This window comes from Streptomyces uncialis (genome assembly GCF_001905345.1).
GTDB lineage: Bacteria > Actinomycetota > Actinomycetes > Streptomycetales > Streptomycetaceae > Streptomyces > Streptomyces uncialis.
In genome coordinates this window covers 286081-399934 of sequence record NZ_LFBV01000007.1, presented here as the reverse complement: position 1 = coordinate 399934, position 113854 = coordinate 286081, and the positions used below count along the sequence as shown (strand labels likewise).

Here is a 113854-nt window from a genome sequence, read left to right as displayed (position 1 = left end):
CGGGCTCGGAGGCGCGCGTCGGCGGGTGCAGCGCGGTCATCAGCTCCAGGCCGGTCACGGCGGTAGAGCCGCGGGGCGTCATCACCCGGCCCGCGTACGTGCCCAGGAGCCGGGCGAGTTCGGCGGGCGGCAACTGGGCGGCGTCGCCCCAGTGCCGGGCGTCGAGCGCGTGCCACGACGGGATGCACAGCTGGACGCAGGCCCGCTCCGAACCGGTCACGGGGCGGTAGATCCGCGCCCACGGACCGAAGCCCCTCTTCGTCAGCTTCCACTCCGCGCGGACCAGCTGCTTGATGACCTTGTGGCCCTCCGGCAACCTGCCGGCGAGCTCCTCCTCCCCGGTGAGCGCGGCCGGGAGGCCGAAGCGCTCACACGCGGCCTCGGTGAGCACGAGCAGCGGGTCCGCGCTCTTCCCCGGCCCGGACAGCTTCGGCGCGCCGAGCTTCGCCTCGCGAAGGGTCCAGTCCACCAGGGCCGGGATCGACTTCGCGGGGACATCGAGGACCAGGCCCCCGACGCAGTACGCGAACACCTGTCCGCCGGTGTCGGCGTCGACGACCGCGAGCGGGCCGTTCCCGAAGCGCGGATCAGCCGCGGCCGGAGCGGCAGCGGGCCTGGCCGTGGCCTTCTTCGCGGCCGGATGTCTCGACGCCGACGGCCTGGTGGTGACTCCCGGGTGGGACGTCGCGGTGCGGACGACGGGAGGCTGCTGGTTGTTCTGTTCAGCAGTCATGGCCACAGCATCCGGCGCCGCGCCTGTGGACAGGGTCCGCGGTCCGGCGGACCCGGCCTCGCGCCGCACCGGCGCGGTGGAACCGGTGAACGTCCCGGACACCGGCGACGGAGCAGCGGCGGCCGGAACGGGCGCGGGTGTGGCGGGGTAGAGCTCGGACAGCTTCTCCAGCAGGCGCGCGTATGCCTCCCGCTGCGGCGGGCGCGGTTCGGTCTTCCCGGACTCCCACGACACGATCGTGGGCCTGCGCACCTTCAGCGCGCTGGCCACTTGCTCCTGGGTGAGGCCGTGCGCCTTGCGCAGCCGCTCCCGCTCGCCCGGCGGGGGGAGCGGGGACTGCCCGGCGATCAGGGCGTCGACCGCGTCAAACAACTCGGACATGAAACACCTCCTTGTCCAAGATTCTAGCATGAATCGAACTTTACACGTACTAACAGCGTACTTCTTGCATACATTCACTATTTCGAAGGACCCGGGCACCTGCTGTGGCATGGCTGCCGCAACGCCAGGAAGCGCGGGTGGAACATGAGCCGGCCACACTCCGCCGGCGAAGAGCCCGCTCGCGCCTGTCCCATTCCGTATCCGGTGCTGGTCTGTGCGCCAGGAACATCCCGCTCGCCAGGGACGCCCACCTGCCGGACGCCGAACGGCAGCGCCACTATCCGGAGATGACCGGGACGATCGCTCGCGACCCCTGCGCCACCGGGACACCCTGGACCCGCACCCGGCGCCGCGTGTTCGTCGACGGCCACATCCCTTTACCCAACGATGGCCCAGACACCGACGCATGGGGCCACGCCCTGCGCTCGGCACCCACCGGGCGATGGTACTGATCAACCCCCGCTCGGGGCTCCTCCAGGGAGCCGAGCCAACCAGCGAGACGTGCCTCCCGGAGGGCAACGGGTGGCCCGCGATGCCGGGGTCAGGGCGTTGTCACGAGTGGCTATCCGAGCCGGGTGATGGTGAGGACCGACAGACGGCGCAGGGTCTGTTCGCCCGGTAGGTGAGGGAGAGCCGGCCGACGGAGGCGTAGCGGACGTCCTCGCCTTCCGGGTCGTCCAGGTCCACCCGGAAGCGCCCGACGTTCTCGGGCTCCAGCTCGGCCGCGACCCCCTCTGGCTCCGGCCCCGGCTGTGCCGCATCAGACAACGTTCGCCCATGTGGTGACGTGCGAGGTCGAGCGGTGAGCGGCGGCGTGCGAGCTTGTTCCGATGACCTCGTCAGGCTGGTCCTGGAAAATGCGCCCATGCATATTCGAGCCGTGCGTCTGGACGAGTTGCCTCACCTGCAAGACATCGAGCGGGCCGCCGGTCAGTGCTTCCGCGACATCGGCATGCCGGAGATCGCCGACGACGAACCGCTCCCGCTCGGAGAGCTCGCCCGATATCCGCAGGCCGGGCTTGCCTGGGTTGCGGTCAACGACACCGACATCCCGGTCGCTTACCTGATCGCCGACCGTGTCGACGGCAACCTCCATGTCGAACAGGTCTCGGTGCACCCGGACAGCGCACGCCGCGGGGTCGGTCGGCTACTGCTGGACCATCTGGCGGATCACGCCAGGAGCGAGGGGGCACCCGCCCTGACCCTCACCACGTTCACCCAGGTCCCGTGGAACGCCCCCTACTACGCGCGCTGCGGCTTCCACCTCCTGGACCACGGCAGGCTCGCCCTTGGGCTGCGGAAGATCCGTGAGCGCGAAGCGGCGCATGGTTTGGACCGATGGCCTCGGGGCTGCATGCGCCGGGAGCTATGACACAGCGGCGGCCGTCGCTGTGCCGGAACGTCCCCAAGGCCATGAGGCACCGGGAACGCCGAACACCTACGCAAGGCCGCCGACGGGGCGAACCCTTTCTTATGCGGCACCAGGCAGAGCTCGGAGCACCAGGAATGCCGATCCAGGACTCCTGTTCGGGCAGCTCCTGCAACGGGGCAGGGAACATACGCTGGTTGCGCCGGAACTGGTCGATGACCGCATGCTTGACCGCAAGGCTGCCGTACGCGGCCCGGCTGCCAGACCGCGCGACGATCTTTTCCCACGACCTGAACATGCGCATATAGGCGACCTGCACAGCATCTTCGGCACTGTGCAGCTCTCCCGCTTCGGCCCGGGCTACGCGGAAGAACACCGCGCTGGTCTCAAGGACGAACGCCTCGAAGTCCGTGCCCTGGTCGGCCTCGCTCACACAGCCTCCCGAGAGGCGATCACCCAGTGGCCCGGCTCGGAGTGCTTGCAGAACAGCCAGACCGGCTGTCCTTCCTCGAAACGGGCTGCGGCAGCGCCGCAGCCATCGCGATCACCGTCGCGCGCTGCTCGCGCTCCGCGCGGGCCACAAGGAACGCCTTCAGGCACATCCCTGCGGCACTCCTGGTACAGCACAGCACGTAGTAAACCAGGAGCAGAACCGGGACCGACATCCCGCCCGCTTCCATCCAGTCCAGTCAGCTCACTGACCGGCCTCCCCTCATGACGACTCGTTGGATGAGGGCTTGCGCCCTCACCTCCTGCACGCGTCAGGAGGGGTGAGCGCGGATGCCGTGGGCCAACAATTTTCCCAAACCGCCCTGTAGTCGTTCGGGGCGCATGCTGACCAGCTGGAACACTCGGTGACCGGAGTGGGCGCGGCCGGGGCTCCGCCCCGCGCGGGAGCGGGTGCGGTGCGGGCGGTGCGGATCGCGTTGTGCACGGCGAGGCCCGTGATGCGGGTGCGTTCTTGGCGGGTCGGTTCCTGCGGGGGTTCGCCGTCGATCCCGGCGATGAAACCAGCGGTCGGGCCGGGCGAAGTCGGCGGTGGTGGTGATCCGGGCCGGGGCCGGGGTGCGGCGGGTCTTCCTGGGAGCAGTGGGTCGGCGGGAGTGGGGGCGGGGGCCTGGTCGGCGGAGCGGTCGTCCGGCGGGGTGGGGGTGCCTGGGTCCTCGGCGGACGGTCTGGGCCGGGGGTGTTCGGTGCTGGTGCGGGTCGGTCGGCCTGCGGGCCGGGGTTGGCTTGCGGTGGTCATGTGGTGGTGGGTGGGGCCGTCGCTTGACCGTCATGTAGTTAGCTGCCATATTACTTGCATGGCAGCGGACGGAACCGACCACGAGTCACCCTCACTGGACCAGGCCCGGCGGCAGCTGGAGCACTACGGTCTCGGGGCCGACCCGCAGGCCGTGCTCGTGGCGGTGCGGCTGATCTCGGCGGGGGCGCGGCTCGGCCGGGCGACCGAGGTCCACTTCGCGAGGTACGGGCTGTCGACCGGGCGGTACCGGCTGCTCGCGGATCTGGAGGATCACGACGGGGAGAAATCACCCTCCCGCCTGGCGGCCGATCTCGGCGTCTCCCGCGCCACGGTGACCGGCCTGGTCGACGGGCTGGAGCGGGAGGGTCTGGTCGCCCGGCGTCCGTCCGCGGAGGACGGGCGGGGCGCCGTGGTGGTCCTGACCGCCCGCGGTGCGCAGCGGTTGCGCGAGATGGCGCCCGAACATTTCGCCCGCCTTCAGGAGATGGTGGGTGAGCTCACCGTCGGTGAGCGCGCGGTGTTCCTGGATCTCCTCTCGCGGGTCGTACGCGGAATCGGCGCGTTGACCGCGGAGTAGTCCGAGCAGCCGTTCCCTCCGGCCGCGTGTCCGGCCACATGTCCGGCCGCGCTCCCCTGTGCGCCACCCCGGCGAACCGCTCCGCATCGTGAGCCGGCTGCCCCGCGCGTGCGCGGGCGCCTTTCCACGACCTAATAATTAGCCACCTAATCAATATGGGGAGTTGGTCTCTCATGTCCGGACCCGGCCCGCCGGTCCCATGCGCAAGCGGAACAGAGGTCACCGCCCGAGGAAGCAGCACCGGCGGCGGCCGTCGCGGCGCTCGTCCCTTCGTCCTGTGGCGTGAGGTGCTGGTCGCCTACCTGGCGCCCGCGCTGACGGCCGGCGCCGGCGGGGTCGCCGGCGGGCAGGCCGGGCTGGCGGTGGCGGCGGTCACGTCCATCGCCGGTACCTCGGCCGTGGTGGCGTTGCTGATCGGCACCTGGCTGCAACGCCGCGAGGGGCCGCGCCCGTGGACCGTGGCCCTTCCCCGCGTCGTCCTGGCCGCGCTGCTCGCCGTCGGCGCGGCCGTGATCGCCGGCCTCGTCGGATGGTTCGCCTCCCGGTGGCTGCCCGCGCACACCGGCGTGCCCGACACCCGGTGGCTCACCCGGCTCCGGCTCGATCTGCCGGTATCCGCGGCCCTCGCCGCGACCGTCGTGAGCTGGCGCTGGCGCGGGGCCCGGCGATCACAGCCAGGACAGCCCTAGCGCCCGCAGCCATGACAGCCCCGGCCCGCACTCCCGGTACCCGCGCACTGCCCGCGCCGGGGAACAGCCCGCCGGCCGGCGCACATCGACGGCCGGCACACACATCGACAGACAGACCCCCGCCGACGGGCAACCCCCCGCGGTTGCCCCGGGGGGGACGACCGAAAGGCACACAGTGATCGTCATCATGGGAGCGTCCGGAACCACCGGCGGCGCACTGCTGCGCAGCCTCGCCGCCTCGGGGGTGCCGAGCAGGGCGCTGACCCGCGACCCGGACCGGCTGCGGGCCCGCCTCGGCGCCCCGGCCGGAGACCTGGTCGAGGTCCTGCCCGCCGACGCCTCGGACACCGACTCGCTGCGCGCCGCGTTCAGGGGCGCCCGGCAGCTCTTCCTCGCCATGGCCAACGGCCCGGCGCAGGTCGAGCTCGAAAAGCGTGTCGTCGACACGGCCGCCGGCAGCGGCATCGAACACATCGTCAAGATCTCCGACCCGGTCGCCGCGGCGGACTCCCCCGTCACCCTCTCCCGCGGCCACCACGCCGTCGAGGAACACCTGCGCGCGTCCGGCCTCACCCACACCCTGCTCCGCCCCTACGCGTTCATGCAGAACCTGCTGCTCCTGGCCCCGGCCGTGGCCGCGCGGAGGATCATCCTGGGCGCGATGCGGGACGCCCCCTGCAACTGGATCGACTGCCGCGACATCGGTGACGTCGCCGCCGCAGCACTGACGCGCGCCGACCTCGCGGGCGGCACCTACGTGCTCACCGGGAACGAGGCGGTCGGCTACGGCGGACTCGCCGCGACCCTGACCCGCATGCTCGGCCGCCCGGTCCGCTACGTGGACCTGGCCCCGCACGAACTGCGGGAGAACCTCGTCCACCACGCACACATGCCCCCGTGGCTCGCCGCACATGTCGTGGAGATCCAGCAACTGGCCGTGTCGCACCCGGAGTCACCCACCGACACGGTCGCCCGGATCGTCGGCCGCGATCCCCGCACCCTGGACGCGTTCCTCCACGAACACCTGAGCCGCTTCAGCTGACCCCCCTGCCCGGCGCGAGGAACGCGCCGACCGGCGGCCCGCTTCGCATCGCCGGCGGCGGCGGCGGCATCCCCAACCGCAGCGGATGCCCCACGTCACGGACTCCGCCCGCAGAGGGCGGTTCGCCGGGTTCAGCGTTCTGTGCGGATGTCCTGGCAGCCGGGCCCGGGACCACGCCGCCGCAGCCGGGGCAGCGGCGGCGCACCGGATGCGGGGGCGGTCCGCGGTCCGGTACCGACGGCGGGGCCGGGGGCCGGGGCTGGGTCGGGGGCAAGGGGGAGACCGGGCCGACGGCGGGCGTCAGCCGTGGCAGCCACCACTACGGCAAGGGCCCCGGCGATCTCCGGGCTGATCACCCACGCACGCCCCCCCCACCAGGCGGCTGAAGGCACCCCGCCCCGATCACGCCGCCGACGCCCGAGCGGAACACCCACCGCCCCCGGCCACCGCGACCGGGGACTCCATGTTCCCCCTCCCCCGGGGTGAACCGCTGTGCCCACGTACGAGGTTGTGCCCCGCTTCGCCGCTGACCTGGACCACCTCACCCAGCACAGCCCGCCCACGTCCGCCGGGTGGTGCGCACGGCCTTCGTCCCCGGCCTTCCCGCCGGACACCGCCGCCCCGGCTCTCAGGGTGAAACAGGTCCGCCGGCCCGGACAGCGTCCACGAACCCATCCGGACACCCGACGGACGCGCCATCGGGGAGTACGGGCCCAGGTCCGGCCCGGCGGCATCCGGCACATCACCCGGCACATCACCGGCACCACGGCATCCCTGCCGGCCTGTGACCAACCCGCAGAAGGTGCTGCCCGGGCACTGGCCGCTCCGGCCGGTCAGACGCGGCGGAGCGTGCGGCTCGTCTGCTGGGCCTTCGTGATGACGGCCTGGAGTTGCGTGCGGGCGTACTCCTGCTGCATCGCCCGCCGGAGCTGGAGCCGCTGATCCCCGACACCGGGAGCGGTGAGTTCTGTCGCGAGGTAGGAGTCGAAGCGCTGGACCACTTCTCTGAGTTTTCCGCTGATCGCGTGCAATTGGTCCGCGGATTGGTCCGCGGAGTTGCTGATGAGATGACGCAAGGGGCGCAAGGGGGCGAAGTCGTCCACGCTGGAGGGCGTTTGGGCGAGTTCACACAGCTTCTGCTGGGCTTGCCGGAGATAGGCGTCGACGTCGGTGAGGTCTTGTGCGTTCTGGTCGGCTCTCCGGTTGTCGCGGTTCCAGCGGTAGAGCCTGAGGCCATGGCGGTAGGTGAGGACGGATATCGTCAGTGTCACGATTCCGATCAGTGCACCGAGGGTGAGGGATGCGGTGTCGGCGCCTGCGGCCAGGCTGGTGGGGTTGGCGGGCATTGCGGGTGTTCCGTTCGTAGGGCGCGCGGTGCCGGGCGTGCGGCGCTGCCGGTGCACGTTCGGTGGTTCGGGAGGGATGTCACGCCGGCGGGGCAGGGGCCGGCGGGTTCGGCCCGGACGCGAGGATGCGCTGGAGCCTGGTGGCGTCCGTGACGACGAGCTGCCGGTACTTGCTGTGGATCACGCCATGGCCGCGGAGCTCCCTGACGGCCTTCTCGACGGTGGACGTCCCCATGAGGAGAGCGTCGGCGATGTCTTTCTGACGGGGTCCCATGATGGTGACGGGCCCGGGTTCGCCAGGGTCCGTCGTGCCGGCGGTCACGGCGAGGTGCAGCAGAAGCGTGCCGACGCGGTGCACGGGCGGCCGGTAGGCGGTGCAGTAGATCAACTCGTCGCTGCGGAACCGGGCTTCGAGGCTCTGGAGCAGGGCCGTCTGGGCGAGGTGCCGCCGCCTGAGCAGGGCGGTGACGCGCTGCACAGGGCAAGGCATCACCCAGGTGGTGCTGAGGCAGACCGTGGTGACCGCGGAGGCGGGGTGGAGGAGTTTGGCCTCGCCGAGGAGTTCACCGACCCCGCGGAAGCGGGCGACCCTGGGGGCGTTCCTGACGGCGCCCAGGGGGAAACGCTCCTGGACGACACAGCCGCCCAGCATGATGTAGACGTGTCCGTCGTGGGGGCCGAGGGGCAGCTGTTCGCCCTGGGTGTAGGTGCGGGCGTCCGGGCCCCATGCCTGGACGAAGGCGGACCATTCGGCGAGGGGAAGGCAGTTGAGGAAACTGCCGGGAGGCATGGGCTGCGTGCCCTGGAGAACGGCGGTCGTGTTGAACGCGTCGACCCGCGGCGACATGCGGCTATGCCCCCGCCCCGTGTCCCGTGGGCGCGCTCGCGGCAGCCCTGGACGGCGGCCGGTCCTGATGACTGGGTATCGCGGGTATCGCGGCCGTGTGCGGTGCCCGGGATGTCCGGGCGTCCCGCACCGCGACGCCGCGGTCGACGGCGGTGACCATCTGGTCCGATCTCCTTCAGTGGTACAGGCGGAGGGGGTTGGTGGGTCCAGCGCCCGTCCGTTCCGCATGTGTGGTCCCCGGCTGGTAAGGCCGATGCGCAACGGAGGGTGTCTATGCCGGGTCACGGTACTCCGTTGTCCCTGCAATTCCCAGTCGCCCCAGCACGGCACGCAGACCACGACGACAGGGAATGAGAATCCCTATCAAGAGGGCAATCAACCAGCAGGGGATATCACGAAGAAGAATGCCCACTGTGATTCACGCCACACGTCCGACCGGGATTGCTTTCCGCCCACCGGGGCCGCACGCACGATCACGAACCCGGATGAGTTCATTCCGGCAAGCCGCACCCGGCAAGGAAAAACAAAGCAGGCGGAAAAGAAAGAAGGAGGCTCCAGGGAACCACCCCCGGAGCCTCCAGAAAGGGGCCTGGACCCACCAAGGCTCAGACCGTGCACCAGTAAACACCATCACCGGCGCAACATCCCCGGCACGACCCGATGCGGCACCCGAGTCGCCCTAGCCTGAGGGATTTCGGCTGACCGATCGACCGGCCGCCGAGCGGCCGGGGCGGCCACCGGCACGCCACCCCCTCTGTCAGCTTTTGATTCTTTTGCCGGTTTCCTGCGACACAAACAGGCACCTGTTCGTCACGCAACTCCCCTGCAGCGCGAATAACGATCACATACCGACCGGCCGGGACCGGCCTCATCAGGTTGCCTGAACCCGGCCGGCCTGGGCCGCGCAACACCCGGACCCCCGCCCGAACTCACGGTCGATCAACCGACTTCCCGCCGGCGAATATGCCGCAGTCCGGCGATTCGCCTTTCCGGTGGCAACCCTTATGGACGCAAGCCTGAAGAGCCTTTCAGATGCATGATCATTTCCGTTCTCGCCCGCGAATCGCAATCACGCCACCAGACCCTCCGGCGTTCACCCGCAGACGTAATGCCGACTGAACGATAAATCCGGCCGCGCCTCACCGGACAGCCCTGGAACGACAGACCAAAGATCTGATGGTTCGTCAACTCAGCCGAGAGGGAACGGGTCGAGTCGACGCGAACACGGACAATCCAATACATAGAAAGCCGGAGAAGGATTTTGAGAACATTCCTCAGCAAATGAGCTCCGACGGGAGGGCTCCGGCCGGAGACGGGCCCGAACCCGTACCTCTCCCGGACCGGTCGAACCGCGTCCATGACGATCTGCCCTCCACGTCGCGAGAGGTCCTCGGCCGGTGCGGTGAGGATGCCGCCGCCGGGAACGGCCCGTACGCCGGCCGGGGTCATGCCCGCACCAGCCGCCGTTCTCCGTGCGTCCCCGGGCGATGAGGTCTCCGGGGTCCGTCCACGGGCGGGGGTTGATGACGCAGGCCGCCGGGTCGGGAGCTGCTTCCAGGCCGAGCGGTTCGGGGCCGGCGCACCGACCGGTCATGGGGTCGCAGTGACGGTGGCAGCAGAGGCCGGTTTCCGGGTCGTCGTACCGGCCGGGAAACCGCAGAGGTGCGGAGGCGAGGGCGGTGCGGTTCCACGAAGTGGTACCCCAGACGGCTCTACGGCTCTACGGCTCTACGGCTCTACGGCTCTACGGCTCTACGGCTCTACCAGGCGATGGTGCCGTGCTCGTCGATCAGGTCGGTGACAACGGCGAAGACCCGTGAGCCGGTGTCCGCGTCGACCGGTGCTGCGGGCCGGTTCGGGGGTGTGCGGCGCTCCGGGGCCGGGCGACGGGTGCGCGGCCGTCGTACTCCCAGGTGAGCGGAGTGACGGTGGAGGTGTCGCGCTGTTCGACGAGGTCGGTGCCGCCCCAGGAGCAGAGATGACCCTGGACGCCGTGGCCGCCACCTACCGGCTCAAGATGAGCTCCCAGGCCGGGCAGGACCGGCTGGACGCCGACCGCACCGAGGACGAACGGATCACCGTGTGGAGGCCGTCATGGATTCCGGTGGTCGGCCTCGGCCCCACGGACAGCACTTCCAGGCCGGTGGCAGCCCCTGAGCGGCTGACCACCGACGAGACCGGGCCGACCCCGCCACCACGGCGCTACGCCCAGGTCCAGGTCCAGGTCCAGCATCGTCCGGGCGGTGGGAAGGAGCTTGCCTCATGTGCCCAGCCGCACCCCGAATGGGCCGTTGGCTCACATCCGGTCAGGCCGCACACGCCCCCTTGTCAGAAAAGTCCGCTACTTCCCTTCACGCTTGTAGCGCCAGTAGCCCAAGACGAATGACACCACCAGCACCACGGCTCCCAGGACGAGTGTGGCAGCCGGGTTGTCCTCGAATCCGATACCTACCCGGGCGAGGGTCACTTGGATCAACCTCTCAGAAGTCAGGTGCCGACCGTTCACCGATGCTGTCGGCGAACGGGACGGCGCTGCTGCCGGCATCGCTGAGGCCGTACCAGGAAGCGCCGCCGGTGGTCACGGAGTTCAGGGTGCCCCCGAGTTCGCCGCTGACTCCTGTGTGCACCTCGCCGGTGCCGGGTGAAGGCAGGACCGGGACCGCCACCGGCCGCTGTGCGCGGGCCGCGAAGCCGCACGGGGAAGGCTGCCCGGTCACCAACCGGCGGCGGGCCGGTGGTGGTGACCGGCCGGTACCCTGCCGACGTCGATCCGGAGACGCGCCGCCCCGGCCTGCCGGTACCGCGGCCTGCCGATACCGCATCGGCCGTTACCGCATTGGCCGGGGCGGCGGTTGTGCATCTGCCGGGCGCCGTCGTGGAGGCCCGGGACCTGTCCCCGATCAGTGATCAGTGGTGTCCCGGCGTCACCGGCTGCCGGGTGCCTGCTGCCGGGTGCCGGGTGCCGGGTGCCGTCGGCCTGACAGCCCGCGCTCACTTCAGATGCCGGTCGAAGAACCGGTTCCCGTCCTCCGCCCCGAACCCACGGGGTGCCGGTGCGCCCGCCCGGATCGGCGCGCAGCATCTTCTCCCTGGTGCCGGAGGTGCCGAACAGATCCGGGGCCCGCTGCCGGGAGTTCCACTCCGTCGTCCCACCGGGGCAGGAACAGCAGGGGAACGGTGACCTGCCGGGCCTCCTCGCGCCGGGCGCGGGGCACGTATCCCCCGGCGAAGGATCCGGCGGCCGCGCCGGCGTGGTCCGGTCACCCCGGCGGGCCGTGCGGGGCCCGGCCACCGCCGGGCGGATGCCGACGGCGGGCCGGAGCCGATGATCGTCGAGCTGGGCGTACGGATCAGGCCGCTCCGGTTGGCGCCGGGCACGAGGACCGGGCGCAGCACCGGGGCAGCAACACCGGGGCAGCACCGGACACGAGGACCGGGGCGGCACGCCGGGCGCGCCCGGTCGTGTGGACCGGGAGCGCGCCGGGCGGCGTCGTCAGGGGCCTGGTGGTCAGGGGGTTCCGAAGAAGAGGCTGCCCGGGGCGTCCGGGTCGCTGAGCAGGAAGTATCCGCGGATCGCCTGGAGGAACTCCGGGCGGGAGACCGTGTCGTCGCCGTCGGTGTCCAGGGTCCTGAACGCCTTCAGGGCGTCGGCTTCTTCGAGGTTCCACACGTCGGTCAGGAAGCGGGTGAACTCCTCCCGGGCGATCTGGTTGTCGCCGTTGGCGTCGATCACGTCGAAGAGCACGTGCCCGAGCCCGTCGGCCAGATTCAGCCGGCTCGTGTCGGCGCTCGCCAGACGGACGGCGGCGACGTACTCGTCCCTGCTCAGCCGGTCCTCCTGGACGTCCGCGTGGCGCAGCAGCTCCAGCCAGTAGGTCTGGAGGAAGGCGTGCAGGGCGCGGGCGCGGCGGTCGTCGGGGCCGAGGTGGTAGGCGTCGAGGTAGCGGTCGGCGAGCCTCTGGTAGTCCTGCCGGTCGAGGTGGCCGTCGTGATCGGTGTCGAGTGCGGCGAAGGAGCGTTCCAGCTTCGTGGTGATGATGTCGGGTGCGGCGGTGGCCATCGTGGTGATCCTTCACAGGTTCTCGGAGTTGCGGAAAGGATCATCGTCACGTGCTGGTGGGCGCGGTGCCGCACAGACGGGTCCCGTGTCACCCCTTCAGGCGTACCGGCGCCGGCGCACCGGCCGGCCGATGACACCGCCGGCCCGGCGGGAACGGAACCCCGCCGCGGCCCGCCGGGCTGGGCCGGGCGGCAGCGGTCACCGGAGCGGGTGGCGGGCGCGGTGTCCGGGCGGTCGCAGAGGGCACTGACGGGGCGGGCGCGGTTCCGGACGCGGCGCACGGTGCCCCCGGTCGTCGTGGGCAGCCGGCCTTCCGGCCCGCGCGGGACGATACCGGCGGGCGATCCGGGGCCGGTGTCCTCGGGCAGCCGGTCGGCGCGGCACCGTGCGCCGGAGGCGACGGCGCGGGCGTCGCCGGTGAACCGGACGGCGAGACCCGCTCCGAGTAGCCGGTGGCGATGTCCCGCTACCGGGACCGGCTATGTGCTCCGGGTCAGCAGACAGGTGTCGATGACCTCGGCGACGAGGGCGGCGCCGCGGCTGTTCTGGTGGATGTGGTCGGTGGTGAGCACGAGACCCCGGCGCTGCGAGATCGTGTCGAGGCTGCGGCGCAGCACGGCGTGCCGGACGAGGACGCCGAGGCCCGCCGCGGGCGTCGGCTCCCGGTACGGGACCGGCGGCGGGTCCGCCCGGCGTAGTTCTTCGATCCGGCGTTCGTGGAGCGGGAGGTAGGTCGCCTTGTGGGTGGTGGCGGCCTCGGCGATCATCCGACTGTACGCCTGTGATGCCTGCGCCGCCGCTTCGTCGGGTTGCTGGCCGAGGACGGGGAGGGACAGCAGCCCGATCGTCGCGTCGGTCTCCGTCCGGAGCCGTTCGACGACGGCTCCCAGGCACTGCTGGAACCAGCCGGCCGACGGGCGCCCGGGGAGTTGTCTGCGCTTCATGGCCCGCTCGACGGGGTAGCCGGCGAGGCTCGCCCGGGCGTCGTTGGTCCCGATCAGCACGGTGATCACGTCGGGTGGGTCCGCGACGACGGCGTCGAGGCGCCGCGAAAGGTGGTAGGCGAAGTCTCCGTTGGCGCCGAAGCGGGCGAGCCGCACGTCGCCGGGAGGGCGGCGTCGTTCGAGAAGGTCCAGGTAGTCGACGCTGAGCTGCGCACGGGTGAGGCTGTCGCCGAGGCACGCGACGCGGGTCGTCACGGCGCTTGCGTGCCGGGGGTGCCGGCGTGCCCGGCCAGGCGGGTGCCGGTCCGGGGACGGTGGTCGGTGCCGAGGCAGGCGGTGACGGTGAGAACGGTCGCGGGTCCCGCCATGTCGACCGTGTGCCATGCCCCGGCCGGGTTGACGGTGGCCTCGCCCGGCGCGAGCACGACGTGGTCGGGGGCCCCGTCCACGTCGCGGGTGACCGTCACCGATCCGCTGAGGCAGCAGACGACCAGTTCGTCGCCGGCGGGGTGGCGCTCCCCGTGGCCGCCGGGGCCGGGGCCGTCGCCGTCGAAGACCGTCACCATCCGGCCCTCGGCGCCGTCCGCCTCGACGGCGGCGCTGTATGCCTGGAGCACCTCCGGGTCCCAGGCGAAGCCCTCGACGGGTTTCGCTCCCGGTCCCGGCCCGAGGTGCACGGGGGTGGTCCGCAGGTCGATGGCGTTGCGTTCGTGGTCGGCGGGTCTCATGCCGACGATCGTCACAGGACGGCGGCCGGGTGGTCTTGAAGGAATGGGAACGGGAACCGACGTGAGGGGCAGCCGGTCGGCGGCTACCCGGCCCCGGGGAGGACTTCGCCGCGACGCCAGGCCGTCGGCGGCCGGCCCGTGAACTCGCGCCATTCCCGCACGAGATGGGCCTGGTCGGCGTAGCCGGAGACGGTCGCCACCGCGGCCCATGGGAGCGGGTCGTGCGCTGTCGCCAGTTCGTGCGCCTGCTCGAAGCGCAGAACCCGGGCAAAGGTCTTCGGCGCCAGGCCCACCTCACCGCGGAACTGCTCGGTGAGGTGGCGGCGGCTCCAGCCCAGGTCCGCGGCGACCGCCCCGACCTGGACGCGGCCCCGTGCGGCGACGAGGCGGCGCCAGGCCTCGGCCACCTCGGGGCGCATCCGGGGCAGGCGGTCGCCGCCGGAGCCGCGGCGGACGGCGCGCAGGAGCAGCTGGTCCAGCACGGTGAACCGGGCGGCCCATGTCGTCGCCGCCCGGAGCCGGTCGACGAGCTCGGCGCCGAGCGTTCCGAGAAGCTCGTCGAGCGGGACCAGCCGGTGGGCGAGCGCGGCGGCGGGCATACCGTAGAGGGCCCGGGCCCCGAGCGGTGTCAGCGACACCTGCACGCCTTGCTGGTGTCCGTCGTGGTGGATCGCGACGGACCGGCGCATCAGACCGCCGGCCACGCTGTCGAACCGGGTGACCGGTGACCCGTCGTCGACGCCCGCCGCCATCTCCAAAGGGTCGGACAGGCTGATCACCGCGGTGAGCACGCGGCCCGGCGGACCGCGGTGCACCCCCGCCGGGAACCCGCGAAGGTCGAACCCGACGTACGAGCCGACGTACCTGCGCAAGGCGGGCGCAGGCCGTGCATCGATGCTGGTGGCCGTATGGTCTTCCACCCTCGTCAGTGTACGAACGGGCGGGCCCGGCTGGGTCACCGTCCGCAACGGCCGCCCCGGACCGCCCTGACCGAACGCGGCGGCACGGGGCCGCGGCCCCGTGCCGCCGCGTTCGGTCCCCGCCGCTCGTACCGCCGTGTGCGCCCCGGGGCCTGGGGTACGCGCGGGCCCCGGACCGCCTGGGGTCCGGGGCCCGCGGGCTGTCCGCGGGCTGTCCGCGGGCTGTCCGCGGCACGGACTCACAGTGCTCCACGTCCGTGAACCCGACCTCCCCCGGGCCGCCGCCGGACCGTGGCGACGGCAGGGACGGATCCGGCCGCCGTGCGAAGCGGTGGATCCGTCTCAGGCCGTCTGCTCCCGGTCCCGTTGCGGGCTCCGGGCGGGGTCCTGTGGCGGGCTCGCGTTCAGCCGGCGTTCGGCACGCCGGTAACGGTCGAGGTTGGTCCGGCGCATCCACCACATGCCGCCGACGGCAACGACACCGCCCACGATCCAGGCAGCACCCGCCACGGCACTGCCGCCCGCGAGAAGGACCACACCCAGCGCGACGAACATCAGCAGCATCACCGGGAAGGCCCACACCAGCTTGCTGTGCATCGTCTTCCGACGGCGGTGGATCAATTGGAGCATGGCCTGCCGCAGAGCCGGGTCGTCCGGGATGTCCCCCCGGCGGAGCCGCCGCTCCAGGGCCGGCACGTCATCGGTCTCCACACCGCTCGCGCGCGCGTCACCCCGTTGGCGGCGGCGCATCAGGACGGTGAAAACGATCGCGTAGACCCCGGCGCCGGCCACGGCGGCCACCCAGTTGTCGAGATCACGGAAGAGCAGCCGTACCCCGATACCGACGGCCAGCGCCATCAGGCCGACAGCCCACCACGTGTCGATCCACCGTCTCTGCGACCTGAGGTCCCTCTCCCTGCCGGCCATCCCGAGCCCCTCCCGCTCCCGCGGAGCGCGCCTTCCGCACCCCGACGACATCCGGGTACCCCCCGAACCCCAGGTGACACGGGATCGCTCCCGCACCGCCGCCGAAAGACCCGCCCGGGACCGGGACCGGGACCGGCCCCGGGTCCCGGCCCCGGGTCTGTGTGCCGCGGGCCGTACGCAGGGCCTCATACACCGGCAGCCTGCCGCACGTCGTGCTGCACGGCCTCCAAGCCGATGACGGCCGCGGGGTCCTGCCGCCGGGTCACCCGCAGCGCGTGTGCGGGCGCGGCGGCGGGGCCGTGGTCCTAGCTGTGCTCCTCACCATCCGCCGCGGATCCGGCGCTGTACGGTGCAGCCCGGCCGACAGCAGCGGAGCCCCCAGTCCTCGTCGACCAACTCGTCAAGCAGGTGACGGGACGTGGCGGCCACTTCTTCGAGTGCGGCGCGGACGGCCTCGGTGACCAGCTCCAGGCGGGTCAGGTCGCGCACCGCGGCCAGGACGTGGGTGGAATCGCGTCATGAGAGAACAGGGGGCGGTGGAGTGGGTGAAGCTCTACGCGGAGCAGATCCGTCCCCGGGGCCTGCCCGGGCGGGGTGATCTGCTGGGCCGACTGTCCCCGGACGCGGAGCTCTCCGGGGCCGAGGCCGCGCCGCCTCGGCCGTGGCCGGAGTCGGGGCGTCCCGGAGTCAATCTGCGGTTCGGTCCGCGGCACGGGCACAGCCGCCCCCCCGGCGGCACCGGAGGAGGGCACGATGTCGGGGTCGGCGGGGAGAGTGAGGTGGCGGCGCCGGAGGCCGTGGCGCAGCCGGGGGCGCAGCGTGAGTTGGTGGAGCTGGACGGCATGGCGTCTGTCGGGAACCACGGGGCTCAGGCGCGCCGCTCCCGGCAGGCGTGCACGGACTTGATGCAGACCCACACGGCCAAGGTGAGGACGCCGGCCAGTACGACGACGCCGACAAGGAAGGGAATGATCATGCCGCCAGCATCTCAGACGATCATCCATCGACCTCCAGTACCCCCGGCTGCGGGGGTGGAGCACCTGGAGAGGCGCATGTCCGGGAGATGGTCCTGCCGCGCACCCACCCGCACACCAGGTGTGCCTGGAGGCGCTCGGCGTGGTCAGCGTTCTGTACCGGCGCGGAGTGGAGTTGTCCACCCGTGAACACAACCGCACACATCACCGTGCATAGGGCACAGGGCGGCGGTTGTCTGGTGCTCGTCGCCGCGCCACTTTGCCCGGCGTTGATCTACACCACCGCGTGCGCGTCGCCGGTCGCCGCGTACATCACGCTCGCCACCACGCGCCCGGCCGCCCCGGCCTCGTCCTGGTCCAGGGCGATCCGGTCCGCGCCTGCGACGCGGCGCAGCACCGCGGACAGCAGCTCGTGGTCGGCGGCGCCGCGCGGGCCCTCGAAGGGTGAGTGCAGCACGGGTGACAGCGCCTGCCGCGCCCACTCGGCGACGGCTGCCGCGTCCCCTTCGGGCCACAGGCAGTCGGGCTCCCGGGCGAGTTCGCCCAGCGCCTGGGCCAGCGTCCCGTACGCCGGGCCGGGCTCCGGCCGGGCCGCCTGGTCGAGGGCGTCGGCGAACGCGGCGAGCAGAGCGATGTCCGCGTCGGCCACCTCAATGGTAGTCAGGTGGACCACAGGCCGGCCGTCGGGGCCGATCAGCAGCGGTACGTCGGGCAGGTCGTCCTCCGCCTCGCCCTCCAGATCCGACGTACCGGCGGGCAGCGCTTCGAGGACCCGCCAGTACGCCGCGGAGACGTCCTCGATGGGCGCTCCGGGAACCGGCACGCCCCCGGCATCCGGGTCCAGCGGGTTGCGGAGGGTCAGAAACAGCGGGTTCTCCAGCTCCAGCAGGCCGTCGAGGGCGTCCGGCACAACGGGCAGCAGGGTACGGGCCGAAGACATCGATCCCTCTCGGGTCACAAAGGGGTGACGAGACGTCACCGGCACGCCCTCAGCCTCCGGTGCCGGTCCGCGCGTTCAGTTCCACGCCTGGGAGCGATGACGCACGGTCGGCTCAAACAGGGTGGGGCACCCACGCCTTCGCGGGCGGAAGCCGGCGAAGCGGACCGTCCGCCCGAACGGCCGGCCGTTGAGGCCCGGTCAGGAGCAGTGCCGGATACGGTCCAGGTCTGCGCCGAGAACGGCCAGGCCGGGGTGGTTACGGAGCCGTTGCTGGCACCGCCGCCCGCCGAGGCCGGCCTGTTGAGCAGCCCGCACGGCACCGGGGTTGACGCCGGTGAGGGGTGGCGAGCAGGCCCGTGGCGGGCTCGCTCGAAATGCGTACGTACCGACGGGGTCCGCCCCGAACCTGGACCCACCCGACCGCCACCGCTCTCGCAGCCGGGCGAGCGAACGGGCCGCCCTCGGCCTGAACGGCCGTGCCTGACGGACCGCCACCCAGGCGAGCCCGGCACGGACCCGCTCAGAGCCCAGGTACGGGCCCGCTCGGGGCACGGGCAGCGGACACCGGGTAGCGGCCGTCGTCAACGGCACTGACGTACTCGCGCTTCAGCTGGGCCAGGCAGGCAACGATCCGGTCGCTGCGCCGGGTGGCCCAGGCGATGATGCCGAACGGCACGGCCACGGTGTCCGCGCTCTGCAACGAACCCGTGAGGGCCGGGGCGAGTCAGGAGCCGAGGCCGTCGCCCGAGTCGCATACCGTCACCGCGGGCCGCCGCCCCACCACGGACACCGCGACCGTGCCGTCGCCGCCCCGGCGGAGACCCTGACCCGGTCAACTTGGCAGCCGCGTGAAGTCGAAGAACCGGGAGGGCGGCTACCCGCAGAACTCCGCCTCGATCACCGCCCCGCTGTCCCCCGCCCAGTCGCCGTTGAAGTTGAGTGCCAGCGAATGGCTCGCGTCCCGGGTGACGAATGCCTCGGACTGGGAGCCGTGGATGCCTCCGCCGTGGCCCCAGACCTCCTTGCCGCAGCTGAGGCGGACGGACTGGACGCCGAGGCCGTAGCGGTACTCCGGGCGCTGGGGGTCGATCGGGACGGTCGTGGTCAGGGCGTTCTGCTGCTCGGGCGGGAGCAGTTCCCCCTTGAGCAGGGCGCGGAAGAACTTCTGGAGGTCCTTGGAGTCGGAGATCATGCCGCCCCCCGCCCCGGCCAGCGACGGGTTCAGCTCGGTCACGTCGCGGATCTTCGCGGCCGGGTCCCAGGAGAGCGGGGAGTAGGCGCGGCTCGCGGGGCCCGGCACCCGGGGGTCGGTCCTGGGGACGGAGGTGGCGCGGAGCTGGAGCGGGCGCAGGATCCGGCGTTCGATCTCGGCCTCGTAGCCCCGGCCGGTCACCTTCTGGACGACCATTCCGGCGAGGGTGTAGTTGGTGTTGGAGTACCGCCAGCCGGTGCCGGGCGGGAAGTGGGGCTTGTGGCCCATCGCGAGGCCGACCAGCTGCCCGGGGGTCCAGGTGTCGTAGCGGTGCCGGAGGAAGCCCTCGCCGAAGATCTTCGCCTGGTAGCCGGGGTCGGCACTGTAGCTGAAGACGCCGCTGGTGTGGTTGAGGAGCTGGCGCAAGGTGATGTGCCGGCCGTCGTGGCCGTTGCCGCGGACGGTGCCGGGGAGCCACCGTTCCACGGTGTCGTCGAGGTCGAGGCGCTCCTCGGCCTCCAGCTGGAGCAGGACGGTGGCGACGAACGTCTTGGTGACGGAGCCGATCCGGTAGCGGTCCTGCGCCGTCCGTTCCCTCCCGGTGTCCAGGTCACCGACGCCCGCGGTGCCGCTCCAGCTTCCGGCCCGGTCCCGGGCCCGGGCGACGGCGCCGGGGACCCCGTCCCGTACCGCCTGTTCGAGGGCCCGCCGGGTGGCTCCGTGCCGGTCGGCGGTCTCTCCGGCCGTGACGGAGTGCGCGGCGGCGGGCGCCGCCAGCACGCCGGTGGCGAGTACCGCCACCGCCGTGGCCAGTGCTGTGCGGACCGTACCTGCTGACATCTTCGGGCTCCCTCGGTCGACCGTGTCGGCGAGGAGGACTCCCCGGCAGGCGTGTCCCGTTGCCCGGCGCCGCGGAGTTGAGTCACTATCAGCCAATTCCTGAGGGACGGCGGTCCTGCGGGCGGCGGTCCTGCGCAACACGGCTGGGTCCGTGCACACGACCGCGTTCGCCGCCCGGTACGGCCCGCCCGGCAGCGCGGGCGCCACGCCGTACGAACCGGTGGCCGCCACGGCTGACCCGGTGCATCGCTTCCCGGTGCCCGGCCCGCCCTGCCGGCGCGCCAGGGCAGTGTTCCTCGCTGCGTGGCCGACCCCTGCGGCTGTCGGGATGCCGGCCGGGGAATCCGGGTGCCGGCCGGGGCTACGTAGGCCTCGGCGAAGCAGACCGCGGCAGCGCGCACTCCTCCAGGGGGCAAGGCGACCCCGGCAGAAGCGCCCCGGGGGTTCGCGCTCCGGCCCGGGCTGTCGAGGGGCCACGCGGGGCGCCGGCGGACACCGCCGGATCCGTGACCGCCGACGGACCGCGGGCAGACCCGACCCCTGCCGGGCCGCCGTGGACGGTTCTCCAGCCGCTCTCCACCCGCACCGCACCGGAGGCGGTCACCACCACCGGAGCACGTCCGACGGCAACCCGCCCAGCCCGCTCCGCGGAAGAGCGGACGCAGTAGGGTGTCGATCGCGAACGACGTTGTCATCAGCGGGACTTGAGAGCTGGTCTGGCTTGCCCGGTGCGGCAGGACCGGCGGCAGCGAGTGTCCGGCGAGCAGCCTCCGCCGGGTAACGGTTCTCTGCCATGACCACGAGGAACCCGGCTGACCACGGCCAAACAGTTGTGGGCGACTACGCCGTGCACGATGTCCCAGCACGCACCATGAGAGGCCGAGCATGACCGACTACCTGCAAGCCGTCCTCGCCATGCTCGGCCCGGAGGAAGGACGGCTCGCCGATCCTGCGGCCTGGCTCAAGCTGGAAGGGGAACTCGGCAGAACCCTTCCGTCGGACTACAAACGGATCGTCGACGCCTACGCACCCGTGCAGATCAACGGACACCTCTCCCTTGCCCATCCGGCGTCCGGCTCGTGGAACCTGGGTGCCGAAATGCGCTCGACATCAGCGACCTGGGCCGGGAGCTCATGGGAGTCCCACGTCACAGGGCCCGACGACGACCCCCGCGTCTTCTGCGCCCTCCCCCAGCTCGGCTTCGGTACCCCCGAGGGCCTCGTCCCCCTCACCTCCACCGATCAGGGAGCCCGTGTCTTCACGGCTCCGCAGGTCCACGGGTTCTCCGAAGGCGTGGTGGTACAGGGATCCGAAGGGGACTGGGTCGGCCACCCGATGCCCTTCGCCGAGTGGCTGTACCGCTATCTGATCGGGGAGGAAATGGCCGGCTGGGACAGCGGGACCTTCTACCCCGGCCCCGTCCGGATGGAGTACCCGCACGCCGTACCGGGCCGGCCCGTCCGGGAGGCCTGCGGACCGGAACGCGGGATGTGAACACCGCCCCGCCCGCCACGGCCTCCGCAAGCCCGCGCCGGGACCGGCGAAAGGTCCGTGCCGGGACCAGTGAAGAGTCCGTGCCGGGACCGGTGAAGCATCATCCGGAGAAGACGTGAACGCACACTCAGGACCAACCGGACCCGTGCCGGCCTCCGACCAGCCCTCCAGCGTCCAGGAGCCCGCCGACGCGGGCGGCGCGTACCGCATTTGGGGAACTTCTGCTCATGACGACATATCCTGTCGCTCGATTGACGGCCCTCGCACAGGGTTACGGCGGCCGTCGCGTCATCGAGGATCTCGACCTCTCCCTCCAGCCCGGCGTCACAGGCCTTCTGGGCCCCAACGGTGCGGGAAAGACCACACTCCTGCGTACTCTGGCCACCATCGCGCCACCGCGGAGCGGCAGGCTGGAGCTGTTCGGCGGGCCTGTCACCAGCGAACGGCAAGCACGGCGGGTCCGCCGTCGTATCGGCTACCTCCCGCAGGACTTCGGCTACTATCCGGCGTTCTCCCTCACGGACTTCGTCCGATACTGCGCATGGCTGCGGGAAGTCCCCTCCAGGAACATCGACTCCGCGACCCGGGAAGCACTCGCGGCCGTGGGCCTGGCCGGCCGGGCCCGGGACCGGATGAAGTCGCTGTCCGGCGGCATGCTCCGCCGGGCCGGGATCGCCGCGGCCATCGTCGGCTCGCCCTCCCTGCTCCTGCTGGACGAGCCGACCGTCGGTCTCGACCCCGCGCAGCGCCTCGACTTCCGCGAGCTCATCCGTTCCCTCGCCCGCGCCGGAACGGCCGTCGTCCTCAGCACCCACCTGGTCGAGGATGTCGGCGCCGCCTGCGACACCGTCCTCGTCCTGGACGACGGCCGAGTACGCCACAGCGGCCCGCCTCAGGGGCTCGCAGCGCTGGCCACGTCCACCGCACCCGGCGACAGCCCCCTGGAACGCGGCTACATGACTGCACTCGGCAACCACCGGCCCGGCGAGGGGGCCGCGTGCTGAACGCGTATCGCATCGAGCTGCGCCGCTCACCCCTGCTGACGGCGTTTCCTGTGATGATCGCCCTGGATCTGCTGGTGCTCTTCGGCCGGTCCCGGTACTGGATCGGCGTGTGGCCCGAAGCAAGTGTGGCGGCCCAGGTCGTCACGCTGTTCCTGGGGCCCGTGCTCTCCGGCGTCTCCGCCTGGCAGGCCGGACGCTCCTCCCGCGCGGGAATGCCCGAGACCGTGCTCGCGGCGGCCCGGCCGTTCTGGCGGATCGAGGCCGCACGGCTGGCCGCGACCCTCACCCTCGGATTCCTCGCGTACCTGGTCGGGTGCCTGACCGCCGTGGCCGTCTCGATCGGCGAGGCGGGCCCCGGTTTCCTTTGGCCGTCCTACCTCCTGCTCGGCGCCTCCACTCTGATCATCTTCGCGTCCGTGGGTCATCTGGCCGGCCGCTGGTGGCCTTCCGCCGCCTTCACACCTGTGGTCTGCGCGCTGGGGTGCTTCATCAGCATGCTGGCACTTCCCTTCAGGTTCAACGTTCTCGCGGGACCGCCGGATCAGCATCTGCGCCCTCTTCCGGTTGCTGTGCGGCTGCTGTTCGCACTCGCTCTGGCGGTGCTGGCGGTCACAGCACCACCCGTGCGCAGGAACACCGAACGCCGCACACCCCGCCGGGAGACGCCCCCGCACATCCGTGTGGTCGCCATCGGGTCGGCAGCGGCCTCCCTCGTCGCACTGGCCGCGGTGCCGGCCTCCGGCGAACTGCGTGTGGAGCGCCCGGCGTCGGCGACGGCACCGCTGTGCGAGCGCGCCGACATGAGTGCGCCGCAGGTGTGCGTCTGGCCCGAACACCGCAAGTACCTTCCCGAACTGACCCTCATGGCGCAGCGCCTGGACCGGCCTGCCCAGCCCTGGCTGAGGTCCCCCGACGCGTTCCACGAATTCGGGCTGAAACGGAGCAGGTGGGGTGACCGCGGATTCGACGTCGCCGAAGGTCACGTCCGTACCGCGGCGATCGCCATGGCCGACCGGGTGTTCACCGAGTCGCTGGGCCTGTGCACACCTCCCCGCCAGGAGAGGCGTGTCCGGCAGGCCATGGACAACATCCGTCTCTGGCTCGAATACCGCTCCACGGGGCAGGACCCGGCTGTCGCCGACGAGGGGCTCCACATGGTGGGTGTCTCCGCCGCGCAGCGCGAGGCGACCAGAGCCGTCCGGATGCCGGCGGCCGAGCAGCGGGCATGGCTCACCCGACAGCACAGTCACATTCTTCGAGACCCTTCCTGGTGCGAGCCTGATGACCGGTTCTGATCTGCTCCGTTATGCGAGAGTCCACCGGGGCGCAGCCGTCCTGGCGGCCGCGGCCGCGGTCGCCCTCCTCTCGGCCCTGTTCGGCGGCACCCATATCGCCCTGCCCTCGATCGGCAGCGGAGGGGTCACGACAGGCGTGCCCTTCCGGCACGAACTCCCGCTTCTGTCGGCCGTCTTCCTCACCGCGGCCCTCGATGGCACCATGTCGGCCCACAACGAGATGGGTGCGTCCGCGATGCACCGCCTCCGCCTCCTGTACTGCACCGGGCTGACCTTGGCAGCCTGCGCTGTCTCCTTCAGCACGGAGGCGCTCGCCGTCGGACCGGGAGCAGGGGCCGTCTTCGTCCGGTCCCTGCTGATCTGGCTCGGTCTCGCCCTGCTGTCGGTACGGCTGCTGGGCCACCAACTCGGCTGGGTCGTCCCGCTCGCTTCGGCCTTCTTCCTGATCTGGTACCCACACAGCTGGTGGGACTGGACATCCAGCCCCGCGACCGACCCCTTCAGCTGGACCGTGGCCGCGACCGCCCTGTCCGTCGGAGTGGCCGCGACCGCGGCCACCCCGTGGCGAAGGAAGACCTTCCTCCGAAGGTAGAGGGTGTCAAGCAAGCGGAACTCCACAATTCGTCGGCAAGTGGACCTTCGCGGGCCGGGGACAGCCGTGAACGGATGTCCCCGGCCCGCTTGTACGCGCCCTTCCAGGTGGGGGACGCGGGCTTCAGCCGTCCGTGCGGCATACCCCCATACCAGGAGCGTCCCGCACTGCCCCAGGTCCAGGACTGCGCCCAGGTCCGGGCTGCTCCCTCGGTGCCGCCCCTGGTCCGGGCTGCCCCCCGGGTCAGGGCCGGACGGCGAGGGCCTCGACCTCGAACAACACGTCCGGCGCGGCCAGGCTCGCGACACCGATCAGCGTCTGCGTGGGCGGCTTCGCACCCCAGCCCTCACGGACGGCCCCCGCGATCGGCCCGAGCTTGGTGACGTCATGATCCACGACATACGTCCTGAGCTGGACGACATGGCCGAGGTCGAGTCCATGGGCGGCAAGAGCGACACCGATGTTGTGGAACGTCCGCTTCACCTGCCCGGCGAAGTCGGCCGAGACCACCGCGCCGTCCGGACCCGACCCGTACTGACCCGCGATGAGCACCAGTTCCTTGCCTGCGGGAACGGCGGCGGTGTGGCTGTAGCCGAACGGGACCGGGTCGTGCAAACCGTCCGGATTGACCATGGTGTGTGCCATGTCGATGACCTCTCGTGCGCGGTGGTGTGTCGTCCTGCTCGGCAAGCCTCCCAACGAATCACGACATCCCATGTCATGTATTCCTGTAGGGTTTTCGTATGCGCGCCGACCGGTTGGTATCACTGGTCCTGCTGCTGCGGCGGCACGGCCGGCTGTCCGCGGCCACGCTGGCCCGCGAGCTGGAGGTGTCCACCCGCACCGTCCTGCGTGACATCGACGCGCTGTCCGCAGCCGGTGTCCCTGTCTACGCCGAACGCGGTCGGCACGGCGGATTCGCGTTGCTGCCCGGTTTCCGGACCGAGCTCACCGGCCTGAACCACGACGAAGCACTCGCCCTGCTGGTCGCCGGATCACGGCGCGGCGCGCAGGCGTTCGGACTCGGCTCGGCACTCGCCTCGGCGATGCGCAAGGTGGTCGACGCACTGCCCGAGAGCTATCGGGTCACCGCGGCCGGCGCGGCCCAGCGCCTGCTCATCGACCCACAGACCGACCTGCTCTCGCGACGGCAGCCCGCCGAGGAAGTACCCGACGACGTGGTCACCGAGGTCCGGCGTGCGGTGTTCGCCGGACACAAGCTGCGCATCCGCTACGCGGCCGTGGACCAGGCCGCGAAGTGGCGCACGGTGGACCCGATCGGCCTGGTCACCGTAGGCGGCCAGGGCTACCTGCTGGCCACGAGGTCCGGCGCGGACCGCACCTACCGGCTGTCCCGCGTCCTGGCCGCCGAGGAACTCGACGAACCGGCCCAGCGACCGGACCGGGTCGATCTCGACCGTGCCTGGCAGGAACGCAGCACACGGTTCCGGACAAGCGGCGACCAGGTCACCGTGCTGGTACGGGTGGACCCGGCGCGGCAGGCGGATCTCGTGGCCACCGCGTTGTCCGTCCGCGTCGAGGAGACCGAGGAAGCCGACGCGGACGGCCGGCTGCGGCTGGAGACGACCTTCCAGGATCCGAGACACGCCGAATGGGCACTGTGGCAGCTCGCCACCAGCGCGGAGGTCCTGGCACCGCAGTGGCTGCGCGACTCCCTGCGCGGCCGCGCCGCCGCGATGGTCACCTGCTACGAGGCGTCGTCCTGAGCAACCCCGCGCGGCGCACCAACCGACCGCCCGGCGCGCCGGGCGGGCCGATCCTGCCCGGAGGAGGTCCGGCCCGGTACGGGCGCCGGCCGGCCCGCCGCTCGTGGATTCCGTGAGTTTGATGCCCGCCACGCCTCCGGCGGGACGGACGCCCTCACCCGGCCTTCCTGCGTGCGCGGCACCGGCCACCGCGTACGGGAGGGACCCGCGAAAACCAGGGCCACGGACACGGCGCCCGTGTCAGGGCCCCTGGCCGAGCTGCCGCAGCCCCGTAGCCCCGCAGCCCCGCAGCCCCGCAGCCCCAGGGAAAACGGGGCGCAGCCGGGCGGGTTCCGGCCGGTCCGGGCAGCCGTCACCGGCGCGTCGGCGCTGCACGCGGCCCTTCGCACCAGTGCCGCCGGGCCTCACGCCCCGTTGCCGGGTGAGTCCGCCGAATCGGCGGCGGCACGGCGGTACTCGGCGTTGATGCGCTGCGCTTCTTCGAGCTGGTCCTCAAGAACGATGATGCGGCAGGCGGCCTCGACGGGGGTCCCCTGGTCGACGAGTTCGCGGGCTCGGGCGGCGATGCGCAGCTGGTAGCGGGAGTAGCGGCGGTGGCCGCCCTCGGAGCGGAGCGGGGTGATGAGGCGGGCCTCGCCGATGGCGCGGAGGAAGCCCTGGGTGGTGCCGAGCATCTCGGCGGCCCGGCCCATGGTGTAGGCGGGGTAGTCGTCGTCATCGAGACGGCCGAACGAGTCGTCTGCTGTCATTTGCACCTCTCCTGGAACGCGCTGGAGGGGCCCTGGTGCCATATGGCACCAGGGCCCCGAAGGAACTGCTACACCATCCGCCGGCCTGGGTACTGCGCCGGCCTTCTGTTTCCGCACGCCCGACCACACTGCTGTCGGGGACGCGGGGATCGCGGTTGCTCGACCGGAGACCACCTCACTATCGATGTCCTGCGGTACCCGGGCCCAACACTTCCGCCCGGGCGATCCCGATGGCGCTCGGCTCCTCCGTTCTTCCCTCGGTGATCAGCAGTCCGCCGATCGCGGACCGCGTACTGTTCTGCACTGCTGGTGGTACGTACCGCTGATGGCCTGGGTGAGCGCCACCTTCCGGAAGCCAGCCCCGTCGCCTGTCCTGCGTCTTCCCTGGCTTGGAACCCCACTGCCGGACCTCCCGGTGCGCGCGTCCGCAGCCGACGCCTTCACCGAGGTGCTGCTCACTGACTTCACTGCTGGGCACCACGTACTTCACCTGCGTGTTACTGCCACCGCGCCGAGCGCGGTCCCACTGATGGCGGCCCCTGACCACTGCGGGCCCACCCGGTCCGGCTGTCAGTCCCGTCGCCTGTCCTGCGTCTGCTCCGGCTTCGGAACTCCACCGCCGTACCGCGACTGCATGTACTGCTGACCGGCAGTTCGTCTCTGCCAGGCCCTGCTGATCTCGGCTACAAGAGAAACCATAACCACGCCGCCATCCGATGTCTACTACGGCCGACATAGATTTTCGCGGGTTGGCAAAGGAGGCAATCGGCCGCAGAAAGGCGATGAAGACGGTGGGGGCGGAGGAAGGCGGATGAGGGACAGCGGGTGCGGTGGAATCAACGGACGTACGGACGCACACCACGGCTCGCGGGCCGTCCGCGGCGCCCCGGACCGCGGGGAGCAGGATCACGACCGCCTCGGCACCGTGAGCTCCGGAACTCCGGCGGCAAGGCCCCGGGGCACACCGGGCGGCGTGCTGCCGGGCCGGGGGTGCGCGGAGTCCGGCCAGGGTCAGGAAAAGGGAGTGGGGCGGCGTGGCGGGGGGACGGCCCGCAGGAGTTCCCACAGGGGTGCCGGGCCGGCGGCCCATCGGGCGAGGAGATGTCGGTCGACGAGGTGGAGCCGCTGATCGCGGGCGAAGTCCAACGCGTTGGCGGTGAAGCGTCCGTTGGTGACGAGGACGACGACGTCGCCGTGGTGGACGGGGCGGCCGGTGCCGTTCAGGACGTGGAGGTCGGGTGTGCCGACCGCGGCTCCGGCGAGTCCCGCCTTGCGGTGCTTGCACTGGACGACCCAACGGCGGCCGAAGGGATCGGTGGCCTTCACATCGGCGCCGTTGTCACCCGCTCCCCCGACCTGGACGGCGTCCGGGCAGCCGTCACGGCGCATCAGGTCGCGCACGGCATGCTCGAACTGCCGGTGATGCAGGGCGTCGATCTGCGGCATCGCGTACCGCAGTCCGCGCTGTCGAACGCGTTCCCACCGGGCCCGCTCCCGTCTGCGCACCCCCCAGAAGGCAAGCCCGCCCCCGACGGCTGCCAGCAGCAGGGCGGCGACAACCGGATGCGCCGCCAGCCACCGCAGCGCCCCCTCGACCACGCTCCACACCACCGCCACGGCGAACAGGCCCACAGCCGCCTGTTCCCAGCCCGAACTCCCGCCCCGACGCCGCCGGGCCGCTCCCGTTCCCCGGGCAGTGCCCCGAACCGGTCGCCGAACCGGTCGCCGGACCTGTCCACGTCCCGCTCGGCGAGCAGGTCGTCGCGGGCTCACAGATCACCGCCACCGGCCACGCGGACAAGACCGCCTGCCACCGACATACATTGTCCCCCTGTGTTGCACGGCAGCGACGCACCCGAACCCGTTCCCGGTACGCCACTGCGCCCAGTACGGACGCCCCCGGCCCTCCTGTGTACTCACCGAGGGACGGCACCACGGCCGACTCGGGAGGGAACGGCCATAAAACGACCGTCCTGGCCGGAATGGGCGCCCCCGGAAGGACACCGGGAGCGAGGCCGGCCGCGCCGTCCGCCAGCACAGGCCCCACCCCGCCAGGGCAGGACTCCCGCCAGCCGACGTAGGGATCCCGCCGGCCGGTACCGCGAGGCCGGAGCCATCACCCTGCCGCCTCCGGAGCCAGCCGAAGGTGTGGTTTGGGGCCGGTTGCTCCGCACAGCGGTACACGAACACCCGAGCCTGGACCGGGCGGCACACCAGCCTCTCCCAGCACGCGAGCCAAGCCCCATTCCGGAACCCGGAGCAAGGAGAAGACATGGCCACGTACGAGACCGAGATCCACACCGGCGGAGGAGGGTGGCAGCCGGACGAGCCACTCACCCTGTCCCTCGCCAACCGCACGGACGTCGTCCCCGAGAACGGTGCTCCCTCCACCGGCACCACCGTCAGCTGGTCCGGCGACGCGGGCAACGGCACCGTCACCTTCTTCGACAACGGCAGCTCGTTCCAGGGGACCGCCCAGTTCCCGGACGAGGGGCCGGTGGGCTACCGGGGAAACCGGGTCGACTGACCCGTTGACCGGAGCAGAGCGGGCCCTGTCCGACGACCGGACAGGGCCCGCGCGCCGCCTCATACAGTTCCCGGCGTCCACCCGCCGTGCTGCGCCGTCGGGCCCCGGTCCGCCGCCCCGGCGCAGGAGGCGGTGGACCAGCCATCGGCGGGACACGGCGTCGGGCGTCGGTGCGGTCAGTGGGCGGTCCAGCCGCCATCGACAGGCAGCACCGCACCTGTGAGGTAGGAAGCCGCCGGGCCGGCCAACAGGAGTGCCGCGCCTACGAGTTCACCGGGGTCCGCCCAGCGTCCCATGGGGACCTGGTGTTCGAGGAAGTCCCGGACACGCGGGTCGTCGTCGGCGCCCTCGTTCAGCGGTGTGCGAAAGGGCCCGGGAGCAAGCGCGTTGACGCAGATGCCGGTGCCCGCGAGCTCGGCGCCGAGACTGCGGGTGAGCTGGACCACCGCGCCCTTGCTGGCCGCGTATCCGGCCCGGCCCGCGGCACCGACCAGTCCCAGAGCGCTGGCCATGGTGACGATGCGGCCGTACCCGGCTGCGCGCATCACCGGTACGACCGCCTGGCAGGCGAGGAAGGTTCCGACGACGTTGACGTCCAGGCAGCGGCGCAGCGTGGTGGCGTCGAGCTCGTCCAGGGTGCCTCGGGCCTGGATCCCGGCGCTGGTCACCAGTATGTCCAGGCGGCCGTGCCGGTCGACGATGTCGCGGACGAGGCCGTGGACCGAGTCGTCCTCGGTCACGTCGCAGGCCGTACCTGAAGCGGTGGCGCCGGTGCGGGCGGCGATTTCAGCCGCCGTCCGCTCGCACGCCTCCGCCCGTCGTCCGGCGACCACCACGGCGGCACCGGCGGACGCCAGGCCCAGCGCGATGGCCCGGCCCAGCCCGGTCGAGCCCCCGGTGACCAGCGCCACCTGCCCGATGAGGTCCGTGCCCGGGCCGACGGAGTCCCCGGTCACGGGCCGACGGGGAGCAGGAGCCCGCCCGTGAGCCGGAGGAGTTCACCGGCGGTGGTGGGGAAGACCGTACGGGGTGTCCCGGCGGCGGCCCAGAGCTGGGGGTATTCGGTCAGCGCCGCGTCGACCACGGCGGGAAGCACCTGGGGGTGGCCGACCGGGGCCACGCCGCCGATCGCCTGTCCGGTGGCCTGGCGTACTTGTTCGGGGGTGGCGCGCCGGAGCTTGCCGCGGCCCCACCGGGCGGCGAGCGCTTCGGTGTCCACCTTGTGCCGACCGCTGGTCAGGACCAGAACGGGCTGGTCGTCGGAGAGGAAGACGAGGCTGTTGGCGATCGCGCCCACGTCACAGCCCAGGGCCTCGGCGGCTTCGACGGCCGTGCGCGTCGACTCCGTCAGCTCACGCACCTGGCCCGCGACACCGGCCGCGGCGAGGACGCGGGCCACCTCCATGCTGCGAGCGGGCATGAGCGTGCCTTTCTGAGGGAGCATCGGAGCACAGCGGTCAGCGCCTGCTGTCGCCGGATGCGGGGACGCTGGTGCGGGGACACGCTTCGGGGCAGGCCCCGGGCGCGGATCACCTTCAGGCGCGCTGGGCCCGGTCGTACACCGCCTTGGCCGTGGTGCGCAGTATCTCTCCGTACATCTTGGTCGGCTCCGTGGAGTCGAGGGAGGCATTCACCGAGACCAGGGTGCCCTTGCCTGTGGTGGTGTTGAAGTCGGCGAACCAGGGGCCGCCGCTGGCACCGCCGGACAGGTTGCAGCGGATCACCTGCGAGCCGTGCTCCTTCTTCGCCGTGCCGGTGCAGCGCAGGAGTTCCTCCCCGAGGTACGGGCGGGTGGCGGAGTAGCCGAGTGCGGAGATGGCGCCGCTCACAGGGCGGTTGAACGCGATGGCCTGACTGCCGACGACGTCGGTCAGCTTGCGGCCGTTCTTGTCGGCGTCGACGGCCAGGGCGGCCATGTCGTTGACCGAATCGTTCTGCCAGGCGCGCGGGGCGGCGGCGGCGCGGACCGCGAAGGCGCCGTACGGCTGCTTGCCCTTGTGGTAGCCGGGGACGAACACCATGTCGGTGTTGGTGTTGTACGGAGAGGAACCCCGGCGCACGCAGTGGGCCGCGGTCATCACGACGGATTTGTTGGCGCTCTTCACGGCGGTGCCCGAGCACCAGGTGTCGGCTCCGGTGGCGTTGACGAAGAAGAGTCGTCCCACGGTCTTGAGGGTGCTGCCGCGCCAGGGCTTGGCATTCGGGCCGGTCGGTCCCAGGTCCACGGACTTGCCGACGGCCTTGATACGGGCGGGCTTCCAGTAGGCGAGAGCCGCCTTGCGCTCCTGGGCTGTGTACTTCAGGACGGAGACCGGGTCGGCCGCGGCGGCGGGTGCCGCCTGGGCGGGCATGGCGGCCGACGGGACCGGGGCGGCGAGGGCGAGGACCGTACCGGCCATGGCGAGTCCTGCGGCCGGGCCACGAAGACGCCGGATCGCGGAAGTGGGGGTCTCGGGCATGGCGGTTGTCTCCTCGGTTGGTGCGGGCAGCGGGCGGGCTGTCCGTTCGATCTTCAGGAGCGCGGAACCGGGCTGCCCGGTTGGCGCTGTCGCTGTCCTGTGACACGCGCGTGCGGATACACGGACACACGCCCGGCGAACCCGCCGCCTGGGCGAACGGCCCGGAGCGCTTGGCCCCGGCGAACTGTCGGTGAGCCCGGCCACGGCGGATTGGGACAGAGCCCGTTTGGACGGAGCCTTTCGGCGCAGCAGGTTCGGCGGTGCCGATCTTCGCGCTGATCCCACCTCAACCGCAGATGGACAAGGGGCATTCGCCCTCATGCCCGAGGAGGCCGGATCAGGTCCCTGAGCTCCCCGGGTCCGGCACTCGCCGGGTCATCCGGTCCATCCGGGGCGTCCGGGCTGGCCGGTCCATCTGGGCTGGCCGGGTGGGGATCGTCACCGGAGCGGGTGGCAGGGTCCTCCCCCGCAACCGGGACCCAGCGCCGGGTGTTGGTGTCGTACAGATACGCGGGCCCGCCCTGGACCGCGCTCGTACGGAACGGTCGGCCGCCGTCGTCGATCCGTACGCTCCCCGAGCGGTCGCCGCTGCTCCACTCCAGCTCCAGATACCAGTCGCAGTCACACTTCACCGTGCGGCCGGTGACGAGCAGGATCCCCGGGTCCCGGACCGAGACCCGGTACGGGAACGAGACGGCCGGGATCTCCACCCCTGAGTCGTTGCCGGGCACGGAACGCGCCGCCGGGCGGGCTGCGTCGAGGTCGGCATCGAACGTCCGGGGGGTCATCAGCCCTCCGCAGCCCATGCTCATCCCGTAGACGTTCCGGGGCCGCGGGGGACGCTGGGCGGCCACCCGGACGCGGAGCGCCTGAAGCACCACCGCCTGCTCGTCGCGGCCCTGGACGGTCACCCTGACCAGGGTGTCGCCCCCATGGACCGCCCCCAGGGAGCGGGCCCAGGGCTCGGCGTCGGACACGGAGGGCGGCGGGGGGACCGCCGCCGGCGCGCGGTCGACGATGTAGGAGTGGCTGCATCCGTTCGCCCAGATGTGCTGGTCGACACCCCAGGTGAACGGCAGGGCGTCGTTTCGAGGCTTTGTGTCCTCGACGGGTTCCGGGGACGCCGTACGGGAGCCGGTGTGGCTCGGGCCCCCAGAGGTCGAAGGACCGGCCGGTGGTCCGGAAGTGGTCGCCCGGGGCGAAGCGGACCCGGAGGGCCGGGCGGGCGGAGGGGGCTGCCGGGTGGACAGGGAGGGCAGGGCGGACGAGGAGGCCGAGGTCGACGAGCTACCCGTGGGGCCGGAGGCGAGCGCGGAAGGGGCTCCGGCGCCCGCGTGCCGTGGGCCGGTGGCGCGCTCCCTGCCGACCTGGCCGTCCGGACCTTCCGAGGTGAACGGCGAGCGCTCGAACGCCAGCAGGACAAGAAGGGTGAGGACCGTCGCGACGGCGACCAGCCCGGTGGTACGGGCCGCCCGGCGCCGCCACCGTCGTAACTCCGGTGGCACGGCAGCCCTGCTCGACTCCCGTCGTGACCCGTCGACCACCCGTTCCTTCACGGCGACGCTGGGATCGGGGGAATCCCCGACGGCGGCGGTTCCGACGCCCGCCAGGACCTCGGGTGCTTCGGGCTCTTCGGGTGCTTCGGAGACTTCGGAGGCTTCGGGGATCTCCGGTGCTTCAGGGGACACCGCCCCGTCGCCGCCTTCCGGGACGACCCCGCCGCGGTCCGGCCCCGGCAGCTGCTCCGGCCCCTCGGCCGTACTCCGCTCCGGCCCGGCGGCCGCGCTCCGCTCCTGCGTCCCGGCAGCCGCCGCCTCCTGACGTCTGCGGCGCTCCCCGTCCGCCAGTACCCAGAGGCGGTGCAGCGCGACGAGTGCCTCGCCCCGGCACCCGCACAGCGACGCCAGCCGTTCGATCGGGGCGAACTCCAGCGGCACGGTGCGACCGGAGCAGTAGCGGTGGAGGGTGGACGCGCTGACTCCCACCCGGCGGGCCAGAGCTCCGTAGCTGCGCCCCGACGCCTCCCGCATCTCCCCCAGTCGGCGTGCGAACGCCTCGGTCTCCGACTCCCACGCGCTCAACCGTTCCAGCTCCCCAGCGTTCCAGTGCGGCGTTCCACCCCTGTCGGGTAGTCCCACATCAGTGGGGGTGGAATGGTTCCACCGTTCCACCAGTGGCCACCGTGCTTGCCGCCGTTCGCCGGGCTGCCGAAGCTGTTGATCGTCAAGTCGACCGCTCAACAGGGGAAGCGACTCCATGAACGAAGCGACCATCGAGGTGTCCCCGTGACCCGCTCGTCCACGCTATGGCTGCGTTCCACCGCCGTGGCCCTTGCCGCCTCGGCGTGCCTGGTCGGAGGTGTCACGTCCACCCAGGCGGCCCCGGCAGCCCCGGGAAGCACCCATCAGTACGGCAAGGCAGTGCCTGAGGTGAGGACGTTCACCGGTACGGGGATGGGCGTCTACCCCTCCCACGCGGTGAACGGTGCGGTCCGGATGGCCTTCACGATCGCCCAGTCGGCCGGCTGGCAGGCGAACCAGTGTCACGTCCGCGCCACCGATGTCAGGCCGGTCAGCGGTGGCATGTACACCGCTGTCGCCGATCTGTTCTGCCAGCGCTGAACCACATTGATCTCCACCAAGAGAAGAGGAACCGATATGACCTCGATGTTCGTCCGGAGTAGCGCAGCCGCCCTTGCTTTCGCGGGCCTCGCCCTGTTCGCGCCGACGGTCGCGCACGCCGACGCCGGTGCCAAGGAGACGCTCTCCTTCACGGGCTCCGCGTACGAGAACAGCCCCAAGGAAGCGAAGCGGGAAGCCGAGAACTCGGCCCGCCGGGGCGCGCTGATCCACGGCTTCCTCCATGAGCAGTGCGTGCTGCTCTACGCCGAGTCCTATCGGCTCGCCCCCGGTTACTACGCGGCCAACGCCGCCATCAGGTGCACCCGTTGACCAGGTGCACCCGCTGATCAGCTGAGGCCGTTCACGAGTTCGCTCGGGAGCGGTGAGCGATGTCCCGCCCGGGCGTGCGACCCGGGCGGGACATCGGCGTTTCCGCACTCGCCCGTCCAGTACGGGGCCGCCGCACTCACCCGTTCACGGCGGGCCGCCGCGCGCACTTCGTCGGCCAGCAGTCGTAAGTGGTTCGCGGGGCCCGGACTTTCGCGGGAGTGGGTTCGGGTTTCGCGACGGTCGGTTCGGCGCTCTTCTTAGAGGTTCGGGGGCAGGGGGATGTGCTGGGTGGCGCGGCCGTGGCGGTCGAGGAGTCGGCCCATGCGTTTCGGTGAGTGGAGTGCGACGGTGCGGTCCTCGACTTCGAGGTGCGGGAAGCGGTCGGCGAGAAGGTTCTCGAAGGGGCCGATGCCGTTCAGGTCATGGAGCCAGGCCATGAGGAGCAGATTGCGGGGTCCGCTCACGGAGACCGCGAGACGGACCTGTTCCATGTGGGCCAGGCCGATGCCGGTCTGTTCGAGATGCTGGTGGGGGACGCGGGCGCGGTAGATGACCATGGCGCGGTAGCCGGCCAGGGGGTGGGCGATGTCGCAGCGCAGGGTGAGGTCACGGTCGCGGAGCATCTGGAGGAGTCGTCTGCGGGCGGTGTGCTCGCTCAGGCCCGCGGCTTCACCGAGGGCCTTGTAACTGAGCCGTCCGTCGAGGCCGAGGGCGGCGCGCAGGTCGTGGTCCTGCTGGGTCAGGCGGGTGCGCATATGGGAGCTGTAGGTGTCGCGGACGGTGGTGCGGGATTCCGGCAGCTGGGCGCGTGCGGCGGAGTCGATGGCGCGGGTGCGCCAGTCGCTGCCCTCGCCGAAGACGGTGATGCCGAGCCGGGTCCGGGTGGAGTGGACGCCCGGCAGACCGCCGATGGTGCCGTGGACGGCGGTGCCCAGGGAGTGGAGGTCGGGGGCGGCGACGGAGAGGAAGAGGTCGAAGTCGCCGGCGGTCTCGTCGACGCTGAAGATCCAGGGCATCCGGGCGAGCGTGCGGCTGACCTGTTCGAAGCTGCCCGGCCGGCAGCGGACTTCGACATAGGCGACGGTGGCCGCGTGCGGCGCCTCGTAGGCGGTGATCCAGGCCAGGCCGAGGGTGTGCAGTCGTTCCCAGTGGCGGGCGACGGTCGTCGCGTCGATTCCCAGGACCCGGCCCAGTTGGGACCAGGTGGCGCGCGGGGAGGACTGGAGGGCGTCGACGAGCGCCAGGTCCACCTCCGAGAAGGCGGTCCGGTAATCCGGCTCAGCGGATCCGGGAGTGAGGCTTTCCTGCATATCCGATGCTTCTTCCTTCGGTAACCGGACCATGGAGCAGTCCCCGCCACGGTCGATTATCGGCCACTGCTGGAAGGAGCAGCGATGACTGTTTCTCGTCCTCGCGTCGGTTCGCGTCCTCGGCTGAGTGGTCCGGCGCGTCTCACCGTGGCCTTGCTGTTCGCGGCCTGGTTCATCGACTACGCCGACCGTTTGATCATCAACTTGGTGCTGCCGTCGATCGGCGAGGAGTTCGATCTCAGCCGCAGCCAGCAGGGTGTGGTGCTGTCGGTCTTCTTCCTCGCGTACGCGCTCTGCCAGATACCCGGCGGCATGCTGGCCGACCGGTTCGGCGGGCGGAGGATGGTGCTGTGGGCGCTGGCGGCCTGGACTGTGTTCACCGTTCTGACCGGGTTCGCCTGGTCGTTCGCCGCGCTGCTCGTGCTGCGGGTGCTCTTCGGTCTGGCTCAGGGGGTCTTTCCGCCGGCGGCCGCCAAGGTGCTGGCGGAGCGGACGGGCAAGGAGGAGCGGATGCGGGCCAACGGGCTCGTGCTCAGTTCCAATTCGCTGGCCGCGGTGTTCACGCCGCTGGCTGTGGCACCGCTGGTGGCCGCCTTCGGTTGGCGCTCGGCCTACATCTCCGTCGCCGCGATCGGTGTGTTCGTCTACACGGCGATCCGTATGCGTCTGCCACAGCCGCTGCCGCAGACTCCGGGCGGGGAGGAAGGGGACTCCGCGGCGGCAGAGGGCTCCGCCGCGGCGCCGAGGTCCGATGTGCGGGCTCTGCTGAGGTGGGGGACGCTGTGGCGGTTCGCCGCGATGATGTTCGGCTACAGCATCATCATCTGGGGCCTCAACAGCTGGGTGCCGACCTATCTCAATGACGAGCGGGGAGTGCCGATCGAGGCGGCGGGGCCGCTGCTGGCCGTCCCGGCGCTGGCGGCCACCGTCGGCACCATCATCGGCGGACAGCTGTCGGACCGGCTGGCGGGACAGCACTGGAAGGTGATCGTCCCCGGTATGTCGGTGGCCGCCGCCGCGCTGCTGCTCATGGCCTACGCGTCCGGCCTCGCCGCGTTCGTCGTCTTCGGCACCGTCGCGATCTTCGCCACGTCCCTGAGCTACATGCCGATCTTCGCGGTCCCCATGCGGAGCCTTCCCGCCCGGCAGATGGGTGTGGCCACGGGTGTCATCATCTTCGGCGGCCAGCTCGCCGGTGTGGTGGCTCCCAGCGTGATGGGGGTGCTCGCCGACGCCTTCTCCTTCCAGGTCGCCTTCGCCTTCCTCGTCCTGGGCGCGGTCGTCGCCGCTGTCATGGCCTGTCTCACCCCCCAGACCACCGAGGCTCTGCTGGCCGATGCCCGGGGACGAGTCCCCGACGCGGTCAAGGAGTCCTCAACCTCCATGGAAAAGGAACTCCCGTGACCCACACCTCCCCTGCCCTGACGGCCGGACTGGAAGCCCTCCTGCCGGACCTGCGGGCCGTTTACGAAGACCTGCACGCCCACCCCGAGCTGTCCTTCCAGGAGAGGCGCACCGCCGGGATCGTCGCCGGCAGGCTGCGCGACCAGGGCTGGGACGTCACGGAAGGTGTCGGTGTGACGGGCGTGGTCGGTGTCCTGCGCTCCGGCGAGGGGCCGACCGTACTGCTGCGCGCGGACATGGACGGGCTGCCGGTGAAGGAGGAGACCGGCCTGCCCTACGCGTCGCACGTCACCGCGGTCACCGAGCAGGGCGAGACGGTGCCGGTCATGCACGCGTGCGGGCACGACGTCCATGTGACCTGCCTGCTGGGCGCCACCGCGCTGCTTGCCGCCAACCGGCAGTCCTGGCGCGGCACCGTCGTGGCGGTCTTCCAGCCCGCCGAGGAGGTCGGAGGCGCCCCGGCGATGATCGAGGACGGTTTCCTGGACCGCTTCCCCCGGGCCGATGTCTGTCTGGGCCAGCATGTGGCGCCCGTTCCCGTCGGATTCGCCGGTACCCGGCACGGCACGGTGATGGTGGCGTCCGACAGCCTGCATGTCCGGCTGTTCGGCTCCGGTGGCCATGGATCGGCGCCGGAGACCACCGTGGACCCGGTCGTGATGGCCGCGGCGATCGTCATGCGGTTGCAGACCGTGGTCTCCCGCGAGGTCTCCGCCACTCAGCTGGCGGTGGTCACCGTCGGCTCGCTCCAGGCGGGGACGAAGGAGAACATCATCCCCGACACCGCCGAACTGAGGATCAACATTCGTAGTGCCACTCCCGCGGTGCGCGAGAAGGTCCTCACGGCCGTCAAGAGGATCATCCGTGCCGAAGCGGACGCCTCCGGCGCGCCCCGGGAACCTCTCGTCACCGACCTGCCGAACTTCCCCGTCACCGTCAACGACCCCGACGCGACGGACAAGGTGCTCGCGGCGATGGCCCGGGTGGTCGGGCCGGAGCGGGCCTTCACCCTGCCCGGGCCGCTGACCGGCAGCGAGGACTTCGGAACGTTCGGATCGGCCCTCGGCGTCCCCTCGGTCTTCTGGCACTTCGGCGGCCTGGACCCGGCGGGCTTCGCGGGCTTCCGGCCGGCGGACCTCGTCGACCAGGGACTCCCCTCAGGTGTCCCCGGCAATCACTCACCCCGCTTCGCCCCGCTGGCCGGACCCGCCCTCGACACCGGTGTGCGCCTGCTGCTCGGCGCGGCCGCCGAATGGCTCACCCCTCCCGGCAACTGAAAGGACCGGCGACGTCAGTGACCCAGCATCCGGACACCATTTTCCTCAATGCCGACATCCTGACCATGGACCCGGTCCGCCCGCACGCACAGGCCCTGGCCGTGCGCGGCCGCCGCATCCAACACCTCGGCGACCGCCAGGAGGTCCTGGCGTTGCGTGGCGCCACCACCGAGGTGGTCGACCTGGGCGGGCAGACCCTGCTGCCCGGGTTCGTCGAAGCGCACGGGCATCCCACCATCATGGCGCTCGCGCTGGCCCCGCCCGCCCTGGATGTACGTCCCTTCACCGAACCGACCGGCGACGGTGTGCTGCGCCGCATCCGGCGGGCGGTGCGGGTCGCGCCGCACGAACCGGTCGCGGCCTACGGCATCGATCTGCTCCTCCAGCGCGATCTCCCTCTCCTCGACCGCGTCCTGCTCGATGAGCTGGCACCCCACGCGCCGCTGGTCGTGTTCTCCAACAGTGGCCACGCCGCGTACGCCAACACCGCTGCGCTGCGAACGGCGGGCATCACACGTCACACCCCGGACCCCGCCGGATCACGGTTCATCCGCGACCAGCACGGCGAACCCACCGGCGAGGCCCATGAAGCGGGTGCCGTCGAAGCGCTGATGTGGACCGTGGCAGGCGACAAACTGGAACCTCATACCCTCAGGTCGTCCCTGGAGTGGGCCTACGCCCAGCACGCCTCGGCCGGTATCACCACGGCGACCGACATGGCCACCCCGCCCCATCTGCTCGCCGCGCTGACCGCAGCGGCCGAGCGTCCCCACGTCCCCCTGCGCGTCCGCTCCTACCTCATCGGCACCCCCGAACTCGCCGCCGACCCCGGCAGTCTCTTCGGGGCCGATCCCGGGGCCGAGCGGCTCTTCGCGGTCTCGGGTGTGAAGCTGTGGGCCGACGGCACCCCCTGGCAGGGCAGCATCGCCACCAGTTTTCCCTTCCAGGACAACGAGGCCACGCTGCGCATCGGCATGAACCACTGCACCCACGGCCCCATGAACTACACCCCCGACCAATTGGCCGACCTGGCCGCGGCGTTCCTCTCCCGGGGGATATCCGTCGCCTGCCATGTGCACGGGGACGTGACCTTCGACGCCGTCCTGGAGGCCTACACGCGCGTCGCCCGGACCGATCCTGATCTCCTGCGCCGACTCCGTCCCCGGATGGAGCACTGCGGCGCCGTCACTCCCCCGCAGTTCCGCCGCGCGGCCGAACTCGGAGCCACGGTAAGTCTGTTCATGGACCACGTCCGCTGGTGGGGTGACGTCCTGGCCGACGATCTGTTCGGCCCGCGGACCGCCGAGACCTGGATGGCGGCCCGCTCGGCCTGGGACGCCGGACACCGGCTCTCCCTCCACAACGACGGCGCCTGCTCACCCACCGACCCGCTGTCCAGCATCGCCACCGCCCTCACCCGCCGCGCCCATCCCAGCGGCCGTGTCCATGGAACCGATGAACGGCTGACGATCGACCAGGCGCTGCGTACGGTCACCGCGAATCCCGCCTGGCAGCTCTCCCTGGAGAACGACATCGGCTCCCTGCGCCCCGGTATGCAGGCCGACCTGACGCTCCTCGACCGCGACCCGCGCACCGCCGACCCCGACCGCTTCCTCGACCAGGTGTCCGTCACCGGAACCTGGCTGGGCGGTCGCCCCACCTGGACAGCCTGACCTCTGGCACCCGGATCGGCCCGCACCCTGTACGGCGAGCTGGCGTGCCTTCCGGGGGAGGACGCCGCCGCACGGCTCACCAGGTCTTGCCGGCCTGCTCCCGGACCGTGCGGTTGGTCGTCACGTTCACCGTCGTCGAAGGCCGGATCACCGTAATCGCGGTCGTGACCGACCCGGCCGAGCTCGCGCTGATGGACCTGCCGACGCAGGTGCGAAGTAGTCCGGAGTCGCGTTTGTCATGATGGTGCGATGACGGATCCGACAGCTCCCGTGGTCCCGGTCGGCAGCATGAGTGCCGGTGTTCAGCCCGTTCTCGGTCTTGCGAGTGGCTTCGAGTTGCGGCCGTGGGAGCGCGACGATGCCGAAGTGCTGGTGGAGTCATGCCTCGATCCTGAGGTTCAGCACTGGAATCGGCCCGGATATCTGTCGTTGGACGAGGCGCGCGAGAAGATCTCGCGCTGGCGGCGGCGTTGGGAAGCGGAAGAGGCCGCGATCTGGGCGATCTCCCGCCCTGACGGCGGTACGCCCGTCGGCTTGATAGGACTGGCCGACATCGACCTCCGAAGTGGTGGCGCCGAGATCCTGTACTGGCTGCTGCCTGCGGGCCGAGGACACGGAGCCATGACCGACGCGACGGTCCGGATCAGCCGGTGGGCCCTGGACGAGCTGGGCCTGCACCGGCTCCGGATCACCCACTCCGTGGGCAACCCGGCGTCCTGCCGGGTCGCGACGAAGGCCGGATTCCCTCTGGAGGGCACCATGCGGAGCGCTCTTCTGCACTCGGACGGATGGCACGACGAGCATCTGCACGCACGCGTCCGAGGCGACCGGTGACCGCAACGGCGGAGCGGAGTGCGGCCGTCCCCGTCCGGGATTGGGGAGGCGGGGCCTTGGCACCGGTCGAACCGGTCGCGGGCGGCAGCGGCGATCCGCCGCCGGTCGATACGACGCGGCGGGCGGCATGACGGGGCCGTCCCGCCCTATCGGTTCCCGAGTTGTTCCGCCGCGCGCAGCGCCAGTGAGGCGGCGAGCGTCACCCCGGGGTGCGCGGCCAGTGCGACGACTCCCGGAGCGCTCGCCAGCGGTGCGCAGAGCACGCCGTCGCCCGCCGGGATCGGGCGAAACCCTACGGTCACGTCCCCCAGCACCGGTTCCCGCGGCAGTCCGAACGCCTCCCTCACGGCGCTCAGGGACGCGCGCGCCCGTGCCCGCGTCGCTGTCTCCGGCTCGCCCGGGACGACGTCCTCGGCGCCGACGAAGCCGTGCCGGGCGGACGGCCGGATCTCGAAGTCAGGTGTGGAGACCACCCGGTCCAGGCGTAGTTCCGGCGCGGAGAAGACGAAGCGCGCGGCAGGGACACCAGGTACTTCGATGTGCTCGCCGAACTGTTCCGCGAGGGCGGGCAGGCCGGTCCCGCAGGCGAGTACGACCCGGTCGACGACGAGTGCCGCTCCGGTGCCGCTCAGCTCGTAGCCGCCCGCCCGACGCGCCCGGACGCGGTCCACCCGAGCGGCGACGACGGTGGCCCCGCCGGCCCGTGCGCGGGCGAGGAACGCGCGGCGCAGTTCGTCCGGCTCGACCATCCCCTCGTCGCTCGCGTACGCGACGGCCGTCGGCGGCACCCGCAGGCCCGGAAGTATCTGTCGCAGAGCCTCCGGCTCCAGGATCGCGACACCGGGCCCGGCCCGCTCGGCGAACCGGGCGGTCGCGGTCGGGGTCGGTGCCCAGCTCACGGCGCCGGTCCAGGTGATGACGTCACGCAGCGGTGACGTCGCCGTCGCGTGACGGAGCGCGTCGAGCGACCGGGCGAACTCGTCGCCGTCGCGCGCGCCCGACGGCGGTTCCGCCGCCGAACCGTGCGAGTTGAGCCATCCGAACGCCAGATCCGTCACCGGCGGCAGCGACTCCTCCGCCGTGCAGACCACGACGGACAGGCCGCGGCGCACGAGCTCGTCCGCCACCGCTGCTCCCAGCACGCCCGAGCCGACCACACCGACGCGCATGACGCTCTCCCGAGCCATTCGCCCACCTCTGTTTCCCCGGCGGCGACCACGCCCACCGCACAATGACGGAACTCAGGCGGGTGACGGGAAGGCCGTGCCAGGCCTCGATCCTCTCATTCCGGTCCCACCTGTCATTTCGGTCCCACCCGCTGACCTGCGCCGAGGGCGGTCCCCCCGGTGCCGTTGAGCCGGTTCCTCGTCCCTCGACGAGGTCAACGGACGCGCAGCGCTGACGGCGACCACATCGCGTCAGGATTTCCGGTGCCCCATCGGGGAACGTGGAACGGGCGGGCGGCGTGAGATATGTGGTGAAGACATCAGTGCTCAGGTGGGTGCGGTATCGGGCTGGACAGCGGGGTGCGGGTGCGGAGCGAGAGGGGAAGGGCCGGTCGGTCCGGGCGCGGGGGTGGGTGCTCGCGTCGTTCGCGGTGCTGACGGCGGGGCTGCTGGTGTTCCACCGTGCGGTGCCCAACTCGGTCGGGCGGACGGGAAGTCTGCTGGAGTCGTTCCTGCCCTGGCTCGGCCTGGTGGTCGTGGCGTTGCTCGTGCTGGCCGCGCTGCGCCGTTCGGTGACCGCGCTGGTGGCCTTGGTGCTGCCGGCTGTGGGCTGGACCTGTCTGTTCGGCGGGCTGCTTCTGCCCGAGGCGGAGGCGGGCCCGTACGACATGGTCGTGGTGCAGCACAATGTGAGCGACGCGAACCGTGACCCGGTCGGCACGGCACGCGTGCTGGCCGCCGCCGACGCTGATCTCATCGCGTTGCAGGAGCTGGTTCCTCCGGCGACGGCGGTCTACGAGGAGGCTCTCGCACCGAGGTACCCGTACCGCACGGTCCAGGGCACTGTCGGGCTCTGGTCGAAGCATCCGCTCGCGGGTGTTCGCCCGGTGGACATCAAGCCCCGTGGGATCACGGAGGACTGGAGTCGCGGGTTGCGGGCTGTGGTCCGCACGCCGCACGGCGACATCGCGGCGTATGTCGCGCATCTGCCCTCGGTCCGTGTCCGGGCGGCGGGCCTCATGTCCTCGTGGCGTGACGAAAGCGCCGGTCTGCTGGGCGAGGCCGTCGCCGCCGAGGAGCAGACCAGGGTGATTCTGATGGGTGACCTGAACAGCACGCTCGACGACCGCGGGTTGGCCCCGCTGACCTCGCGGATGAACGTGGCGAAGCGGGGATTCGCCTTCAGTTTCCCCGCTTCCTTCCCCGTGGCCCGGATCGACCAGATCATGGCCCGGTCGGCGACCGTCGGCCGTATCCGTGCCTTGTCCCGCACCGGGAGCGACCATCTTCCGGTCGTCGCCCGGATCACCCTGCGCTGAGCCCGGACCACGACTTCCGGCTTGATCGCACACGCGACCCGGTCAGGTGGTCGTCACGTGGACGGTCGCGTACGTCGTTCCGCGCCGCGCTGCCGCCGCGCACGGTGAATCGATGCCCGCGGTCGGCGCGTCCGACCACCGGACCCTGCGGCATCGGGTGTCCACACCGCCCGCGTGTGCCCTGCCGTGCGCCCACAGCCGCGTCCCGCACGGCGCCGATGCCGGGCGTACGGCCGGTCCGCGCGCGCCCTGCCGGAGTCGGTACTCGGCGGCGTACCGTGGGAATCACGGCATTTCGCTCGACGGCAACGAGGCCGGACAGGTAGGGACCGGCGCGCGGGGTGTGGCAAGGGGTGGGCACCCGGGTGCCGGGCGGGGTGAAGCGGCTTCCCGGTCCGGCCCTGGCATCTCGGTGATCCAGTATCCAACCGGCCTGGTAACAGCGTTGGATATGGCGTAGCGGCGGATGGACGCCGCTCGTCGTGCCCAGCTCCCGAGGGACGCGGACCGTGTCAGCCCGGCGGAGCGGGGCCCCTACGTGCGAAGAGGATGACGATGACCGAGGCTCGTGACTGCCCGACGATACTGGCCCAGACCGCGACCGCCGTCGGACCGCTGCTGCGTTCCCGGGTCTGCCGATTACCTGAGCGCATCCGGCATGTGTGCGGATTGCACTTCGGCTGGTGGACCGAGCACGGTACCGCCCGTGACGCCCCTGAGACCCGCAAGCTGCTCCGTCCGGCCCTGACGCTGCTGGCGTGCCAGGCCGTCGGCGGTCCGGCGCGGGCCGCGCATCCGGCGGCGGTCGCCGTCGAGTTGATCCACAACGCCGGGCTGCTCCATGACGACATCATCGACCAGGACCCCCTGCGGCGGGGTCGGCCCGCTCTGTGGGCCACCCAGGGTGTCCCGGCGGCGATCCTCGCGGGCGACGCCCTGTTCTTCGCCGCCGTGCAGGCCCTCGTCGGTGCCCCGGGGGCGGATGTCTCCGTCCCGGTGCTGCTGGACACCGTCCAGGTGCTCATCGAGGGCGAGTACCGCGACGTACTCCTGGAGACGGGGGCCGACCGGGAGCACGAGGCACTCCAGGTCGCGGCCGGGAAGACCGCCGTCCTGCTGGCCTGTGCCTGCGAACTGGGCGCCGCGGCCGGTGGGGCGGACCCCGAACGGGTCCGGCATCTGCGGGCCTTCGGTCACCATCTGGGCATCGCCTTCCAGTGCGCCGACGACCTCCTGGGTATCTGGGGCGACCCCGGGACCACGGGCAAGCCCGCCCGGTCCGATCTGCGGCACCGGAAGGTGTCGCTGCCGGTCGCCGCCGCCATGGCTCAGGACTCCCCACCGGCCCGGCACCTGCGGGAGCTCTACCGGGCGCGCACGCCGCTCGGCGACGACGACTGTGCACGCGCCGCGGATCTGATCGAGCAGACCGGCGCCCGGGAGGCGACCGAGCGGCGTGCCCTCGACCATGTCGCCGACGCGCTGCGCCATCTCGACCGCGCCGACCCCTCCCCCGTACCGGCCGCCGAACTCAGCTCCCTCGCCCACCTGGTCGTGCACCGCGACCGCTGACGGCCCGCCCCGGTGAAGCGGCGCGGCCGACGCGCCCGTTCACCTCCCCGAGCGGCCCGGACCGGCGAACCCCACCCCTGCGACCGAGGAGGCGCACTCGATGACCCACTACACCCTCCCTCCGCTGTACTCGCCGGTCCGGCCCGAACTCCACCCGGACGCCGAGCTGATCCAGGACCGGACGACGCGGTGGATGCGGACGACAGGCCTGTGCGCCACTCCGGAGGCGGAACGCGCCGTCGGCAATGTCATGGCCGGGGACATGGCCGCCCGCTGGTCTCCCCGACAGCCTCGGGAACGGGTGCAGTGGGTCAGCGACTTCTGGTGCCTGGGGGCGGTGCTGGACGATCAGCGTCTCGAAGCGGGCGACGGTTCCCCGGCCGTCGTGGGACCGTTCATCGGTGAGCTGTGGCCCGTCATCTCCGACCACCGCGGCCACCGTCCCACCGACGCCGATCCGCCCGTTCTGCGCGGGGTGTACGACATCACCCGCCGGGCCTACGAGCTGTCCACCCCGATGCAGGCCGACCGCTATGTCGCGGGGTTCGGCGCGTGGCTGCTGGGTGTGCTCCGCGACGACGCCCGCTGGGACCGGCTCGGTCTGGGCGACTTCCTCCGGTACCGCTTCGGGGCCGTCGCCGCCCAGCTGATGCTGGACGTCGCGAACGTCGCCTGCGTCACCGCCGTTCCGGCGGCCGCCTGGCACGATCCGAAGACGGTCGCCGCCGGGCGGGCGGCCATGATGACCGCCGCGCTCGACAACGACATGGTCTCCTACGGCAAGGAACACCTCCGCGCCCGGGCCACCGGGGTGTGGCCGGGCCCCAACGTCGTCCGCTTCCTGGAGCTCAACGGCCACAGCGTTCAGGACGCGTTCGCCCGCACCGCCGAGATCCGCAACGGCCTGATGTGCCTGTGGCGGCATCTGCTCGCCGAACTGCTGCCGGCCGCCGATCCCGCGACCGCCGCGTATCTGCGCGGACTCGATCTGCTCGTGGCCGGCAATCTCCGTCACCATCTCACCTCCAGCCGCTACCACAACCCCGACGGCCGCCACCCCCACGCCGTCACCTTCAGCGCCTCCTTCACCGAGCGGTGCCCGGTCACCGATCACCGCCCGCCGACGGCCGCCCTCGCCTGGTGGTGGCGGCAACGAGAAGCCCCGTTCCACAGCACGGCACCGGCGGACCCCGCTCCGCCCGGGCCGGGGGACGATCCGTGCGACCCCGTCCCGCCGGACGCCCCCGCGAAGGACGGCCCGGCGACCGTCCGGAGGAGAGACCCATGACCGTCACGCGTGCGACCGCCCCCGTACCGGTGGCGCCCTGGGGTCTGCCTCTCGTGGGCCATGTCCCCGCACTCGTCCGCGCTCCCGCGCGCTGGCTCGCGGCCTGCCGCACCACCGGTGCCGTCACCGAGGTACGCCTCGGGTCACGCCGCGCCTATCTGCTCTCCGCGCCCGAACTCGTCCACGAGGTGCTCGTCGGCCAAGGCGCCCGCTTCGACAAGGGCGGTCCGCTGTTCGACCGGATCCGGGAGGTCGGTGGCAACGGTCTGGCCACCGCCCCCCACGAGGAGCACCGCCGTCAGCGCCGACTGATCCAACCGGCCTTCGCACCGGCGCACATCGCCGCCTACACCGAGGCCATGCGGGAGGAGAGCGCCGCGCTGACCGCGCGCTGGAGTGCCCGGGGCAGGATCTGCGCGCTGACCGAGATGCATCGGCTCTCCGTCGGCGTCTTCACCCGCGTCCTGCTGCCCGGCGCCGACATCGCCGACCCCGTACGGCTCGCGGAGCAGACCAGATCGCTGTCGGACGGGATCGCCGCCCGCGCCCTGTTCCCCTGGTACGACCGCCTGCCCGTCCCCGCGAACCGGCGCTTCCGGCTCGCCCGCCGCCAGATCCTCGACGCCGCCGACGACACCGTCCGCGCCGCCCGGTCCCGTCCGGACCACAGCAGGCTGATGACCGCCCTGCTCGGTCCCGACGCCGACGGCGAGGGCTTCACCGACGGCGAACTGCGCGACCAGGTCGTCATCCTGCTCGCCGGTGGCACCGAGACCACCGCGAACACCCTCGCCTGGGCCTTCCACCTCCTCGCCCGCCACCCGACCGTCGAAAGCCGCCTCGCCGACGAGCTGGACGGTGTGCTCCACGGCCGTCTCGCGACCCCCGACGACTTCCCCGCCCTGCCCTTCACCCGTGATGTCGTCCTGGAGACGATGCGTGTACGGCCGGTGGTCTGGCTGCTGACCCGCAGCAGCACGACCGAGGTGGAGCTGGGCGGCCACCGCTTCGCCGCCGGCTCGGACTTCGTGGTCAGCCCCTATCAGCTCCAGCACGATCCGGCTGTCTTCCCCCGCCCCGATTCCTTCGACCCGGACCGCTGGTCCGCCCCGGCCACCCCGGCCCTGCGTCAGGCGTGCATCCCCTTCGGGGCGGGTCGCCGCAAGTGCGTCGGCGACACCTTCGCGCTGGCCGAGATCACGATCGCCCTTTCGGCGATCGTCCCCCACTGGAGCCTCCGGCCGGTCAGGACCGCCCGTCCGCCCCGGCCGCGCTTCCGGACGACGCTCGCCCCGAACCGTCTGCCGATGACGACCGTCCCCCGCCGTTGAGCCCTGCCACCGGGCTCCGCGGCGGGGCCCTGTCTCTACGGCTGCTCCCGGGCGGTGACGCGCAGTCGGAGGCGTCGGGGGACGACCGCTCCGCCCAGCACCGCGCGGGCGGGCCGTTCGGTGACGGGGCTGATCTCCCAGTCGGTGAGGAGGGCGGCGAGGGTGGCCGTGGCGGCCAGGTGGGTGTAGCGGTCGCCGATGCACCGGCGCGGGCCCGCTCCGTAGGGGATGTAGGTGGTGCGGTCCGGGCGCCGACCGGCCCAGCGGCCGGGGTCGAAGGCTGTCGGGTCGGGGTGGTGAACCGGGTTCCAGTGGTGTGTGTAGGGGCTGATGGCGAGCTGCGTCCCGGCGGGCAGACGGGTGCCGCCGAGGTCGGCGTCCGTGGTGAGGACACGGGTCAGCAGCCAGATCGGGGTGTGGAGACGGAGCGTCTCGGTGACCACCCGGTCGGCCAGGGAGGGCTCCTCGCGGTCGGCGGCCGTCGGGGGACCGGCCGGGAGCCCCTGGGCGAGGTCGGTGTGGAGCCGCCGCTGGGTCCCGGGGTGGCGGGCGAGTTCGTAGAGCGTCCAGGCGAGCAGTCCGGCGAGGGTTTCCGTACCGGCCAGGAAGAAGGTGATCACCTGGTCGGTGACCTCCCGGTCGGTCAGCGGCCGGGGTCCGTCGCCCCCCGGGTCGGGGTCCGGGGCCAGCAGCAGCCCGGAGAGCAGGTCCTGATGGTCGGCCGGGTCGGCGCGGCGGGCGGCGACGACATCGGCCACCGTCCGCCGGAGCCGGGTCAGGGCCCGGTGGTAGCGCGGGGTGCCGGGGGTGGGCACACGGCTCAGCGCCCGGGGCGTGAGGAGTCGGCGGAGCAGGCCGTTGACGACGAGGGAGACGTCCTCGGTGACCTGGCGGGCGGTTTCGGCGGGCAGTCGGGCGCTGAACATCGTCCGGGCGACGGCCTGGCAGGTGATCGCCATCATCGTCCGCTTGACGTCGATGACCTGACCGTCCTTCCACGGCGCCGAGACCTCCCGTACCGCGGTCGTGACGGCGGGTACGTAGGCGGGGAGCCGGGTGTGGTGGAAGGCGGGCTGGCACAGCCGGCGCTGGCGCCGGTGCCTGCTGTGGGGGCAGGTGCCCAGCCCCTCACCGACGACCTCTCCGACGCGGTCCGAGTACGGTCCCCCCTTGTCGAAGACACGGTCGTCGGCGAACACCGCCTGGGTCAGGGTCGCGTCGCAGACCAGGACCATCCGGTGCGGGCCGAGCCGGAGCCGGACGAGGCCCCCCTGCGCGGACACGGAGGCGAGGAAGCGCTGGGGGTCCCGCAGCAGCGCGACCGTGTGTCCCAGCAGCGGCAGACGGCCCGGGGCCGGAGGGAGGTCGGAGAGATCGGCACTCATGTCGCGTCCTTGTCGTGTACCTCGGTGGGCGGGCGCATCGGGCTCGGCGGGGCGGCCCGCTCCCACGACCGCTTGCGGGCCCGGGATCGCGGCCGGGGCCGCCCGTGTGTCCCTCGGTACGCCGTCGGCGACAGCACGACGACCGCCGACGGGACGCACATCCCGACGTGGGCACCCTTTTACGGATATCCGGTGACTGACATCCTGTCCGTGATCCGGGGGGCGGAACCGGAGGACGCGGGCCGGATTCCTCCCGGGGCACGGCGGCGAGGGCCGACTCCCCCACCGATCAGCTCTTCGCCCAGCAGGAGGACGACCGTCCGGCCCGGGCGATCGCGCGTGTCCTGACCCGCCCGGAGCTGACCGAGGCGCAGCCCACGGACTGACTGGCGCCCATCGAGGCGGACTTCGCCGCCGGCCGGATGCCGGGCGTGCCCACCACGGCGGCGCACACATCCAACTCGATGAGGACGCTTCGGACGCTGTATGTCCTGGCAGACGTCGGCGTCGTTACGGAGCGGGGCGGGCCGGTGGTACGGCCGCGGCACGCCGAGGCGCTGAAGCGGCGGCTGGCGGAGGTGCTGGGCCTGGTGTTCCCGTCGTACTGAGCCCGTCTTCGCCGGCGTCGGCGGGGACGGTTCCGGCGGCAGCCCGTGCGTCCGTGTACCGCCGGTCCGGCGCCGTCTTCGTCGGCGTCGGCGGGGCTGCTGCCGGGTAGGGACGGCGGCCTTATGCGGTGTCGGACGCATGGCATGGACGGCGACGCCACCGCTCCGGACCACTCTGCCCGGCCACCGGTACCGCGAGCCGTGCCACAAGCCTCGCGTTGCGGAATGCCGCCTTGTGGGTCACCGACCGGGCCGGGCGCGTCGGCAGGTTCCGGTGAACACGCGGCCGAGTTGCTCGTCCAGCGCGGTGAGGATCGCCGCTTTCGGTGTGCCGTCGGGGTCGATGTGCGCGTGCAGGGCGAGCCCTTCGGTGAACGCGACGACGCGCAGGGCCTGGTCGGCGGCGTCGGTCCCCTGGGCGACCTCGCCGCACACCGTGCCGTTGCTGATGGCCTGGGCGACGCGTGAGCGGATGCCCACGAGGGTCTCCCGCTGGACGGTGGCGAGGCGGGCGTTGTGCGCGGCCTGGTCCGCGAAGGCGAGACGGACCAGGAACTCGGCGCGGCGGACGTCGTCCAGCGGGACGAGTACGGCCAGCGCCTGCCGCAGCATGTCGGCGATGGTGCGGTCCTCGCCCTCGCCCCGGTTCACCAGCTCGTCCACCCGTGCGGTGAAGCGCGCGTTGACGCGGGTGAACGTGGCCAGCAGCATTTCGTCCTTCGCCGTGAAGTAGTGCTGCACCAGGCCGACGGACATGCCCGCTTCCGCGGCGGTCCGCGCGACGGTCACGGCGGTGAGGCCGTGCCGCACGACAAGGCGTTGGACGGCGTCGGTGATCTGCCCTTGTCGGGCGTCATGGTCGGCGACTCTCGGCACCTGAGAACGGTATCGCGTGCTATAACCGTACGGTCATATGGCTAGGGGAGAGGGTCTTTGCCATGGTCCGACGACGGTCAACCCGATTATCAACGCTGGGGCTTGCTCTCGCTCTCCTGCTTCCACCAGGTATGGCCACCGCCGACCAGGACGGTCACGGACGGGCCGCCGAAAGCCGCCGCGGCCCGGCCCTACAGGCCCTGGCCGAGCAGGTGGTGGCCGACCCGAACCCCAACCCCGGCGCCTTCCTGCTGGCCCGCCGCCATGGCTCGGGCGACCGCTTCGGCGCGGCGGGCGTCGCCGGCCGGTCCGCTGGCACACCCATGGCACCGGACCTGAGGTTCCGCAGCGGAAGCGTGACCAAGACCTTCACCGCGACGGTCGTCCTGCAACTCGTCGCCGAGCGGCGCCTACGGCTCGACGACACCGTGCAGAGTCTGCTGCCCGACCAGGTCCACAGCGACAACGCGCTGTCCGGCGCGCCCGTGACCGTCCGCCAGCTGCTCAACCACACAAGCGGGCTGTACGACTACCTCGACGGGCTGCTCCCCCACTTCCGCAGCCTCGACCAGTACTGGCCCCGCGACCAGCTGATCGGCATCGGTCTCGCCCGGCCCCGGTACTTCCCGGTTCCTGGAACCCGGTTCCGGTACTCCAACACCAACTATCTGCTGCTCGACCTGATCGTCGAACGGATCACCGACCGCGATCTGCGCACCAACCTCGAACGCCGCGTTTTCGCCCCGCTCGGGCTGCGCGACACCTCGTACCCGCTGGCGCGCACCACCATCGACGGCGCCCATGTGCACGGCTACGCCGATGTATCGCCCCTGCTGCCGGACGCGCCGGACCGTACCCGGTTCGACGTCACCGCGTTCAGCCCGTCGGAGGCGGGTGCGTCGGGCGCCCTGGTCACGACCGCGAGCGATGTCGCGCGGTTCTACCGGGCCCTGCTGGGAGGACGTCTGCTGCCCCCGGACCTGCTGCGCCGGATGCTCACCGACACGGTCCCGGCAACCGGCAGTGCCCCGCCCGCTGTCGCCTACGGCCTGGGTGTCTACGTCTACGCCACCGACTGCGGCCGTGCGTACGGCCATGGCGGCCAGACGCTCGGGTATCTGACCTACGCCCTCAACAGCCGTGACGGGCGCGACCAGCTCGTCGCCCACACCAACTGGAACTCGTTCGGCGGCACCGGGATCGACAAGGACTTCTGGGCCGCCTTCCAGGAGGGCTACTGCGCGGTGCCGACCGGCCCGACGCCGCGGAAGTGACCGGACCACGCGGTGGCCACCGGGGAGCGAGCGACCCGAGGCGGCCACCGACGGCGGACCTGGCGGCCTGCACCCGCCGGACAGCGCCCGGCGGGTGCAGGCCCTCGCGTCAGCGGACCAGTTGGTCCGTGAAGGCGTTGCCGAAGATCCGGTGGGGATCGAGCCGGTCCAGGATGGAGACGGCTTCGGCCCATTGCCCGGTGCCGTACGAGGCGGGTACCGCCGACTCGATGATCTGCTGGTCGGCCCACGCGGCCGTGTCCGTGTACCCCCAGCCCTTGGACCACTCGACGCGCGCCAGCGCGTACGTGCCGTCGAAGGTGCTCATCAGGAAGCGTTCCATCTCCCGGTAGAACTCATGGGCCCCGGGCGAGGTCGGCTGGGTCAGCACGTCCACCCACACCACGCAGTCGTAGTCCGGGTGGTCGGGGTGCGGCCGGACGACGGACAGCAGCGGCGGGCGGGCGCCCGGCGCGGCGGAGTCGCCCGGCTGGTCGAGGCCGCTGACCCTGATCTCCACCTGGCCGTTGATCGGGTACCTGCCCGCCGCGGCCCAGTCCGCGAGCTGGCGCCGGTAGGAAGTGGCGAACTCGGAGACGACTCGCTGGACATCGGCGCGGCGGGTGAGGATCCCGTACCCGTTGGCCGTCTCACGGAGTGTGGTGGGCCGCAGGTAGAACTGGAGGGTGTGCGAGGGACCCCACAGGTCCTTCGCGACGGTGGCGGTCAGTCCGGTCGCCGCCACGGTGTACTGCGCGGCGCCGAGCGCCGGTGCGAGGAACCAGGACCCTCCGATGAGAAGCCCGGCCAGGCGGGACACCGGGGTCGGGATGAGGTCGCTGAACGGGTAGTTGTACGGGGCGTGCACCGGCCTGGAGGTGGCCGGCCGCTGCGGGCTGAGGCTCCACACCTTCAGCCAGGGCCGGTCGGTGAAGGCGAACCAGATCGCCTCCACCCGTCCCGACTCGGCCATGAAGTCCGCGAAGGTGTTTCCCCGGGCGGCGAGCGCGCTGCCGGGGGCGGCGAACAGTTCGTCGGCGGTGAGGTCGACCCGGCTCCGACAGCGCAGCGGGATGTCCTCACCGGCCTGGATCTCGGCCTCCACGATGAGGCCGCGCCCCAGGTGGGTGGCCAGCGCCTCGCACTCCTCGTCGGTTCCCCGGCGGAAGGTCTTCACGACGTAGGCGTTCTGCCCGGCGTCCCAGACGACGGCGGTGAGGGCCAGGACGAGATTGCTGAGGGTTCCGTAGGTGTGGCCGGGGCGGGCGGACTCGCCGTCGGCGGGGACGCTGGTGCCGTGCGCGTCGATGGCCAGCGTGCCGCCCAGGGTCAGCTCTCCCGGGGCGGGGGTGTTGGTGACGCCCAGTCCGTGGCCGGCGAGGAAGGCCATCAGCGTGTCCAGGGTGACTCCCGCCTGCGCCCGGACCGCGCCGGGGGCGCCGGGGGGCGGGGTGGTGAGTTCCATGGCCGTCAGATGCTTGGTGGTGTCGAGCAGGAGGACTTTCGCGTGGTGCCCGGTGGACGGGGTGATGGTCAGGGGCGACCAGTTGTGCGACTTGCCCCGGGGCCGCAGCCGCCAGCCGTTGGCACGTGCCCAGTTGGCGAGATCGGCCAGGTCCTGTCCGGTGCGGGGCGCGCAGGCCCACAGGCCGCCGTGGGTGATCTCCCCGGCCCAGTTGATGTACGGGGAGAGGTAGGGCACGAGCCCGGCGGGGAGGTCGGGTACGGCGGCCGGTACGAGGCCGGGCGCCGCGGCGGCCGGGGACGCCCCGGCTATCGCGGCACCGAGCGGGATGCCTAACGCTCCGGTGGCCGCCGCGGCGCGGAGGACACCCCGGCGGGAGAGGCCGGAGGGCTCGGGAGAGGCGGCGGGAGCGACAGGACGTGACGAGGACTCCGAGTGATCAGGCATGGCCTGAATGTAGGGGGATCAGGGCGTTGTTGAACACCTGTTGGCGATATCGCCGCACGGCCTTCGGTGAGCGGCCTCCGGTGAGCGGTGCTCCGCTGGTCCGTGGAGGGCTCCCGGCCGTCGACAGCGCGACGACGAGCGGATCGATCATGCTGCGGCCGTCCGGCACACCCAGCGGAACGGAGGGCGGGCGGCTGTGTTGCCGGTCGCCGTGGTTGGCGCGATGTCCGCGTGGTTGGCGCGATGCCCGCCGTGGCGGATGTGGGGCGTCCGGTGAGGTGTTGGCGGTGGGCTAGGTGTGACTGTGGCGAGGTGTTGACGGTCTAACCGGCCTTGTCCACGCGGAAGGCGCGGCGGTAGGCGGCGGGTGTGGTGCGCAGGGCCTCGTGGAAGCGGCGGCGCAGGTTGACGGCCGAGGAGAGGCCGACCCGGTGCGCGATGGTCTCCACCGGCAGGTCGGTCTCCTCCAGCAGTGCCCGGGTGGCAGCGATCCGCCGGTCCAGCAGCCAGCGTCCGGGACTGATGCCCAGTTGCTCGGTGAAGCGCCGGGTCAGTGTGCGGGCCGAGACCTGGGAGCGGACCGCCATCTCGGCGACGCTGACCGGCTGGTCCAGTCGACCGGCCAGCCACTCCAGGAGCGGGGCCAGCGAGTCGGCGACCGGCCCGGAGGTGGGCAGCTCGGCGTACTGCTGCTGGCAGCCCTCGCGGTGCGGTGGCATCACCATCCGGCGGGCGATCCGCATCGCGTACGCGGCGCCCTGGTCGGCGCTCACCAGGTGCAGGCAGAGGTCCACGCCGGCCGCCGCTCCCGCGCTGGTGGCGACATCACCGTGGTCCACGTAGAGCACCGCGGGGTCGACCCGGACCCGGGGGAACCAGGTGCCCAGCTCGGCGGCACGGGACCAGTGGGTGGTGGCCCGTCGGCCGTCCAGCAGCCCGGCGGCGGCGAGCACGAAGGCGCCCGAGGAGAGGCCGACGACCCGCGCGCCGCGCCGGTGCGCCCGGCGGACCGCCTCGACCACCGGCGGCGGCACCTCGGTGCCGGGCTCCTGCCGCCAGCCGGGGACCAGCACGGTGTCCGCCCGCTCCAGCGTGTCCAGGCCCGCCGTGACCAGCAGGTCGTAACCGGCCTGGGTGGCCACCGGGCCGGGGCGCTCGGTGCAGACCTCGAACGTGTAGCGGGCGGGGATCACCGGGCCGTGATCGCCGAACACCTCGGCCGCGCAGGCCAGCGTGAAGGTCGACTGAGGGGGTCGCAGCAGGGCCACCACCCGATGCGGCGCCGGGGGCTTCGACGGCGGACGAGGCGTCATGGCGCGAAAGTACCCCATCATGTCGGTCAGGACACTGGGGTGACCGATTGGTCCGAACCAGGATCGGTGCCGTGACCACCTCGCAGCCCCAGCCCGATTCCCCCACACGTCCTCAGCCCCGGACGGGGCCCCGGCCTCAGCCGCACGCCCGGACCGTCCGGAGCGATCCGTCCACCGTCCGGCCGCGCGCCCGTCCGCCCTTGTGGGACCGGCGCTTCACGCTCTTCTTCGCCGCCCGTACGGTCTCGATGTTCGGTGACGCGATGATGCCGGTGGCCGCCGCGCTCGCCGTCGGCGCGCTGTACGGGATCTCCGGGGTCGGCTACGTCCTTGGCACCTGGACCGGGACGTTCGTCCTCCTGGTCCTGTTCGGCGGGGTGTTCGCCGACCGGTTCGGCGCGCGTCGGCTGATGGTCGTCGCGGACCTCGTCCGGGTGCTCAGCCAGGGTGTGCTGGCGGTGGCGTTCTTCGCGGGGCCGCCGCCGTTCTGGCTGCTGGTGACCATGGCGTCGCTGGCCGGTGCGGCCGTCGCGATGTTCCTGCCGGGGGCGAACGGGATGGTTCCGCTGGTCGCCCGCGAACCGCAGCGGGCCAACGCCACGCTCAAGGTCGCCGACGCGCTCGCCCATCTCCTCGGCCCGGCCTTCGCGGGGCTGCTGATCGCGCTGACCAGCGCCGGTACCGTGTACGCGATCGACGCCGCCACCTTCGCGCTCAGCGCCCTGTGCCTGGCGCTCATCCGGCTCGCCCCGAACGGCTCGCCCACGGACACCGCGGGCGACACCGGTGGCTCCGCCCGCACCGGCGGTTCGCTGCGGCGTGATCTGCGTCAGGGCTGGCAGGAGTTCCGCGCCCGCACCTGGATGTGGGCGGTGATCCTGATCTGGGTGGGCTACGGCGTACTGGTCTTCGGCCCGCTGGTACCGCTCAGCTCGGCGCTGGTCGGCGCCCGGCTCGGCCCGAACGCCTACGGCCTGGCGGTCTCGTTCCTCGGTGCGGGAGCGGTGCTCGGCGGTCTGCTGGCGCTGCGGGTGCGCCCGGTCCGGCCGCTGGCCGCCGGCGCGGTGGCGATGGGGCTGTACACCGTGCTGCCGCTGTGTGTGGCGCTGGGCGCCGATCTGCCGGTGCTGCTGGCGGGTCACGTCCTCGGCGGCGGTGCCATGGCGTTCTGGTCGGTGATGTGGGCGACCAGCGTGCAGACCCACACCCCGCCCAAGGTGCTCAACCGGGTCTCCGCGTACGAGCTGGCGGGCTCCGTCTCCGGTATCGCGCTCGGCCAGATACTGGCGGGCCCGGCCCTCGCGCTGGCGTCCCCGGGGCGGCTGTTGCTGGTGTCGGCGGGCGCCTGTCTGGCAGGTTGCGCCGCGCTGTTCGCGATCCCGGCGATCCGCTCGCTGCGCCGAGCCGCGTCCGCGGACGGCGGCAAGCCAGGGGTCGTGTGACCACGAGGGTATGGCGACGTCGGCTCAGGGCCACCGTCCCCGAATCCGGAATCCGGTCTGCACCAGATCGGCTCGCGCACCGTGATCCCCTCGTCCCCGAAGTGATCCGCGTCCGGTCCCTGGTGAGTTGAGAACCTGCGTGGAGTACGGGGACGAAGTGGGGGTACACCCAGGCGACCATGGACCGTGACACGGGCAGGCACCGGACCAGTGATCCTGCCCGTTCCCGAAGGGACACCGATGCGAGGACGACTCCCCCGCACCCGCCTGCTGCTGACGCTCGCCGCCCTGCTCGGCCTGTCGGTCGGCGCCGCGCCCGCGACGCAGGCCACGCCCGCGGACAGGGGCACCGCACTGCCGATCGCGTACCACTGCGATCTGGCGGTGGACGCGCGGCACAAGAGAGTGTTCATCTCCGACTACATGACAGGCAGTGTCCTGGTGGCCGACTACCAGGGCCGCCTGATCAGCACGATCAAGAACCTGCCGGGGGTGTGCGACCTGGAGCTGTCCGCCGACTCCCGCACGCTCTACGCGCCGCTCGCCCTCGGTGACGCCATCAGTGTCATCGACACCGGTACCGCCCGGCAGCGAGCACGCCACGCCACCGGCGCCGGCAGCGCGCCGTTCCACGCGGCGCTGAGCGGCCGGACACTGTTCTTCGGCTACGGAGAGCAGTGGGAGGCGAGCATCGGCTCGCTCTCACTCGGCACCGCCACCCCGAAGGTGCGTCTGGGACTCATACCCGAGGGCGACTTCAGCGGTGCGCCGCTGCTGGCCACCTCCCCCGCCGCGCCGGGAACTCTCGTCGCCGGGGAACAGAACTCCACGCCAGGCCATCTCTCGGTGTACGACGTCTCCGGGACAAGTCCCGTGCTGCGCAAGACGGTGCGCCAGCCCGGCGGCAGTTCCAGCTTCAGCGACCTGGCCATCACTCCGGACGGCAAGACGCTGCTGACCGCGTCCGGGGCGCCCTACCGCCATCTCTCGTTCCGACTGCCGGACCTGGCCGAGGGGCGCACCTATCCGAGCACCTCGTACCCGAACTCCGTCGCGGTGTCCGCGCGAGGCGATGTCGCGGCCGGGGTGAACAGCATCGAGCCCGCGCCGGACGTCTACCTGTACCGGTCCGGGGCCGGCTCCCCCTACCGCACGGTGTCCCTCGCCCCCGCCACCGGTTACCACGCGGGCTATCTGCGGCCGCGCGGTCTTGCCTGGGCCCCGGACGGAACCCGCCTCTTCGCGATCAGCGGGCACAACGACGAGCCGAACCTGCGTCTCGTGGTCGTACCGTCAGCCCACCAGCCGAAGGCCGGTTAGGCCCCGTGGTGGCCCTGCCGCCGCCCTCGCGGCGTCGGCGGGGTCACCGCTATCGCCGCCGGGAACTCCGGGGCGAGCCACGGGGTCGGGCCTGATCGGGGCCGGGCTCCGGGCGCCGCTCCGGTACCGGTCGTCGGGCGGTGACCCGTACCGGAGCGGCGTTCACGCGGGACTCACGCGGCGTTGGGGCCCACGTCCGCGGTGGTCAGCGGGCGACGGAGCGGCGCGGCCGTCGCGTACTGGTCCGAGCCGATGTCACGGCTGCCGCCCCGCGGGTGGCCGTCGAGGTCGTCGGTCACGGCAGGGGTCGTCGGTACGGCCGCGCCGATGGCCGGGCTGCTCGACGAGAGGCGGAACACCCCGTCGGTCCCCTGCTGAAGGCGGGGATCGGTGCGGACGAAGCCGGATGCGGGGATGGTGCCGTCGGCCGCCCCGCCCCACAGCAGATTGCCCTGCCAGGTGAAGCCGGTGTGCTGCCCCAGGTCGACCAGGGTGCCCGAGTCGGCCACCAGGATGTTGTTGCTGAGGACCACGTCCCGGGGCTCGTGGGCACGGTTCTCGCCGACGAGGGTGCGGGCGTTGCGGGCCAGGGTGTTGTGCGTGATCAGCGCGCGGTCGCAGGCGTCGTTGCCCCGCTGCTGGGCGGGGGGCTCGCCGGGGAGGTGGTCGCGGGCCGTGCCGCTGCCGATCACGAAGGCGCGTCCGGACAGTCCGGTCAGATGGTTGTTGAACACCTTGTGGTCGTTGCCGTAGAGGCGGATGCCCTCGGTTCCGCCGACGAGGTGGTTGCCGTGCACGAGCGTGCCGTTGCCGTGGCGCAGCACGATGCCTCCGGCGCAGTCGCGGAGGGTGTTGTGGCGGATGTGGTTCTTGGAGGACTTCACCGAGATGGCCTCGGGGTCACCGTCGCACCGCTCGAAGAGGTTGTACTCCACCACGGCCCCGGCGTCGTCGAGTGCGCGGTGGCTGACGCCGAGCCGGATGGACTCACCGCCGTTGGTGCCGGTGTAGGTGTGGCGGGCGAAGTGGTTGCGCAGGACGATGAGGCCCTTGGCCATCGTCTTCTTCTCGGGGTCGGTGGGGGCGTCGGGGCCGTCGGCGACGAGGAACACGCCCTGGGTGGAGCGGTCGTGGAAGTGGTTGCGGTCGATCTTGACGCTGTTCGCCTTCACCACGACCCAGTCGACGTCCGCGATGTCGGCGAGCTTGAAGTCGTTGCGGGTGAGCCGGATGTCGGAGCAGTCGGCCGGGATGATCAGGGTCTGGGTCTGCCGGAAGGCGAAGCCGCTGATGGTGATGCCGGTGGAGTCGCTGAGGACGAAGCTCCGGGCGCCCTGGAGCACCGCGCCGCCCCGGCTCTGGGAGACGATGGTGATGTGCGCGCCGGTGCCGTGCCTGCCCGAGATCCTGATGCCGCCGGTGGGGACGTTGTAGGTGCCGTCGGCCAGGACGATCCGGTCGCCGGGGGCGGCGCGGTCGATCTCCCGCTGGAGGTCGGCGAGGGAGCTCACGGTCACCGTGGCGGCGGACGCGCTGGTGGTGGTCAGCGCGAACGGCGCGGTGGCGAAGGCCGTGCCGAGCAGGGTGCCGGTGAGGAAGGTACGTCGCTGCATGATGCCTCTCGTGCATGGGGAGCCTCATGGGCTCCCGTGAACCCGGGCCCACCTGTCGGGGCCCAGGTCAGGGGCCCTCTCGTGGGCCGCCACGAGGAAGAGGCGGCCGGGGCGATTCCCGTTCCCGGGCGTTCCCATGAATTCGCACCGCCCCAGCGGGATTCTCGGTGCGGCCCGTTCGGTATGCGGACCTGCGTTCCCGAAACCGATCGGTCCGTAGGCAGGGGACGCGGGGGTTGTTACGGTGCGACGATGTCTGAGTCCTCACGTGACAGCGCGACCGGCGCCGGGTGGGATGCCGCTCAACAGGGTTTCTACGCAAGGCTGTTGCCGCTCCCGCAGAAGAGGAAGGTCTTCTGGCTGGCCCCCCGGACCCTGTGGGCGGCCCGCAACGGCGTGTTGGCCGGCTGGTTCGGGGACCCCACCGCCCGTACCCGGAGCAGGTGGGTGGCGCAGCGCCGGGCCGCGGGAGCGCCGGAGGACAAGGTGATGCGGGGCACCGGGGCGGAACGGTTCTCCTTCATGGTGCTGGGTGACACCGGGGAGGGTGGAGACCCCCAGTACGCCGTCGTGCCCGGCTTTCTGAAGGCCGGTGAGGGCACGGACTTCGCGATCGTCGCCAGCGACGTGATCTACCCGGTCGGCAGCGCCGACGACTACCCCGACAAGTTCTTCCGCCCCTACCGGGACTATCCGGCGCCGATCTACGCGATACCCGGGAACCATGACTGGTACGAGGATCTCGGCGCGTTCATGCGGGTCTTCTGCGACGACGCTTCTCCGCCGGCCCCCGAGCCGCGCCCGCGCCCCCTCAGCCGCGCCTGGCTGCGCTCATTGTTGTGGCACCGGCCCTCCCCCACGGACGGCCGTCGGCTCACCGAGGCGATGAGGTCGCGGTCCGCCCCGGGGCAGCGGGTCGTGCAGCCGGGGCCCTATTGGGCGCTCGACACCGGAACGGTCCGGATCATAGGCATCGACACCGGGCTGCTGGGCACTCTCGACGCCGAGCAGGGTGCCTGGCTGCGCGAGGTGTCCCGTGGGCCCCGCCCGAAGATCCTCGTCACCGGCTCGCCGCTGTACGTGGACGGGGAGCTCCGTCCGTGCCCCATCGACGGTGGCGGAACCGTCGATGACCTCGTCCGCGACCCGGACCACCGGTACGTCATGGCGGTCGGCGGCAACATCCACAACTACCAGCGCTATCCGGTGCGCGTGGGCGGGCGGACCATCCAGTACGTGGTCTGCGGCGGGGGCGGCGCGTTCACGCACCCCACCCACACCATCCCGCCGGTGCGTGTCGCGGGCCTGACCGAGCGGGATTTCCGCTGCTATCCGCTGCGCGGTGACTCCCTCGCGTTCTACAGCGGACTGTACGGGCGGCGGCTGCGGCTGCGGCGGCTGCTCGGGTTGAGTGAGGCGGAGGCGGGAGCGGTGGTCGCCGAACGGCTGGGTGTCACCCCGGTCCGCGCACCGGGGACAGCAGTGCGGGTGACGCGGCGGGCCCGGATCGTGGCCACGCTGCTGGGGACCGGGCACCGCCCGAGGAAGTACGCGCGATCCCGATCGCTGACGCGCGGTTTCTACGCCCAGGTGTTCCCGCCCGGTTCGGCGACCTACAGTCCACCGTTCTTCAAGTCCTTCCTGCGTCTGGACGTCAGCCCGGAGGCGATCCGCCTGCGCTGTCATGCGGCCACCGGCGGTCTGGCCCAGGAACTCGATCCGCCGGTCGAGGACGAGGTCGTCATCCCCCTGCGCTGAACGCCCCGCCGGTGGCCGAGAGGTGGAGCGCCGTGGTGGACGTGACTGCCTGGAGGTGCCGACCGGTGCCCTCGCGCGGCTCGCGTCGGAGTACGCGGCCCAGAAAGGTGACGCGCGGAACTCACCGCGGTCTGCGAGCGTATCGACGGTCGACCGAGGACGAGGTGGTCGTCCGCTCTACCGGCCGGCGGTCGGGAGCGGGAAGCTGAGGCGCAGTACGGCGTCGAAGGCCGCGTCCGGCAGGAGCCGGCGTGCGGTCATCACCGTCCGGGCCATGGCTCCGATCGCGTAGCGGGCGCGGGGGCGGGGGGTGACGGCGGCTCGGACGATCGCCTTGGTCGCTGTTTCGACGGATACCGCGCCGTTGCGGCGGGTGAATGCCTTGTTGGCGTACATGTCCGCCAGTTCCGAGCGGAACGTCGCGTACGGATTGTCGGTGGTGGAGCCGTGCATGGTGCCGACGGCCGTGTCGGCGAAGTCCGTGATGGTGGGGCCGGGCTGGACGATCACGACCTTGATGCCGAAGGGTGCGACTTCCAGGCGCAGTGAGTCGCTGATCGCTTCCAGCGCGTGCTTGGTGGAGTGGTAGAAGCCGCCGCCCGGGGGTGAGAACCGGCCGCCCATGGAGGAGATGTTGACGATGCGTCCGGTACCGGCTGCGCGCATGGCGGGCAGGACGAGTTGGGTGAGGCGGACGAGGCCGAAGACGTTGGTCTCGAACTGGGCCCGGATCTCTTCGGGGCGGGCGAGTTCGACGGGCAGGTGGAGTCCGTAGGCGGCGTTGTTGACCAGGATGCCGACCGCGCCGTGATCGTGCTCGACCCGGGTGACCGCGGTGGCCATCGACTCCTCGTCGGTGACGTCCAGCGCCAGGGTGGTGATCCCCTCGGCGGCCAGTTCCGCGAGGTCGTCGGGGCGGCGGGCGGTCGCGTAGACGGGGTGGCCCCGCCGGTGCAGGGCGAGGGCGGTCTGGCGTCCCATGCCGGAGGAGCAGCCGGTGATGAGGACGGGGGCCGTTCGGCTCATGGTTCACGTCTTCCGGTGGAGGAGGTCCCAGACGGCGGATTCGGCGCCGGTGAGGGCTTGGGGTGGCAGCTCGGTGACGGGCAGGGGGCGGATGTTCTTGAGCAGGCCGCCGAACGCGCCGAGGGCGAGCGCGACCAGGAAGGCGGCGTCTCCGTCGCGGATCGCTCCCGCGCGCTGGCCTCGTGCGATGAAGTCCGCGGCGAAGGTGTCGATCTCGGCGGCCAGGACGCGGCTCTCGGCGTCGAGGAAGGTGTCGTGCTGCTGGTGCTCCAGGAAGACGAAGGCCGCGGGGTTGGCTCCGGCGAAGCGGGTGAAGGCCCGCCATATCTGCGCGAACTCTTCCCGGGGTGTGGCGGCGGGTTGCGCGGTGGCCGCGGTCAGCTCGGCGAGCAGGCCGCCCTTGGCCTGCCGGAACGCGGCATTGCCGAGGGCCTCCTTGCTGGGGAAGTAGCGGTAGATGCTGCCCACCCCGACCTGCGCGTGGGCGGCCACGGCGGGCATCTGGGTGCCCTCGTAGGTGCGTTCGGCGAAGAGCGCGAGGGCGGAGTCGAGGAGCCGGGAAGCGAGATCGGCGGAAGATCGAGGCACGGAATGAATATTCATTCCGGACGGGTCGACTGTCAAGAGCCGCGCGCTCGGACGGCGGCGTTCCACCGCGCGGCGACCGACCGGCGGTTCGGCGCCTGGGCCGGGACCGGGACCGGGACCGGATGGAGAGCGTGGCCGATACCGGCGAGGTCGGCATGGACGGCGAGCACGCGGCCATCCGGTGGGGCGAGCACCCGTACGACCTCGGCCGACGGCCCGTCACACCACCCCGGACGCTCCGGGTGGCCTGAGCCCGCGGGAGCGTCATGGAGTGGTGCGGCCGACCCTGCCGAGCTCTTCGAGGAACTGTCGCTGGCCGTCGAGGAATCCGTCCGCGAAGAGGGAGCGGGGGGCGAAGAGCGCGGTGAGCGTGATCTTGAGGTCCGACTGCTCGACGGACTGCTTGAGCAGTGAATGCGCCGCGTCCGGGTAATTCTCGACCGTCAGCGCGCCCTCCGCTTCCAGCACCTCGCGGTAGCCGCGTTCCGTGTCGGCGATGTCCACGTTGATGTCATGCCCCGCGAGGGTCAACAGCACCGGTACGCCGCGCAGGGCGCGGAGGTCCCGCGTGACGTCCGAGGTGTGGTTCCTGGAGATGAAGCCCCAGCGATCGGCGGTCATGCCGCCCGTGTCGCCGCCCATCGCCCTGACGTACTCCTCGAAGGTCGCGCGGCGTCCCAGCAGCCGGCGGATGGTGTCACTCTTGGCCACCTCCGCCTTGATCCGGGCCGCTGACGCGTTGTCGGCGCGCAGCTCGGCGAGAAGGTTGTAGCGGCCTTGCCGGAGCCAGTTGATCGCGGGCGAGACGGCGATGACGAAGGTCACCGGCGCCCTCGCGGCGATCTTCGGCAGGACCCAGCCCGCCTGGCTGGCGCCCCAGAGCCCGATCCGGTCACCGTCGATGTCCGGGCGGGCGCGGGCCCAGGCGATGGCGGCGGTCGCCTCGTCGGCCCGGTCCTCCATGGACTGGTGGAGCCAGTTGCCGGGTGCGCCCTCGACGCCGGGCTTGTTCCAGGACAGGGACGCGTACCCGGCCTTGGCGTTCGCCTCCCACATGGGCTTGTAGCCGTCGTCGTGGGTGGCGTCGGTGGGGCCGTCGCCATGGACGTACACGACCAGGCCGTGGCGCTCGCGGCCGTCCTTGGGGAGGGTCAGTACGCCGTGGAGGGTGTGGCCGTTGTGGCGGATCGTGACCCGCCGCTCGCCCATGTCGTAGGAGTGCTGCCACAGCACCACACCGACGAGACCGGTGGCCACGACCAGGACCATGACGAGCGACCACGAGGCGATACGGAGTCCGCGCCGTCGGGGCCGGCTCTTCGCACTCATGGGACGACCACCTCTGTTCGGGTTTCACCAGGTGCCGAGAAACTATCACCATGAAGACGATCGTAGCGCATCTGATAGATTTGAGTCACGTGTACAGGGCGGAAGGGCATGGCATGGAACTGGACGCGACAGGCCCGGGGGCCGGACCGGTGACGGTGCGGCGGGGCATTCCGGCGGGAGCGGAGCGGCGGGCGGCCGAGCTGTACTGGGGCGCCTTCGGCCGCAAGCTCGGCCCCGCCCTGAACCCGGCGAGCAAGGCGGTGCCCCTGCTCGCCGGGCACCTGAGCACCCATCGCACGGTCTGCGCACTCGTCGACGGGCAGCTCGTCGGCCTCGCCGGCTACCAGCACGGCGGGCAGGCCCGCGCCGGGGTATCAGCCCGCGCGGTGCTGCGGGCCTACGGGCATCTGCGAGGACTGCGCCGACTCCTGGTCCTCGCCCTGTTCGAACGCCGCCCGGCCCCCGGTCAACTCGTCATGGACGGCATCGCCGTGGACCAGGACATGCGCGGTCGCGGCATCGGGAGCCTGCTCATCGAGGAGGTGGTCGCCGTCGCGGCGGAGCGGGAGTGCCGGGAGATCAGACTGGATGTGATCGACACCAACCCGCGCGCCAGGGCCCTGTACGAGCGGCGCGGCTTCACGGCCCTGCGGACCGCACGCACGCCCTACCTGCGTAGGCTGCTCGGATTCGGCGCGGTGACCACCATGCGCCGCCCGGTCGGAACACCAGAGGTGGGAGAACTGTGAGCGACGAGACCGACCGCGTCGAGGTGCCCACCCGTATGCTCGTCCACGCGCTGATCCGCGAGGACGGCACCGTCGGCGCGGACGAGCTGTACACCGTCGCCAACACCCTGGGCATGAGCGACCAGCAAGTACGGCTGTGCGTGAAACGCCTCGTGGCCGAAGGCCGCTTCACCCACCACGGCCGAGGCCGCAAGGCGGAGCTGTACGCGAGCACGGACACCAGGCGTGATCTCGCCCCCAACGCGGACTTCCTGCGGCACGCGTTCCAGCAGGACGCCGGGCTCGCGCCCTGGGACGGTGTCTGGCACCTGGCCGCCTTCGCGGTGCCCGAATCGGCGCGCACCGCCCGGGACTCCCTACGCGAGACGCTCGTCCATCTCGGTGGCGCCCCGCTCCAGGGCGGGCTGTACGTCTGCGCCAACGCCTGGGAACCGTACGTCGAGGAAGCCGCTCACCGCCTCGGCGCCCACGGCGCACTCACCCTGCTCACCACGACGGACCTGCGCAGGGGCGACGCCCGGAGGCCCGCCGAACTCGCCGGTCGGCTGTGGCCCCTCCAGGAGATCGCCGACCGTTACCACCTTCTCGGCCGGATCGCCCGGCCGCGCCTCGCCCGGCTCACCGGCCCCGCCGAACTCTCCCCGTCCGCACTGCTCACCATCGCTGTGGAGCTGGCCGCCGAACTCACCCGCGCGATGGAGCCCGACCCGCTGCTGCCGCCCGAACTCCTGCCCCGGCCCTGGCCCGGCACCCAGGCCAGGGAACTCGTCGCCCGGTGCTGGGCGGCCCTGTACGCACGCGACCAGGGTGAGACCCGCCCGGCCCTCTTCCACCGCTACGCCGACATCACCCGAGAAGCGGCGGACCGGGCCTCGGGCTGACGACGGAACGGCGCGGATCATGCCTGTGGGGCGCAGGCACCGCGACGGCCCTTGCGGGCGGGCTGACAGTCACAGGGGCGGGCGGAGGCGCCATCGGTGCGGGTTTCATCGGGCCGCCGCCAGTTCGGGGACCCCCGGTCCGTCGAGGTCGGCCAGGGCGGCCTTTCGGCCTGAGACGGCCAGCAGCAGGGAGAGCGCGGTTCCGGTGACCTCCGGGCCGTTTCCCAGCGACAGGTCGGTGTCGGTCGCCGTCAGGTGGACGCGGTCCAGGAGTTCCTTGGCTCCGCCGAACGACGCCGAGGTGCGCAATTGCAGACGGAGCGATCTCTCCACGGCGTCCCGCGGATACGAGCGCACCAGCCCCAGCGGCCGGCGGATGTCCTCGCCGTGGACGACCTCCTCGACAAGCCGGCTGTCGAGAGGTGCCGGAGGCGTCGATGTCCGCGGAGCGACCTGGCGAAGCCGCTCCAGCGTCTCCCGCGCCGACGTACCCCGCTCGCGCTCCACACCGCGTGCGTTCTGGAGGTCGAAGTCGAAGCGCGCCCGGACCATCCCGGCCACGAAACCCAGACGCGTGGTCCTGGCCGTGTCGATCAGATGGGCGACGACATCGTGCACGGTCCACCCCGCGCACAAGGACGGCACCTCCCACTGTGCGTCATCGAGGCCCGCGAGGTCCTGGATCAGCGCCGCGCGCTCCGTGTGCACCATCGTCCAGACTGCATTCGTCATGTTCGCTCCTTCACTCGGCCACAGTGCCGTAGTGAGGACCGATGTCCCGGCCGGAACTCACCGCTTCACGGCCACCCGGGTTCAAAAACAATGCGGCATCCCCGCGCCCCGGCTCCTCCCGGCTGCCGCAGGTGTGCGTCCAGGCCGCCGCCCCGCCCCGGCCTGAAGATGCGTTCAGGGCGTGAGCTCCGCGTGTTCCTCCCGCTGGTGCGGGGAGTGCGGGTGGGGCGGGTGTGCGAACCGTACGGTGATGGCGAGGCCGCCTTCGGGGGGTGCGCTGGTGGTGAGGGTGGCGTGGTGGGCCCGGGTGACGGCGTTGACGATGGCGAGGCCGAGGCCGTAGCCGTCGTGGCGGCTGTCGCGGTCGGGCACCAGCCTCTGGAAGGGCTGGAAAAGACGCTCCAGCTGGTCGCCGGGGACGACGGGCCCGCTGTTGGTGATCGTCAGGGCCGCCCCGGTGCCGGAGGTCCGGGTGGTGATCCGCACATGCCCGTCCGGGTGGTTGTGGCGGATCGCGTTCTCGACGAGGTTGGCGACAAGGCTCTCGACCAGTCGCGGGTCCCCGGTCGTCACCGCGGGCGTCAGGTCTTCGGCGAGATCGATGCCCTTCTCCGTCGCCCGGTCGAGGCGGGAGGTGAGCACCCGTCGGGCGATGTGGGCGAGGTCGAGGGTGTCGCGGCGGGTGACTCCGCGCTCGCTGGTCGCCAGGGCGAGCAGCGCTTGGACGAGCCGCTCCTGGTGTCCGCCGAGGGCGAGGGCGTCCTCGCAGGCCGAGCGCAGGGTCCCGGCGTCGGCGTCCGGGTCGGCGAGGGCCACTTCGAGGAGGGTACGCAGACCGGCGAGCGGGGTGCGCAGCTCGTGGGAGGCGTTGGCGACGAAGTGCCGGTGGGCGTCGAAGGAGGCTTGGAGGCGGGCGAAGAGGTCGTCGAGGATGCCGCCCAGTTCGGTCAGTTCGTCGGCGGGTTCACCGAGGCCGAGTCGCTGGTGGAGGTTTCCGGCGGAGATGGCCCGGGCGGTGGCGGTGATGGCCCGCAGCGGGGCGAGGAAGCGGCCGGCGACGAACCAGCCGGTGACGAGGGCGACGGGGACGAGGACGGCGAGGGCGACGGCGGAGCCGGTGAGGAGCTGGTGCGGTCCGATGCCGTGCCCGGTTCCGGTGATCGTGCTGGGCCCTGGGCGGTGGGCGGGAACGGTCGACTGGATGCCGACCAGGGGCAGGGTGACGACGGCGAGGACCACGACCCCGGCGAGGAAGACGCCCGCGGCGTAGAAGAGGGCGAGCCGGGTCCGCAAGGACCGTCCGGGCAGGGGCCGGGGGCCGGTCATGCCGGTCCGATCCGGTAGCCGCCTTCGCGGATGGTCCGGATCACCGGCGGGTCGCCGAGTTTGGCCCGCAGCCGGTGCATCGTGTGCTTGACCGCGGAGGTGAAGGGGTCGGCCGCTTCGTCCCAGACCCGTTCCAGCAGTTCCTCGGTGGGCAGGACCAGGCCGGGTGAGCCCAGCAGGCATTCCAGGAGCGCGAACTCCTTCGGGCTGAGCTCCAGACGCCGGCCGGCGCGGAACGCCGCCCTGCGGGCCGGGTCCAGGGTGATGTCCCCGCAGGAGAGGGTGGGCGGAAGCGGCGGGTTGGCCCGGCGGGCCAGGGCCCGTACGCGGGCGACCAGTTCGGCGAAGGCGAAGGGCTTGGGCAGGTAGTCGTCCGCGCCGAGACCGAGCCCGTCGACGCGGTCCTCGATCGTGTCGGCCGCGGTCAGCATCAGCACCCGGGGGTCGGAGCGGCCGGCGGCGAGCCGTCGGCATATCTCGTCCCCGTGGACGCCGGGCAGGTCGCGGTCGAGGACGACCACCTCGTAGCGGGTGACGGCCAGTCGGTCGAGGGCGGCGGTCCCGTCCAGGACGACATCGACCGCCATGCCCTCGCGCCGCAGTCCGGTTCCGATCGAGCGGGCGAGGACCTCGAAGTCCTCGACGACGAGGACCCTCACCGCCGTTCACCGCCGGTCGTCGCGCGGACGGGGCGGCCGGGTCGGGGTGTCATGCCGTCAACGATGCCAGACCCCAGGTCTCAGCCCGGTCGCGGCGGCCGCGACCGGCCCGGAACCTCGTGCCGCGTACAACCGTCGGCATGAATCCATTTCCTCTTCCGAGGTCGCCGCGATGAGCGCCCCAGGGATCGTCGTCGCCGGGCTGCGCAAGCGCTACGGGGCCACCCTGGCCCTCGACGGTATGTCCTTCGCGGTCCGTCCGGGTGTGGTGACCGGCTTCGTGGGGCCGAACGGCGCCGGGAAGTCCACCACGATGCGGGTGATCCTGGGTCTCGACGCGGTCGCCGAGGGCACCGCGCTCGTCGCGGGGAAGCCGTACCGCGACCTTCGCTTTCCGTTCCGCCACATCGGTTCGCTGCTCGACGCGGCGGCGCCGCACCCCGGGCGGAGTGCCCGTGACCACCTGCTCTGGCTGGCGCATTCGCAGGGACTGGCCGCGCGGCGGGTGGACGGGACGATCGAACAGGTCGGCCTGACCTCGGTGGCCCGGCGCGCGGCCGGGGGCTACTCGCTCGGCATGCGCCAGCGGCTCGGGATCGCCGCGGCCCTGCTCGGGGACCCGCCGGTCGTCATGCTCGACGAACCGTTCAACGGCATGGACCCCGACGGCATCATCTGGATGCGCGGCTTCCTGCGCGCGCTGGCCGCCCAAGGGCGCTCCGTCCTGGTGTCCAGCCATCTGATGGGCGAGTTGCAGGGCACCGCCGACCAGTTGGTCGCGGTCGGGCGCGGCAAGGTCATCGCCGACACCGGTGTGGCCGACCTCATCGGGGCGGCGTCCGGGAGCCGGGTCGCCGTGCGCACCTCCGCCCCGCGGGACACGATGCGGGTGCTCGCCGGGGCGGGGGCCACCGTGGCGGCCGACGGGCACGGCACGGTCACCGTCTCCGGTCTCGCCCCGGACCTCGTCGTGACGCTGCTGAATCGGGCCGCGGTGCCGTTCTCCGAGGTGTCGGCGCATCGGGCGACCCTCGAAGAGGCCTATCTGGAGCTCATGCGCGACGCGGTCGAGTTCCGCGCCGCCGCCCGGCCGGAGGGCGCACGGTGACCGCGACGACGAGTCCCCGCGCGGCCGGCCGAAGGAGCGGGCGGGGCGGATTCCTGCCGTTGCTGCGCGCGGAGTGGACGAAGTTCCGCACCGTCAGGAGCTGGGTGACCGGTATGGGGGTGGCGGCGCTGCTGATGGTGCTGGTCGCCCTGCTCGCCGGGGCGAGCAGCGATCAGAAGGGCGCGCCGCCCGTCCCGGTCGGACCGGGCGGGGAACCGGTGACCGACAGCTATTTCCTCGTGCACAAGCCGCTGACCGGGGACGGCAGTGTCACCGTCGCCGTCTCCGCGCTCAGGAGCAATGTGCCCAAGGGGCCCGGGGATCTGCGGCCCGGCGTGGTGCCGTGGGCGAAGGCCGGGCTGATCGTCAAGGAGAGCACCCGTCAGGGGTCGTCCTACGCGGCGGTGATGGTCACCGGCAAGCACGGCGTGCGGATGCAGGACGACTACGTCAACGACACGGCCGGGCCCCCCGGGCCGGTCTCCGCCGGGTCCCCCCGATGGCTGCGGCTGGACCGCTCGGGCACCGAGGTCACCGGCTACGCCTCCAGCGACGGCAGGCACTGGACCGAGGTGGGTACCGCGCGGGTGAGCGGGCTCGGATCGACCGTGCGGGTGGGGCTCTTCGTCGCCTCCCCGCCCGCCGTCGAGGGACTGGGTACGACGGGCAGTGTGTCGACGGCCGTGTTCACGGACCTCCGGCTCCGGGGGGAGCGGACCACCGGTGGTGGGTGGAGCGGTGAGCAACTGGGAGCCGGATCACCCACCTTCGCCGGATATCCGGACGACGGGTCGGGGTCGTTCACCCGGTCCGGCGGCCGGATCACGGTGACCGGCGCGGGCGACATCGCGCCCGCCGTCCGCGAGTCCCTGCCGACCGGCGGCACACTCCGGGACATCCTCACGGGCACGTTCGGCGCGCTGATCGCGGTGATCGTCGTGGGGGCGCTGTTCATCACCTCGGAGTACCGGACCCACATGATCCACCTCACCCTGGCGGCCGACCCGAGGCGTTCCCGGGTGCTGGTGGCCAAGGCGGTCGTGCTGGGAGGTGTCACCTTCGTCGCCGGACTGGCGGGAGCGCTCCTCGCGGTTCCGCTCGGGGAGCGGCTGGCCCGGGCCAACGGCGTGTACCTCTTCCCGGTGGCGTCCTCGACCGGCATACGTGTGGCGTTCGGGACCGCGGCGCTGCTCGCGGCCGCCTCGGTCCTCGCGCTCGCCCTCGGCGCCGTCCTGCGGCACAGCGCCGCCGCGGTCACCACCGCCGTCGTCGTCATCGTGGTGCCCTACCTCCTGACCGCCGTCCCGTTCATGCCCGCGGGGGTGGCGGACCAGCTGGCCAGGGTGACTCCGGCGGCGGGCTTCGCCGTCCAGCAGACACTGGTGCGGTACGAGCACGTCGCGAGTCATTACACGCCGTATCACGGCTACTATCCGCTCGCGCCCTGGGCCGGGTTGGCCGTGCCGGCCGGCTACGCGGTGGCGGGCCTGGTCGTGGCCGCCGTCCTGCTCCGCCGGAGGGACGCGTGAGGCCGGCCCTGCACGCGGAATGGACGAAGACGCGGACCGTCCCCGGCCCGCTGTGGCTGCTGATCGGTACCGTCGTGGCGACGACGGCCCTGGGCGCAGGGGCGATCTCCGTGGTCGACTGCACGGCCGACGGTTGCGGCGGCGACACGGTCAGGGTCGGTCTCATGGGGGTTCACCTCGGCCAGGCGCTGGTCGCCGTCCTGGCCGTGCTGGTCATCAGCGGCGAGTACGGATCGGGCATGATCGGCACCACCCTGACGGCGGTGCCGAGGCGAGCGACCGTCCTCGCGGCCAAGGCCGTGGTCCTCACCGGTGTCGTGTCCGTCGGCGGGACGGCCGCCGTCCTCGGGTCGGTGCTCGCCGGGCGCCTTCTCCTGCCGGACGTCGGGGACCGGGCACTGTCCCTGTCCGACGGGCCGACGCTGCGCGCGGTCCTCGGGACGGTCCTCTACCTCGTCCTGATCGGCCTTCTGAGCCTCGGTGTCGCGACCGCGGTGCGGGACTCCGCCACCAGCGTCGGCGTCGTTCTCGGCCTGCTGTACATCGTCCCGATCGTCTCGCAGACGATCGGCGACCCGTACTGGCAGCGGCTGCTCCAGCAGATCAGCCCGACGAGCGCCGGGCTCGCCATCCAGGCCACCACCGATCTCGGCAGCCTGCCCCTGAGTCCCTGGGCCGGTCTGGGCGTCACCGCCGGGTGGGCCGCCGCCGCCTTGGTGACCGGCGGCCTGCTGCTGCGCGTACGTGACGCGTAGCCGGTGCCCCCGCGTGGCCGGTTCCCCTCGTGGCTGCGGGCGTCGGCGGTGTCCGACTCGGGCAGCCGGTCCGCCGGCCGCCGACACCCGCACTCCCCCGGGGGGGGCGGCGGCTCGCCCCCGCTCCGGGTCTCTCCGCCGCGGTGACCGGCGGTACGGCCCCGGCCCCGCACATGTCCGCACGTCCGCCCGGGGCACACGACTCGACGGTTCGTCTCATGGCGGCCCAGGGAGGCCGGAGCCGGTCCCGCGGGGCGGTCACTTCCTCCAGAACAGGTGGTGGGTCACCCCGTTCGGGCTGGGAACGGCCTCCAGGTGGAACCGGTCGAGCAGTTCGTCGGGGGACTCCCAGAGCCGTACCCCGGACCCGAGCTTCACCGGTGAGACCACCACATGCAGGGTGTCGACCAGGTCGGCGTCGAGGAACTGCCGGATGGTGGTGGCACCGCCGCCGAGTCGCACGTCCTTGCCCTCCGCCGCCTGCCGGGCCTGCTCCAGGACGGTGGCCGGGTCGCCGTCGGTGAAGTGGAACGTGGTGTCGGACAGGGTGAACGAAGGACGCTTGTGGTGGGTCATGACGAACACCGGGGTGCGGAACGGCGGCTCGTCACCCCACCAGCCCTGCCACTCGTGATTCTCCCAGGGTCCGCGCTGGGGGCCGAACTTGTTGCGGCCCATGATCTCGGCGCCGATGTCGCGGCCGTAGTCCCGGGTGAAGTAGTCGTCCAGGCCCCGGCTCCCCCCGGGTTCGGTACGCATGGGCCAGCTCGCCGTGGCACCGGCCCAGGCGAACATCCTCTCGGGGTCGACATGCCCGAACGGCCTCTCCAGGGTCTGGTCCTCACCGGCACCGATCCCGTCGAGCGAGACATTGAAGTTCTGGACCCTCAGCAGCTGAGCCATGCGTTCCTCCTGTGGTGGACAACAACGGTGGTAGGACTCCCCAGGGCCGGAAACTCATCGCAGCTTCCGAATCTCGGCTCCCCCGCGTCCCGACCTACCAGGTTCGCGTGGAGCGGACGTGCCCCGTGGCGCCGTTTCTTCTGCGTGCTCAGGTGGGCGACGACGACCGCCGCCCGACGACCGCCGCACGAACCGGTCCGCCGGCCTACCTGCCTGCCTGCCTGCCACGACCGGGACAGGGCCTGGCGCGCGGCCGGGACAGGGCGTCGGCCGGACATCGTTCAGGGGCTGTCGGCGGTCCAGTCGAAGCGGCCCGGGTCGCCGGGCCGGGGGTCGTACAGCGCCCGGCCACCCGGGCCGAACCGGCCCAGCTCCGTGGCCAGTACGGCGCCCGCGCTGGTCTCGTCCCGCGTCCAGCCCGTGACATCCAGGAACAGCCCGTCGAGGGGGCCGCCGGTCAGTTCGACGTAGGTCCGTCCCGGCTGCGGCCCTTGACGGGGGTCGTCATGGTCGCGGCCGTACACCCGGCCGTTCAGCAGCTGCTCGTCATCGCCGTTCATACGCTCCAGGCTGCCACCCACCACTGACAACGCGACGGCGACACCGGGGCCACCGGGGGCGGGAAGTGCCGGGGCATACCGGCGCTCGACTTGCGCGCTACTGTCGCAACCTTTACGTTGCCATTGTGTGGCAACGCAAAGGTTGCGAAGGGAGCGGATCATGGTGAGGGACAGGATCGAGCGCGAAATGGTGCTGCGGCATCCCGTGGAACGGGTCTGGGCCGCGCTGACGACCGCCGAAGGGCTCTCCCGGTGGTTCGGCTCGGTGGCGGAGATCGACTTGAGGCCCGGCGGGCGGGCGTACTTCCGCTGGGACGACCTCGGACAGGAGTCCGTCGCCACGGTCGCGGTCGTCGAGCCTCCGCACCGGTTCGCCTTCCGGTGGGGGATCATGTTCCTGCCGGAGGACGACGCGTCACGGACGCTCGTGGAGTTCACCCTGGCGCCGGTGCCCGAGGGCACCAGACTGCGTCTCGTGGAGAGCGGGTTCGCCCAGGTCTCCGACGACGCGGCCCGGGCCGCCCACCAGGCCAACAGCCATGGGTGGAACTCGGAGCTCGCCGAGCTGGGGGCCTACCTCGATGCGGCCGGCTGATGCGGAGGCACAGGCCGTCGCGGTGTTCGCGGCGCTGACGGATCCGACGCGACGGGCCCTGCTGGACGAGCTCGGCCGCGCGGGACCGGCGACCGTCACCGATCTGGCACGGCGGTTGCCGATCAGCCGCCAAGCCGTGGCCAAGCACCTCGGTCAGCTCGCCGAAGCGGGTCTGATCAGCTCGGGCGAACGGGTCGGCCGACGCCATCCCTACCAGCTGGAGCCCGCACCGGTGCGGGCGGCGCAGAGATGGCTGGCGATGCTCGCCGGCAACTGGGACGACCGGCTGAGCGCGCTGGAGAACGCGCTGGACACCACCGACACGAAGGAGTCACGCGACCATGGGCACACCTGAGTTCACCGCCGGTCTGAACATCGCCATGAAGATCCCCAAGGCGCAGTACGACGCCACCGTGGCGTTCTACCGCGACACCCTGGGTTTCGAGGTCGAGGAGCACGACGCGCCCGAGGCACCGACCGTCGCACGGACGCACTCGGTACGGTTCGGCCCCACCACGCTGTGGCTCGACCGGGTCGACAACTACAGCCATCCCGACCTGTGGCTTCAGCTCCACACCGATGACCTGGACGCGGCGACGCGCAAGCTGGCCGAGGCGGGTGTCCATCCGTGCGACGAGGTGGAACCCCTGGTGAACACCGGCTCCCGAACCCACTGGGTCAAGAACCCGGCCGGTGTCGTCCATCTGCTCGCGGAGGCCCGCTGACCCCTGACGGCACCTGCCGCCCGCACGCGCCAGGACCCGGGTGACGTCCGTGGGAAGACCGGCTGTCCGCCGCTGACGCCGCTGTTCCAGCGCGATATCGGCTCCGGGTGCCATGTGTTCGCGCCGACCGTGGCCTGTCCCCCGGTCGGCGCGTCGGCAGGACTCCGCAGGTACGAGCGGTGACCGCGCGGCGCGCCGGTACTCCGTGCCGTACACCGTCCGGCTTGAAGACCGCGGCCGACTGACGTCTTACGGACAGCTCTCCCCACAGGGGACACCCCGCCGCTGTTCGGTGTCACGCTTCTTCTGCCGTCGCACCACACGCCTCATCAGGCAGGTGGGTGCGAGGGAGGAACATCCGCGCCACGGGCCTCCGCCTGCCCAGGCGGCACCTCTGTCGCGCAGCTCAGCCCGCCCCGTACCCCCGTCGGGCGGGTCCTGTTCCGGCCGTCATCCACGGCCGCCGCAGAAGGAGTTCCGAGTGAGACGATCCCCCTTCCGGACGTCGGTGTGCGCAGCGCTGGTCGCGACCGGTGCCGTCCTCGCCGCCGCCCTCCCGTCCGGGGCCGCGGGTGCGGCGCCCGCCGCACCCTCCGTACCCGCTCCCGTCGCGCGGGCCGGTGCGCTGCCGGTGAAGCTCAGCCCCGCCCAGCACGCCGGACTGCTGGCCGACGCCACCGCCGCGCGGGCGGCGACCGCCCGCGCGATCGGTCTGGGCGGCAAGGAGAAACTGGTCGCGCGCAATGTGCTCAAGGACGCCGACGGCACCTTGCACACCCGCTATGAACGCACCTACGGCAGATTACCGGTCCTCGGCGGTGATCTCGTCGTCCACACCGACCCGGCCCGCACCGCCAGGGGCACGGTCAAGGGGGTGACCCGGGCCACCGGCACCCGGATCGCCCTGCCCACCACCGTCCCCGCCCGCGGACCCGCCACCGCCACGACGTACGCACTGGCACGGGCCGGAAAGGACGGGAGCAGGGGCGCCAAGGCCGCCGGTGCTCCCCGCGCGGTGGTCTGGGCCGCCGACGGACGTCCGGTCCTCGCCTGGGAGACGGTGGTCGACGGATTCCTGTCCGACGGAGGTCCCAGCGAACTCCATGTCATCACCGACGCCGCCGACGGCACCGAGCTCCACCGCTACGACGCGGTCAAGCGCGGCTCCGGCAACACCCAGTACAGCGGTCAGGTCCCGCTGGACTCCCTCCAGAACGGCTCCACCTACAGTCTGATCGCCACCGACCACGGAGCGCACAAGACGTTCGACATGAACCATCTGTCGGAGCGGCCCAGAGCGGTCTTCACCGATGCCGACAACGTCTGGGGCGACGGTGTGGGAACCACCCTCCAGACCCAGGCCGCGGACGCCGCCCATGGGGCCCAGGTCACCTGGGACTACTACAAGGGTGTGCACGGCCGCAACGGCCTCCGTAACGACGGTGACGGCGGATCGTCCTGGGTGAACCGCGGCGGGTTCAACGGGGCGCTGTGGCAGGACCGCTGTCAGTGCGTGTCCTACGGCGACGGCCACGGCACGACGACGTTCTACACAAGCGTCGACATCGCGGCACACGAGATGACCCACGGTCTCACCGCCGAGACCGCCCGGCTGAACCTCAGCCGGGAGGCGGAGGGGCTGAACGAGGCGACCAGTGACATCTTCGCCGCCGGGGTGGAGTTCCACACCGCGAACACCACCGATGTGGGCGACTACCTTGTGGGTGAGAGGGTCAACGCCCATGGCAACGGAACCCCGCTGCGCTACATGGACCGGCCCGCCAGGGACGGCGCGTCACCCAACTACTGGTATCCCGGTCTCGGCGCGGCGTACGGCAACGTCACCCCGGGTCACGTCCGGGCGGCCCCCACCCCCGGTCCGGCCAACCACTGGTTCTATCTCGCCGCCGAAGGCAGTGGCGCCAAGACGATCAACGGTGTCGCCTACGACAGTCCCACCGCCGACGGACTCCCGGTCACGGCGATCGGCCGGGCCGCCGCCGAACGGATCTGGTACCGCGCCCTCACCGTCTACATGACGTCCAACACCGACTACGCCGGCGCCCGCACCGCCACCCTGGCCGCGGCCGCCGACCTCTACGGCGTCTCGTCGCCCACCTACACCCGCGTCATGGACGCCTGGGGAGCGGTCAACGTCGGTACCCGCTCGGGCAATCCCGCGCCCCGCCCGCCGGGCCCCGCCTTCGAGAACCTCACCGATGTCCCTATCCCCGACGCCCCGGGTGGCGGGACCTCCGGCGCACCGGCCTTCTCGTCCATCGGCGTCAGTGGGGTCACCGACCCCGCGCTCGCCCGTATCGAGGTGGACATCGTCCACGGCGGCATGCTGTACGTGGACCTCGTGGCACCGGACGGCACCGTCTACAAGCTCAAGGACATCTACGACGGAGCACCGGTCGCGGCCACCTACACCGTGGACCTCTCCCCGGAGGCGCCCAACGGCACCTGGAGGTTGCGGGTGCAGGACACCACCCCGGGAGGTGTGGGCCACATCAGCGGCTGGCGGATGACCTTCTGACCCTCGGGCCGTCGCGTACACGACTTGCACTTGACGTGCACGTCAACTCCTAGCGTCGCTGTCGTGCGGCTGTGCCCGCGCATCCGCACGACAGCGGGCCGGTGCGGCCTGCTTTCCCCGCGCCGAGGAGAGACCGACATGAACGCCGCTCCGGTTCCCGCCACCCACCGTGAGGTCCATCTGGCGGCCCGCCCCGAAGGGCCCCTCACCACGGACCACTTCAGGCTGGTCGAAGCACCCGTACCGGTCGCGGGACCGCGGCGGATACTGGTGCGCAACCGCCTCATGGGCGTCACCGCGGTGATGCGCACCCTGATGGCGGGGAACGGGGAACTGCCGATGCCCGGGTACGCGCCGGGCGCCGTCCTGTCGGGTCCCGCGGTGGGCGAAGTGATCTCCGCTCCGGAGGGCTCCCTGAAGCGCGGGGACCTGGTCGAGCACAACGCGGGATGGCGGGAGTACGCGGTTCTCGGCGAGGACGAGGCGCAGCGCCTGGACCTGGAGGCGCTGCCCGATCCCGTCGCCCATCTCTCGCAAGGCTTCGTGGCATGGCTCGCGGTGGTGCGCGGAGCGGAGATCCGGGCCGGGGACACCGTCCTCGTCACCGGCGCCGCGGGTGGTGTCGGCACGATGGCCGGTCAGTTCGCCCGGCTGCACGGCGCCGCCAGGGTCATCGGCAGCACGAGCTCCCGGCAGAAGGCCGACCGGCTGACCGACCGGCTCGGCTACGACGCGGCCGTGATCCGTTCGGCGGGACCCATCGACGACCAGTTGCGTGCGCTGGCCCCGGACGGGCTGGACGCGGTCATCGACCTGGTGGGCGGGGACCAGTTGCGTGCCGCGCTCGCGCAGGCCCGTCAGGGGGCGCGGATCGCGCTGGTGGGCAGTCTCGCCAGTCAGACGGCGGGCAGCGCCACGGCGCCGGTCGTCATCGACACCGCTCATGTCCTGAACCGGGGGATCACCCTGCGCGGTATCGCGGGCCACGCGCATCTGGACGCGCTGGGGCAGTGGACCGAGGAGTTCGGCCGAGGGCTGCGGGCGGGGACCCTCACCGTGCCTCATACGCTGGTGCACGGCATCGACCGCGCTCCGCAGGCCCTGTGCGACCTGCTCGCCGGACGCCATATCGGTGCGGTACTGATAGAGCTCTGACGACGGCCACACGGGGGGGCGGGAAGACGGGATGCGCATAGGCGATGTGGCGGCGGCCACGGGGCTCACCACGCGTGCGGTGCGCTACTACGAGGAGCAGGGCCTGCTGTCCCCCGGGCGCACGCCATCCGGTCACCGGACCTACACCTCGGCGGACATCAGACGGCTGCGGACCGTCAGCGAACTGCTTCAGGCGGGCCTGACCGTCTCGGACGTCCGGAGCTTCGCCCACGTCCTGGACAGTGCGCCCCTCCGGGACCCGTCCGGGGCCGGTGAACCGGACCGCTGCGATGTCGCGGAGGTCGCTCAGCACCGCCTCGGGGAGCTCGACCAGCGCATCGCACGGCTGTCGTCGATCCGGGACGGGCTCGCCTCCCAGCTCACCAACCGTTTCGGTGACCTCTTCGCACCGGCACCGGCACCGGCACCAGGTCCGGCGCCGGCGTCAGCACCGGCGTCCCGTCCCGGGAACTGCCCGGCGCCGGACGGGACGTGACCGTCCCGCTCGGGCCGGACAGGACGCCGGGCCCCGCCCGGCCTGGGAGCACCGGTCGGCACCTCCGGGTGCTGGGCGGTGCGGGCGGTGCCGGTCAGTGCTCCCGTCGCAAGGCGGCGCAGGGCGCTACCGGTCAGTGCTCCCGGTGCCGCCCGGTCGTTTCACCCGCCCGACGGACCGGTCACGCCGGATCAGGCCCCCGGTACCAGGGGCTCGTCCAACTCCAGCCGCGGCCAGTCCGCGAGGTCCCGCAGGAGCTGCCGGTCGTGCGTCGCGACGACCACGGCGGCGCTCGTGCCGCGGATCGCCTCGGTCAGTTCGTCGACCAGCGCCGACGACAGATGGTTGGTCGGCTCGTCGAGCAGGATCAGTCCGGGCCGCCCGGCCAGCGCCAGCGCCAGGTCGAGGCGCCGGCGCTGCCCCTGCGACATCCGCCCGACCGGCGTGCGCATCGCGTCGGCGTCCAGCAGACCCATCGCCCTGAGCGGGACGGCATCGGCGTCACGCAGTGTCCCGCGGGCCACCAACCGCCCCATATGAAGCCCGTGCACCTCGCGGGCGGTCGGTCCGGGTTCCTGCCCTGCGGTCTCCTGGGTCACCCGGACGACCCGTGCCCCCTCCGCCGTCCGGACATGGCCGGCCGTGGGCGTGAGCGAACCGGCCAGCACCGCGAGCAGCGTGGACTTCCCGGCACCGTTGGGTCCGGTGACGAGCAGTCGGTCGCCGCCGTCGAGGACGAGGTCGACCGGACCGGCCAGCCGGCCCTCGACCGCGACGCCGAACGCCCGTAGCTGCGGAGCGCCCGGCCGGACACCGGGGTCCGGCCAGCGGAGCGCCGCCGGTGGCTCCGGTACATCGATCCGGTGCGCCTCCAGGGCGTCCTGCTGCCGCTTCAGGGCCTGCACCACGCCCGGTGCCCGGGACTGACGCTGGTGCTTGCCGGTCCCCTTGTCCGGCCGCCAGCCGGTGGAGAGCCGGTCACGGGCCTTCGACACGGCGTCCTTCAGCCGCCGGTGCTCGGCCTGCTGCTCCTCGTGGTCCTGCTCCCAGCGGTCACGCTCACGGCGTCGGGCGTCCTGCCAGCTGTCGTAGCCGCCGGCGTACAGACGCGGCTTGCCGTCGCGGGCCGGGTCGAGGTCGAGGAAGCGGTTCGCGATGTCGCGCAGCAGCGCGCGGTCGTGGCTGACGACGGCGAGCCCGCCGTCGTGCTCGCGCAGCCTGCGGGTCAGGAAGTCCAGCCCGCCCGCGTCGAGATGGTTGGTCGGCTCGTCGAGCAGCAGGATGTCGTGCCGCGCGCCGAGCAGGCACGCGAGCCGGACCCGGTAGCGCTGCCCGACCGACAGTGTCGACAGGGGGCGGTCGCGGTCGGCGCAGGCACCGAGGGCTTCGAGTGCGACATCGACGCGGCGTTCGGCGTCCCACGCGTCGAGCCGGGTGGCGGCGTCGAGTGCGGACGCGTAGCGGTCGTCGGCCGAGGGGTCGCCCTCGGTCATGGCCCGGGTCGCCTCGTCCAGGGCGGTGAGGGCCGCGAGCGAGGCGGCCAGCGCCTCGGAGGTCAGGGTGCCGACGGTCTCGCCGTCCCGTGCGGACAGTTCCTGGCGCGCCAGACCGATCGTGCCGGCCCGGTGCACGGTGCCGTTGTCGGGCGTGAGCAGTCCGGCGAGGACGTGCAGCAGGGTCGTCTTGCCACGGCCGTTCTCGCCGACGACGGCGATCCGCGACCGGGCGGAGACGGTGACGGAGACGTCGGTCAGGACCCGCCGGGACCCGCGGGTGACGGTGACGCCCTCGGCGCGGAGGTGTGCGCTGCCGTCGGCCGGGACGGAGCGGGACATGGCTTCGGGGGTGGGAGTGAGGTTCAACGGAGGCTCCGCGACTCGCAGTGGGAGCCGGGCAGCGGGAAGTGGCCGCCCGGCGGGAACCGGGACGGCGAGCGCAGATTCGAAAGGGAGAAGGCGCCGCCGTCAGCGGGCGGAGCGGACCTTCTGCGACCAGATACCTCGTGCCATGACAATCATGCTAGCAGCGCGGCTTTCCCCGCTCCTCCGGTTTTCCGGCGTGCCCGTCGGGGCCCGGCGGGCGCGTACCGCGGGGTTGCGGGCGGCGGACGGGGCGGGCGGTGCCGTCGTCCGCGGTCACTCGGACGACGACCACGATGTGTGCCGGCTCCGCGACGCGTTCGGCTCTCAGCCGTCAGACGGACGCGGTCGTGGGTCGCCGGTGCGGCCAGGTCGGGCCACTACTTCCAGACATTCAGGTGGTAGGGCGGGTAGGGGTCACATCTGAACTCGGTGATGAGCCAGATGGCGACCAGGTGGTTACCGATCCTCTCGCAATGCTCGTAGGACTGGTGCGGACCGTACGAGACCCAGTGGGCGGCCCCCGCCGCGGAAGCCGGCGGTGCGGCCTGCGCGGCCGGAGCGGCCAGCAGCCCGGTGCCCACCAGGAACACGGCCACAGTTGCGGTGGAGAGCATTCTGCGTAGGGACATGGCGATACGCACTCCTTCTTCACCCGGAGTACCGGAGACGTCACTCCGGTGACTGGCCGAAGCTTCCCGTCAGGTCTCCCCCAGGACAACGGGTAGCGCACATTCCTGTTACCCCCCGATCGGCGGGGCTCCCGGAGGGGGTACCCGGGCCGCGTGGCGTGCGCTCCTCCTGCGTCGGCCGCGGAGGCCGACTGTCCGTGTCTTCGCCGAACCATGCCGAATGTGTCGATGGACGCCGACGGCCACCGGCCATGGGCCGGTGCCGCGCCGCCGGTGGGCCGGCGGTCAGGTCCGCCGGTCCGGGGCCACGTACTCCGTCGGGCTCATGTCGTAGAAGTCGCGGAAGGCGCGGGCGAAGCTGCTGGGGTCCTCGTATCCCACGCGCTGGGTGACCGAGACCACCGACGAGCCCGCGCGCAGCAGCCGGGCCGCGGCGTGCATACGGCTTCTGGTGCGCCACTGGCCGAACGTCAGTCCGGTCTCCGCGACGAAGGCCCGCTCCAGGCTGCGCCCGCTGGTCCGTACCGCGAGCGCCCAGTCGCGGATGCGCCGGTCGTCGCCCGGGTTGAACAGCAGGGCGCCCGCCACCGCGGCCGCTCCGGGGCTGGTGGGCAGCGGGAGGTCGTCGGAGGCCAGTGCCCGGCGTTCGAGGATGGACAGCACCTGCCGCTGGATGTTCGCGGAGGGGCGGATGATGGTGCTCTGGCTCTGGTGGAGGGCCAGGAAGTAGATCTTCTCGTCGTTGCGGATCGAGACGACCGTGATGTCGGTGAGCACGGTCGCGATCTCGTCCACCGAGATGGAGAGCGGGAACAGGACGGAGTTCGCCCGGACCTCCAGCGCGTGCCTGGTCCCCGCGGGCAGCCAGACGACCTCGCCCTCGGTGATCTCGACGGAGGTCTCCCCGCACTGTACGAGGGTGCTGCCCCTGATCTGCCAGAGCGCCATGTGTTCGTCGTCGTGGACCCGTTCGGGGATGTCGACGCCCGGTATGTGCAGCGGGAAGTCGAGTGACGAGAGGGCCGCGTGCGCTCCGGGGTCCCTTCGGCGTGGGGTCATCCGTCGGCTCCGATTGTCATCATCCGCATCGAAGTTGTCACTTTTCGCACTGGAGCCATCACATAGGTAAGGCTAACCATAGTTGGCAGCACATAGCGCCCTGCCGACCAGGTCATCAGACGGGTCCGGCCCGGGGCATCACCACCCGAGAGGTCCCATGCAAGCCTTGCGTACACCCCGAACCCGCGCGGCACGTCTGGCCGGAGCCGTCATCGCCGGGCTGATCCTGGTCACGGGCTGCGGCGCGGGTACCGGTGAACCCGCTGCCACGGGGACCTCGGCCGGTGCCTCCGCCGCTCTTCCCGCCGGGGAGGGCGTGACCGAGTACCCGCTGACCCTGCGGACCCCGTTCGGTGACACCCGGCTCGACCGGCGCCCCGAGCGGATCGCGGTGGTCACCGCGAACACCCTGGACACCGACGCGCTGGTCGCGCTGGGCGGGACACCGGTGTTCGCGCCGTCGACCGTCGACCGCAATCCCTGGCTCGACGCCGACGACATCGGGAAGATCGACAAGTTGTGGGACGCCGAGGCGGGTACGGAGGTGTCCGCCGAGGCGGTCGCCGCCGCGTCCCCGGACCTCATCGTCGCCCTCGCCGCCTACGAGACGTTCGACCAGGCACGGTTCGACAAGCTCAAGGCCATCGCCCCCGTGCTCCACGCGCCCGCGGGCGAGCTGACCTGGCAGGAACTCACGCGGAAGCTGGGCGACACCCTCGATCTGACCGCCGCGGCAAGGAGCGCCGTCGAAGCGGCGGAGAAGAGCGTGGCGAAGACCCGCGCCGACCACCCCGAGTTCAAGGGCAGGACCGCCACGCACGTCATCGTGTACGACGAGAAGTACGGTCCCTATTACGCCAGCTCCCCCGGCTCCGACACCGCGCTGCTCTTCGAGCAGCTGGGCTTCGTACTGCCCGCAGCCGCCAAGAAGTTCACCAAGGACGGCACGATCAGCGACGAGCTCGTCGGACTGATCGACGCGGACTTCCTGCTGCTCAGCACCTCCGGCGACCCCGGGTACTTCGTGGACGCGCCCCTGGTCGAGGCCGTGCCCGCGGTGGCCGACGGACGAGCGGTCGTCAACGCGCAGGACAAGAAGTCCGGCACCAACCACTTCGCGTGGGGACTGAATGTGCAGAGCGTGCTGAGCGTGCCGTGGCTGATCGACGAGCTCGCCGATCTGGGTGGAAAGGCGATCCGTTGAGGCACGCCGTGTCGGGAGGACGGTCGTCCATGGCCGCTCCTCCCCCGGACCCCGGCCCCGTCCCGGACCTGGCCACAGTCTTCGGCTCCGGCTCCGGCCCTTCGTTCCGTACCGGTCGTACCGGCCGCGCTTCATGTGCGGTGGTCGCGCGCGTATGACGACCGTTCATGAGCCCGCTCCTGGCTCCTCGGTACTCCGTCCCGACGAGGACCGCGCCGCGGCCCGGCGCGTCCCGGGTCTGGTGCTGTCGCTGTTCGTGCTGGTGGTGACGGTGTCGGCGAGTCTGGCCGTCGGTGCCAACGAGTTGTCCGCCGGACAGGTGTGGACGGGGTTCTGGCAGCGCGACGGGTCCCAGGAGTCGGTCATCGTGTGGGACCTGCGGGTGCCGCGTACGGTCGCCGGGGTCGCGGTGGGAGCGGCCCTTGGGGTGGCGGGCGCGTCGATCCAGGCGCTGACGCGCAATCCGCTGGCCGACTCCGGAATCCTCGGGGTGAACGCCGGTGCGGGCTTCGCCGTGACCCTCGGGGCGGGGTTCTTCGGGCTGTCCGGGATCACCGGTTACGTGTGGTTCGCGTTCGTGGGGGCGGCCGCCGCGACGGTGCTGGTGTATCTGATCGGTGCCGCTGGGCGGGGAACGGCTCCGCCGGTGACGCTCGTACTGGCCGGGGTCGCGCTGGGCGCGGTGCTGAACGGGTTCAGCACCTTCCTGACCCTGATCGACCCGGAGACCTTCCGTTCGGTCCGCGCCTGGGGGCTCGGGTCCATCGCCCGTACCAGTCTGGACGACACGGTCGCCGTCGCTCCGTTCCTCGTGGTCGGACTGCTGATCGCGCTGGTGGTCTCGGGATCGCTGAACTCGATGGCCCTCGGCGACGACCTCGCGGTGTCGCTGGGGGCGAAGGTGCTGCGCACCCGGGTCCTGGGTGTCCTCGCGGTGACCCTGCTGGCCGGTGGCGCGACGGCGCTGACCGGGGGGATCGCGTTCGTCGGGCTGATGGTGCCGCACGTGGTGCGGTGGTTCGTCGGACCGGACCAGCGGTGGATCACCGTCCACTGCGCGCTGGCCGGTCCGGTGCTGGTCCTCGCGGCGGACACGCTCGGGAGGGTGATCGCCCGTCCAGGGGAGATCGAGGTCGCCGTGCTCACCGCGGTGATCGGCGCGCCCGTGCTGATCGCGCTCGTACGGCGTCGGAAGGTGAGCGGACTGTGACCTCGGGAATCCCGGACGGCCCACCGGGCGTGGGGCGGCGCACCGAGGTGCGCGGGGCGGACGGCGTCGACTTCGGGTACGCGCTCCGCGTTGTCCGCGTCCCCTGGTTTTCCGCGCGGATGGGTGTGCGTACGGCGGCGGTGACCTTGGTGCTGTTCCTGGTGGCGCTGGCGTCGGCCGTGGTGTCGATCCGCTTCGGTGAGTACGCGCTGACGCTCGGGGAGGTCGTCGCCGCGCTCACCGGTTCCGGCACGGAGTTCCACCGGATGATCGTGGTGGAGTGGCGTCTGCCGGTGGTGGTGGCCGCGATCGTGTTCGGTGCGCTGCTGGGCATCGGTGGGGCGATCTTCCAGTCGCTGACCCGCAATCCGCTGGGCTCGCCGGATGTGATCGGTTTCGACGCCGGTTCCTACACCGCCGTGGTGCTGTCCCTCCTGGTGTTCGGCAACGGCGACTACTGGTCGCTCGCGGGCGCGGCGATCGGGGGCGGGCTGGCCACGGCGTTCCTGGTGTATGTGCTGGCCTACCGGCGCGGGGTGCAGGGGTTCCGGCTGATCGTCGTGGGCATCGGGGTGTCCGCGCTGCTCGGCTCGGTCAACGCCTGTCTGATCACCCGCGCGGACCTCACCGACGCGATGACCGTGGGCTTCTGGGGCGCCGGGTCCCTGACCCGCGTGTCGTGGAACAGCATGGTTCCCTCGCTGGCCGTCGCCGCGGTGATCGTGCTGGCGGCGGCCCTGCTCGCCCCGTCGCTGCGCCGTCTGGAGCTCGGTGACGACGCGGCAGTCGCCCACGGCACCAGGGTCACGGCCGTACGTCCGGCGTTGATGGTGGTGGGCGTGGCGACGACGGCGCTGGTGACCGCGGCGGCGGGGCCGATCGGCTTCGTCGCGCTGGTCGCCCCGCAACTGGCGCGGCGGCTGACCCGCTCGCCCGGGGTGGGTGTGCTCCCGGCGGCCGCGACGGGGGCGGCGCTGCTGGCGGCGGCGCACTTCCTCGCGGTGCTCGTCGCCGAGTTCCACCGGCCGGTCCCGGTCGGTCTGATCACCGTATGCCTGGGTGGTCTGTATCTGATCCGGCTGCTGATCCATGAATCCCGACGTACGTACGGCGTGTCCGGATGACCCCATCCGCAGAGCCCGCAGAGCCCGAGAAGTCCGAACAGAACGCGTGGATGGCCCTCATGTCCCATGAAGAACGAGACGACGGCCCCACCGCCGGGGCGACTGCCCCCGCACGGCTCGTCGTCGACGAGGCGACGATCGGATACGACAGGACCGTCATCTCCGAGCGGCTGTCGGTGGAGATACCCGACGGGTCGTTCACAGCGATCATCGGACCGAACGGCTGCGGCAAGTCCACCCTGCTGCGCGCCCTCGCCCGGGTGCTGGCCCCCGCGGCGGGACGGGTGCTGCTGGACGGGAAGGCGATCAGCGCCTACCGGTCCAAGGACATCGCCCGCCGGCTGGGGCTGCTGCCGCAGGTCTCCCTCGCGCCGGACGGGATCAGGGTCGCGGACCTCGTCGCCCGTGGCCGTGCCCCCCACCAGGGCCTTGTCCAGCACTGGCGCCCCCGCGACGAGGAGGCCGTGGCGGCGGCGATGCGGGCGACCCGGCTGACCGGGCTTTCCGGGCGTCCGGTGGACGAGCTGTCGGGTGGGCAGCGGCAGCGCGTGTGGGTGGCGATGCTGCTGGCGCAGCAGACGCCGATCCTGCTGCTGGACGAGCCGACCACGTTCCTGGACATCGCCCACCAGTACGAGCTGATGGAGCTGTTCCGTACCTTCCACGACCAGGGCAGGACGATCGTGGCGGTGCTCCACGACCTGAACCAGGCCGCCCGCTACGCCGATCATCTCGTCGTGATGCGCGACGGAGGCGTCGTCACCACGGGCAGCCCGGGTGACGTCGTCACGGCGGGGCTGGTCGAGGAGGTCTTCGGGTTGCGTTCCCTGGTCGTCGCCGACCCCGTCACCGGTACCCCGATGGTGGTGCCGCTCGATCCCCGGACGGCACCCGCCCCGCCGGACGGCGTCCGCGGACCCGGCGGTCCGGCCGAACCCGACGCGCCGGGCCGGGTTCCGTCCGGCGGCGCCTTCATGGCCGTCACCCACCGAGAGAAGTGAGAACCGTGGCACGCAGTCCGAGGTCCATCGAGGTCTTCCCCATCACCACCCGCACACTGGACGTCCTGCGGGTGACGGATGTGACGCCGGGGATGCGCCGGGTCACCCTGGGCGGTCCCGGACTGGCCGCCCACACCGCGGCGAACGGATTCCCGGTGGCGGCGTTCCGCTCGGAGGGGTTCGACGACGAGTTCAAGATCGTCCTCAAGCACCCCGACGCCCCGGTGGCCGTCGGACCGACGCAGGCGGACGGACTGCTGAACTGGCCCCGTGACGATCCCCATATGCTGATCCGCACGTACACCGTGCGCCGTTGGGACCCGGTGGCCGGGGAGCTGGACGTCGACTTCGTCCGGCACGGTGCCGGTCCGGCGACGAGCTGGGCGTACCGGGTGCGGCCGGGTGAGCGGGTGCGGATCGCCGGACCGAAGTCGTCGTCGGCTCCGCCCGAGGGGGCGGACTGGACGCTGGTGGCCGGTGACGAGACCGCGTTGCCCGCGATCGGCCGGTGGCTGGAGGAGTGGCCCGCGGGCGTCCGTGGCCAGGTGTTCGTCGAGGTCGAACGGCCCGAGCACCGGCAGGACCTCCCGGTCCCGGCCGGGGTGACGCTGACCTGGCTGAGCCGGGACGGTGCCGAACCGGGTACGACCACCCTGCTGTTCGACGCCGTGCGGAACGCTCCGTGGTGGGAGGGGACGGTGTTCGCGTGGGTCGCCGGGGAAACCCTCGGCCTCACCCCGATCCGGCGGTGGCTGAGGAACGAGAAGGAGCTGGCCAAGGAGCAGGTCGAGGTCACCGGGTACTGGCGCCGACGGCAGGCCGTGGTCCCCGGTGACGACACCGCGCCGCCCGGCTCCGGGGCGGGCGAGGACGGGGCGGAACGGTTCCACGGACTGACGGAGATCGTCCCGGCCTTCGCCGTCCGGGTCGCGGCGACCATCGGTCTCGCGGCGGCGTTCGACGGCCGGCCGCGCACCGCCGCCGAGCTCGCGTCGGCGACCGCCACCGACCCGGTGGGCCTGACCAGGCTGCTGCGCTTCCTCGCCTCGGTCGGCATGACCGAACAGCTCGACGACGGCCGTCACCGGCTCACCGATCTCGGCCGGGAGCTGGAGAACGAGTATCTGGCCGACGCGCTCCACCTCGACGGGGTGCACGCCCAGCGTGAGCTCGGGGGTGTCCTGTCGTTGCTGTCGGCGGTACGCACCGGCCGGGGCGACCACGCCCGGTGGTTCGGCGCCGAGCACGACCGGCGCGTCGCGGACGACCCCGTACTGCTCGCCGCCCGCACGGAGAGCGAGGCCGAGGACGCCGTGTACGTGGCGGGGGCGGTCGCCGCCGCCGCCGTGTTCTCGGAGCTGTCGACGGTGGTGGTGTCGGGTACGGCGTCGGGCAGTTTCGCCGCCGCGCTCGTCGCGGCCCACCCCGGGCTGCGCGCCACGATCGTGGCCGCTCCCTCGCAGATCGACGCGCTGCGCCGGATCCACCCGGCGCACGAGCGCGTGGCGCACGAGGCGGGCGGCCCGCTCGGGCCGCTTCCCGTGACCGCCGAGGCGGTGCTCCTGGCCGATGTGCTGCACACCCTCGCCGACAGCGACGCGGTCCATGTGCTGCGTCAGGCGGCGGCCGGTCTCGGTCCGGGCGGCCGGGTGCTGGTGTTCGGTGACGTCCTCGACGTCGAGGTGGCGGACGAGCACGACTACGAGGACGATCTGATCGACTTCGCCCTGCACGGTGGCGGAGCACGGGACCAGGACGCGCACCACGCGCTGTTCGCCGCGGCGGGCCTGCGGCTCGTGGAGCGCACCACCATCGGCTGGGGCTACACCCTGCATACCCTCACCCAGCGGGGCTGAGCCGGGGTGTCGACGCGGCGAGGTGCGGGAAGCGGACGGCGCTGGGGCCTGTTCGAAGCGGGCGCGGCGCCCCGGGGGCCGGGGCTCCGCGTCGATCCCGGGTGGTCGCCCGCGCGGTTGAGCGGGGCGGTGATCCGTTCCGCGTGGCCGTGGGTACTGCCCGGCGCGCTGCTGCTGGTGGTGTTCAACGTCGCCTCGATGCTGCTGCCGGTCGCGGTCGGACGGTTCGTCGACACGGTGATCACGCCCGCCGCGGCGGGGGCGGGGGCCGACGGGATCGGACCGGCGCTGACGGGCTGGTCGGCCGTGTTCGTCGCCCTGTACGCCGCGATCCATCTCGGCTACCGCTTCGGGGGGCGGCTGGGCTGGTTCGGGGTGCAGCGCGCGCAGTACGAGTTGTCCCAGGCCGTGCTCGGCCGGGTCCTCGACGAGCGCGGCATGGCCGGGAGCGTCCGGGCGCCGGGTGTGCTGCTGTCGTTGGCGACCGCAGATGTGCACCGCACCTGTCTGGTCCTCTATGTGACCGTCTATCCGCCCGGTGAGGCCGTCGGGCTGGTCGTCGCGGCCGGAGTCCTGTTCTGGGTGCACCCGGCCCTCGGCGTCGGGGTGACCGTGGCGCTGCCGGTGGTGCTGCTGCTCATGCACGCCGCCGCCCGTACGCTGCGGCGGCGGAGCGGGGCCGAGCAGGCGGGCCTGGCCGACGCCGCGGCGGCTGCCGCCGATCTGGTGGCGGGGTACCGGGTGATCCGGGGCCTGCACGCCCAGGACACCGCCGCCGCCCGCTACCGGGGCGTGAGCCGTGCGGCGTTGCGGGCGACGTTGGCGGCGCGTGCCGCGCGGGCCGGGTTCGACGCGGTGAGCGCGGCGACCGCGCACGCGTTCGCCGCCGTGGTCGTGATCGCCGCCGCGGTACCGGCCTTCGAGGGCCGGATCAGTCCTGGCCAACTGGTCACCGTCGCCGGGGTCGCGGTCACCCTGATCGGTCCGCTCGACAGTCTGGTGGGTGCGCTGGGCTCGTTCTGGGCGGTCTCGCAGGCCTCCGCCGCACGCGTCCTCGACCTGACGGCCACCCCGCCCCATCCCGCCGCCGCGGGCACGGCGGTGCCCGCCGGCCACTACGCGGGTCGGGCTCTCGGGTTCGAACGGCTGGGCCTGGCGGACGGGGTGACGCTCGACGCCGTCGTCCCCAGCGGCGGGTTCGTCGTGCTGGAGCTGCCGCAGTCCGCCCAGGCGGCGCTGTCCGGCTTCCTCACCCTTCGGGCGGTGCCGTCGTCGGGGCGGGTCACCTTCGCGGGCCGGGCGGTGCACGAGTACCGCCCGGCGCTGCTCCGGGAGCGGTTGCTCGTCGCCCCACGCGCCCCGGGGGTACTGGCCGGGACGGTGCTGGACAACGTCCGCGCGACCGGCGCCGCCCCGGCTGCGGCCGGTACGGCCCGGACCGCGCTGGCGGTCGCGGGGTTCGACGCCGCCGAACTGCCCGACGGGTACGACACCGTGCTCGGGGACGGCGGGCGGGAGCTGTCCGGCGGGCAGCGCCAGCGGATCGCCCTGGCCCGGTCGGTCGCCGCCGATCCCGAGGTACTGGTGCTGATCGAACCGACCACCTCGGTGGACGCCGTCACCGAGCACCGCGTCGCGACCCGGCTGCGGGAGCACCGGGCCGGGCGGACCACGCTCGTGCTGACCGCGGCCCCGGCCTTCCGCGCCGTCGCCGACCCGGTGGTCATGACCGATGAGGGGACGAGAGCCGATGCCTGAGACGGTGGCGGTGCCGCGGTTCGACGGCCGGTCGCTGCCGGTCGCCCCGGGCGGACAGGTCGCCGCGGAGCTGTGGGAGATGCTGCGGGGCCGCCGCCTCGCTCTCGCGGGCATCCTCGTCCTGTTCCTGGCCGAGGCGGCCACCTCCCTCGTCTTCCCGCTGGTCGTGGGCCGGTTGCTGGACGCCGTGATCGCCGCGGACGGGGCGGGCGTGCCGGGGTCGTTCTGGTGGCAGGTCGCCCTGCTGGCCGGAGCGGCGGTCGCGGCGGGGGCGCTGACCTGGGTCGCCGCCGGGGCGCTGGCGCGGCTCGCGGAGACGGTGATCGCGGAACTGCGTGAAGCCTTTGTCGCCGCCGCGCTGGGTCTCCCCCGCTCCGTGGTGGAGGCCGCGGGTGCCGGGGACGTGGTGACCCGGGCCGGTGACGACATCGCCGAGGTCTCGGGCACGCTGCCGGAGGTGCTGCCACGGCTGTGCGCCTCGGCGTTCACCATCGTGCTCGTGGGGGCGGGACTGGGCGCCCTCGACCCCTGGTACGTGCTCGGGTTCGCCGTCACCGTCCCGCTGTACGCCGTCACCGTGCGCTGGTACCTGCGGACCGCGCCGGAGGTCTACGCCGCCGAACGGGCCGCCCGCTCCACGCGCGGCCGGCATATCCTGGGCACCCTCGCCGAGTTGCCGACCGTCACCGCCCACCGCCTCGAACAGCGCCAGTCGGCGCAGGTCCGCGACGCCACCTGGCAGACCGTGCGGTGGGCCATGCGGACCCGGATCGTCCAGAACCGGCTGTTCGGGCGGCTGAACATCACCGAGGCGGTCGGGCTGGCCGCCGTCCTCGCCATCGGTGTGCGGCTCGCCCTCACCGGCGAGGCCACACCCGGTGAGGTGACCGCCGCCGCGCTGCTGTTCCTGCGCGCGGTCGCCCCGGTCGCCGCGCTGCTGTTCGTCATGGACGACGCCCAGTCGTGCCTCGCCGCGCTCGGACGACTCATCGGCGTGACCCGGCGGCCCGGCCCCCGGGCCGGGGAGGAGCCGACGCCACCGGCCGACAGGGAAGAGGGGCGAGGGACGGACACCGCCCGGCCCGGCGAGGCCCCACGCGGCGTCGGTGTGGCCGCGGTGGAGGCCGCTTGCCGTGATGCGGTCGCCGCGGTGGAGACCGTCGATGTGCGTTTCGCCTACCGGCGGGACAGCCCGGTGCTGTCCGGCGTCGGTCTGCGGATCGCCCGCGGTGAGGTGGTCGCCGTGGTCGGGGCGACGGGGTCCGGCAAGTCCACGCTCGCGTCGCTCGTCGCCGGTGTCCATGAACCCCTCGCGGGGAGCGTCGTCCGGGGCGTCCCGAGGACCGGGATCATGACCGTGACCCAGGAGACCCATGTCTTCGCCGGGACGCTCCGCGACAATCTCACGCTCACGGCCCCCGGCAGCGACGACGAGCGGATACTGCGCGCCCTCGCCGTGGTCGGCGCCACGGCCCTGGTGTCCACCCTGCCCGAGGGCCTGGACACCCCGGTCGGTCATGGCGGGCATCCGCTGACCGCCGCGCAGGCGCAACACACCGCGCTGGCACGGCTGGTGCTCGCCGAGGCGGAACTGGTCATCCTGGACGAGGCCACCGCGGACGCCGGTCTGCTGGAACGGGCCGCGGCAGCCGCTGTCCGGGGACGGGCGGCGTTGGTGATCGCCCATCGGCTCTCCCAGACCGCGACGGCCGATCGGATACTCGTGCTCGACGCCGGACGGGTGGTCGAGACCGGTACGCACGACGAACTCGTCGCCGCCGAAGGGACCTACGCGCGGCTGTGGCGGACCTGGAGCACCGGACGCCCCACCACCACGCCGTCGGCGGACGTGGACGGCCGGTGACGGCCGTCCACCCGGATCGCGCCCGTCCCGCGGAGCAGGGTCGTACGGGGGTCGGCGGGCGATCCCGGGGCACCCGGTGGTGCCCCGGCACCTCGGGGTCGGCGAAGCGCACGGCCCGTCGGGCCGTGCGCTCACCGTTCCACTACTCCGGCTGGTCGGAGCGGGTGAGGTCCTCGGCCAACCGCCAGTCTTCGCCGGTCCGTTCGAAGACGAAGAGATGGGACGACACATAGGGAACGGTCGCCTCCGGCTTCGTACCGGTCGGGGTGGTCGTGTACGGCGTCGTGAGCTGCTGGACCCACACCTTGGCGCGTTCGCCCCGCTTCTCCACCTGGTCGACCCGGGCTTCGGCCGCCGCTCCGCCCCAGTCCCTGCCCGCGGGCGCAGGGTGACTCCGCCAGGACGCCGTGCTGAGGTCGGCGTCGCGCTGGAAGATCCGCTGGGCGGCGCGTTCGAGCGAATCCCGCTCCGCCGCGTCGAGCCGGTCCTGGACCACCAGCGTCGCCGGTACCGCGGCGAGCACGATCGCTGCCGCCGACAAGACGAACCTGTGCTTCCTGATCATGGAGCCCCCACCCCTGGAATACGACGAGCGTTCGGGAACGATGTCCCGAAAACCCCCAAGTCAAACAGCGTATCGACCTGACAGGGCTTGATCAACGCTGAAGGTGAGCGCCTCGGAGGACAATTGGCCGGATCTCCTGTGGGCCATGGAACCCGGCCACCGGAACCCGGCCACCACGGTCGATGTCAGTGGTGGATGCGACGATCACTGCATGGTGATGTGCGAATACTTCTCGGCGGCCGACGACGACGTGGCCGTCCGTGTCCTTGACCAGCCCGACGGGCCCGACCCCGCGACCTTCGACGTGGTCCCGCTCAGGGGGATCGATCCGGTCGTCGTGCTGGCCCGTCTCGAAGCGATCCTGACCGGCTGCTCCTATGACGAGGCGACCCGGCGCCCCCGCTCGGGACAGCTGCTCTCGTCCCCCGAGTCGGAGAGCGCCTTCATCATGAGCGTGTCCGACACCCTTCAGGAGGCGTTGGCGTCGGCCACGCCCGCCGCCCTCGCGGAAGCCGCCGGGCCGTGGTCGGGCACCGAGGAACTCGAAGCGTCCGGATACACCTCCGAGGACGCGGGTCAGGCGCTGGCCCAGCTGGCGGGGCTGGCCGGTCGCGCAGGGTCGGACGGTCGTCGTATGTACTGCCGGTGGGCCCTGTGACGGGGTGACGGCGGCGAGGAGAGCGGGCGGTGCGCGTCTCAGCGGCCCGGGTCCACCGGTGTGAGGATCCCGAGCCGATCCTCGACGGCCTGCGCGGCGGCCAGACACAGGTCCTCCCGGAACGCCCGTCCGACGATCTGCACCCCGGACGGCAGCCCCTCGCTCACCCCGGTCGGCACTGCCACACCGGGCACGCCGACGAAGCTGGTCACGGTGCACAGCCGCATCGCCGTGCCGACCCGGTCCCGGCCCGCCCGGTCGCGGGATTCCAGACCCGGCTCGACGGGCGGCTCGGTGAACACCGGGCCGAGCAGCAGCGGGTACGCGTCGAGGAACTCGGCCCATGAGCGGCGGATGCCCATCCAGGTGCCCATCAGCTTCATGAACTCGTCCGCGCTCGCGGGCGGGGTCCGCTCCATCGCCATCCGGATGTAGCGGTCCCCGCCCTCGCCGAGCAGTGTGCGCACCACGGGCCAGGCCGGGGCGAACTCGGTCATGGTGATCCGGCCGTACACCTCCAGCGCCTCGTCCAGCCGTGGTACGTCCTCGATCTCACGTACGTCGTACCCGGCGTCACGGAGCGCGTCGGCCGCGGTCGCGACGGCCGCGCGGACAGTGGGGTGGACGCCGTGCCCGCCGGGGTCCGTCACGACCGCGACCTTCACGGGGCCGGGGAGCGGCTCGCCGTGGAGGGGCACCGGCACGGCCCGGGGGTCCCGCGGATCGGTCCCGGCCAGCACCTCGTACGCCAGCCGCAGATCGCCCACGCAGCGGGCCAGCGGTCCGTCGGTGACGAGCGCCTGGGAGGCCGGGCCGGGGTCGTCCGGACCGAGCACGCGGTGGTCGGCGGGAAAGCGGCCGGTGGACGGCTTCAGCGCGGCCACACCGCAGAACTGGGCCGGGATGCGCACCGATCCGCCGGAGTCGTTGCCGAGCCCGAGCGGCGCGAGCCCCGTGGCGACGGCGACCGCGTCACCTCCGCTGGAGCCGCCCGGGGTCCGGCCGCTGTCCCACGGATTGACCGTGTCGCCGTACAGCTCGCTGCGGGTGTGCATCCCCGCCAGGATCAGGGTGGGGATGTTGGTGTGCCCGATGGGGACGGCCCCGGCCGCCCGCAGACGTGCCACCGGGAGCGCGTCGGCCCGCGCCACCAGGTCCCGGAAGCGTTCGGCGCCGAACGTGGTCGGCACGCCCTCGACGGGGGTGCTCTCCTTCACCGTGAACGGCACACCCGCGAGCGGGCCCAGCGGCTCTCCCGCGGCGCGGCGGCGGTCCGTCCGGGCGGCGGCCTCGTACGCGCGCTCCGCGAGGAGCTGGGTGATCGCGTTCACCCGCGGATTGACCTCCGCGATGCGCTCCAGATGACTCCCGATCAGTTCGACCGCCGATATCTCCGCGCCGCGTACGGCCTCCGCCTGGGCGGTGGCCGACATCTTCCACAGGGCGTCCCGCATGCCCGTCCCCTCCTCGATCATGAACCGATGCGCTTGCATCGGAACCGTACTCCGGAATCGATACGGGCGCATCGAATAAAGTGGGCGGCGGAACCGAGCACCGAAGAGCGGGGAGGCACCGAACATGCCCAAGCAGGTGGATCACCTGGGCCGACGCCGGCTCATCGCCGAGGCCGTCTGCCACCTCGCGGACGAACACGGGCTGGAGGGTGTGACGCTGCGCGATGTGGCGGCGCGCGCCCAGGTGTCCATGGGCGCCGTCCAGCGGTGCTTCCGCACCAAGGAGGAGATGCTGGTGTTCGCCCTCGGGCACATCGGCGAGCGGATCACCGAGCGGGTACGGGCCCGTCTGGTCGGCAGCCCGGCCCAGTCGGCCGGCACCGCCCTGGGTCACGCGGCCGCCGAGGTCTCGCTGCTCCGCGGGGAACACCGCGCCGAGGCCAGGGTCTGGCTGGCCTTCGTCGCCCAGGCGGCGGTCAGCGAAGCGCTCGCCGAACCGCTGAGGGCGAACTACGTGGCAGTGGAGGAGATGTTCACCCGGCTCGTCGCGGAGGTCGCCGAGGACACCGGATCCGCCGGGCACCTCGATCCGGTACGCGCGGCCCGTACTCTCCTCGCCCTCGCGGACGGCCTCACCGCACATGTCCTCGTCGGCCACCTCACCGCCGAGGAAGCGCATGACATCCTGCACGCGCACCTGGTCGGTCTCTGGGAGCGGTCGGCCGTGCTGTCCCGGCCCGCGTCGGGCACCCCGGGCCGCCCAAGCGGACGCTGACCCACCGTCCGCGAGAAGTGGGGCCCGTGCGGCCCTCCCCCGCCGTCGTCAGAGCCCGCCGAGTCCCGCCGGACCGTCCGGCTGCCAGGCCGAGGGCTCGGAACGGCGCAGGACCCGGGCGAGACCGTCGGGCATCAGCGGACTCCGCGGGCCGTCGGAGGCCACGCCGTGGAGCGTCCGCGCGTGCGGCCCGTCCTCGCGGGGCGGGAGCGGCTGCTCCTCGATCGCGCGTCGACCCTCGGAGGTCGGGCCGTTGGGCAGGGGCCGCGTCCGCGCGAGGACGATCATCGCGAGGGCGCCGGGCGGCGCGGCCACGGCAGCGGCCAGACCGGCCTGGTCACTGCCCCGGACGTCCCAGACCATCAGGGCGGTCATGGCGAGGAACGCCGAGAAGAACGCGGCGAGGAGCAGGGCCCGCTCCCATGCCTCGATCCGGGCCAGCAGCCCGGGATGGGTGACCAGGCCGTCCCGGGCGAGGGAGTCACCGATCCGGCTGACCGGAGCGCTTCTCTTCGTCCGTCCCTCGACCCCGCGCGGCCGTTCGGGGCGTCCGGGGCGGCAGGCCGCCAGGGCCGCGGCCGCCACCGGGTCCGGGACATCGTGGTTCGCTCCGGTCCGGACGATCCGGCCGCGCCGGACCTCGATCAGGCCCGCGAGGTACAGGGCCGTCATAGCGGTCTGCGCCGTCCGCCGGCGCCCGCCGCACAGGAACGCGTACGCGTGGACCGGAACCGCTGTCCGCCGCTCGCGTTCCGCCACCGGGAACCGCCGCAGTCTTCTGCGGGCGCGCGAGCGGCCCAGCGCCGCGCCCACCAGGAGAATCCACGCGCCGACCGCAAGTCCGAGCCACATCGCCCCACCCCCGGGGTCGCATTGTCCTCCCGGCCGGGCGACCCGCCAAGGGCGCGGACGGACGGCCTGGCGGCCGGATCACGCAGGTCGGCAGGGTCGGGTGGGCCGGGTCCGGTGGGCCGGTCGGGTCGGCCGGGGCCGACAGGCCGGTCGGGTCGGCCGGGGCCGACAGGCCGGTCGGGTCGGCCGGGGCCGACAGGCCGTGCCCGACCGTCTGCTTGCCCGTCCGCCGGGGCGAGCTGCGGCCCGGCTCCGCAACGGCGCTTCGTCCTGCGGCCTCGCGGTCCCGCGTGATCCGGCCGTCGGGCGGTCCCGGCCGAGGTCGCGGCAGCGGGACGAACCCGCGGTGCCGTCCCGAGGCGTCCGGGCCGGGACGCAGGCAGGGCCCGCCCTCCCGGGCGGGCCCTGCGTGTCGTGCGGGGAGGGTCAGCGGCTGTGCAGGTAGCGCGCGTAGAACCCGGCGCCCTCGGCGTGCAGGTGGGCCTCGCTGCCCTGCGCGTAGGTGATGCCGTACGGGCCGCCGAGGTTGAGGAACTCGCCACTCGCGTGGGAGCCGTCGACCTGGAAGTAGCCTCCTCCGAGTTCCGCGGCCTCCACCTCGGGAGAGGAGGTGGCGGCAGCGGGTGCTGCCGCCATGAACCCGGCGACGGTGACGGTTGCCAGGGCGATCGCGACACGACGAATCATGTGTTTCTCTCCAGTCCGTGAAGCTGTTGGTGCTGTCGCTCCACCATGAACGCCGACGGACCCGAATCCGGTCCGGGCGCGCGTCCCCACGGATGCCGCCACCCGATCGCACCCCGGTGCTGATGCAGATGGAGCACGAGCGGACACCCTGGGGGCGGCTCTGACCACCGTGACCGGTACCGGGCGCGACGCACGGCGTTCGACGGACGTAAGGACGGGTCCGGCCACGGACCGGTGTCAGCGGGCGGCGGGGCGCGGTCGGAGCAGGGCGGCGGCGAGGGCCGCCGTGGCGGCCAGTGCCGCCGACGTGCACACGGCGACCGTGGTGAAGCCGTGGTCGTACGCGGCCCGGGCCGCGCCGAGCAACCGGCCGGCCTCCGGGGGTTCCAGCCTGCCCGCGAGCTCCTCGGCCGAGGAGAACGATTCCGTCAGGGCGTCGCGGTCCGTCCCGCTCAGGCCCGGGGTGTCGGGCATCGTGAGCCGGTAGCTCGCGGTCAGCAGGGTGCCGAGGACGGCGACACCGAGTCCGGCACCGAGCTCGAACGACGTCTCCTGGATGGCGGCGGCCTCGCCCGAACGGTCGGGATCGGCGGCGGACATGATGGAGTCCGCGCCCAGCGTCATCACGATCCCCGCCCCGTATCCGGCGGCCACCAGGGGCGCGACGAGCAGCGGATACGCTCCCGTGTCACCCACCAGCGCCATCAGCGCCATCGCCCCCGCGAAAAGGACGAGCGCGCCGGTGAGCGACCACCGGTTGCCCCAGCGGGCCGAGACCCGGGGGGCGGTCGTGGCGCCGACGGCGTTCGCGGCGGCGAGCGGTATCAGCGCGAGGCCCGCGGCGACCGGTGCGAAGCCGCCGACCTGCTGGAGCCACTGGGTGAGGAAGAACAGCAGCGCGACATAGCTGCCGAAGCAGCCGACGACGCACAACGTGGCGGTGACGAAGCGGCGGTCGGCGAACAGGGAGAGGTCCAGCAGCGGTTCGGCCGACCGGCGCTGACGGCGGACGAAGGCGTACAGCAGGGCCGCGCCGGTCACCGCCGCGAGGGCCGCCAACAGGTCGGGGCCCGCGTGCTCACCGCCGCGCTTGAGGGCGAACACCACGACGGTCAGCCCCGTGGCGGACAGCGCCACACCGGCGAGGTCCCAGGTGCGGGGCCGGGGGGTCCGTGACTCGGGGATGACGAGGAAGCCGACCACGAGGATCACCAGGGCGACCGGGACGTTGATCAGGAAGGCGGCTCCCCAGCCCCACCGCTCGGTGACCAGACCGCCGACCAGCGGGCCGATCGTCGCGCCCACGCTGTGCGCGGCCGTCCAGACGCCGATGGCGACGGCCCGCTCGCGTGCGTCGGTGAACACGACCCGGATGATCGCGACGGTCGACGCCATGATCATGGCGGCACCGGCGCCCAGGAGCATCCGCGCGGCGATCAGCTGAGGGGTGGATTCGGAGAGGCCCGCGGCGGCGGAGGCCAGCCCGAACAGCGCGAAGCCGGTGAGGACCATCCGTTTGCGCCCGATCCGGTCCCCCAGTGTCCCGCAGGTCACCAGGAGCGCGGCGAGGGTGAGCGAGTAGACGTCGATGATCCAGAGCAGCTCGGTGCTGCTGGGGCGCAGTTCCCTGCTCATGCTCGGGACCGCCGCGTGCAGCACGGTCAGGTCGATCCCGCAGAGCAACAGGCCGGCGGAGACCACGGCCAGCACCAGCCAGCGCCGTCCGGCGGTATCGGCGGTCGGCGGGGCGGAGGGTAAGGAGGACGTGCTGTTCGTCATGGCAGCACTATCGGTCACCCGGTATCGCCCGGGGAAGTACGGTCATTTTTGTGCCATAGTGCCAGTCTGTATACCAAGGGGGAACCGCTGATGCGGACCACGGTCGACGACACACCCGACTACTGCGCGGTCGAGATCGCGATGGAGGTGCTCGGCGGCCGCTGGAAGCTGGCCATCCTCAAACAGCTGCTGGTCGGCACGCTGCGGTTCAGCGAGCTCAAACGCGGTCTGCCGAGGATCACCGCGCGGATGCTCACCCGTCAGCTTCGGGAGATGGAGGCCGACGGGCTGGTCGGGCGGACGGTCCACCGTGAGGTCCCGCCCCGGGTCGACTACACATTGACCGGCACCGGCCGCAGCCTCGAATCCATCGCGGGGCAGCTCGACACCTGGGGCCGCTGGTACCTGGACACCCACGGCAGGCCGCCGGGTAAGCGGCGCCCGGTCCCCGAGGAACAGCCGTCGGCGTGAGCGACGGGGCGGGTGGAGACCCGTGGCCGCGGCCGTCCCGGATGTCCGGGAGCACTGGTGAAGGGCGTTCCGGCATGGCATTCTCCCGTTCTGCCCGTGCCGGGGGGCCGTCCCGGCCGGGCCCGCGGCACGGGGACACGGAACGGGTGAGGAGCACAGTGATGCCGGAGAGCGTCTCCGCCGCCGGTTCGGCGGACACCGTCTGGTCGGCCCGTCTGCACGAGCTGTGGCGGGCCGCGCAGGACATCGATGACGTGGCGCAGATGTCGCGCTATGTGTACGGGCTGATGCTCGCGGAGCCGGGGGTCGTGGCCGTCGCCGGTACCCGGTGGAACGGCCGCGCTCTCACGTACGTGCGTTCCGCCGTGCCCGGGCAGCCCACGCGGACGACCGTGGCGCCGCCCTCCGGCGGCGCCGTCGCGGGACCCGGCCGGGTATCGCCGCCACCGGGCGGTGCCGGTACGGCAGGCAGCTCTCTCACCGTGTGCACCCATGATCTGACGGTGTCCGGCGAGGACTTCGATCCCGAGCGGGCCGTGCTGGCCGGGGCAGGGGCCGGGTACGCGGTGGAGTGCAGATTCGGTCTGGGGGGTTCCGACTGGGCCGCGTTCTCCGTCGGCGTGGCCGACCGGGCCGCGGCGGACCCGGGGCTGGTGCTGCGGCTGAGCCAGCTGTCCGAGGTGCTGGTGGCGAGCAATCAGCGGATAGTCGAGTACCGCGCGCATGAGCGGCGGCAGACCGAGGACGCCTTCCTCGCGGAGGCGTCGCTCCAGATGGATTCGAGTCTGGACGTGCAGGAGACGCTGGGCCGGGTGGCCCGGCTGGCGGTGCCCGCGGTGGCGGAGGGCTGTGTGGTCCATCTCTTCCAGCCGGACGGGGCGCTCGTCCCGGTCGCCTCGGCCCATGTGGCCGCGGAGGCGCAGCCGTGGTTGTCGCGGGTGTCCGGCGACGATCCCTGGTTCGCCGAGTTCCTCCGGCTGGCGCTGGAGAAGCGCGAGAGTGTGGTGCAGGAGTGCGGGGCCTTCACGGAAGGGCCGTTCGGTCCGCGCGCCGAGGGGTTCGGCGGCCGGGTCCGGGCACTGAGCGTGAGCCCGTTGAGCGCGCGCGGCAAGGCGCTCGGGACGCTGACGTTCATCTATCACCGGCGCAGCGACGAGGTGGCGGGTCTGCGGGTCCTCGACGACCTGGCGCGCCGCGCCGCCCTGGCCATCGACACCACGACGGCCTATGAGCAGCGGCGCCGTCATGTGGAGCAGCTTCAGCACCATCTGCTGCCCGGGGCGCTGCCCGACTGGCCGGGGCTCGAACTCGGCGCGGCCTATCAGGTCGCCGACTCGTCGCTGGAGGTGGGCGGCGACTTCTACGACGCGGTGGTCCGTGCGGACGGCGGGCTCGCCCTGTTCGTCGGGGACGTGTGCGGGCGGGGTGCGGAGGCCGCCGCGCTGACGGGTCTGGCGCGGCACACCCTGCGGACCTTGCTGGAGGACGGGACCGCGCCCGCGCCGGCGTTGAAGCGGTTGAACGCGACTCTCGCGGCGCAGTCGGCGACGCGGTTCGTCACGGCGCTGGTGGCCGTTCTCACCCATGACGGCGACGGGTGTCTGATGGAGGTGGCGTCGGCGGGTCATCCGCGGCCGTTGGTCCAGCGGGCGGACGGGGGGACGGAGGATGTCGCGGTGGGCGGGATGCTGCTGGGTGTCGTCCCGGAGATCGTCGCGGAGCCGGTCGCGGTGCGGCTCGGCCCCGGGGATACGGTGGTGATGTTCACCGACGGTCTCACCGAGGCCCGTTCCGAGGAGGGTGTGATGTTCGAGGGTCTCCTGCCGGACGCCGTGCGTCGGTGCGGGCCGTCGTCGGGGGACATGGCCGAGCGGCTGATCGCGATGGCCTCGGACTTCCGCACCACGGGCGACGACGACATCGCCGTGCTGGTGGCGCATGTGAAGGGAACCCGGTGAACCCCGGGCCCGGCGCTCGTCGGATCGACCACGGCAGTGTCCTGGTGGTGGAGGACTCCCATGAGGACGCGGAGGCGATCGAGCGGGCGCTCTCGCGGACGCATCCCGAGCTGCGGCTGGAGTTCGCGGCGCGGGGCGACGGGGTGGTGCCGGACCTCGTCGCGCGGGACGAGCTGCCCGGTCTGATCCTGCTGGATCTGAACATGCCCGGGATCAGCGGGCACGCCCTGCTCGCGGCGATCCGGGCCCGGCGTGAGCTGGCGGAGGTGAGGGTCGTGGTGTTCACCTCGTCGACGGAGCCCGCGGAGGTCGAGGCGTGTTACGCGGCGGGCGCGGACACGTATGTGTACAAGCCGGTGAACTTCACACTGTTCCGGACGGTGCTCAAGGGCGCGGTCGACTACTGGCAGGCGTCCCGCTCCGGGGCGCCGGGCGCGAGTGGTGACGGGCCCAGTGTGAAGTAGAACGCGGTCCCCTCACCGGGTGCGCTCTCCAGCCACAGCCGTCCGCCGTGGCGCTCGACGACACGTTTGACGACGGCGAGTCCCACGCCGGTGCCGCCGCTGTGTTCGGTCGGACCGTGCAGACGGCGGAACAGGTCGAACACCTCGGCCTGCCGTTCCGGTGGGATCCCGATCCCGTTGTCCCGTACGACGACGGCCGTGGCGGTGGCGTTCGGGGCGCCGGGGGCCGACGGGTCCGGTTCCACGGCGATCTCCACCCAGCGGTCGGGGCCGTCCCCGGCGTACTTGGCTGCGTTGACCAGCAGATTGACGAGGACTTCGTGCAGCCGGTCGGCGTCGGCCCGCAGTCGGGGCAGCGGCCGGCGCACCACCCGTACCCCCTGTTCGGCCAGCCTCGGGCCCGCGACCTCCAGGGCGGAGTCGAGGACGGTGTCGAGGTCCAGTTCCGCGACGCGCAGCCCGGCGCGGCCGAGTCTGGCGTAGTCGAGGAGGGAGTTGAGGAGGCCGTCCATGCGGCCGGCGAGCCGTTGCATGGTGCGCAGCCGCCGCAGGGTTGTCGCGTCGAGGTCGGCGGCGGCGTCCTCGATCACGAAGGTCGCGGAGTTGGAGATGCCGCGCAGTGGTTCCTTGAGGTCGTGGGCGGCGGCGTGGGCGAAGGAGTCCAGGTCGTGGTTGGTCATCCGCAGCTGGTCGTTGAGCGCGCGCAGGGCGTCGGCGTGCCGGAGCACCAGGTCGGTGAGCAGCCGCCACAGTTCACGTGCCGTCGCGTGGTCGTGCGCGGTCCAGGGGAGGCTGCGTCCGCGGACCGTCGCGCGGAACACGGCCCCCGATCCCCGGGGGGTGAGGCGTTCGCCGCGGGGGCCGACCTGTACGGGTGCGGAGGGGTCGGCCGCCCAGCGGCGGGGCAGCGGGCGTTCGCGGCGGGACCAGGCGAGGAAGTCGCCGGAGGGGTTCAGCGGCACCATGAGCACTCCGGCGGTGCCGTCGTCCTCGGGTCGGGCCGTCCGGTACTCGGGGTGCTCCGCCAGTCGGTCCGTCGCCCGCAGGGAGCCGGGCCGGCTTCGGGCGGCCTGGTCGCCGAGGGCCTCGACGAGTGCGGCGGGGAGCCGGTCGCCGTCGGTGACGACCCGGCCGCCGCGCTTCAGGGTCAGGCCGTCGGCGCCGAGCAGGTCACGGACCGCTCCGCCGTGTTCGGCGAGCCGTTGCTCCAGTCCGCCGTCCAGGAGCGCGGCGACCTCGGCGGTGCGGCGCCCGGACCCGGCGAGGGCGTCGGCGCGCTCGCGTTCCCCTATCGCGGCGAGTTGCAGGGAGAACGCCGCGCCGAACATCTCGCAGGCGGACCGGGTCTCGGGGGCCATGCGCAGCGGACCGGCACCGTGGCAGGCGATCAGTCCCCACAGCCGTCCTTCCGTCAGGACGGACACCGACATCGAGGACCGGACGCCGATGTTGCGCAGGTATTCCAGATGGAATCCGGACACCGTGCGCAGGGCGGCCTGCGACAGATCGAGGGCGGTGCCGGTCGCCGCTCTCGTGGGCGGGTGCAGCCGGACGGTGGTGTCGTCGACGTCGCCGATCACCCGGATCCAGTTCTCCCGGTACAGGCGTCTGGCCTGCGGTGGGATGTCGGTGGCGGGGAACCACAGCCCCAGCCATGGCTCCCAGCCCTCGGTGACGTCCTCCGCGAGGACCTCACCGGGCCCGTCCTCGCCGTCGAAGCGGTAGGCGACGACCCGGTCGTAGCCGGTGAGGGCCCGGACCTCGCGGACCGCGATCCGGCAGCAGTCGGCGACCGTGGCGGCCGACCGCAGCCTGGCCAGTGCCCTGCGGACGCCCTGGTAGAAGCCGGAGAAGGTGAACTCCTCCCCGCCTTCCCTGGGCTCGAACTCCAGCACGAGCAGGCCGTCCCGGCGGTGCGCGGAGAGGTCGAAGTGCCCGCGGTGGGGGGCGGCGCCCGCGTGGACGGGGAGAGCGGCCGGCAGATGTTCGGCACCGTCGGTGGCCTCGACGGCCTCGGTCCAGTCGGTGGCGGCCAGGACCCGGGTGACCGGGGTGCCGACGAGGTCCTCGGCGTCGGTGCCGAGCACCTCGCGGGTGTTCTCGGCGGCCACCTCGACGAGTCCGGTGTCCGGGTCGACGGCGACCAGGGTGCCGTAGGACTGGATGCCACCGAGCAGGTGGATCGGTTCGCGGACGCATTCCGACAGGTCGAAGCCACCGGGCACCACCTGCTCGGCGGCCCGCGCCCGCTCGGAGAGCCAACCGTCCTCGACCACTGTTCCGCCTCTCACCGTGCGACCGGCACGGTGAGGGTCCGCGCCGCCGGGGTCATCCTGCCATCCGGGCGGCGGGGGTCCGAGGCGCCACCTCGGGGTCGGGCACCGCCGCCGGGCGGACGCTTGCCGGGGGCGCCGCCGGTCGGGCCAGGGAGGGACGCGCCGCTCCCGGCCCGGGAAGGGACCGCGGCTACGGGCGACCCCCTTCCAGCGGGTGGCGCCGCGGGCGAGGTTCCGCGACGTCCAGGGAAACGTCGGACGGACCTCGCCGGGCGCTACAGCGAGGGCCGCAACGCTCCCTGGGGGCGGGTGTACCGGCCCAGCCCCGCCGAGGGTGGTCTGGCGTTACGGCGTGCCGCCGCGACCGACCCCGGCGGCGGCAGCACCCACTTGTAGTTCGTGTTGCGAACTAATACAGTTCGCGACACGAACTACATCGTGTGACGAGGAGTGGGAACCATGGGTCGTACCGTCGTGGTCGTCGGCGGAGGTTACGGGGGGTCAGCGGTCGCGAAGGCGCTGGACGAGGAGACCGATGTGGTGCTCATCGAGCCGAGGGACGCCTTCGTCCATGCCGCCGGGGCCTTACGCGCACTGGTCCGACCGGACTGGGCGGACAACATCTTCTTTCCGTACGACGCGCTGCTCAAGCGCGGTACCGTCCTGCGCGAGCGGGCCGTGTCGGTGGACCCGGACGGGGTGACCCTCGCCTCCGGCGAGCGCGTCGGCGCCGACCATCTGGTCCTCGCCTCCGGCTCCGGGTACCCGTTCCCGGCCAAGACGGACACCGACTCAACCCGGGAGGCGCTGGCGCGGCTGCGGGCCACGCACCAGGAACTCGCGGGCGCCGGGCGGGTGCTGATCGAGGGGGCCGGTCCGGTCGGGCTGGAGCTGGCCGGGGAGATCAAGGCGGTCTGGCCGGACAAGCGGGTGACCGTCGTCGACCCGGGGGAACAGCTGGTGCCCGGCTTCGGATCGGGGATGCGCGCCGAACTGCGCCGTCAGCTCGGCGCGCTGGGTGTCGAACTGCGGCTCGGCACCACCCTCACGACCAGGCCGCCGACCGGGCCCGGCCTGGCGCGGAGCTTCACCGTCGGCACCTCCGGCGGCGAGCTCCAGGCCGACATCTGGTTCCGCTGCCACGGCGTGCGGATCGACACCGGGTACCTCGGTCCCGCGCTGGCCGGGGCGCGGACCTCACGGGGGCTGATCCGGGTGACGGAGTCGTTGCGCGTCGACGGCCACCGGCACGTCCACGCGATCGGCGACATCACCGATCTCGCCGAGGCGAAGATGGCCGCGCACGCGGTGCGGCACGCCGATGTCGTGGCGCGGAACATCCTCTCCCAGCTGCGGGGCGAAGAGCCCTCCGCCGTCTACCGGCCGTCACCGGTGGGCTCGATCCTGATCCCGCTGGGACCGGAACTCGGCACCGGCCAGGCGTCCTCGCCCGAAGGGGCGACGGTGCTGAGCACGGAGACGGTCGTCCGGTACAAGGGCGCGGACCTGGCCACGGGCCGGTTCGCGGAACTGTTCGGCACTGTCTGACCGGCGCTGTCCGGCCGGGTCCCGGCTCCCGGGCCGGTCCGGTGTCCGACCCGCCGGCCTGTCACCGGGCGCCCGGGAGCCGGAACGTACGGGCGGCGGCGCCGGGTACCGGCAACGCCAGGACGCGCCGCGACGCGCCGAGACGCGTCAGGACACGTGGACGTGCGCGGGCAGCGGGGGCGCTTCCTCCGTCGCCGGGAAGACGAGCGGAACCTTGTTGTCCCGCACGATCCGGGCGAGCAGTTCCGCGAGGCCGGTCCGTTCGGCGTCGGTGAGAGCGGCCGGAAGCGCCTCGATCCGCGAGGTGGTGCCTTCGTGGAACCGCTGGGCGACGTCCCGGCCCTCCTCCGTGAGGGCGACCAGGACGGCGCGCGCGTCGCCCTGGCACGGCTCCCGGCGCACCAGACCGCGCCGGGCGGTACGGTCCACCAGGCCCGTCAGGCTCGACTTCGCCAGCCCGAGGGTCGTACCCAGCTCGCTCATACCGTAGGGCCGCGCGATGAGCACGCACACGAGCTGGCCCTGCTGCGGGGTGAGCCCGAGAACGCGCGCCGACTCGGCGTACACGGCGTTCACCAGGAACGAGGAACGCACCAGAGCGGTCACGACACCCATCTGCTCACCCTCGGCTCTCATACGGCCAGGGTACGGCAGCAGAGGCGAACGCCACCCCTGCGAGCGGTGCGTGGACGGCTCCGGGGACGCCTGCGGCCCGGCTTCGCGACCGCGGGTTCCGCGCGGTCCGGCGGGAGGTGAGAATCGCGGTATGAAGATCACCGCACGCGCGCTCAACCGCGCCACACTGGCCCGGCAATCGCTGCTCGGCCGCGAATCGCTCGACGTCGTGGACGCGGTGCGACGGGTGGTCGCGCTCCAGGCACAGCAGCCGGCCGCCCCGTACATCGCCCTGTGGAACAGGCTGAGCGGCTTCGATCCCACGGACCTCGACGCGGCCTTCGCCGGGCACCGGACGGTCAAGGCGACACTGATGCGGCTCACCCTGCACGCGGTCGACGCGGCGGACTACGCGTCGTTCCGCGCGGCGATGGAACCGGCGCTGCGCGGCTCACGGCTCGGTGACGTGCTCTTCCGGGCGTCCGGGCTCACCGCCGTGGAGACGGACGCGCTGGTCGCGCATCTGCTGGAGCACGCCGACCGGCCGCGGACCGCCGCCGAACTCGGCGGCCTCATAGCGAAGCGGATGGGCGCGCCGATGGATTCCGGGGCCCTGCGGATGCTCCGGGCGTGCGCACCGCTGTGGCACTCCCCCACGGGCGGGCCGTGGTCGTTCGGGACCCGGCCGTCGTACATCGCGGCGGTCGCACGGCCGGGGGCCGCGGACCCCGATGCCGCCGCGGCGGGTCTGCGGACCTTGATCCACCGGTATCTGGAGGGCTTCGGTCCCGCGTCGGTCGCGGACATGGCGCAGTTCGCGGTACTCCCGCGGACCCGGGTCAGAGGGGCGGTGGAGTCGCTCGCCGACGAGCTGGAGCGGCTGGAGGGGCCGGACGGCACGGTCCTGTACGACGTCCGTGGCGCGCTCCGCCCGGACGAGGACGTTCCGGCGCCGCCCAGGCTGATGGCGATGTGGGACAGCGTGCTGCTGGCCTACGCGGACCGGGCGCGGGTCATCCCGCCCGCCTACCGCAGGCAGGTGATCCGGGTGAACGGTGATGTGCTGCCGACGCTGCTGGTCGACGGTCATGTCGCGGGCGTCTGGCGCGCGGTGGGCGACGGGATCGAGGCGACGGCCTTCCATGCCCTGCCGGACCGGGTCTGGGAGGAACTGGGCGCGGAGGCCGGGTCGCTGGTCGCCTTCCTCGCCGCCCGTGACCCGAGGGCCTTCGGACGGTACGACCACTGGTGGGCCAAGGGGATTCCCGGCGCCGATGTACGGGTACTGCCCGGCGGTTGAGGGACGGGGCGGAGGGCGTCGAACGGGGAAAGGCGCGGACGAGGGGCCGGGTGTTCTTCGGTGGGATGTGCGGCCCCCGCCTTCGGCCGGTGGCCAAAGCGCGCGTAGGGGGCGGGGAAGCGGCCCCGGGAGGTCCGGCCGGATCGCGCTGGTGGGCGGGGTGTTCAGGATGTGATCACCCCGTATCGCGTTAGAGCGCCGTTCAGTACTCTCAACGGCTGTCGCCCGACGCATAGTTGGGCGACTCCCCGTCCCCCTTGTCCGGGAGAGGCAGCGCCATGAGAAGAATCCCCCACAGACGGTCGCGTTCCCTCGCGGCCTGCGCGCTCACACTGGCACTCGGTGGTGCGCTCGCCGCGGTCCCCGCGGCCGCGAACGCCGCCGACGGCCCGCTCGCCGTCCAGTACCGCACCAGCTCGTCCGGGAACGCCGCCTCACAGGCCGCTCCCTGGCTGAAGGTCCGCAACACCGGGGCCGCCCCGGTGGCCCTCAGCACGGTGAAGCTGCGCTACTACTTCAAGGCCGACTCGGCGAGCGCCGTGTACCGCTACTCCTGCGACTGGGCCGTCAAGGGCTGCGCCAACGTCACGGGGACGTTCGGTACGCTCGCCACCCCCACGGCGACCGCGGACCGCTATCTGGAGATCGGGTTCACCGCCGCCGCGGGTTCCCTCGCGCCGGGCGCCGACTCGGGTGACATACAGGTGCGTTTCCACCGTTCCGACTGGCAGCAGCTCGTCCAGAGCGACGACCACTCCTTCGGCGCCGGGCAGAGCGCGTACGGCGACTGGACGAAGGTCACCGCGCGGGTGTCCGGCACGGTCGTGTGGGGGACGGAGCCCGGCGGTCCGGTGGTCCCGCCGCCCGGTCCGGTGCTGTTCGACGATTTCGACTACACGGCGCACAGCGATCCGCGGCTCGCGGCCAACGGCTGGTTCCTGCGGACGTACTCGGGCGGTCCCGGTGTCCCCGGCGCCACCTGGTCCCCGCAGAACATCAGCTTCGCCGCGGCGGACGGCAACTCCGTCATGAAGCTGGAGACCTCCACCTCGGGGACCGCGGCGAGCACCCGGCAGACCGAGATCGCCACCTCGGCGATGAAGTTCAGGAAGGGCACGTACGCGGCGCGGGTCAAGTTCAGCGACGCGCCGGCGCAGGGACCCGACGGCGACCACGTCGTGCAGACGTTCTTCGCCATCAACGACCTCAAGGCGCCGATGGCCGACGACTACGCCGAGTACGACTTCGAGTACCTGCCCAACGGCGGCTGGGGCGAGACGTCGAACATCTTCTACACCACCTCGTGGGAGACGTACGACCCGAACACCGGGCAGGCCGTCAACCAGCACACGGTGGCCCGCAGCAGTCACGGCGGCTGGCGGGACCTCGTCGTCACCATCGACGACAACGACATCCGGTACTACGTCGACGGCACGCTGTTCAGCACGCACGGCGCCGCGTATCTCCCCGAGCGCCCGATGGTGATCGCCTTCAACCAGTGGCTGACGGACCTCACCGGTCAGACCTCCACCACGCCGCGTACCTATGAGCAGCAGGTCGACTATGTGCTGCACGTCAAGGACCAGGTGCTGACCCCGGCCCAGGTCGCGGCGAAGGTGGGCGCGTACCGGACGGCGGGCCGGACGTTCGAGGACACCGTGACCCCGTGAGCGCCGGGCGGGCGTGAACGGCCGGACGGCCGGTCACCGGCGGGCGCGCGGGGCGCCTGCGGTGACCGGCCGCCGGTGTGACGGGTGGTGCGGGATCAGCGCACGTCGACCCGGTCGCTGGAGCTGGTGACGCCCAGCCGCGACGGGGTGGCCTTGAACTCGGCCTTCCAGGTGCCGTCCTTCTTGGCGGTGAAGCCCTTGGAGAACACGCCGCCGCTGTTGGTGCGCGCGGTGGACTGCTTGGTCCAGCTCCGGGCGCCGTCGGCCTTGAACAGGATGTCCACGGACGCGTTCGCGGTGTTCTTCCAGGTGCCGTCCAGGCTGCGCAGGGTGCCCTTGACGGTGATGGTGCGGCCCTTGCGGACCGGTTCCGGGCTCGCGTTGAAGCCGGAGACGGCGGTGCGCAGCTTGACGTCCACGTTGTCGCTGGAGCTGGTGGCCGCGGCGCGGTCGGCGGTCCCGGCGTAGCGGGCGCGCCAGAGGCCGTCCTTGGTGACGGTGACCGACGCCGAGACGGCGCCCGCGCTGCTGGTGGTGGTCGTGGCCGCGCGGCTCCAGGTGCGGCTGCCGGCGGGCAGGGTCTCGATCACGACGGCGGTACGGGCCAGCGGGCGCCAGGTGTTGTCCGTCGAACCGGCGGTCTGGAGGGTGCCGGTCACCGTCAGCTTGCCGCCCTTGCCGACCGGCTCGGGACCGGCGTTGAGGGAGGTGATCCGGGTGGGGATCGCGGTGACGGTGAGGGTCGCGGCGGAGGTGGCCGTCTCACCGACGGCGTTGACGAACACGGCGCGGTAGCGGTGGGTGCTCTGGGCCGCGGTGGCCTTCACCGACAGGGTGGTGGAGGTGGCATCCGCGACGGTCTTCCAGGTCGCGCCCCGGTCGGTGCTGCGCTCCCAGCGGACCGAGTCGGAGCCGGTGGCCGCGGCGGTGAAGACGGCGTTGGCGCCCGAGCGGACGGTGGCGGACCTGGGCTGGGTGGTCACCGCGGCGGCGGAGCCGAACTGGAGCGGCTGGGCGACGTCCTGGGCGCGCGAGGGCATCCAGGTGCGGTCGGCGCCGTCGTGCGAGTTGAAGGTGGCGACGAAGCACGCGGTGACGCGGCAGTCCACGGGGGGCGGCGGAACGGCGCCGGCCGGGGTGAACTTCTCGGTGAGCTTCAGGGTCGAGGTGAAGGTGCCGTCGGCGCCGACCTGGCGGATGTAGGCGGCGTTGCCGAAGACGCCGGGGTAGGTGTCGCCGGGCAGGGCGACGGTCTGCGCGAGGTACACGCCGCGGCCGGGCCGGTAGCCCTTGCCGGTGACCGTGACCTCGGTCTCGGCGCCGAGGCCCTTCACCTGGCTGACCGTCAGGGTCGGGACGCTGACCTTGCCGCTGACCGCGAGGGGCTCCAGCGCGGAGCCGGCCGGGTACATGGGGGCGCCCCGGTAGGCGAAGATCTGCGAGCCCTCTTCGGTGAGGGTGCTCGTGATGCCGGTCCAGTCGATCGTGTCGCCGTCCAGGGCGCCGGCGGACGCCGTCAGCTTGGCGAACGGCACATCGGCGGTGGTGACGGGGGCCTCACCGGCCACGAGGTCGGTGGTGACGTTCATGTAGAGCGTGCCCTCGCCGTCCTTGAGGACGATCCGGGGGCTGGCGAGGGTGATCGCGGTGATGCCGTGGTCGGGCACCGCGTAGGTCACCGAGCCGCCGAAGCGCACATCGGCGTCGCGCCCGGCGGGGTCCACCGAGCCGTGCTTGACGGGGTAGCCGATCAGACCGCCGGTCCCCTGGGTGGCACCGTCGGCGACGTTGACCGAGCCGCGCATCGCGAGGACGTAGTTGACCCAGGACGTCTTGAAGGCCCAGGCGGACTGTCCGGTGAGCAGGATGGGGGAGGACGCGGACGTGCTCCCTTCCTGTACCGCGGCAGCGGCGGCGGGTGCGGCGGTGACGACGCCCGGGGCGGCGGAGGCGGGAACGGCGAGGACACCGGTGCCCACCGACACGACGGTCAGTGCGGCGAGGGCGGCCAGACGGCGACTGCGGGGCATGGACATGCGCTGCATGTCTCCTTCGGGGAGGGAGCACGGCACGCCGATGGGCGGAGCCGTGCCCTGGTTTTCGGACACAGATAAGGGGGGAAGACCGGCTTCTCGGAGTGGGGGACCCGAAGTCGACTCCGATGATATTAGGTGAGCCTTACCTAAAATGTCACCATGGGTGCCGAACGGTCCTCCGCCGCTTCCTGCGCGCGGCCCCTCCCGAGCCACTCCCCCGGGCGCCCCCGCCGGACGGATTCGATGTCCGCCGACCGCCGGTGTCCGGCGCTCCATGACGGTTCCCTGGTTCTCGTAACCACTGACGAGCAAGGGGATTTCCATGACGACGAGGGTTCTGGTGACCGGGGGCAGCCGGGGGATCGGCGCGGCGGTGGCGCTGCGGCTGGCCCGGGAGGGCGCCGATGTCGCGTTCACCTATGTCCGGGACGAGGACGCGGCGGCGAAGGTCGCCGCCGGGATCGGGGCGGCCGGGCGGCGCGGGATCGCGCTGCGCGCGGACGCGGCCGACGCGGACGCGGGCTCGGTCGTGGACCGGGCCGCAGATGCCTTGGGCGGGCTGGACGTCCTGGTGAACAACGCGGGTGCGGGTCTGATCGCGCCGCTGGAGTCGTTGACGCCGGCGGATGTGGACCGGGTGCTGGCCGTGAACGTGCGGGCGGTCTTCCTCACCTCGCAGGCGGCCGCCGCGCGGATGGAACGCGGTGGGCGCCTCATCGCCATCGGCAGTTGCATGACCCAGCGGGTGCCCGGTCCGGGCGGGACGCTGTACGCGATGAGCAAGTCGGCGCTGATCGGACTCACCAAGGCGCTCGCGCGGGAGTTGGGGCCGCGCGGGATCACCGCCAATGTGGTCCACCCGGGTCCGGTGGACACCGACATGAATCCGGCGGACGGTCCGTACGCGGCGGCTCAGCGGGCGTTCACGGCGCTCGGCCGTCACGGCCGTCCGGAGGAGGTGGCGTCGATGGTGGCCTGTCTGGCCGGGGCGGACGCGTCGTTCGTGACGGGCGCGGAGTTCTCGGTGGACGGCGGCCACGCGGCCTGACCGGCCCGGCCCCGGAGCGGCGCCGCACCCGCGTGTGCCGCCCCGGTACGCCGTCCGGGAGCGCCCGCGCCCGCGCCCGTGCTCCGCGTGGAGCGCGCAAGGTCCCGGGCCCGTGCGGGGCGCACCCTCGTGATCCCCCGTTCAGCGCCGGAAACTGTACTGGGTGAGACGGCTGCGCGCCTCACTCTCGGTCAGTCCGAGGGCCTTTCCGATCGTCTCCCACGACAGGTCGTCCGCCTGGGCGCCGTGGGCGGCGTCCCGGCCGACCCGCCGGGTGGTGCGTTCCAGCGCGGCCACCGCGCGCAGCGCCGCCAGCGGGGCCTCCGCGCACAGGGCGTGCAACTGCTCCTCCACCGCGTCCAGCAGTTCCTCCAGCACGACGGGCAGCGGCACCGAGCGCGACTCGACCTCGTCGATGTGCCGGGACCAGTCGTCGTAGGCGCCCGACGAGTCGAGGTCCGGGTCCCGGCCCGGCTGCCGGGGCAGTACGACGGGGTAGTCACCGGCGCCCCGCCAGCCGCAGGAGCAGCGGCCCCGAACCCGTGCGGCGCGCGGTCTGCCGTACCGGCCGTCGTAGACCCACCACTCGGTGGTCTCCTGGACATGGGAACCGCTGCCCATGTCGATGTACACGGGCCCCGGCTCGGTGCCGTCCGCCAGCACCACACCCACTCTGCCCTCGTGGGACGACCCGAACTCCTCGGTCTGCCACCCCATCAGCGTTCCCCCTGTCTCGGTCCGGGTTCTCCCGGGTTCGACCGGACTCGGCCGGCCCCGCCCCCGGGCGCCGCACCGCGCGGCGGTTCCCGGACACGGGTCCTTGTCCCGAGCATGCCCGAGGGCAGGGGGCGGGCGGCGGGAAAACGTCCGTACCGGTCCGAATCCCGGCGCGTGGCTGGGAAACGTGCCTGGCGCACGGGGTTCGGCGCGGGCGCGCACGACGGTGAACGCGCCCTCTCACACCGTCTGTTCGGCGGGGACCGGGGCCGGGGGGACGGATTCGCCGGTGCGGGACGCGGCGGTGCGCCAGCAGTCGGTGACCGCGCGCCGGACCAGCGTCAGGGCCTCGTCGCGGTCGGCGGGGAGCTGGAACGGCGCGCCGACGTGGACGTGCAGGGCGGGGCGGCGCAGCGGGGCGGTGAGCAGACCGGCGAGTTGCTTGGCCCCGCCACCGGAGGCCAGACGGCGTGATCCGGCCTGGCCGAGGGGGACGACGGGGGCGCCGGTGGCGGTGGCGAGGCGCCACAC

At 72.3% G+C, this 113854-nt stretch carries 100 protein-coding genes and 2 pseudogenes (2 of these 102 running past the window's edge); 53 read left to right on the top strand and 49 right to left on the bottom strand.

Annotated features, from left to right (window positions below):
• A protein-coding gene (gene tap / locus AB852_RS26305; protein WP_073792673.1) for a telomere-associated protein Tap crosses the window boundary here: on the bottom strand, positions 1-1114 show its beginning. It extends 1142 nt beyond the left edge of the window; 1114 of the gene's 2256 nt are visible here — the first part of the coding sequence; the start codon lies at positions 1112-1114; the stop codon falls past the left edge of the window.
• An 865-nt stretch (positions 1115-1979) separates the two neighbouring features.
• On the opposite strand from tap, the gene AB852_RS26300 reads away from it, so the two are divergent.
• Complete coding sequence (locus AB852_RS26300; RefSeq protein ID WP_073792672.1) at positions 1980-2486, top strand: GNAT family N-acetyltransferase; 507 nt, start codon at positions 1980-1982, stop codon at positions 2484-2486.
• Positions 2487-2685: 199 nt separating this feature from the next.
• Here the strand turns inward: AB852_RS26300 and AB852_RS41410 are convergent.
• Positions 2686-2859 (bottom strand): annotated as a pseudogene (locus AB852_RS41410) (sigma factor); the annotation flags it as partial.
• A 928-nt stretch (positions 2860-3787) separates the two neighbouring features.
• Here AB852_RS41410 and AB852_RS26285 point away from each other — a divergent pair.
• From AB852_RS26285 to AB852_RS26275, 3 genes are all read left to right on the top strand, one after another.
• A complete protein-coding gene (locus AB852_RS26285; RefSeq protein ID WP_073792670.1) occupies positions 3788-4306 on the top strand; it encodes a MarR family winged helix-turn-helix transcriptional regulator in 519 nt (172 codons plus the stop codon).
• 287 nt (positions 4307-4593) lie between these two features.
• On the top strand, positions 4594-4995 hold the full coding sequence (locus tag AB852_RS26280; protein ID WP_266503885.1) for a hypothetical protein: 402 nt from the start codon (positions 4594-4596) through the stop codon (positions 4993-4995).
• A gap of 187 nt (positions 4996-5182) precedes the next feature.
• On the top strand, positions 5183-6037 hold the full coding sequence (locus AB852_RS26275; protein ID WP_245876925.1) for an NmrA family NAD(P)-binding protein: 855 nt from the start codon (positions 5183-5185) through the stop codon (positions 6035-6037).
• 833 nt (positions 6038-6870) lie between these two features.
• Here AB852_RS26275 and AB852_RS26270 read toward each other — a convergent pair.
• A complete protein-coding gene (locus AB852_RS26270) occupies positions 6871-7308 on the bottom strand; it encodes a hypothetical protein (protein ID WP_143201284.1) in 438 nt (145 codons plus the stop codon).
• A gap of 154 nt (positions 7309-7462) precedes the next feature.
• A complete protein-coding gene (locus AB852_RS26265) occupies positions 7463-8230 on the bottom strand; it encodes a Crp/Fnr family transcriptional regulator (protein ID WP_073792666.1) in 768 nt (255 codons plus the stop codon).
• 1978 nt (positions 8231-10208) lie between these two features.
• Between AB852_RS26265 and AB852_RS26260 the strand changes: the two genes are divergently transcribed.
• A complete protein-coding gene (locus tag AB852_RS26260) occupies positions 10209-10616 on the top strand; it encodes a hypothetical protein (protein ID WP_073792665.1) in 408 nt (135 codons plus the stop codon).
• Positions 10617-11221: 605 nt separating this feature from the next.
• On the opposite strand, the pseudogene AB852_RS40985 reads toward AB852_RS26260, so the two are convergent.
• The 10 genes and pseudogenes from AB852_RS40985 to AB852_RS26210 form a co-directional block, all read right to left on the bottom strand.
• Positions 11222-11475, bottom strand: a pseudogene (locus tag AB852_RS40985) (alpha/beta hydrolase); the annotation flags it as partial.
• A 263-nt stretch (positions 11476-11738) separates the two neighbouring features.
• Positions 11739-12290 carry an EF-hand domain-containing protein gene (locus tag AB852_RS26245; protein WP_073792663.1) on the bottom strand — a complete coding sequence of 184 codons (552 nt, stop codon included), beginning with the start codon at positions 12288-12290 and terminating at the stop codon, positions 11739-11741.
• 479 nt (positions 12291-12769) lie between these two features.
• Entirely contained in the window at positions 12770-13489 is a 720-nt protein-coding gene (locus AB852_RS26240) for an SGNH/GDSL hydrolase family protein (protein WP_073792662.1), read from the bottom strand.
• Positions 13486-13962: a cupin domain-containing protein gene (locus AB852_RS26235; protein WP_073792661.1), complete on the bottom strand. Its 477-nt coding sequence runs from the start codon at positions 13960-13962 to the stop codon at positions 13486-13488. The genes AB852_RS26240 and AB852_RS26235 overlap by 4 nt, the downstream gene beginning before the upstream one ends.
• Positions 13963-14045: 83 nt before the next feature.
• A complete protein-coding gene (locus tag AB852_RS26230; protein WP_073792660.1) occupies positions 14046-14882 on the bottom strand; it encodes a helix-turn-helix domain-containing protein in 837 nt (278 codons plus the stop codon).
• 342 nt (positions 14883-15224) lie between these two features.
• Positions 15225-15809 carry a DUF3040 domain-containing protein gene (locus tag AB852_RS38840; RefSeq protein WP_073792659.1) on the bottom strand — a complete coding sequence of 195 codons (585 nt, stop codon included), beginning with the start codon at positions 15807-15809 and terminating at the stop codon, positions 15225-15227.
• 318 nt (positions 15810-16127) lie between these two features.
• Entirely contained in the window at positions 16128-16298 is a 171-nt protein-coding gene (locus AB852_RS26220; protein WP_245876924.1) for a hypothetical protein, read from the bottom strand.
• A gap of 759 nt (positions 16299-17057) precedes the next feature.
• Positions 17058-17723 carry a hypothetical protein gene (locus tag AB852_RS40980; RefSeq protein ID WP_245876923.1) on the bottom strand — a complete coding sequence of 222 codons (666 nt, stop codon included), beginning with the start codon at positions 17721-17723 and terminating at the stop codon, positions 17058-17060.
• A 520-nt stretch (positions 17724-18243) separates the two neighbouring features.
• Positions 18244-18399: a hypothetical protein gene (locus AB852_RS39925; RefSeq protein ID WP_178391119.1), complete on the bottom strand. Its 156-nt coding sequence runs from the start codon at positions 18397-18399 to the stop codon at positions 18244-18246.
• Positions 18400-18597: 198 nt separating this feature from the next.
• Positions 18598-19755 (bottom strand): serine hydrolase domain-containing protein, encoded by a 1158-nt coding sequence (locus AB852_RS26210; RefSeq protein ID WP_073792658.1) that lies wholly within the window; start codon positions 19753-19755, stop codon positions 18598-18600.
• Positions 19756-20640: 885 nt separating this feature from the next.
• Between AB852_RS26210 and AB852_RS26205 the strand changes: the two genes are divergently transcribed.
• The 4 genes from AB852_RS26205 to AB852_RS26190 all read left to right on the top strand — a co-directional run bounded on the left by AB852_RS26205 (position 20641) and on the right by AB852_RS26190 (position 24140).
• Positions 20641-21249, top strand: coding sequence for a hypothetical protein (locus AB852_RS26205; protein WP_073792657.1), 609 nt, complete (start codon positions 20641-20643; stop codon positions 21247-21249).
• A gap of 227 nt (positions 21250-21476) precedes the next feature.
• Entirely contained in the window at positions 21477-22253 is a 777-nt protein-coding gene (locus tag AB852_RS26200) for an ATP-binding cassette domain-containing protein (RefSeq protein WP_073792656.1), read from the top strand.
• Positions 22247-23548 (top strand): DUF7224 domain-containing protein, encoded by a 1302-nt coding sequence (locus AB852_RS26195; RefSeq protein WP_073792655.1) that lies wholly within the window; start codon positions 22247-22249, stop codon positions 23546-23548. The genes AB852_RS26200 and AB852_RS26195 overlap by 7 nt, the downstream gene beginning before the upstream one ends.
• A complete protein-coding gene (locus AB852_RS26190; RefSeq protein WP_073792654.1) occupies positions 23535-24140 on the top strand; it encodes a hypothetical protein in 606 nt (201 codons plus the stop codon). Before AB852_RS26195 ends, AB852_RS26190 begins: the two co-directional genes overlap by 14 nt.
• Before the next feature lie 243 nt (positions 24141-24383).
• Here the strand turns inward: AB852_RS26190 and AB852_RS26185 are convergent, their stop codons facing one another.
• Positions 24384-24785, bottom strand: a complete 402-nt coding sequence (locus AB852_RS26185) for a RidA family protein (RefSeq protein ID WP_073792653.1) — start codon at positions 24783-24785, stop codon at positions 24384-24386.
• A 98-nt stretch (positions 24786-24883) separates the two neighbouring features.
• Between AB852_RS26185 and AB852_RS26180 the strand changes: the two genes are divergently transcribed.
• Positions 24884-25867: a helix-turn-helix transcriptional regulator gene (locus AB852_RS26180; RefSeq protein WP_073792652.1), complete on the top strand. Its 984-nt coding sequence runs from the start codon at positions 24884-24886 to the stop codon at positions 25865-25867.
• 404 nt (positions 25868-26271) lie between these two features.
• On the opposite strand, the gene AB852_RS26175 is transcribed toward AB852_RS26180, so the two are convergent.
• Positions 26272-26616, bottom strand: a complete 345-nt coding sequence (locus AB852_RS26175) for a MerR family transcriptional regulator (protein WP_073792651.1) — start codon at positions 26614-26616, stop codon at positions 26272-26274.
• Between the two features lie 1011 nt (positions 26617-27627).
• On the bottom strand, positions 27628-28248 hold the full coding sequence (locus AB852_RS26170; protein WP_107499350.1) for a restriction endonuclease: 621 nt from the start codon (positions 28246-28248) through the stop codon (positions 27628-27630).
• A gap of 640 nt (positions 28249-28888) precedes the next feature.
• On the opposite strand from AB852_RS26170, the gene AB852_RS26165 reads away from it, so the two are divergent.
• Positions 28889-29143, top strand: a complete 255-nt coding sequence (locus AB852_RS26165; RefSeq protein WP_073792649.1) for a hypothetical protein — start codon at positions 28889-28891, stop codon at positions 29141-29143.
• A 176-nt stretch (positions 29144-29319) separates the two neighbouring features.
• Here AB852_RS26165 and AB852_RS26160 read toward each other — a convergent pair whose 3' ends face one another.
• From AB852_RS26160 to AB852_RS26145, 4 genes are all read right to left on the bottom strand, one after another.
• On the bottom strand, positions 29320-30099 hold the full coding sequence (locus tag AB852_RS26160; RefSeq protein WP_073792648.1) for an SDR family NAD(P)-dependent oxidoreductase: 780 nt from the start codon (positions 30097-30099) through the stop codon (positions 29320-29322).
• Positions 30096-30563, bottom strand: coding sequence for a YbaK/EbsC family protein (locus AB852_RS26155; protein ID WP_218623285.1), 468 nt, complete (start codon positions 30561-30563; stop codon positions 30096-30098). Before AB852_RS26155 ends, AB852_RS26160 begins: the two co-directional genes overlap by 4 nt.
• A gap of 115 nt (positions 30564-30678) precedes the next feature.
• Complete coding sequence (locus AB852_RS26150; RefSeq protein WP_073792646.1) at positions 30679-31602, bottom strand: trypsin-like serine peptidase; 924 nt, start codon at positions 31600-31602, stop codon at positions 30679-30681.
• A 317-nt stretch (positions 31603-31919) separates the two neighbouring features.
• Positions 31920-33683 carry a helix-turn-helix domain-containing protein gene (locus AB852_RS26145; RefSeq protein ID WP_073792645.1) on the bottom strand — a complete coding sequence of 588 codons (1764 nt, stop codon included), beginning with the start codon at positions 33681-33683 and terminating at the stop codon, positions 31920-31922.
• Between the two features lie 204 nt (positions 33684-33887).
• On the opposite strand from AB852_RS26145, the gene AB852_RS26140 reads away from it, so the two are divergent.
• The gene (locus tag AB852_RS26140; protein WP_073792644.1) at positions 33888-34223 is read left to right on the top strand and encodes a hypothetical protein; all 336 of its coding nucleotides are present in this window, start codon (positions 33888-33890) and stop codon (positions 34221-34223) included.
• Positions 34224-34259: 36 nt separating this feature from the next.
• Positions 34260-34553: a hypothetical protein gene (locus AB852_RS26135; RefSeq protein ID WP_073792643.1), complete on the top strand. Its 294-nt coding sequence runs from the start codon at positions 34260-34262 to the stop codon at positions 34551-34553.
• 257 nt (positions 34554-34810) lie between these two features.
• Here the strand turns inward: AB852_RS26135 and AB852_RS26130 are convergent, their stop codons facing one another.
• Positions 34811-35863 (bottom strand): Lrp/AsnC family transcriptional regulator, encoded by a 1053-nt coding sequence (locus AB852_RS26130; RefSeq protein ID WP_073792642.1) that lies wholly within the window; start codon positions 35861-35863, stop codon positions 34811-34813.
• A gap of 84 nt (positions 35864-35947) precedes the next feature.
• Here AB852_RS26130 and AB852_RS26125 point away from each other — a divergent pair, with 84 nt between their 5' ends.
• The 4 genes from AB852_RS26125 to AB852_RS26110 all read left to right on the top strand — a co-directional run bounded on the left by AB852_RS26125 (position 35948) and on the right by AB852_RS26110 (position 41051).
• Entirely contained in the window at positions 35948-37267 is a 1320-nt protein-coding gene (locus AB852_RS26125; protein ID WP_073792641.1) for an MFS transporter, read from the top strand.
• Positions 37264-38544, top strand: coding sequence for an amidohydrolase (locus tag AB852_RS26120; RefSeq protein WP_079184930.1), 1281 nt, complete (start codon positions 37264-37266; stop codon positions 38542-38544). The genes AB852_RS26125 and AB852_RS26120 overlap by 4 nt, the downstream gene beginning before the upstream one ends.
• Before the next feature lie 17 nt (positions 38545-38561).
• A complete protein-coding gene (locus AB852_RS26115) occupies positions 38562-40217 on the top strand; it encodes an amidohydrolase (RefSeq protein WP_178391118.1) in 1656 nt (551 codons plus the stop codon).
• A gap of 249 nt (positions 40218-40466) precedes the next feature.
• The gene (locus AB852_RS26110) at positions 40467-41051 is read left to right on the top strand and encodes a GNAT family N-acetyltransferase (RefSeq protein ID WP_073792640.1); all 585 of its coding nucleotides are present in this window, start codon (positions 40467-40469) and stop codon (positions 41049-41051) included.
• A 146-nt stretch (positions 41052-41197) separates the two neighbouring features.
• Here the strand turns inward: AB852_RS26110 and AB852_RS26105 are convergent, their stop codons facing one another.
• Positions 41198-42238: an FAD-dependent oxidoreductase gene (locus AB852_RS26105; protein WP_079184928.1), complete on the bottom strand. Its 1041-nt coding sequence runs from the start codon at positions 42236-42238 to the stop codon at positions 41198-41200.
• A 392-nt stretch (positions 42239-42630) separates the two neighbouring features.
• On the opposite strand from AB852_RS26105, the gene AB852_RS26100 reads away from it, so the two are divergent.
• The 4 genes from AB852_RS26100 (at position 42631) to AB852_RS26085 (ending at position 47727) form a co-directional block, all read left to right on the top strand.
• A complete protein-coding gene (locus AB852_RS26100) occupies positions 42631-43536 on the top strand; it encodes an endonuclease/exonuclease/phosphatase family protein (RefSeq protein WP_073792638.1) in 906 nt (301 codons plus the stop codon).
• A 555-nt stretch (positions 43537-44091) separates the two neighbouring features.
• A complete protein-coding gene (locus AB852_RS26095; protein ID WP_178391117.1) occupies positions 44092-45108 on the top strand; it encodes a polyprenyl synthetase family protein in 1017 nt (338 codons plus the stop codon).
• A gap of 100 nt (positions 45109-45208) precedes the next feature.
• Positions 45209-46396 carry a terpene synthase family protein gene (locus tag AB852_RS26090; protein WP_073792636.1) on the top strand — a complete coding sequence of 396 codons (1188 nt, stop codon included), beginning with the start codon at positions 45209-45211 and terminating at the stop codon, positions 46394-46396.
• Positions 46393-47727, top strand: coding sequence for a cytochrome P450 (locus tag AB852_RS26085; RefSeq protein ID WP_073792635.1), 1335 nt, complete (start codon positions 46393-46395; stop codon positions 47725-47727). The genes AB852_RS26090 and AB852_RS26085 overlap by 4 nt, the downstream gene beginning before the upstream one ends.
• Before the next feature lie 35 nt (positions 47728-47762).
• Here AB852_RS26085 and AB852_RS26080 read toward each other — a convergent pair whose 3' ends face one another.
• Entirely contained in the window at positions 47763-49112 is a 1350-nt protein-coding gene (locus AB852_RS26080) for a cytochrome P450 (protein ID WP_073792634.1), read from the bottom strand.
• A 464-nt stretch (positions 49113-49576) separates the two neighbouring features.
• Here AB852_RS26080 and AB852_RS39920 point away from each other — a divergent pair, with 464 nt between their 5' ends.
• Positions 49577-49720, top strand: coding sequence for a hypothetical protein (locus AB852_RS39920; protein ID WP_178391116.1), 144 nt, complete (start codon positions 49577-49579; stop codon positions 49718-49720).
• Positions 49721-49960: 240 nt separating this feature from the next.
• On the opposite strand, the gene AB852_RS26075 is transcribed toward AB852_RS39920, so the two are convergent.
• A complete protein-coding gene (locus AB852_RS26075; RefSeq protein ID WP_073792633.1) occupies positions 49961-50596 on the bottom strand; it encodes a TetR/AcrR family transcriptional regulator in 636 nt (211 codons plus the stop codon).
• Positions 50597-50727: 131 nt separating this feature from the next.
• Here AB852_RS26075 and AB852_RS26070 point away from each other — a divergent pair, with 131 nt between their 5' ends.
• Complete coding sequence (locus tag AB852_RS26070) at positions 50728-51870, top strand: serine hydrolase domain-containing protein (protein ID WP_073792632.1); 1143 nt, start codon at positions 50728-50730, stop codon at positions 51868-51870.
• A gap of 109 nt (positions 51871-51979) precedes the next feature.
• Here the strand turns inward: AB852_RS26070 and AB852_RS26065 are convergent, their stop codons facing one another.
• Together AB852_RS26065 and AB852_RS26060 are read right to left on the bottom strand one after the other, a co-directional pair.
• Positions 51980-53782, bottom strand: a complete 1803-nt coding sequence (locus AB852_RS26065) for a cholesterol oxidase substrate-binding domain-containing protein (protein ID WP_079184927.1) — start codon at positions 53780-53782, stop codon at positions 51980-51982.
• 323 nt (positions 53783-54105) lie between these two features.
• Entirely contained in the window at positions 54106-55095 is a 990-nt protein-coding gene (locus AB852_RS26060) for a GlxA family transcriptional regulator (protein WP_073792631.1), read from the bottom strand.
• Between the two features lie 71 nt (positions 55096-55166).
• Between AB852_RS26060 and AB852_RS26055 the strand changes: the two genes are divergently transcribed.
• Both AB852_RS26055 and AB852_RS26050 read left to right on the top strand, forming a co-directional pair.
• The gene (locus AB852_RS26055) at positions 55167-56537 is read left to right on the top strand and encodes an MFS transporter (protein WP_245876922.1); all 1371 of its coding nucleotides are present in this window, start codon (positions 55167-55169) and stop codon (positions 56535-56537) included.
• A gap of 240 nt (positions 56538-56777) precedes the next feature.
• On the top strand, positions 56778-57857 hold the full coding sequence (locus tag AB852_RS26050; protein ID WP_245876921.1) for a lactonase family protein: 1080 nt from the start codon (positions 56778-56780) through the stop codon (positions 57855-57857).
• Between the two features lie 173 nt (positions 57858-58030).
• Here the strand turns inward: AB852_RS26050 and AB852_RS26045 are convergent, their stop codons facing one another.
• On the bottom strand, positions 58031-59470 hold the full coding sequence (locus AB852_RS26045) for a polysaccharide lyase 6 family protein (RefSeq protein ID WP_073792629.1): 1440 nt from the start codon (positions 59468-59470) through the stop codon (positions 58031-58033).
• 252 nt (positions 59471-59722) lie between these two features.
• On the opposite strand from AB852_RS26045, the gene AB852_RS26040 reads away from it, so the two are divergent.
• Complete coding sequence (locus AB852_RS26040; RefSeq protein WP_073792628.1) at positions 59723-61228, top strand: metallophosphoesterase family protein; 1506 nt, start codon at positions 59723-59725, stop codon at positions 61226-61228.
• 177 nt (positions 61229-61405) lie between these two features.
• Here the strand turns inward: AB852_RS26040 and AB852_RS26035 are convergent, their stop codons facing one another.
• From AB852_RS26035 to AB852_RS26025, 3 genes are all read right to left on the bottom strand, one after another.
• Positions 61406-62254 (bottom strand): SDR family NAD(P)-dependent oxidoreductase, encoded by an 849-nt coding sequence (locus AB852_RS26035; RefSeq protein WP_073792627.1) that lies wholly within the window; start codon positions 62252-62254, stop codon positions 61406-61408.
• Positions 62255-62257: 3 nt separating this feature from the next.
• Positions 62258-62842, bottom strand: coding sequence for a TetR/AcrR family transcriptional regulator (locus AB852_RS26030; protein ID WP_073792626.1), 585 nt, complete (start codon positions 62840-62842; stop codon positions 62258-62260).
• 264 nt (positions 62843-63106) lie between these two features.
• Positions 63107-64171: an alpha/beta hydrolase family protein gene (locus AB852_RS26025; RefSeq protein ID WP_073792625.1), complete on the bottom strand. Its 1065-nt coding sequence runs from the start codon at positions 64169-64171 to the stop codon at positions 63107-63109.
• A 113-nt stretch (positions 64172-64284) separates the two neighbouring features.
• On the opposite strand from AB852_RS26025, the gene AB852_RS26020 reads away from it, so the two are divergent.
• Positions 64285-64920: a GNAT family N-acetyltransferase gene (locus AB852_RS26020; RefSeq protein WP_073792624.1), complete on the top strand. Its 636-nt coding sequence runs from the start codon at positions 64285-64287 to the stop codon at positions 64918-64920.
• A 35-nt stretch (positions 64921-64955) separates the two neighbouring features.
• Complete coding sequence (locus tag AB852_RS26015; protein WP_073792731.1) at positions 64956-65801, top strand: PaaX family transcriptional regulator C-terminal domain-containing protein; 846 nt, start codon at positions 64956-64958, stop codon at positions 65799-65801.
• 105 nt (positions 65802-65906) lie between these two features.
• On the opposite strand, the gene AB852_RS26010 is transcribed toward AB852_RS26015, so the two are convergent.
• The 3 genes from AB852_RS26010 to AB852_RS26000 all read right to left on the bottom strand — a co-directional run bounded on the left by AB852_RS26010 (position 65907) and on the right by AB852_RS26000 (position 68518).
• On the bottom strand, positions 65907-66533 hold the full coding sequence (locus AB852_RS26010) for a maleylpyruvate isomerase family mycothiol-dependent enzyme (RefSeq protein WP_073792623.1): 627 nt from the start codon (positions 66531-66533) through the stop codon (positions 65907-65909).
• A 174-nt stretch (positions 66534-66707) separates the two neighbouring features.
• Entirely contained in the window at positions 66708-67859 is a 1152-nt protein-coding gene (locus AB852_RS26005) for a sensor histidine kinase (RefSeq protein WP_073792622.1), read from the bottom strand.
• Positions 67856-68518 (bottom strand): response regulator transcription factor, encoded by a 663-nt coding sequence (locus tag AB852_RS26000; protein WP_073792621.1) that lies wholly within the window; start codon positions 68516-68518, stop codon positions 67856-67858. Before AB852_RS26000 ends, AB852_RS26005 begins: the two co-directional genes overlap by 4 nt.
• A 172-nt stretch (positions 68519-68690) precedes the next feature.
• Between AB852_RS26000 and AB852_RS25995 the strand changes: the two genes are divergently transcribed.
• From AB852_RS25995 to AB852_RS25985, 3 genes are read left to right on the top strand one after another with little or no spacing between them, the layout of a single operon-like run.
• Positions 68691-69626, top strand: a complete 936-nt coding sequence (locus AB852_RS25995) for an ATP-binding cassette domain-containing protein (RefSeq protein WP_073792620.1) — start codon at positions 68691-68693, stop codon at positions 69624-69626.
• Positions 69623-71155, top strand: a complete 1533-nt coding sequence (locus AB852_RS25990) for an ABC transporter permease subunit (protein ID WP_245876920.1) — start codon at positions 69623-69625, stop codon at positions 71153-71155. Before AB852_RS25995 ends, AB852_RS25990 begins: the two co-directional genes overlap by 4 nt.
• Positions 71152-71910, top strand: a complete 759-nt coding sequence (locus tag AB852_RS25985) for an ABC transporter permease subunit (RefSeq protein WP_073792619.1) — start codon at positions 71152-71154, stop codon at positions 71908-71910. The genes AB852_RS25990 and AB852_RS25985 overlap by 4 nt, the downstream gene beginning before the upstream one ends.
• A gap of 258 nt (positions 71911-72168) precedes the next feature.
• Here the strand turns inward: AB852_RS25985 and AB852_RS25980 are convergent, their stop codons facing one another.
• Positions 72169-72813: a dihydrofolate reductase family protein gene (locus AB852_RS25980; RefSeq protein WP_073792618.1), complete on the bottom strand. Its 645-nt coding sequence runs from the start codon at positions 72811-72813 to the stop codon at positions 72169-72171.
• Positions 72814-73094: 281 nt separating this feature from the next.
• On the bottom strand, positions 73095-73373 hold the full coding sequence (locus AB852_RS25975) for a hypothetical protein (RefSeq protein ID WP_073792617.1): 279 nt from the start codon (positions 73371-73373) through the stop codon (positions 73095-73097).
• A gap of 160 nt (positions 73374-73533) precedes the next feature.
• On the opposite strand from AB852_RS25975, the gene AB852_RS25970 reads away from it, so the two are divergent.
• From AB852_RS25970 to AB852_RS25945, 6 genes are all read left to right on the top strand, one after another.
• A complete protein-coding gene (locus AB852_RS25970) occupies positions 73534-73968 on the top strand; it encodes an SRPBCC domain-containing protein (RefSeq protein ID WP_073792616.1) in 435 nt (144 codons plus the stop codon).
• Complete coding sequence (locus tag AB852_RS25965) at positions 73955-74323, top strand: ArsR/SmtB family transcription factor (RefSeq protein ID WP_073792615.1); 369 nt, start codon at positions 73955-73957, stop codon at positions 74321-74323. Before AB852_RS25970 ends, AB852_RS25965 begins: the two co-directional genes overlap by 14 nt.
• Complete coding sequence (locus AB852_RS25960; RefSeq protein WP_073792614.1) at positions 74310-74693, top strand: VOC family protein; 384 nt, start codon at positions 74310-74312, stop codon at positions 74691-74693. Before AB852_RS25965 ends, AB852_RS25960 begins: the two co-directional genes overlap by 14 nt.
• Before the next feature lie 481 nt (positions 74694-75174).
• On the top strand, positions 75175-77232 hold the full coding sequence (locus AB852_RS25955) for a M4 family metallopeptidase (protein ID WP_073792613.1): 2058 nt from the start codon (positions 75175-75177) through the stop codon (positions 77230-77232).
• A 138-nt stretch (positions 77233-77370) separates the two neighbouring features.
• On the top strand, positions 77371-78387 hold the full coding sequence (locus tag AB852_RS25950) for an MDR family NADP-dependent oxidoreductase (RefSeq protein ID WP_073792612.1): 1017 nt from the start codon (positions 77371-77373) through the stop codon (positions 78385-78387).
• Between the two features lie 31 nt (positions 78388-78418).
• Positions 78419-78883, top strand: coding sequence for a MerR family transcriptional regulator (locus AB852_RS25945; RefSeq protein ID WP_073792611.1), 465 nt, complete (start codon positions 78419-78421; stop codon positions 78881-78883).
• Positions 78884-79074: 191 nt separating this feature from the next.
• Here AB852_RS25945 and AB852_RS25940 read toward each other — a convergent pair whose 3' ends face one another.
• The 3 genes from AB852_RS25940 to AB852_RS25930 form a co-directional block, all read right to left on the bottom strand.
• A complete protein-coding gene (locus AB852_RS25940; RefSeq protein WP_073792610.1) occupies positions 79075-80745 on the bottom strand; it encodes an ABC-F family ATP-binding cassette domain-containing protein in 1671 nt (556 codons plus the stop codon).
• Positions 80746-81122: 377 nt separating this feature from the next.
• Complete coding sequence (locus tag AB852_RS25935; RefSeq protein ID WP_143201283.1) at positions 81123-81374, bottom strand: hypothetical protein; 252 nt, start codon at positions 81372-81374, stop codon at positions 81123-81125.
• Positions 81375-81659: 285 nt separating this feature from the next.
• Positions 81660-82433, bottom strand: coding sequence for a helix-turn-helix transcriptional regulator (locus AB852_RS25930; protein ID WP_073792608.1), 774 nt, complete (start codon positions 82431-82433; stop codon positions 81660-81662).
• 166 nt (positions 82434-82599) lie between these two features.
• Between AB852_RS25930 and AB852_RS25925 the strand changes: the two genes are divergently transcribed.
• From AB852_RS25925 to AB852_RS25895, 7 genes are all read left to right on the top strand, one after another.
• Entirely contained in the window at positions 82600-83637 is a 1038-nt protein-coding gene (locus AB852_RS25925; RefSeq protein ID WP_073792607.1) for an ABC transporter substrate-binding protein, read from the top strand.
• Between the two features lie 154 nt (positions 83638-83791).
• Positions 83792-84847, top strand: coding sequence for a FecCD family ABC transporter permease (locus tag AB852_RS25920; RefSeq protein WP_107499347.1), 1056 nt, complete (start codon positions 83792-83794; stop codon positions 84845-84847).
• Positions 84848-84966: 119 nt separating this feature from the next.
• Positions 84967-85971 (top strand): FecCD family ABC transporter permease, encoded by a 1005-nt coding sequence (locus AB852_RS25915; RefSeq protein ID WP_079184946.1) that lies wholly within the window; start codon positions 84967-84969, stop codon positions 85969-85971.
• Between the two features lie 59 nt (positions 85972-86030).
• Entirely contained in the window at positions 86031-86972 is a 942-nt protein-coding gene (locus tag AB852_RS25910) for an ABC transporter ATP-binding protein (RefSeq protein ID WP_079184945.1), read from the top strand.
• A 5-nt stretch (positions 86973-86977) separates the two neighbouring features.
• Positions 86978-88828, top strand: coding sequence for a siderophore-interacting protein (locus AB852_RS25905; protein ID WP_073792606.1), 1851 nt, complete (start codon positions 86978-86980; stop codon positions 88826-88828).
• A gap of 129 nt (positions 88829-88957) precedes the next feature.
• Positions 88958-90586, top strand: coding sequence for an ABC transporter transmembrane domain-containing protein (locus AB852_RS25900; RefSeq protein ID WP_073792605.1), 1629 nt, complete (start codon positions 88958-88960; stop codon positions 90584-90586).
• Positions 90579-92450 (top strand): ABC transporter ATP-binding protein, encoded by a 1872-nt coding sequence (locus AB852_RS25895; protein ID WP_073792604.1) that lies wholly within the window; start codon positions 90579-90581, stop codon positions 92448-92450. Before AB852_RS25900 ends, AB852_RS25895 begins: the two co-directional genes overlap by 8 nt.
• Before the next feature lie 142 nt (positions 92451-92592).
• Here the strand turns inward: AB852_RS25895 and AB852_RS25890 are convergent, their stop codons facing one another.
• Positions 92593-93015, bottom strand: a complete 423-nt coding sequence (locus AB852_RS25890; protein ID WP_143201282.1) for a hypothetical protein — start codon at positions 93013-93015, stop codon at positions 92593-92595.
• A gap of 211 nt (positions 93016-93226) precedes the next feature.
• On the opposite strand from AB852_RS25890, the gene AB852_RS38830 reads away from it, so the two are divergent.
• Positions 93227-93673 (top strand): hypothetical protein, encoded by a 447-nt coding sequence (locus tag AB852_RS38830; RefSeq protein ID WP_073792727.1) that lies wholly within the window; start codon positions 93227-93229, stop codon positions 93671-93673.
• A 38-nt stretch (positions 93674-93711) separates the two neighbouring features.
• Here AB852_RS38830 and AB852_RS25880 read toward each other — a convergent pair whose 3' ends face one another.
• A complete protein-coding gene (locus AB852_RS25880; RefSeq protein ID WP_073792726.1) occupies positions 93712-95127 on the bottom strand; it encodes an amidase in 1416 nt (471 codons plus the stop codon).
• 124 nt (positions 95128-95251) lie between these two features.
• On the opposite strand from AB852_RS25880, the gene AB852_RS25875 reads away from it, so the two are divergent.
• On the top strand, positions 95252-95902 hold the full coding sequence (locus AB852_RS25875) for a TetR/AcrR family transcriptional regulator (RefSeq protein ID WP_073792602.1): 651 nt from the start codon (positions 95252-95254) through the stop codon (positions 95900-95902).
• A gap of 48 nt (positions 95903-95950) precedes the next feature.
• Here AB852_RS25875 and AB852_RS25870 read toward each other — a convergent pair whose 3' ends face one another.
• From AB852_RS25870 to AB852_RS25860, 3 genes are all read right to left on the bottom strand, one after another.
• The gene (locus tag AB852_RS25870; protein WP_073792601.1) at positions 95951-96754 is read right to left on the bottom strand and encodes a TIGR04222 domain-containing membrane protein; all 804 of its coding nucleotides are present in this window, start codon (positions 96752-96754) and stop codon (positions 95951-95953) included.
• 426 nt (positions 96755-97180) lie between these two features.
• Positions 97181-97441, bottom strand: coding sequence for a hypothetical protein (locus AB852_RS25865; protein WP_073792600.1), 261 nt, complete (start codon positions 97439-97441; stop codon positions 97181-97183).
• 237 nt (positions 97442-97678) lie between these two features.
• On the bottom strand, positions 97679-99220 hold the full coding sequence (locus tag AB852_RS25860; protein WP_178391115.1) for an MFS transporter: 1542 nt from the start codon (positions 99218-99220) through the stop codon (positions 97679-97681).
• A gap of 90 nt (positions 99221-99310) precedes the next feature.
• Here AB852_RS25860 and AB852_RS25855 point away from each other — a divergent pair, with 90 nt between their 5' ends.
• The 3 genes from AB852_RS25855 (at position 99311) to AB852_RS25845 (ending at position 102113) form a co-directional block, all read left to right on the top strand.
• Positions 99311-99691, top strand: a complete 381-nt coding sequence (locus AB852_RS25855; RefSeq protein ID WP_073792599.1) for a winged helix-turn-helix transcriptional regulator — start codon at positions 99311-99313, stop codon at positions 99689-99691.
• A gap of 161 nt (positions 99692-99852) precedes the next feature.
• On the top strand, positions 99853-101649 hold the full coding sequence (locus AB852_RS25850) for a PP2C family protein-serine/threonine phosphatase (protein WP_073792598.1): 1797 nt from the start codon (positions 99853-99855) through the stop codon (positions 101647-101649).
• Positions 101646-102113, top strand: coding sequence for a response regulator (locus AB852_RS25845; RefSeq protein WP_073792597.1), 468 nt, complete (start codon positions 101646-101648; stop codon positions 102111-102113). The genes AB852_RS25850 and AB852_RS25845 overlap by 4 nt, the downstream gene beginning before the upstream one ends.
• Here the strand turns inward: AB852_RS25845 and AB852_RS25840 are convergent.
• Positions 102050-104404, bottom strand: a complete 2355-nt coding sequence (locus tag AB852_RS25840) for an ATP-binding protein (RefSeq protein WP_245876918.1) — start codon at positions 104402-104404, stop codon at positions 102050-102052. The genes AB852_RS25845 and AB852_RS25840 overlap by 64 nt on opposite strands.
• Before the next feature lie 444 nt (positions 104405-104848).
• Here AB852_RS25840 and AB852_RS25835 point away from each other — a divergent pair, with 444 nt between their 5' ends.
• Complete coding sequence (locus tag AB852_RS25835) at positions 104849-105937, top strand: NAD(P)/FAD-dependent oxidoreductase (protein WP_073792595.1); 1089 nt, start codon at positions 104849-104851, stop codon at positions 105935-105937.
• A gap of 147 nt (positions 105938-106084) precedes the next feature.
• Here AB852_RS25835 and AB852_RS25830 read toward each other — a convergent pair whose 3' ends face one another.
• Positions 106085-106552 carry a MarR family winged helix-turn-helix transcriptional regulator gene (locus AB852_RS25830; RefSeq protein ID WP_073792594.1) on the bottom strand — a complete coding sequence of 156 codons (468 nt, stop codon included), beginning with the start codon at positions 106550-106552 and terminating at the stop codon, positions 106085-106087.
• A 151-nt stretch (positions 106553-106703) separates the two neighbouring features.
• Here AB852_RS25830 and AB852_RS25825 point away from each other — a divergent pair, with 151 nt between their 5' ends.
• Together AB852_RS25825 and AB852_RS25820 are read left to right on the top strand one after the other, a co-directional pair.
• Positions 106704-107852: a winged helix DNA-binding domain-containing protein gene (locus AB852_RS25825; protein ID WP_073792593.1), complete on the top strand. Its 1149-nt coding sequence runs from the start codon at positions 106704-106706 to the stop codon at positions 107850-107852.
• A gap of 278 nt (positions 107853-108130) precedes the next feature.
• Positions 108131-109522, top strand: coding sequence for a cellulose binding domain-containing protein (locus AB852_RS25820; protein WP_073792592.1), 1392 nt, complete (start codon positions 108131-108133; stop codon positions 109520-109522).
• A gap of 95 nt (positions 109523-109617) precedes the next feature.
• Here AB852_RS25820 and AB852_RS25815 read toward each other — a convergent pair whose 3' ends face one another.
• On the bottom strand, positions 109618-111558 hold the full coding sequence (locus AB852_RS25815; protein WP_073792724.1) for an HtaA domain-containing protein: 1941 nt from the start codon (positions 111556-111558) through the stop codon (positions 109618-109620).
• Positions 111559-111880: 322 nt separating this feature from the next.
• On the opposite strand from AB852_RS25815, the gene AB852_RS25810 reads away from it, so the two are divergent.
• Positions 111881-112606: an SDR family oxidoreductase gene (locus tag AB852_RS25810; RefSeq protein ID WP_073792591.1), complete on the top strand. Its 726-nt coding sequence runs from the start codon at positions 111881-111883 to the stop codon at positions 112604-112606.
• 141 nt (positions 112607-112747) lie between these two features.
• Here the strand turns inward: AB852_RS25810 and AB852_RS25805 are convergent, their stop codons facing one another.
• Both AB852_RS25805 and AB852_RS25800 read right to left on the bottom strand, forming a co-directional pair.
• Positions 112748-113323 (bottom strand): hypothetical protein, encoded by a 576-nt coding sequence (locus AB852_RS25805; protein WP_073792590.1) that lies wholly within the window; start codon positions 113321-113323, stop codon positions 112748-112750.
• Positions 113324-113563: 240 nt separating this feature from the next.
• Positions 113564-113854, bottom strand: the end of a protein-coding gene (locus tag AB852_RS25800) for a lysophospholipid acyltransferase family protein (RefSeq protein ID WP_073792589.1). 393 nt of this gene lie beyond the right edge of the window; only the last 291 of its 684 coding nucleotides appear in the window; its start codon lies beyond the right edge, outside the window — the gene reads right to left on this strand; its stop codon occupies positions 113564-113566.

What these genes read in the sequence shown, in the direction of transcription:
- AB852_RS25805 (WP_073792590.1), bottom strand. Translation starts at nt 113,323, where the DNA reads ATGGGGTGGCAGACCGAGGAGTTCGGGTCGTCCCACGAGGGCAGAGTG.
- AB852_RS26245 (WP_073792663.1), bottom strand. Translation starts at nt 12,290, where the DNA reads ATGGCCACCGCCGCACCCGACATCATCACCACGAAGCTGGAACGCTCC.
- AB852_RS26200 (WP_073792656.1), top strand. Translation starts at nt 21,477, where the DNA reads ATGACGACATATCCTGTCGCTCGATTGACGGCCCTCGCACAGGGTTAC.
- AB852_RS25870 (WP_073792601.1), bottom strand. Translation starts at nt 96,754, where the DNA reads ATGTGGCTCGGACTTGCGGTCGGCGCGTGGATTCTCCTGGTGGGCGCG.
- AB852_RS26020 (WP_073792624.1), top strand. Translation starts at nt 64,285, where the DNA reads ATGGAACTGGACGCGACAGGCCCGGGGGCCGGACCGGTGACGGTGCGG.
- AB852_RS25850 (WP_073792598.1), top strand. Translation starts at nt 99,853, where the DNA reads ATGCCGGAGAGCGTCTCCGCCGCCGGTTCGGCGGACACCGTCTGGTCG.
- AB852_RS39920 (WP_178391116.1), top strand. Translation starts at nt 49,577, where the DNA reads ATGAGGACGCTTCGGACGCTGTATGTCCTGGCAGACGTCGGCGTCGTT.
- AB852_RS26005 (WP_073792622.1), bottom strand. Translation starts at nt 67,859, where the DNA reads ATGACCGGCCCCCGGCCCCTGCCCGGACGGTCCTTGCGGACCCGGCTC.
- AB852_RS26085 (WP_073792635.1), top strand. Translation starts at nt 46,393, where the DNA reads ATGACCGTCACGCGTGCGACCGCCCCCGTACCGGTGGCGCCCTGGGGT.
- AB852_RS25835 (WP_073792595.1), top strand. Translation starts at nt 104,849, where the DNA reads ATGGGTCGTACCGTCGTGGTCGTCGGCGGAGGTTACGGGGGGTCAGCG.
- AB852_RS26070 (WP_073792632.1), top strand. Translation starts at nt 50,728, where the DNA reads ATGGCCACCGCCGACCAGGACGGTCACGGACGGGCCGCCGAAAGCCGC.
- AB852_RS26110 (WP_073792640.1), top strand. Translation starts at nt 40,467, where the DNA reads ATGACGGATCCGACAGCTCCCGTGGTCCCGGTCGGCAGCATGAGTGCC.
- AB852_RS25895 (WP_073792604.1), top strand. Translation starts at nt 90,579, where the DNA reads ATGCCTGAGACGGTGGCGGTGCCGCGGTTCGACGGCCGGTCGCTGCCG.
- AB852_RS25825 (WP_073792593.1), top strand. Translation starts at nt 106,704, where the DNA reads ATGAAGATCACCGCACGCGCGCTCAACCGCGCCACACTGGCCCGGCAA.
- AB852_RS26125 (WP_073792641.1), top strand. Translation starts at nt 35,948, where the DNA reads ATGACTGTTTCTCGTCCTCGCGTCGGTTCGCGTCCTCGGCTGAGTGGT.
- AB852_RS25880 (WP_073792726.1), bottom strand. Translation starts at nt 95,127, where the DNA reads ATGCGGGACGCCCTGTGGAAGATGTCGGCCACCGCCCAGGCGGAGGCC.
- AB852_RS25875 (WP_073792602.1), top strand. Translation starts at nt 95,252, where the DNA reads ATGCCCAAGCAGGTGGATCACCTGGGCCGACGCCGGCTCATCGCCGAG.
- AB852_RS25960 (WP_073792614.1), top strand. Translation starts at nt 74,310, where the DNA reads ATGGGCACACCTGAGTTCACCGCCGGTCTGAACATCGCCATGAAGATC.
- AB852_RS25945 (WP_073792611.1), top strand. Translation starts at nt 78,419, where the DNA reads ATGCGCATAGGCGATGTGGCGGCGGCCACGGGGCTCACCACGCGTGCG.
- AB852_RS26210 (WP_073792658.1), bottom strand. Translation starts at nt 19,755, where the DNA reads ATGTCAGCAGGTACGGTCCGCACAGCACTGGCCACGGCGGTGGCGGTA.
- AB852_RS26180 (WP_073792652.1), top strand. Translation starts at nt 24,884, where the DNA reads ATGCGCGCCGACCGGTTGGTATCACTGGTCCTGCTGCTGCGGCGGCAC.
- AB852_RS38840 (WP_073792659.1), bottom strand. Translation starts at nt 15,809, where the DNA reads ATGGCCGGCAGGGAGAGGGACCTCAGGTCGCAGAGACGGTGGATCGAC.
- AB852_RS25820 (WP_073792592.1), top strand. Translation starts at nt 108,131, where the DNA reads ATGAGAAGAATCCCCCACAGACGGTCGCGTTCCCTCGCGGCCTGCGCG.
- AB852_RS25890 (WP_143201282.1), bottom strand. Translation starts at nt 93,015, where the DNA reads ATGATCAGGAAGCACAGGTTCGTCTTGTCGGCGGCAGCGATCGTGCTC.
- AB852_RS26165 (WP_073792649.1), top strand. Translation starts at nt 28,889, where the DNA reads ATGGCCACGTACGAGACCGAGATCCACACCGGCGGAGGAGGGTGGCAG.
- AB852_RS26135 (WP_073792643.1), top strand. Translation starts at nt 34,260, where the DNA reads ATGACCTCGATGTTCGTCCGGAGTAGCGCAGCCGCCCTTGCTTTCGCG.
- AB852_RS26050 (WP_245876921.1), top strand. Translation starts at nt 56,778, where the DNA reads ATGCGAGGACGACTCCCCCGCACCCGCCTGCTGCTGACGCTCGCCGCC.
- AB852_RS26060 (WP_073792631.1), bottom strand. Translation starts at nt 55,095, where the DNA reads ATGACGCCTCGTCCGCCGTCGAAGCCCCCGGCGCCGCATCGGGTGGTG.
- AB852_RS26080 (WP_073792634.1), bottom strand. Translation starts at nt 49,112, where the DNA reads ATGAGTGCCGATCTCTCCGACCTCCCTCCGGCCCCGGGCCGTCTGCCG.
- AB852_RS26265 (WP_073792666.1), bottom strand. Translation starts at nt 8,230, where the DNA reads ATGTCGCCGCGGGTCGACGCGTTCAACACGACCGCCGTTCTCCAGGGC.
- AB852_RS26040 (WP_073792628.1), top strand. Translation starts at nt 59,723, where the DNA reads ATGTCTGAGTCCTCACGTGACAGCGCGACCGGCGCCGGGTGGGATGCC.
- AB852_RS26095 (WP_178391117.1), top strand. Translation starts at nt 44,092, where the DNA reads ATGACCGAGGCTCGTGACTGCCCGACGATACTGGCCCAGACCGCGACC.
- AB852_RS25975 (WP_073792617.1), bottom strand. Translation starts at nt 73,373, where the DNA reads ATGAACGGCGATGACGAGCAGCTGCTGAACGGCCGGGTGTACGGCCGC.
- AB852_RS26025 (WP_073792625.1), bottom strand. Translation starts at nt 64,171, where the DNA reads ATGAGTGCGAAGAGCCGGCCCCGACGGCGCGGACTCCGTATCGCCTCG.
- AB852_RS25935 (WP_143201283.1), bottom strand. Translation starts at nt 81,374, where the DNA reads ATGTCCCTACGCAGAATGCTCTCCACCGCAACTGTGGCCGTGTTCCTG.
- AB852_RS26065 (WP_079184927.1), bottom strand. Translation starts at nt 53,782, where the DNA reads ATGCCTGATCACTCGGAGTCCTCGTCACGTCCTGTCGCTCCCGCCGCC.
- AB852_RS25855 (WP_073792599.1), top strand. Translation starts at nt 99,311, where the DNA reads ATGCGGACCACGGTCGACGACACACCCGACTACTGCGCGGTCGAGATC.
- AB852_RS26010 (WP_073792623.1), bottom strand. Translation starts at nt 66,533, where the DNA reads ATGACGAATGCAGTCTGGACGATGGTGCACACGGAGCGCGCGGCGCTG.
- AB852_RS26205 (WP_073792657.1), top strand. Translation starts at nt 20,641, where the DNA reads ATGACCGACTACCTGCAAGCCGTCCTCGCCATGCTCGGCCCGGAGGAA.
- AB852_RS26190 (WP_073792654.1), top strand. Translation starts at nt 23,535, where the DNA reads ATGACCGGTTCTGATCTGCTCCGTTATGCGAGAGTCCACCGGGGCGCA.
- AB852_RS26015 (WP_073792731.1), top strand. Translation starts at nt 64,956, where the DNA reads ATGCTCGTCCACGCGCTGATCCGCGAGGACGGCACCGTCGGCGCGGAC.
- AB852_RS25970 (WP_073792616.1), top strand. Translation starts at nt 73,534, where the DNA reads ATGGTGAGGGACAGGATCGAGCGCGAAATGGTGCTGCGGCATCCCGTG.
- AB852_RS26300 (WP_073792672.1), top strand. Translation starts at nt 1,980, where the DNA reads ATGCATATTCGAGCCGTGCGTCTGGACGAGTTGCCTCACCTGCAAGAC.
- AB852_RS25950 (WP_073792612.1), top strand. Translation starts at nt 77,371, where the DNA reads ATGAACGCCGCTCCGGTTCCCGCCACCCACCGTGAGGTCCATCTGGCG.
- AB852_RS25830 (WP_073792594.1), bottom strand. Translation starts at nt 106,552, where the DNA reads ATGGGTGTCGTGACCGCTCTGGTGCGTTCCTCGTTCCTGGTGAACGCC.
- AB852_RS26275 (WP_245876925.1), top strand. Translation starts at nt 5,183, where the DNA reads ATGGGAGCGTCCGGAACCACCGGCGGCGCACTGCTGCGCAGCCTCGCC.
- AB852_RS25860 (WP_178391115.1), bottom strand. Translation starts at nt 99,220, where the DNA reads ATGACGAACAGCACGTCCTCCTTACCCTCCGCCCCGCCGACCGCCGAT.
- AB852_RS38830 (WP_073792727.1), top strand. Translation starts at nt 93,227, where the DNA reads ATGGTGATGTGCGAATACTTCTCGGCGGCCGACGACGACGTGGCCGTC.
- AB852_RS26105 (WP_079184928.1), bottom strand. Translation starts at nt 42,238, where the DNA reads ATGGCTCGGGAGAGCGTCATGCGCGTCGGTGTGGTCGGCTCGGGCGTG.
- AB852_RS25995 (WP_073792620.1), top strand. Translation starts at nt 68,691, where the DNA reads ATGAGCGCCCCAGGGATCGTCGTCGCCGGGCTGCGCAAGCGCTACGGG.
- AB852_RS26035 (WP_073792627.1), bottom strand. Translation starts at nt 62,254, where the DNA reads ATGAGCCGAACGGCCCCCGTCCTCATCACCGGCTGCTCCTCCGGCATG.
- AB852_RS25815 (WP_073792724.1), bottom strand. Translation starts at nt 111,558, where the DNA reads ATGTCCATGCCCCGCAGTCGCCGTCTGGCCGCCCTCGCCGCACTGACC.
- AB852_RS26175 (WP_073792651.1), bottom strand. Translation starts at nt 26,616, where the DNA reads ATGACAGCAGACGACTCGTTCGGCCGTCTCGATGACGACGACTACCCC.
- AB852_RS25980 (WP_073792618.1), bottom strand. Translation starts at nt 72,813, where the DNA reads ATGGCTCAGCTGCTGAGGGTCCAGAACTTCAATGTCTCGCTCGACGGG.
- AB852_RS25920 (WP_107499347.1), top strand. Translation starts at nt 83,792, where the DNA reads ATGACGACCGTTCATGAGCCCGCTCCTGGCTCCTCGGTACTCCGTCCC.
- AB852_RS25810 (WP_073792591.1), top strand. Translation starts at nt 111,881, where the DNA reads ATGACGACGAGGGTTCTGGTGACCGGGGGCAGCCGGGGGATCGGCGCG.
- AB852_RS26150 (WP_073792646.1), bottom strand. Translation starts at nt 31,602, where the DNA reads ATGCCCGAGACCCCCACTTCCGCGATCCGGCGTCTTCGTGGCCCGGCC.
- AB852_RS26090 (WP_073792636.1), top strand. Translation starts at nt 45,209, where the DNA reads ATGACCCACTACACCCTCCCTCCGCTGTACTCGCCGGTCCGGCCCGAA.
- AB852_RS26045 (WP_073792629.1), bottom strand. Translation starts at nt 59,470, where the DNA reads ATGCAGCGACGTACCTTCCTCACCGGCACCCTGCTCGGCACGGCCTTC.
- AB852_RS40980 (WP_245876923.1), bottom strand. Translation starts at nt 17,723, where the DNA reads ATGTCTTCGGCCCGTACCCTGCTGCCCGTTGTGCCGGACGCCCTCGAC.
- AB852_RS26130 (WP_073792642.1), bottom strand. Translation starts at nt 35,863, where the DNA reads ATGCAGGAAAGCCTCACTCCCGGATCCGCTGAGCCGGATTACCGGACC.
- AB852_RS26185 (WP_073792653.1), bottom strand. Translation starts at nt 24,785, where the DNA reads ATGGCACACACCATGGTCAATCCGGACGGTTTGCACGACCCGGTCCCG.
- AB852_RS25865 (WP_073792600.1), bottom strand. Translation starts at nt 97,441, where the DNA reads ATGATTCGTCGTGTCGCGATCGCCCTGGCAACCGTCACCGTCGCCGGG.
- AB852_RS26260 (WP_073792665.1), top strand. Translation starts at nt 10,209, where the DNA reads ATGACCCTGGACGCCGTGGCCGCCACCTACCGGCTCAAGATGAGCTCC.
- AB852_RS26155 (WP_218623285.1), bottom strand. Translation starts at nt 30,563, where the DNA reads ATGCCCGCTCGCAGCATGGAGGTGGCCCGCGTCCTCGCCGCGGCCGGT.
- AB852_RS25965 (WP_073792615.1), top strand. Translation starts at nt 73,955, where the DNA reads ATGCGGCCGGCTGATGCGGAGGCACAGGCCGTCGCGGTGTTCGCGGCG.
- AB852_RS26235 (WP_073792661.1), bottom strand. Translation starts at nt 13,962, where the DNA reads ATGAGACCCGCCGACCACGAACGCAACGCCATCGACCTGCGGACCACC.
- AB852_RS25910 (WP_079184945.1), top strand. Translation starts at nt 86,031, where the DNA reads ATGTCCCATGAAGAACGAGACGACGGCCCCACCGCCGGGGCGACTGCC.
- AB852_RS26285 (WP_073792670.1), top strand. Translation starts at nt 3,788, where the DNA reads ATGGCAGCGGACGGAACCGACCACGAGTCACCCTCACTGGACCAGGCC.
- AB852_RS25915 (WP_079184946.1), top strand. Translation starts at nt 84,967, where the DNA reads ATGGGTGTGCGTACGGCGGCGGTGACCTTGGTGCTGTTCCTGGTGGCG.
- AB852_RS25930 (WP_073792608.1), bottom strand. Translation starts at nt 82,433, where the DNA reads ATGACCCCACGCCGAAGGGACCCCGGAGCGCACGCGGCCCTCTCGTCA.